Annotated in this window: 128 protein-coding genes, 1 pseudogene, 2 riboswitches and 1 other annotated feature (2 of these 132 running past the window's edge); of the genes and pseudogenes, 98 read left to right on the top strand and 31 right to left on the bottom strand. The window is 44.5% G+C overall.

Features of this window, described 5'->3' with window-relative positions:
• From QYB97_RS15845 to QYB97_RS15835, 3 genes are all read left to right on the top strand, one after another.
• A protein-coding gene (locus QYB97_RS15845) for a YsnF/AvaK domain-containing protein (RefSeq protein WP_301166977.1) crosses the window boundary here: on the top strand, positions 1-940 show its 3' portion. It extends 347 nt beyond the left edge of the window; 940 of the gene's 1,287 nt are visible here — the last part of the coding sequence; the start codon falls outside the window, past its left edge; its stop codon occupies positions 938-940.
• 140 nt (positions 941-1,080) lie between these two features.
• Positions 1,081-3,540 (top strand): AAA family ATPase, encoded by a 2,460-nt coding sequence (locus tag QYB97_RS15840; RefSeq protein WP_301166976.1) that lies wholly within the window; start codon positions 1,081-1,083, stop codon positions 3,538-3,540.
• On the top strand, positions 3,515-4,567 hold the full coding sequence (locus tag QYB97_RS15835; RefSeq protein ID WP_301166975.1) for a 5-methylcytosine restriction system specificity protein McrC: 1,053 nt from the start codon (positions 3,515-3,517) through the stop codon (positions 4,565-4,567). The genes QYB97_RS15840 and QYB97_RS15835 overlap by 26 nt, the downstream gene beginning before the upstream one ends.
• Positions 4,568-4,608: 41 nt before the next feature.
• Here QYB97_RS15835 and QYB97_RS15830 read toward each other — a convergent pair whose 3' ends face one another.
• A complete protein-coding gene (locus QYB97_RS15830; RefSeq protein WP_301166974.1) occupies positions 4,609-5,325 on the bottom strand; it encodes a Crp/Fnr family transcriptional regulator in 717 nt (238 codons plus the stop codon).
• A gap of 135 nt (positions 5,326-5,460) precedes the next feature.
• Between QYB97_RS15830 and ric the strand changes: the two genes are divergently transcribed.
• Positions 5,461-6,162 carry an iron-sulfur cluster repair di-iron protein gene (ric, locus tag QYB97_RS15825; protein WP_301166973.1) on the top strand — a complete coding sequence of 234 codons (702 nt, stop codon included), beginning with the start codon at positions 5,461-5,463 and terminating at the stop codon, positions 6,160-6,162.
• A 174-nt stretch (positions 6,163-6,336) separates the two neighbouring features.
• On the opposite strand, the gene QYB97_RS15820 is transcribed toward ric, so the two are convergent.
• Positions 6,337-6,498: a DUF4083 family protein gene (locus QYB97_RS15820; protein WP_301166972.1), complete on the bottom strand. Its 162-nt coding sequence runs from the start codon at positions 6,496-6,498 to the stop codon at positions 6,337-6,339.
• Between the two features lie 318 nt (positions 6,499-6,816).
• On the opposite strand from QYB97_RS15820, the gene QYB97_RS15815 reads away from it, so the two are divergent.
• Positions 6,817-7,692: a phosphorothioated DNA-binding restriction endonuclease gene (locus tag QYB97_RS15815; protein WP_301166971.1), complete on the top strand. Its 876-nt coding sequence runs from the start codon at positions 6,817-6,819 to the stop codon at positions 7,690-7,692.
• Positions 7,693-7,746: 54 nt separating this feature from the next.
• Positions 7,747-8,073: a nucleoside triphosphate pyrophosphohydrolase gene (locus QYB97_RS15810; protein WP_301166970.1), complete on the top strand. Its 327-nt coding sequence runs from the start codon at positions 7,747-7,749 to the stop codon at positions 8,071-8,073.
• Positions 8,074-8,187: 114 nt separating this feature from the next.
• Here QYB97_RS15810 and QYB97_RS15805 read toward each other — a convergent pair whose 3' ends face one another.
• Positions 8,188-8,826 (bottom strand): GntR family transcriptional regulator, encoded by a 639-nt coding sequence (locus QYB97_RS15805; RefSeq protein WP_301166969.1) that lies wholly within the window; start codon positions 8,824-8,826, stop codon positions 8,188-8,190.
• Positions 8,827-9,028: 202 nt separating this feature from the next.
• On the opposite strand from QYB97_RS15805, the gene madL reads away from it, so the two are divergent.
• From madL to QYB97_RS15765, 8 genes are read left to right on the top strand one after another with little or no spacing between them, the layout of a single operon-like run.
• On the top strand, positions 9,029-9,436 hold the full coding sequence (madL, locus tag QYB97_RS15800; protein WP_301167069.1) for a malonate transporter subunit MadL: 408 nt from the start codon (positions 9,029-9,031) through the stop codon (positions 9,434-9,436).
• Positions 9,433-10,197 carry a malonate transporter subunit MadM gene (gene madM / locus QYB97_RS15795; RefSeq protein WP_301166968.1) on the top strand — a complete coding sequence of 255 codons (765 nt, stop codon included), beginning with the start codon at positions 9,433-9,435 and terminating at the stop codon, positions 10,195-10,197. The genes madL and madM overlap by 4 nt, the downstream gene beginning before the upstream one ends.
• Before the next feature lie 29 nt (positions 10,198-10,226).
• Entirely contained in the window at positions 10,227-11,156 is a 930-nt protein-coding gene (gene mdcH / locus QYB97_RS15790) for a malonate decarboxylase subunit epsilon (protein ID WP_301166967.1), read from the top strand.
• A 22-nt stretch (positions 11,157-11,178) separates the two neighbouring features.
• Positions 11,179-12,831: a malonate decarboxylase subunit alpha gene (mdcA, locus tag QYB97_RS15785; RefSeq protein ID WP_301166966.1), complete on the top strand. Its 1,653-nt coding sequence runs from the start codon at positions 11,179-11,181 to the stop codon at positions 12,829-12,831.
• Positions 12,831-13,703: a triphosphoribosyl-dephospho-CoA synthase gene (locus QYB97_RS15780; protein WP_301166965.1), complete on the top strand. Its 873-nt coding sequence runs from the start codon at positions 12,831-12,833 to the stop codon at positions 13,701-13,703. The genes mdcA and QYB97_RS15780 overlap by 1 nt, the downstream gene beginning before the upstream one ends.
• On the top strand, positions 13,684-13,989 hold the full coding sequence (locus QYB97_RS15775; protein ID WP_301166964.1) for a malonate decarboxylase subunit delta: 306 nt from the start codon (positions 13,684-13,686) through the stop codon (positions 13,987-13,989). The genes QYB97_RS15780 and QYB97_RS15775 overlap by 20 nt, the downstream gene beginning before the upstream one ends.
• On the top strand, positions 13,976-15,658 hold the full coding sequence (locus QYB97_RS15770; protein ID WP_301166963.1) for a biotin-independent malonate decarboxylase subunit beta: 1,683 nt from the start codon (positions 13,976-13,978) through the stop codon (positions 15,656-15,658). The genes QYB97_RS15775 and QYB97_RS15770 overlap by 14 nt, the downstream gene beginning before the upstream one ends.
• Positions 15,649-16,275, top strand: a complete 627-nt coding sequence (locus QYB97_RS15765) for a malonate decarboxylase holo-ACP synthase (protein ID WP_301166962.1) — start codon at positions 15,649-15,651, stop codon at positions 16,273-16,275. Before QYB97_RS15770 ends, QYB97_RS15765 begins: the two co-directional genes overlap by 10 nt.
• A 36-nt stretch (positions 16,276-16,311) precedes the next feature.
• On the opposite strand, the gene QYB97_RS15760 is transcribed toward QYB97_RS15765, so the two are convergent.
• The 4 genes from QYB97_RS15760 to QYB97_RS15745 all read right to left on the bottom strand — a co-directional run bounded on the left by QYB97_RS15760 (position 16,312) and on the right by QYB97_RS15745 (position 17,999).
• Complete coding sequence (locus QYB97_RS15760) at positions 16,312-16,437, bottom strand: YfhE family protein (protein WP_301166961.1); 126 nt, start codon at positions 16,435-16,437, stop codon at positions 16,312-16,314.
• An 82-nt stretch (positions 16,438-16,519) separates the two neighbouring features.
• Positions 16,520-16,987 (bottom strand): GNAT family N-acetyltransferase, encoded by a 468-nt coding sequence (locus tag QYB97_RS15755; protein ID WP_301166960.1) that lies wholly within the window; start codon positions 16,985-16,987, stop codon positions 16,520-16,522.
• Positions 16,988-16,996: 9 nt separating this feature from the next.
• Positions 16,997-17,350: a VOC family protein gene (locus tag QYB97_RS15750; protein WP_301166959.1), complete on the bottom strand. Its 354-nt coding sequence runs from the start codon at positions 17,348-17,350 to the stop codon at positions 16,997-16,999.
• Positions 17,351-17,489: 139 nt separating this feature from the next.
• Positions 17,490-17,999, bottom strand: coding sequence for a hypothetical protein (locus QYB97_RS15745; RefSeq protein WP_301166958.1), 510 nt, complete (start codon positions 17,997-17,999; stop codon positions 17,490-17,492).
• 155 nt (positions 18,000-18,154) lie between these two features.
• Here QYB97_RS15745 and QYB97_RS15740 point away from each other — a divergent pair, with 155 nt between their 5' ends.
• Entirely contained in the window at positions 18,155-18,784 is a 630-nt protein-coding gene (locus QYB97_RS15740) for a YczE/YyaS/YitT family protein (protein ID WP_301166957.1), read from the top strand.
• 234 nt (positions 18,785-19,018) lie between these two features.
• Here QYB97_RS15740 and QYB97_RS15735 read toward each other — a convergent pair whose 3' ends face one another.
• Entirely contained in the window at positions 19,019-19,606 is a 588-nt protein-coding gene (locus QYB97_RS15735; protein ID WP_301166956.1) for a YdeI/OmpD-associated family protein, read from the bottom strand.
• Between the two features lie 406 nt (positions 19,607-20,012).
• On the opposite strand from QYB97_RS15735, the gene QYB97_RS15730 reads away from it, so the two are divergent.
• A complete protein-coding gene (locus QYB97_RS15730; protein ID WP_301166955.1) occupies positions 20,013-21,275 on the top strand; it encodes an Nramp family divalent metal transporter in 1,263 nt (420 codons plus the stop codon).
• A 65-nt stretch (positions 21,276-21,340) separates the two neighbouring features.
• Here QYB97_RS15730 and QYB97_RS15725 read toward each other — a convergent pair whose 3' ends face one another.
• Positions 21,341-22,264 (bottom strand): ArsR/SmtB family transcription factor, encoded by a 924-nt coding sequence (locus QYB97_RS15725; protein ID WP_301166954.1) that lies wholly within the window; start codon positions 22,262-22,264, stop codon positions 21,341-21,343.
• A gap of 361 nt (positions 22,265-22,625) precedes the next feature.
• On the opposite strand from QYB97_RS15725, the gene QYB97_RS15720 reads away from it, so the two are divergent.
• From QYB97_RS15720 to QYB97_RS15700, 5 genes are all read left to right on the top strand, one after another.
• Positions 22,626-23,894: an extracellular solute-binding protein gene (locus QYB97_RS15720; protein WP_301166953.1), complete on the top strand. Its 1,269-nt coding sequence runs from the start codon at positions 22,626-22,628 to the stop codon at positions 23,892-23,894.
• 164 nt (positions 23,895-24,058) lie between these two features.
• Positions 24,059-24,904 (top strand): carbohydrate ABC transporter permease, encoded by an 846-nt coding sequence (locus tag QYB97_RS15715; RefSeq protein ID WP_301167068.1) that lies wholly within the window; start codon positions 24,059-24,061, stop codon positions 24,902-24,904.
• A 13-nt stretch (positions 24,905-24,917) separates the two neighbouring features.
• Positions 24,918-25,754, top strand: a complete 837-nt coding sequence (locus QYB97_RS15710; protein ID WP_301166952.1) for a carbohydrate ABC transporter permease — start codon at positions 24,918-24,920, stop codon at positions 25,752-25,754.
• 12 nt (positions 25,755-25,766) lie between these two features.
• Positions 25,767-26,183, top strand: coding sequence for a hypothetical protein (locus tag QYB97_RS15705; RefSeq protein ID WP_301166951.1), 417 nt, complete (start codon positions 25,767-25,769; stop codon positions 26,181-26,183).
• 21 nt (positions 26,184-26,204) lie between these two features.
• Positions 26,205-27,962 carry a glycoside hydrolase family 2 protein gene (locus tag QYB97_RS15700; protein WP_301166950.1) on the top strand — a complete coding sequence of 586 codons (1,758 nt, stop codon included), beginning with the start codon at positions 26,205-26,207 and terminating at the stop codon, positions 27,960-27,962.
• Between the two features lie 38 nt (positions 27,963-28,000).
• Here the strand turns inward: QYB97_RS15700 and QYB97_RS15695 are convergent, their stop codons facing one another.
• Entirely contained in the window at positions 28,001-28,624 is a 624-nt protein-coding gene (locus QYB97_RS15695; RefSeq protein ID WP_301166949.1) for a LysE family translocator, read from the bottom strand.
• A gap of 177 nt (positions 28,625-28,801) precedes the next feature.
• Between QYB97_RS15695 and QYB97_RS15690 the strand changes: the two genes are divergently transcribed.
• The 4 genes from QYB97_RS15690 to QYB97_RS15675 all read left to right on the top strand — a co-directional run bounded on the left by QYB97_RS15690 (position 28,802) and on the right by QYB97_RS15675 (position 32,881).
• The gene (locus QYB97_RS15690; RefSeq protein WP_301166948.1) at positions 28,802-31,219 is read left to right on the top strand and encodes an SH3 domain-containing protein; all 2,418 of its coding nucleotides are present in this window, start codon (positions 28,802-28,804) and stop codon (positions 31,217-31,219) included.
• Positions 31,220-31,323: 104 nt separating this feature from the next.
• Positions 31,324-31,722 (top strand): YybH family protein, encoded by a 399-nt coding sequence (locus QYB97_RS15685; protein WP_301166947.1) that lies wholly within the window; start codon positions 31,324-31,326, stop codon positions 31,720-31,722.
• Positions 31,719-32,270: a GNAT family N-acetyltransferase gene (locus tag QYB97_RS15680; protein WP_301166946.1), complete on the top strand. Its 552-nt coding sequence runs from the start codon at positions 31,719-31,721 to the stop codon at positions 32,268-32,270. Before QYB97_RS15685 ends, QYB97_RS15680 begins: the two co-directional genes overlap by 4 nt.
• Before the next feature lie 11 nt (positions 32,271-32,281).
• The gene (locus tag QYB97_RS15675) at positions 32,282-32,881 is read left to right on the top strand and encodes a GNAT family N-acetyltransferase (RefSeq protein ID WP_301166945.1); all 600 of its coding nucleotides are present in this window, start codon (positions 32,282-32,284) and stop codon (positions 32,879-32,881) included.
• A gap of 15 nt (positions 32,882-32,896) precedes the next feature.
• Here QYB97_RS15675 and QYB97_RS15670 read toward each other — a convergent pair whose 3' ends face one another.
• Positions 32,897-33,331, bottom strand: a complete 435-nt coding sequence (locus tag QYB97_RS15670; RefSeq protein ID WP_301166944.1) for a VOC family protein — start codon at positions 33,329-33,331, stop codon at positions 32,897-32,899.
• A gap of 186 nt (positions 33,332-33,517) precedes the next feature.
• Here QYB97_RS15670 and ddlA point away from each other — a divergent pair, with 186 nt between their 5' ends.
• Positions 33,518-34,612 (top strand): D-alanine--D-alanine ligase, encoded by a 1,095-nt coding sequence (ddlA, locus tag QYB97_RS15665; protein WP_301166943.1) that lies wholly within the window; start codon positions 33,518-33,520, stop codon positions 34,610-34,612.
• A gap of 57 nt (positions 34,613-34,669) precedes the next feature.
• On the opposite strand, the gene QYB97_RS15660 is transcribed toward ddlA, so the two are convergent.
• Entirely contained in the window at positions 34,670-35,128 is a 459-nt protein-coding gene (locus QYB97_RS15660) for a GNAT family N-acetyltransferase (RefSeq protein ID WP_301166942.1), read from the bottom strand.
• A gap of 189 nt (positions 35,129-35,317) precedes the next feature.
• Here QYB97_RS15660 and QYB97_RS15655 point away from each other — a divergent pair, with 189 nt between their 5' ends.
• The 9 genes from QYB97_RS15655 (at position 35,318) to QYB97_RS15615 (ending at position 44,002) form a co-directional block, all read left to right on the top strand.
• Positions 35,318-36,304, top strand: a complete 987-nt coding sequence (locus tag QYB97_RS15655) for an acrylyl-CoA reductase family protein (protein ID WP_301166941.1) — start codon at positions 35,318-35,320, stop codon at positions 36,302-36,304.
• A gap of 239 nt (positions 36,305-36,543) precedes the next feature.
• Positions 36,544-36,939 carry a group-specific protein gene (locus QYB97_RS15650; RefSeq protein WP_301166940.1) on the top strand — a complete coding sequence of 132 codons (396 nt, stop codon included), beginning with the start codon at positions 36,544-36,546 and terminating at the stop codon, positions 36,937-36,939.
• A gap of 277 nt (positions 36,940-37,216) precedes the next feature.
• Positions 37,217-38,374 (top strand): iron-containing alcohol dehydrogenase, encoded by a 1,158-nt coding sequence (locus QYB97_RS15645; RefSeq protein ID WP_301166939.1) that lies wholly within the window; start codon positions 37,217-37,219, stop codon positions 38,372-38,374.
• A 102-nt stretch (positions 38,375-38,476) separates the two neighbouring features.
• A complete protein-coding gene (locus QYB97_RS15640; RefSeq protein WP_301166938.1) occupies positions 38,477-39,289 on the top strand; it encodes an ABC transporter ATP-binding protein in 813 nt (270 codons plus the stop codon).
• A complete protein-coding gene (locus QYB97_RS15635; protein WP_301166937.1) occupies positions 39,286-39,639 on the top strand; it encodes a VOC family protein in 354 nt (117 codons plus the stop codon). The genes QYB97_RS15640 and QYB97_RS15635 overlap by 4 nt, the downstream gene beginning before the upstream one ends.
• A gap of 368 nt (positions 39,640-40,007) precedes the next feature.
• A complete protein-coding gene (locus QYB97_RS15630) occupies positions 40,008-41,528 on the top strand; it encodes an MFS transporter (RefSeq protein ID WP_301166936.1) in 1,521 nt (506 codons plus the stop codon).
• A 20-nt stretch (positions 41,529-41,548) separates the two neighbouring features.
• Positions 41,549-42,004, top strand: coding sequence for a GNAT family N-acetyltransferase (locus QYB97_RS15625; RefSeq protein WP_301167067.1), 456 nt, complete (start codon positions 41,549-41,551; stop codon positions 42,002-42,004).
• Positions 42,005-42,216: 212 nt separating this feature from the next.
• Entirely contained in the window at positions 42,217-42,678 is a 462-nt protein-coding gene (locus QYB97_RS15620) for a hypothetical protein (protein WP_301166935.1), read from the top strand.
• 331 nt (positions 42,679-43,009) lie between these two features.
• Positions 43,010-44,002: a hypothetical protein gene (locus tag QYB97_RS15615; protein ID WP_301166934.1), complete on the top strand. Its 993-nt coding sequence runs from the start codon at positions 43,010-43,012 to the stop codon at positions 44,000-44,002.
• A gap of 60 nt (positions 44,003-44,062) precedes the next feature.
• Here the strand turns inward: QYB97_RS15615 and QYB97_RS15610 are convergent, their stop codons facing one another.
• Positions 44,063-45,427 (bottom strand): amino acid permease, encoded by a 1,365-nt coding sequence (locus QYB97_RS15610; protein ID WP_301166933.1) that lies wholly within the window; start codon positions 45,425-45,427, stop codon positions 44,063-44,065.
• A 77-nt stretch (positions 45,428-45,504) separates the two neighbouring features.
• Positions 45,505-45,737 (bottom strand) — a binding site (T-box leader).
• A 156-nt stretch (positions 45,738-45,893) separates the two neighbouring features.
• Between QYB97_RS15610 and QYB97_RS15605 the strand changes: the two genes are divergently transcribed.
• The 4 genes from QYB97_RS15605 (at position 45,894) to QYB97_RS15590 (ending at position 49,571) form a co-directional block, all read left to right on the top strand.
• On the top strand, positions 45,894-46,901 hold the full coding sequence (locus QYB97_RS15605; RefSeq protein ID WP_301166932.1) for an STAS domain-containing protein: 1,008 nt from the start codon (positions 45,894-45,896) through the stop codon (positions 46,899-46,901).
• A 39-nt stretch (positions 46,902-46,940) separates the two neighbouring features.
• Entirely contained in the window at positions 46,941-47,363 is a 423-nt protein-coding gene (locus QYB97_RS15600) for a GNAT family N-acetyltransferase (protein WP_301166931.1), read from the top strand.
• A 301-nt stretch (positions 47,364-47,664) separates the two neighbouring features.
• A riboswitch (purine riboswitch) is annotated at positions 47,665-47,768 on the top strand.
• 137 nt (positions 47,769-47,905) lie between these two features.
• Entirely contained in the window at positions 47,906-48,781 is an 876-nt protein-coding gene (locus tag QYB97_RS15595; RefSeq protein ID WP_425589812.1) for a 5'-methylthioadenosine/S-adenosylhomocysteine nucleosidase, read from the top strand.
• A 187-nt stretch (positions 48,782-48,968) separates the two neighbouring features.
• Positions 48,969-49,571, top strand: a complete 603-nt coding sequence (locus tag QYB97_RS15590; RefSeq protein WP_301166930.1) for a dihydrofolate reductase family protein — start codon at positions 48,969-48,971, stop codon at positions 49,569-49,571.
• A 77-nt stretch (positions 49,572-49,648) separates the two neighbouring features.
• Here the strand turns inward: QYB97_RS15590 and QYB97_RS15585 are convergent, their stop codons facing one another.
• Positions 49,649-49,963, bottom strand: a complete 315-nt coding sequence (locus tag QYB97_RS15585; protein WP_356948187.1) for a hypothetical protein — start codon at positions 49,961-49,963, stop codon at positions 49,649-49,651.
• 178 nt (positions 49,964-50,141) lie between these two features.
• Here QYB97_RS15585 and QYB97_RS15580 point away from each other — a divergent pair, with 178 nt between their 5' ends.
• From QYB97_RS15580 to QYB97_RS15515, 14 genes are all read left to right on the top strand, one after another.
• A complete protein-coding gene (locus QYB97_RS15580; protein ID WP_301166929.1) occupies positions 50,142-50,612 on the top strand; it encodes a DinB family protein in 471 nt (156 codons plus the stop codon).
• Between the two features lie 308 nt (positions 50,613-50,920).
• Positions 50,921-52,708: a sigma 54-interacting transcriptional regulator gene (locus QYB97_RS15575; protein ID WP_425589815.1), complete on the top strand. Its 1,788-nt coding sequence runs from the start codon at positions 50,921-50,923 to the stop codon at positions 52,706-52,708.
• 155 nt (positions 52,709-52,863) lie between these two features.
• Complete coding sequence (locus QYB97_RS15570; protein WP_301166927.1) at positions 52,864-54,066, top strand: iron-containing alcohol dehydrogenase; 1,203 nt, start codon at positions 52,864-52,866, stop codon at positions 54,064-54,066.
• A 24-nt stretch (positions 54,067-54,090) separates the two neighbouring features.
• Positions 54,091-55,551: a CoA-acylating methylmalonate-semialdehyde dehydrogenase gene (locus QYB97_RS15565; protein WP_301166926.1), complete on the top strand. Its 1,461-nt coding sequence runs from the start codon at positions 54,091-54,093 to the stop codon at positions 55,549-55,551.
• A gap of 95 nt (positions 55,552-55,646) precedes the next feature.
• Positions 55,647-57,095, top strand: a complete 1,449-nt coding sequence (locus QYB97_RS15560) for a GntP family permease (RefSeq protein WP_301166925.1) — start codon at positions 55,647-55,649, stop codon at positions 57,093-57,095.
• 118 nt (positions 57,096-57,213) lie between these two features.
• Positions 57,214-57,741 carry a DinB family protein gene (locus QYB97_RS15555; RefSeq protein ID WP_301166924.1) on the top strand — a complete coding sequence of 176 codons (528 nt, stop codon included), beginning with the start codon at positions 57,214-57,216 and terminating at the stop codon, positions 57,739-57,741.
• Positions 57,742-58,052: 311 nt separating this feature from the next.
• Positions 58,053-59,195: a hypothetical protein gene (locus QYB97_RS15550; protein ID WP_301166923.1), complete on the top strand. Its 1,143-nt coding sequence runs from the start codon at positions 58,053-58,055 to the stop codon at positions 59,193-59,195.
• Positions 59,196-59,218: 23 nt separating this feature from the next.
• Positions 59,219-60,007 (top strand): hypothetical protein, encoded by a 789-nt coding sequence (locus tag QYB97_RS15545; RefSeq protein WP_301166922.1) that lies wholly within the window; start codon positions 59,219-59,221, stop codon positions 60,005-60,007.
• Positions 60,008-60,010: 3 nt separating this feature from the next.
• Positions 60,011-60,790, top strand: a complete 780-nt coding sequence (locus QYB97_RS15540; RefSeq protein ID WP_301166921.1) for a hypothetical protein — start codon at positions 60,011-60,013, stop codon at positions 60,788-60,790.
• Between the two features lie 30 nt (positions 60,791-60,820).
• Positions 60,821-61,282, top strand: a complete 462-nt coding sequence (locus QYB97_RS15535) for a DUF5085 family protein (RefSeq protein ID WP_301166920.1) — start codon at positions 60,821-60,823, stop codon at positions 61,280-61,282.
• Positions 61,279-61,725, top strand: coding sequence for a DUF5085 family protein (locus QYB97_RS15530; RefSeq protein WP_301166919.1), 447 nt, complete (start codon positions 61,279-61,281; stop codon positions 61,723-61,725). The genes QYB97_RS15535 and QYB97_RS15530 overlap by 4 nt, the downstream gene beginning before the upstream one ends.
• A gap of 89 nt (positions 61,726-61,814) precedes the next feature.
• Positions 61,815-62,234: a VOC family protein gene (locus tag QYB97_RS15525; RefSeq protein WP_301166918.1), complete on the top strand. Its 420-nt coding sequence runs from the start codon at positions 61,815-61,817 to the stop codon at positions 62,232-62,234.
• A gap of 14 nt (positions 62,235-62,248) precedes the next feature.
• The gene (locus tag QYB97_RS15520) at positions 62,249-62,650 is read left to right on the top strand and encodes a DUF1801 domain-containing protein (protein WP_301166917.1); all 402 of its coding nucleotides are present in this window, start codon (positions 62,249-62,251) and stop codon (positions 62,648-62,650) included.
• Positions 62,651-62,778: 128 nt separating this feature from the next.
• On the top strand, positions 62,779-63,468 hold the full coding sequence (locus QYB97_RS15515; protein WP_301166916.1) for an N-acetylmuramoyl-L-alanine amidase family protein: 690 nt from the start codon (positions 62,779-62,781) through the stop codon (positions 63,466-63,468).
• Between the two features lie 45 nt (positions 63,469-63,513).
• On the opposite strand, the gene QYB97_RS15510 is transcribed toward QYB97_RS15515, so the two are convergent.
• Positions 63,514-64,716 carry an aminotransferase-like domain-containing protein gene (locus tag QYB97_RS15510; RefSeq protein ID WP_301167065.1) on the bottom strand — a complete coding sequence of 401 codons (1,203 nt, stop codon included), beginning with the start codon at positions 64,714-64,716 and terminating at the stop codon, positions 63,514-63,516.
• 199 nt (positions 64,717-64,915) lie between these two features.
• Between QYB97_RS15510 and QYB97_RS15505 the strand changes: the two genes are divergently transcribed.
• The 5 genes from QYB97_RS15505 (at position 64,916) to QYB97_RS15485 (ending at position 67,286) form a co-directional block, all read left to right on the top strand.
• Positions 64,916-65,662, top strand: coding sequence for an alpha/beta hydrolase (locus QYB97_RS15505; protein WP_301167064.1), 747 nt, complete (start codon positions 64,916-64,918; stop codon positions 65,660-65,662).
• A gap of 123 nt (positions 65,663-65,785) precedes the next feature.
• Entirely contained in the window at positions 65,786-66,532 is a 747-nt protein-coding gene (locus QYB97_RS15500) for a type II toxin-antitoxin system SpoIISA family toxin (RefSeq protein ID WP_301166915.1), read from the top strand.
• Entirely contained in the window at positions 66,529-66,720 is a 192-nt protein-coding gene (locus QYB97_RS15495) for a hypothetical protein (RefSeq protein WP_301166914.1), read from the top strand. The genes QYB97_RS15500 and QYB97_RS15495 overlap by 4 nt, the downstream gene beginning before the upstream one ends.
• Positions 66,721-66,815: 95 nt before the next feature.
• On the top strand, positions 66,816-66,962 hold the full coding sequence (locus tag QYB97_RS15490; RefSeq protein WP_301166913.1) for a hypothetical protein: 147 nt from the start codon (positions 66,816-66,818) through the stop codon (positions 66,960-66,962).
• Positions 66,963-67,076: 114 nt separating this feature from the next.
• Positions 67,077-67,286 (top strand): helix-hairpin-helix domain-containing protein, encoded by a 210-nt coding sequence (locus QYB97_RS15485; RefSeq protein WP_301166912.1) that lies wholly within the window; start codon positions 67,077-67,079, stop codon positions 67,284-67,286.
• Here the strand turns inward: QYB97_RS15485 and QYB97_RS15480 are convergent, their stop codons facing one another.
• Positions 67,287-68,468, bottom strand: a complete 1,182-nt coding sequence (locus tag QYB97_RS15480; RefSeq protein WP_301166911.1) for a chromate transporter — start codon at positions 68,466-68,468, stop codon at positions 67,287-67,289.
• 171 nt (positions 68,469-68,639) lie between these two features.
• Between QYB97_RS15480 and QYB97_RS15475 the strand changes: the two genes are divergently transcribed.
• The 9 genes from QYB97_RS15475 (at position 68,640) to QYB97_RS15435 (ending at position 74,772) form a co-directional block, all read left to right on the top strand.
• Positions 68,640-69,887, top strand: a complete 1,248-nt coding sequence (locus tag QYB97_RS15475; RefSeq protein ID WP_301166910.1) for an alkaline phosphatase — start codon at positions 68,640-68,642, stop codon at positions 69,885-69,887.
• 151 nt (positions 69,888-70,038) lie between these two features.
• A complete protein-coding gene (locus QYB97_RS15470; RefSeq protein WP_301166909.1) occupies positions 70,039-70,383 on the top strand; it encodes a DUF1801 domain-containing protein in 345 nt (114 codons plus the stop codon).
• Positions 70,384-70,616: 233 nt separating this feature from the next.
• Positions 70,617-71,174 carry a peptidoglycan-binding domain-containing protein gene (locus tag QYB97_RS15465; protein ID WP_301166908.1) on the top strand — a complete coding sequence of 186 codons (558 nt, stop codon included), beginning with the start codon at positions 70,617-70,619 and terminating at the stop codon, positions 71,172-71,174.
• A gap of 110 nt (positions 71,175-71,284) precedes the next feature.
• On the top strand, positions 71,285-71,755 hold the full coding sequence (locus QYB97_RS15460) for a DinB family protein (protein WP_301166907.1): 471 nt from the start codon (positions 71,285-71,287) through the stop codon (positions 71,753-71,755).
• 127 nt (positions 71,756-71,882) lie between these two features.
• Positions 71,883-72,308, top strand: a complete 426-nt coding sequence (locus QYB97_RS15455; protein WP_301166906.1) for a DMT family transporter — start codon at positions 71,883-71,885, stop codon at positions 72,306-72,308.
• A 27-nt stretch (positions 72,309-72,335) separates the two neighbouring features.
• The gene (locus tag QYB97_RS15450) at positions 72,336-73,034 is read left to right on the top strand and encodes a Crp/Fnr family transcriptional regulator (RefSeq protein WP_301166905.1); all 699 of its coding nucleotides are present in this window, start codon (positions 72,336-72,338) and stop codon (positions 73,032-73,034) included.
• A 20-nt stretch (positions 73,035-73,054) separates the two neighbouring features.
• Positions 73,055-73,522 carry a DMT family transporter gene (locus QYB97_RS15445; protein WP_301166904.1) on the top strand — a complete coding sequence of 156 codons (468 nt, stop codon included), beginning with the start codon at positions 73,055-73,057 and terminating at the stop codon, positions 73,520-73,522.
• Positions 73,519-74,226: a YjjG family noncanonical pyrimidine nucleotidase gene (locus QYB97_RS15440; RefSeq protein ID WP_301166903.1), complete on the top strand. Its 708-nt coding sequence runs from the start codon at positions 73,519-73,521 to the stop codon at positions 74,224-74,226. The genes QYB97_RS15445 and QYB97_RS15440 overlap by 4 nt, the downstream gene beginning before the upstream one ends.
• Before the next feature lie 102 nt (positions 74,227-74,328).
• The gene (locus QYB97_RS15435) at positions 74,329-74,772 is read left to right on the top strand and encodes a DUF6376 family protein (protein WP_301166902.1); all 444 of its coding nucleotides are present in this window, start codon (positions 74,329-74,331) and stop codon (positions 74,770-74,772) included.
• A gap of 49 nt (positions 74,773-74,821) precedes the next feature.
• Here the strand turns inward: QYB97_RS15435 and QYB97_RS15430 are convergent, their stop codons facing one another.
• Positions 74,822-75,031, bottom strand: coding sequence for a YozQ family protein (locus QYB97_RS15430; protein WP_301166901.1), 210 nt, complete (start codon positions 75,029-75,031; stop codon positions 74,822-74,824).
• Positions 75,032-75,347: 316 nt separating this feature from the next.
• On the opposite strand from QYB97_RS15430, the gene QYB97_RS15425 reads away from it, so the two are divergent.
• Positions 75,348-75,782 carry an NUDIX hydrolase gene (locus QYB97_RS15425; protein WP_301166900.1) on the top strand — a complete coding sequence of 145 codons (435 nt, stop codon included), beginning with the start codon at positions 75,348-75,350 and terminating at the stop codon, positions 75,780-75,782.
• A gap of 57 nt (positions 75,783-75,839) precedes the next feature.
• Here the strand turns inward: QYB97_RS15425 and QYB97_RS15420 are convergent, their stop codons facing one another.
• A complete protein-coding gene (locus tag QYB97_RS15420; protein ID WP_301166899.1) occupies positions 75,840-76,595 on the bottom strand; it encodes a YqjF family protein in 756 nt (251 codons plus the stop codon).
• Between the two features lie 179 nt (positions 76,596-76,774).
• Here QYB97_RS15420 and QYB97_RS15415 point away from each other — a divergent pair, with 179 nt between their 5' ends.
• Positions 76,775-78,181 carry an FAD-binding oxidoreductase gene (locus QYB97_RS15415; RefSeq protein WP_425589814.1) on the top strand — a complete coding sequence of 469 codons (1,407 nt, stop codon included), beginning with the start codon at positions 76,775-76,777 and terminating at the stop codon, positions 78,179-78,181.
• Positions 78,174-79,475: a (Fe-S)-binding protein gene (locus tag QYB97_RS15410; protein WP_301166897.1), complete on the top strand. Its 1,302-nt coding sequence runs from the start codon at positions 78,174-78,176 to the stop codon at positions 79,473-79,475. The genes QYB97_RS15415 and QYB97_RS15410 overlap by 8 nt, the downstream gene beginning before the upstream one ends.
• Before the next feature lie 34 nt (positions 79,476-79,509).
• Here the strand turns inward: QYB97_RS15410 and QYB97_RS15405 are convergent, their stop codons facing one another.
• Positions 79,510-80,343, bottom strand: a complete 834-nt coding sequence (locus QYB97_RS15405; protein ID WP_301166896.1) for a MetQ/NlpA family ABC transporter substrate-binding protein — start codon at positions 80,341-80,343, stop codon at positions 79,510-79,512.
• 118 nt (positions 80,344-80,461) lie between these two features.
• Positions 80,462-80,576, bottom strand: a riboswitch (SAM riboswitch).
• Positions 80,577-80,756: 180 nt separating this feature from the next.
• Here QYB97_RS15405 and QYB97_RS15400 point away from each other — a divergent pair.
• Positions 80,757-81,185 (top strand): DMT family transporter, encoded by a 429-nt coding sequence (locus QYB97_RS15400; protein WP_301166895.1) that lies wholly within the window; start codon positions 80,757-80,759, stop codon positions 81,183-81,185.
• 12 nt (positions 81,186-81,197) lie between these two features.
• Positions 81,198-81,650, top strand: coding sequence for a DMT family transporter (locus tag QYB97_RS15395; RefSeq protein ID WP_301166894.1), 453 nt, complete (start codon positions 81,198-81,200; stop codon positions 81,648-81,650).
• A 54-nt stretch (positions 81,651-81,704) separates the two neighbouring features.
• Here QYB97_RS15395 and QYB97_RS15390 read toward each other — a convergent pair whose 3' ends face one another.
• A complete protein-coding gene (locus QYB97_RS15390) occupies positions 81,705-82,577 on the bottom strand; it encodes a LysR family transcriptional regulator (protein WP_301166893.1) in 873 nt (290 codons plus the stop codon).
• Between the two features lie 114 nt (positions 82,578-82,691).
• On the opposite strand from QYB97_RS15390, the gene QYB97_RS15385 reads away from it, so the two are divergent.
• The 6 genes from QYB97_RS15385 to QYB97_RS15360 all read left to right on the top strand — a co-directional run bounded on the left by QYB97_RS15385 (position 82,692) and on the right by QYB97_RS15360 (position 88,860).
• Positions 82,692-83,150: a DinB family protein gene (locus QYB97_RS15385; protein ID WP_301166892.1), complete on the top strand. Its 459-nt coding sequence runs from the start codon at positions 82,692-82,694 to the stop codon at positions 83,148-83,150.
• Positions 83,151-83,416: 266 nt separating this feature from the next.
• Positions 83,417-83,599: a twin-arginine translocase TatA/TatE family subunit gene (gene tatA / locus QYB97_RS15380; protein WP_301166891.1), complete on the top strand. Its 183-nt coding sequence runs from the start codon at positions 83,417-83,419 to the stop codon at positions 83,597-83,599.
• 65 nt (positions 83,600-83,664) lie between these two features.
• Positions 83,665-84,411 carry a twin-arginine translocase subunit TatC gene (tatC, locus tag QYB97_RS15375; protein ID WP_301166890.1) on the top strand — a complete coding sequence of 249 codons (747 nt, stop codon included), beginning with the start codon at positions 83,665-83,667 and terminating at the stop codon, positions 84,409-84,411.
• 322 nt (positions 84,412-84,733) lie between these two features.
• Positions 84,734-86,482, top strand: coding sequence for an alkaline phosphatase D family protein (locus QYB97_RS15370; RefSeq protein ID WP_301166889.1), 1,749 nt, complete (start codon positions 84,734-84,736; stop codon positions 86,480-86,482).
• A 123-nt stretch (positions 86,483-86,605) separates the two neighbouring features.
• Positions 86,606-87,649, top strand: coding sequence for an ArsR/SmtB family transcription factor (locus tag QYB97_RS15365; RefSeq protein ID WP_301166888.1), 1,044 nt, complete (start codon positions 86,606-86,608; stop codon positions 87,647-87,649).
• A gap of 41 nt (positions 87,650-87,690) precedes the next feature.
• A complete protein-coding gene (locus QYB97_RS15360) occupies positions 87,691-88,860 on the top strand; it encodes an MFS transporter (RefSeq protein WP_301166887.1) in 1,170 nt (389 codons plus the stop codon).
• A gap of 23 nt (positions 88,861-88,883) precedes the next feature.
• On the opposite strand, the gene QYB97_RS15355 is transcribed toward QYB97_RS15360, so the two are convergent.
• Positions 88,884-89,750, bottom strand: coding sequence for an MBL fold metallo-hydrolase (locus QYB97_RS15355; protein ID WP_301166886.1), 867 nt, complete (start codon positions 89,748-89,750; stop codon positions 88,884-88,886).
• Between the two features lie 163 nt (positions 89,751-89,913).
• Between QYB97_RS15355 and QYB97_RS15350 the strand changes: the two genes are divergently transcribed.
• The 3 genes from QYB97_RS15350 to QYB97_RS15340 are packed head-to-tail and all read left to right on the top strand — an operon-like array spanning position 89,914 to position 92,008.
• The gene (locus tag QYB97_RS15350; RefSeq protein WP_301166885.1) at positions 89,914-90,567 is read left to right on the top strand and encodes a futalosine hydrolase; all 654 of its coding nucleotides are present in this window, start codon (positions 89,914-89,916) and stop codon (positions 90,565-90,567) included.
• A gap of 10 nt (positions 90,568-90,577) precedes the next feature.
• A complete protein-coding gene (locus tag QYB97_RS15345) occupies positions 90,578-91,426 on the top strand; it encodes a 1,4-dihydroxy-6-naphtoate synthase (protein WP_301167063.1) in 849 nt (282 codons plus the stop codon).
• Between the two features lie 21 nt (positions 91,427-91,447).
• Positions 91,448-92,008: a hydrolase gene (locus QYB97_RS15340; protein WP_301166884.1), complete on the top strand. Its 561-nt coding sequence runs from the start codon at positions 91,448-91,450 to the stop codon at positions 92,006-92,008.
• A gap of 84 nt (positions 92,009-92,092) precedes the next feature.
• Here the strand turns inward: QYB97_RS15340 and QYB97_RS15335 are convergent, their stop codons facing one another.
• Together QYB97_RS15335 and QYB97_RS15330 are read right to left on the bottom strand one after the other, a co-directional pair.
• The gene (locus QYB97_RS15335) at positions 92,093-92,653 is read right to left on the bottom strand and encodes a hypothetical protein (RefSeq protein WP_301166883.1); all 561 of its coding nucleotides are present in this window, start codon (positions 92,651-92,653) and stop codon (positions 92,093-92,095) included.
• A gap of 103 nt (positions 92,654-92,756) precedes the next feature.
• Positions 92,757-93,929, bottom strand: a complete 1,173-nt coding sequence (locus tag QYB97_RS15330; RefSeq protein WP_301166882.1) for an MFS transporter — start codon at positions 93,927-93,929, stop codon at positions 92,757-92,759.
• Positions 93,930-94,070: 141 nt separating this feature from the next.
• On the opposite strand from QYB97_RS15330, the gene QYB97_RS15325 reads away from it, so the two are divergent.
• Both QYB97_RS15325 and QYB97_RS15320 read left to right on the top strand, forming a co-directional pair.
• Positions 94,071-94,829 (top strand): TrmB family transcriptional regulator, encoded by a 759-nt coding sequence (locus tag QYB97_RS15325; protein ID WP_301166881.1) that lies wholly within the window; start codon positions 94,071-94,073, stop codon positions 94,827-94,829.
• Between the two features lie 151 nt (positions 94,830-94,980).
• Positions 94,981-95,736, top strand: a complete 756-nt coding sequence (locus tag QYB97_RS15320) for a gamma-glutamyl-gamma-aminobutyrate hydrolase family protein (protein WP_301166880.1) — start codon at positions 94,981-94,983, stop codon at positions 95,734-95,736.
• Between the two features lie 45 nt (positions 95,737-95,781).
• On the opposite strand, the gene QYB97_RS15315 is transcribed toward QYB97_RS15320, so the two are convergent.
• The 5 genes from QYB97_RS15315 to QYB97_RS15295 form a co-directional block, all read right to left on the bottom strand.
• Entirely contained in the window at positions 95,782-96,054 is a 273-nt protein-coding gene (locus tag QYB97_RS15315; protein WP_301166879.1) for a DUF2188 domain-containing protein, read from the bottom strand.
• Between the two features lie 72 nt (positions 96,055-96,126).
• A complete protein-coding gene (locus QYB97_RS15310; protein ID WP_301167062.1) occupies positions 96,127-96,375 on the bottom strand; it encodes an OsmC family protein in 249 nt (82 codons plus the stop codon).
• Between the two features lie 24 nt (positions 96,376-96,399).
• Positions 96,400-96,600, bottom strand: coding sequence for a hypothetical protein (locus QYB97_RS15305; RefSeq protein WP_301166878.1), 201 nt, complete (start codon positions 96,598-96,600; stop codon positions 96,400-96,402).
• 46 nt (positions 96,601-96,646) lie between these two features.
• Positions 96,647-97,549: a diacylglycerol/lipid kinase family protein gene (locus QYB97_RS15300; RefSeq protein ID WP_301166877.1), complete on the bottom strand. Its 903-nt coding sequence runs from the start codon at positions 97,547-97,549 to the stop codon at positions 96,647-96,649.
• A 193-nt stretch (positions 97,550-97,742) separates the two neighbouring features.
• Positions 97,743-98,000 carry a DUF5316 domain-containing protein gene (locus tag QYB97_RS15295; RefSeq protein ID WP_301167061.1) on the bottom strand — a complete coding sequence of 86 codons (258 nt, stop codon included), beginning with the start codon at positions 97,998-98,000 and terminating at the stop codon, positions 97,743-97,745.
• Between the two features lie 203 nt (positions 98,001-98,203).
• Here QYB97_RS15295 and QYB97_RS15290 point away from each other — a divergent pair, with 203 nt between their 5' ends.
• From QYB97_RS15290 to QYB97_RS15285, 3 genes and pseudogenes are all read left to right on the top strand, one after another.
• Positions 98,204-98,413 carry a hypothetical protein gene (locus QYB97_RS15290; protein WP_301166876.1) on the top strand — a complete coding sequence of 70 codons (210 nt, stop codon included), beginning with the start codon at positions 98,204-98,206 and terminating at the stop codon, positions 98,411-98,413.
• A gap of 38 nt (positions 98,414-98,451) precedes the next feature.
• Positions 98,452-98,790 (top strand): annotated as a pseudogene (locus QYB97_RS25225) (competence protein ComK); the annotation flags it as partial.
• Positions 98,791-98,947: 157 nt separating this feature from the next.
• Entirely contained in the window at positions 98,948-99,307 is a 360-nt protein-coding gene (locus QYB97_RS15285) for an SET domain-containing protein (protein ID WP_301166875.1), read from the top strand.
• A gap of 49 nt (positions 99,308-99,356) precedes the next feature.
• Here the strand turns inward: QYB97_RS15285 and QYB97_RS15280 are convergent, their stop codons facing one another.
• Positions 99,357-100,589: an MFS transporter gene (locus QYB97_RS15280; RefSeq protein ID WP_301166874.1), complete on the bottom strand. Its 1,233-nt coding sequence runs from the start codon at positions 100,587-100,589 to the stop codon at positions 99,357-99,359.
• Between the two features lie 54 nt (positions 100,590-100,643).
• Complete coding sequence (locus QYB97_RS15275; RefSeq protein WP_301166873.1) at positions 100,644-101,117, bottom strand: Lrp/AsnC family transcriptional regulator; 474 nt, start codon at positions 101,115-101,117, stop codon at positions 100,644-100,646.
• A gap of 185 nt (positions 101,118-101,302) precedes the next feature.
• Between QYB97_RS15275 and QYB97_RS15270 the strand changes: the two genes are divergently transcribed.
• The 6 genes from QYB97_RS15270 to QYB97_RS15245 all read left to right on the top strand — a co-directional run bounded on the left by QYB97_RS15270 (position 101,303) and on the right by QYB97_RS15245 (position 108,368).
• Positions 101,303-102,211: a DMT family transporter gene (locus QYB97_RS15270; protein ID WP_301166872.1), complete on the top strand. Its 909-nt coding sequence runs from the start codon at positions 101,303-101,305 to the stop codon at positions 102,209-102,211.
• 73 nt (positions 102,212-102,284) lie between these two features.
• Positions 102,285-104,042, top strand: a complete 1,758-nt coding sequence (locus tag QYB97_RS15265; RefSeq protein WP_301166871.1) for a helix-turn-helix domain-containing protein — start codon at positions 102,285-102,287, stop codon at positions 104,040-104,042.
• Between the two features lie 109 nt (positions 104,043-104,151).
• Positions 104,152-105,456: a Zn-dependent hydrolase gene (locus QYB97_RS15260; RefSeq protein ID WP_301166870.1), complete on the top strand. Its 1,305-nt coding sequence runs from the start codon at positions 104,152-104,154 to the stop codon at positions 105,454-105,456.
• A gap of 40 nt (positions 105,457-105,496) precedes the next feature.
• On the top strand, positions 105,497-106,675 hold the full coding sequence (locus QYB97_RS15255) for an amidohydrolase (protein WP_425589813.1): 1,179 nt from the start codon (positions 105,497-105,499) through the stop codon (positions 106,673-106,675).
• Positions 106,676-106,695: 20 nt separating this feature from the next.
• Entirely contained in the window at positions 106,696-106,896 is a 201-nt protein-coding gene (locus tag QYB97_RS15250) for a DUF3311 domain-containing protein (RefSeq protein WP_301166868.1), read from the top strand.
• Positions 106,893-108,368, top strand: a complete 1,476-nt coding sequence (locus QYB97_RS15245; protein WP_301166867.1) for a sodium:solute symporter family protein — start codon at positions 106,893-106,895, stop codon at positions 108,366-108,368. The genes QYB97_RS15250 and QYB97_RS15245 overlap by 4 nt, the downstream gene beginning before the upstream one ends.
• Here the strand turns inward: QYB97_RS15245 and QYB97_RS15240 are convergent.
• Complete coding sequence (locus QYB97_RS15240) at positions 108,363-108,818, bottom strand: SgcJ/EcaC family oxidoreductase (protein ID WP_301166866.1); 456 nt, start codon at positions 108,816-108,818, stop codon at positions 108,363-108,365. The two genes, QYB97_RS15245 and QYB97_RS15240, sit on opposite strands and share 6 nt — an antisense overlap.
• A 185-nt stretch (positions 108,819-109,003) precedes the next feature.
• Here QYB97_RS15240 and QYB97_RS15235 point away from each other — a divergent pair, with 185 nt between their 5' ends.
• The 6 genes from QYB97_RS15235 to QYB97_RS15205 form a co-directional block, all read left to right on the top strand.
• A complete protein-coding gene (locus QYB97_RS15235; RefSeq protein ID WP_301166865.1) occupies positions 109,004-109,135 on the top strand; it encodes a hypothetical protein in 132 nt (43 codons plus the stop codon).
• A gap of 302 nt (positions 109,136-109,437) precedes the next feature.
• Positions 109,438-109,773: a hypothetical protein gene (locus QYB97_RS15230; protein WP_301166864.1), complete on the top strand. Its 336-nt coding sequence runs from the start codon at positions 109,438-109,440 to the stop codon at positions 109,771-109,773.
• Positions 109,774-109,902: 129 nt separating this feature from the next.
• Positions 109,903-110,313, top strand: coding sequence for a hypothetical protein (locus QYB97_RS15225; protein WP_301166863.1), 411 nt, complete (start codon positions 109,903-109,905; stop codon positions 110,311-110,313).
• A gap of 351 nt (positions 110,314-110,664) precedes the next feature.
• Positions 110,665-111,207, top strand: coding sequence for a helix-turn-helix domain-containing protein (locus QYB97_RS15215; protein WP_301166862.1), 543 nt, complete (start codon positions 110,665-110,667; stop codon positions 111,205-111,207).
• A gap of 323 nt (positions 111,208-111,530) precedes the next feature.
• Positions 111,531-112,112 carry a helix-turn-helix domain-containing protein gene (locus QYB97_RS15210; protein WP_301166861.1) on the top strand — a complete coding sequence of 194 codons (582 nt, stop codon included), beginning with the start codon at positions 111,531-111,533 and terminating at the stop codon, positions 112,110-112,112.
• Positions 112,093-112,170, top strand: partial view of a MerR family transcriptional regulator gene (locus QYB97_RS15205; protein WP_301166860.1) — the beginning only. It continues 336 nt past the right edge of the window; 78 of the gene's 414 nt are visible here — the first part of the coding sequence; it begins with the start codon at positions 112,093-112,095; its stop codon lies beyond the right edge, outside the window. Before QYB97_RS15210 ends, QYB97_RS15205 begins: the two co-directional genes overlap by 20 nt.

Here is a 112,170-nt window from a genome sequence, read left to right as displayed (position 1 = left end):
TGATTCCGACAGAGACATCAATGACTTGAACAATGATGATCCGTTAAATGACGCATCAACAGGAACTACAACAGGATACGGAACATCCACTGCAACAGCAGGTGATTTCAGAGATGATCTTACTGACCGGGATGGAATCACAGACAGGCCAAATGACCTGGGACGCGACGACTACGGCAACAACCTTGATGTCGACCGCGAGCGTCCAATCGATTCCCGCGACAACGTCAACACAGACTTTAACAGTACTCGGGATGATGAGTTGTTAAGAGGAAACCGTGCTGATACCAATCTAGGAACAGATCTTGATCTCGACCGCGATAACACGCTAGGTACAGATAACGATGTGGACGAAGAGCGCCGCATGAAGCTTCGTGAAGAGCAGCTGGAAATCGACAAGCGCCGCGAACAAACTGGTGAAGTAAATGTGAATAAAAATGTAGTTGAAGAACACCAGAGTGTTGACGTTCCGGTTGAACACGAAGAAGTATACGTGGAACGCCGTCCGGTGAATGATGTGGACCGCACAGACGCAGGAACTATTGGTGATAACGATGAAATTCGTGTTCCATTGACTGAAGAGCGTCTTGAAGTCAACAAGAAACCAGTAGTGTCAGAGGAAATTGTAGTCGGCAAGAAGAAAGTAACCGAGAACCAGCACATCGATGAAACGACTCGCCGCGAGGAAGCTGACATCGACCGTGACGGAGAAATCAACTCCAGAAATGATCTTAAAGGTGGCGGACTCGCCGCTGACGATGAGCTTTCTGATAACGAGCGAAGCCTTCGCAAGGATTCCGATCTCGCTGACCTTGACCGTGATGACCTAACCAATGACCGTACGTCAAGAAGTGGTGATGGCCTCACAGACATCGACGATAAACTCAGAGACAAAACTCGCCGCACGAAGCGTGATTCAGATGATGATAAGTTGTTTTAAGAATATAAAATAGTGAGATACCTGGGATGAATGCTACTCATCCCGGGTATTTTTTGCTGTCTTAGAGTAAATGGTGAAAACTTCCTACACCAGGGAAGATAGTATATGCTTAGAAAGTGTTTATATAGGAGGAGATAAGTTTGTCATATTGGTTATTTCAAGGAAACCCTAAAGTTTATAATTTTGATAACTCTTTAAAAAATGAATCTGTAGTTAAGTGGAGCATAAGGCAAAAGCATTTTATAGAAGAAATTAAAATTGGCGATAAGGTTTTTATTTGGAGATCAGACGGTGGTAAAAAAAACTCAGGAGGGGTAGTAGCATTATGTGAAATTATTTCAGATCCACACTCAGTAGAGGAAGATATGATGGTTGATTTAAGGGTACTAGAGTTTCGATTGTCGGAAAGCGAGAATATGTTGCTCAGATATCAATTAGAAGACATTCCGGAAACTAGGGGTTTACAAATATTTAAGATGCGCCAAGGCACCAATTATCGGCTTACCGAAAAAGAATTTGAAGCTTTAAGGAGATTTTGGGAATTACCTCATTTATTAGAGGAAAGATATAACCTCCCAAAACTGGATAAATACTTAGAACTGTTTAAACAGGAGGCAAATGCTTGGTTTTCCATCCATAAAGAGAATCTAGAGGAAACTTATCATTTCTTTGAAGATTTTAAAAAACCTGATCAAATAGAAAGTATGGAGTGGGAAGATGTACAAGAATTAGGAATACATATTAATGCATTTCGCATGGCTTTAGCTAGAAAACGTGCTTTAGGAAACATGAATACCTCCATTGAGCAATATAGAAATAGTTTGAATTACCTACTCAATGGGAGTGACTCTTTAAGTAGTAGGATGGATAACTTTTTAACAAATGAAGAATTTCAACTTTTTGGATTTGGAGAAAGTGTTGTTAGTGAGCTTGTAGGAAACTTTTTTCCAGAGACTTATTGTTTTTATAACCAAAGAGATAAGGTTGCCTTGGAAAATATTTTGGAAATTAATCCTGAATATAAACGTGGAGACACGTCAGGAATAAGATTTATGAAATTCCAGGAAGCGTTAAAAGAGCATAACATTGTTGAAAGATATTTAAGTTTAGTAGGAAAACAAACAAATCTACCTATCTATTATGAGATTGATCAGTTTTTTTGTTTCATATTTCAGAATTTTGGAAAGAAAGATGTATCAGAACAAGTTGAAGAGGAAGGACCAAAGTATTGGTTGTTAGGTGCAGGGGAGTCGAGTTTTTTATGGGAAGACTTTTTACGTAATGGAGAAATTTCTATTGGTTGGAGTGAACTCGGAAGCCTTACAGAATATACTAGCAAGCGGAAAATAGCAGAAACGTTAAAGGAAATTAAACAACTGGACTATAATCCCAATAATGATGCGTTAGCTAACTACCAGTTTTGCTATGAGATGAACCCGGGGGATTACGTTTTTATAAAAAAAGGGAGAGCGAAAATTATTGGTTTTGGAAAAATTATTTCAGATTACCAATATGCCCTCAATAGAGAGAATCATCATTCATTTCGTGAGGTTGAATGGCTGACTACTGGTGATTGGGAGGTTTCAGAACCTTTAAATACAAAAACATTAACAGACCTTACTCCTTATCCCGATTTTGTAGAAAGTATACTTAACACTATAAGATATCAAACGTCAACTACTTACCAAGATCTCGATGATCATAATGATGTAATAAAAGAAGAGCCTGTCCCATTCAATGAAGAACAAATATTATCTGAATTATTTATAGATGAAAAGGAAACCCAAGATATCTTAGAAGCTTTAGATTATAAAAAAAATATTCTTTTACAAGGCCCACCAGGAGTAGGGAAAACCTTTTTGGCTAAGCGAATTGCTTATTTACATATGGGGGAAAAAGATAGCGAGAATATTGAAATGGTTCAATTTCACCAATCATATTCGTATGAAGAATTCATTAGAGGCTATAAGCCTAATAAAGAAGGGAAATTCATTTTAAAAGATGGAGTTTTTTATACATTCTGCAGAAAGGCAAGCAGAGAGCCAGAGAAAAACTTTTACATGATTATTGACGAGATTAACAGAGGGAATCTTTCCAAAATTTTTGGTGAGGTTATGATGCTTATTGAAGCTGATAAACGAGGGAAAGAGTTTTCCGTTAAGTTGGCTTACAGTGAAGAAGAAGAAACTTTTTATATACCCGAAAATCTTTACTTGATTGGAACCATGAACACTGCCGATCGTTCATTGGCAATGGTTGACTATGCCTTACGAAGGAGATTTTCATTTAAAAATATAGAACCAGGCTTTCATACAGAATCATTTAAAGAATTTCTAAAAAGTAAGGGATTAAGTCAAGGGTTCATTGAAGATTTAATCCTATCTATTAGTGAAATAAACCGTGAAATTGCGGATGATACAATCAATTTAGGAAAAGGATACGAAATTGGCCACAGTTATTTTTGTCCTACTGTGGATAAAGTAGAAGATGAACAAGAATGGTATGATCGAATTATAAGATTAGAAGTAGCTCCTTTACTGGAGGAATATTGGTTTGACCAGGAGGATAAAGTGAATGAACTCCTTACCAGACTCCAGTAAGATTCCTATAAAGAATGTTTACTATATGCTTTGCTATGCATGGGGTCACTTATCGGAAAAAGGCCTTAGAGATGTATGGAATAAAGATGACAGTGATATAAATAATTTACTAACCAGAATTTTATTAAATAAATTAAATATACTTATCAAAAAAGGTTATTACCGTGAATATCAACAGAATGAGGATGAAGCCTCTTTGCTTAGAGGGAAAATTCGTTTCAAAGAATCAATTACTTCAGGAACTATGATACGAGGAAAGATGTATTTTGAATATGAGGAACTGAGCCATGATATTCCTCATAACCAAATAATAAAAACAGTCCTTTATTCTTTAGGGAAATCAAATAAGTTAAACAAAGAACTAAAATGGAAAGTTGTTAAGATTCTCCCTTATTTTGAAGGGATAAAACAAATTAAATTAAATATTGCTGTTTTTAACAATATTAAAATACATCGGAATAATCATCACTATGGTTTTATTATTGATATTTGCCAATTTTTATTTGAATCTTTGCTTATCCATGAAAACGGTAACCGAGGTAAATTTGCTGATTTTGATCAGAATCCAAAAGCAATGGCTTACTTATTTGAAGAGTTCGTTCGAAGTTTTTACAAAAATGAGTTAGAGGGATATAAGGTTTCAAGGGAAAATATCTATTGGGATGCGTTGGGTGATAATTTAGAAATGCTTCCATTAATGCAAACAGATATATCCCTCGAAAATAAAACAGAAAAAATTATAATGGATACAAAGTATTATCAAAGTGCATTAGCCACTAATAGAGGCGGCTCAGAAAAATTAATTAGTAATAATTTATATCAGATGTATGCTTATTTAAATAATTATAAAAATGCTAAAGAGCAAAATCTAAGGGGTATTCTGGTTTATCCAAAAGTTGATCGGACATTAAATTTGTCTTATTCAATAGGAGGGTTTCGTGTCAAAATTTTTACTGTCGACCTAAACGCAGAATGGAGGAGTATTCACACTAGGTTGTTAGGTTTTATTGAAGAAACTTTACAATAATACTGAAAAAACGACTCACCGAACTTGGTGAGTCGTTTTATTTATATTCTGCACACTTGCACTGGGCAGTCCTCGCAATTACACATGTCCTTCAGATAATTCAGGTCCTTGATAATCATGCTGCCATCCTTTGCCTGGTCGAGGACTTTATCTTTCTTCAGCACACTCACCATCCGGCTGACCGTTTCTCTTGAAGTCCCCACGAGTTCAGCAAGTTCCGTATTTGTGAACTGAAGAGAAAGGATAATTCCTTCTTCGGTCATTTTCCCATACGAGTTTGCCAGACGGATGAGGGTGGAGCAGAGCGCACCGTTCTTCCCGTATAGCATAAGGTCGCGAAGCTTGGAGCGCGTAATCTGATGCATGAGACTGGTCCAACGGACAAACTCTACGGCCATCTCGCCATTATTACGCATCATCTCTTCCAGTTCAGCCTGGTGAATCACACCTACCGTACTTTTGGTTGACGCCACGGCACTGAATGAATGCTTTTCGTTTCCGAGAGCATTGAGTTCCCCGATCAAGTCCCCGTTTTGAAAGATGGAGAGCACGAGTTCCTTGCCGTCTTCGGTCATCTTCGTTCCTTTGACCATGCCTGCCTGGACAAAATACAGCTTGTCGGCCGGTTCATTGTCCATAAACAGCATGGTTCCCTTATCTATTGTACATGTCATCATGATTTCTTCGAGTTTCTTAAGCGTTGGTTCGGAGAAAAACTCTGTTTGTTGAACGGCTTCTTTCCCGCGAGTTTTCATCATGTTCCCTCCAGTATCTGCCACATCTTATCCGTAGTATATCAAATAATGCTCACCTGTTGATGTGATATCTGTCACAGAGAAATGAACTTCAGCAGAATAGAGTAAAGGTAGAAACCAGTCAAAGGAGGAGTCCTGATGAAGAGCGTATTTGATCCAACGGTAGAGACCCGTGAGGTTGTCATGAAATGCCCGAGAGCCGGAGACCTTCTGAAGAATTATCGAATCGATTATGTACGAAACGGCAGCCAGCCGATTGGAGAGGCTATCAAGGAACAAAATTTGAATTCTGGTGATGTTATGAATGAGTTGAATATATTGTACGAAAAGAACAAGGACCATCAGCGGGGCATGACAAAATGGGAAAAGCAAAAAGTGAACGCCCTCATCCAATACATTATTGACGCGCATCATTCGTACTTATATATGGTATTGCCGAAGCTCCAAGATATGATTACGAACATCTTCAACAAGTATGTCGGTACCCATCCTGAACTGTCTCATGTTCACTACTTGTTCTCCATTCTGAAAATTGAACTGGAGCAGCACATTCTGATCGAAGAAGAACTGATTTTTCCGAAGATACTTGCTTATGAAAAGAAGCCCACACTGAATGCACTAATTGACATCAAGGAATTTGTGGATGATCTGAAAAGAGAGCATGAACACATCGGCCAGTTCTTAAAAGACTTAAGGGAATTGACGAATGACTATAAAGCACCAGAAGATGCCTGTGATACGTACCGCTTGGCTTATGTAAAATTGGATGAGTTGGAGTCGGACTTGTTTCAGCATCTGCATTTGGAGAATAATGTATTGTTTCCACGGGTGATTGGCTGACTTTGTTTAAATTCGCAATGATAAAGTGTAAAAGAAATAGGAAGGTCTCCTAAACCTTCCTTTTATTTTGCGCTTATTTTTTTTCTTACCTTTTTTACAAGAAAGGATTACCAAGTCAATTAACAGGTTAATGAAACTAAAAGTTCCCTTCTGGTTCTCCTTCCAATACTTATGTTACCGTTGTGACTTCAATGTATTATCTAGTTTTTCTTCAATTCTATCTAATTGTTTATTTCTATTTTTAAAAGAACGAACAACAGTTACAATCACTATAATCATTAAGACCAGGAATACAAATGCCAACAGCTGAAAAATGATATCTCCAACATTTATCATAAAAGGTACCCCGCATTAAGAATATTTTCCATTTTTAATAATACCAGAAAAGTTCTGGTTAATAGAAATACTTTTTTATTTTAAAAAAGGATAATGTTTAAATGTATCCATATTATATCTTTAAGATTTTTTTATTGTCCTGGGGTACTCGCAACAATTGTTTGTAAAATTTATTTTATGGAGAGAGGGGTATATTAAAATATACGAATCTTAAAAATGCAAGGTCTGACGTGAGGATATTATAATAGTCACAATTCATGCAAAAAGAGCTTACTTTTATTACTAAGCTAGTCTACTAAAAACGGAGGGAATGTAGACATGAATGCCCATGAATTGAAAAATAGAGTCAAAAATTTGACGATATGGAAAAATGGGGACCAAAGAGCGCCTCACAAACCACTATTAATGTTGTATGCATTATCTCAGCTTAAGCATTCTAGAACTCGCTTCATCCCTTATGTTGAAGTTAGAGAAAAGGTGGGTCTTCTTTTAAAAGAGTTTGGACCGGCTCGAAAATCGTATCACCCAGAGCACCCCTTTGTTCGTTTAAAAAATGATGGGCTATGGGAATTGAATCATGAAATACAGAATAATCAATTTACCAATAAAATGTTGCTTGAACATAAGTTCGCGGGCGGTTTCACCAAAGATGTTTATCAGTTGTTGCGTGCGGACTATTCATTAGTGGATGAGGTGGTTCAAATGATTTTAGAAAGCCACTTCCCTGAGACCTTTCATACTGATATTTTAGACGCCTTGGATTTAGAACTATTCACTGCTACTAAGAAGAGAGTTCGTGATAAGGCATTTCGCGAAAAGGTGCTTAAAGCCTATGAGTACAGTTGTGCCGTCTGCAACTTCAATCTCCATCTATCGCATCAATTGGTGGGTGTGGAGGCTGCGCACATTAAATGGCATCATGCCGGCGGACCCGATAGGGAAGAGAATGGTATAGCTTTATGTTCCTTGCATCATAAACTATTTGATAGAGGAGTCTTTACCATCTCTGAAAAAAGGAAATTAATTGTTTCTGAGTTTGCTCATGGCAATGAAGGTTATCGACAATGGGTTTTAAAATATCACGATAAAGAAATCAGAGAACCAATCAACCCTAATTATTTTGCGAATCAGAGGTATCTTGAGTGGCATTTCAGAGAAGTGTTTAGGAGTCCAGGAAGAATCATTGCAGTTTAAATAACAAGGTACAATAATACAAACAACTAGATTTTTTGAAAAGAGGTTAGAGCAATGCCGTTCTACAATAAACTCGTCCGAGATAAAATACCAGAAGTGATTGCAAAGACAGGTAAATCTTTCAATACGACCCTTTTAGAAAAAGACGCATACATAAAAGAACTAAAGAAAAAGTGTTACGAAGAACTCGATGAATATGCTTCTGCTGAATCTGATGTACACGCGATTGAAGAACTGGCTGACCTTCTTGAATTGATGCATGCATTATCAAAAGTGCATGGAGCTGATATCTCAGAAGTGGATAGGGTTCGTCAGGAGAAAGCGGAAAAACGCGGTGGTTTTGAAAAGCGGATTTTCCTTGTGAATGTTGAAGATGAATGAAACCTATTAAACTTGTAACAGGTAAAAAGAGAAAACGTAGCTTTATTTACAATGATTAATATTTTGTAGCAATTACATTATGAAAGCAGAGCGATATTAGCTCTGCTTTTGTATTTAACCCTTAAACCCCACCACCACATCCTGATTATGCTTCTCCAACAGCTCCTGCGCCCCATCCAGCTTCTGGCTGCGGAGGAGGTGGATGAGGAGGGAGTGTTCCTCAATGGATTTTTCGATATTGCCTTCGTAGGAGAAGGAGATGCTCTGGATGGTAAGTAGCGGTGTGGTGAGGCGGTTGTACATGGTTTTGATCGTTTCGCTTTGACTCATTTCGATAATGTACTTGTGAAAGAGCTGGTTGAGCTGGGCATAGTTGTTTACGTCCCGTTCTTCCTGCATCGTGTCGAGGAGGCTGTTCATCTTTTTAATGATAGCGGGATCGACGCCATGCTCCTTGATCCGTCTCATCGCCATGGACTCCAGCATGTTCCGGATCTCCAGCAAGTCATAGATTTCATTCGGGGAGTAGTGCTTCACGACGGCACCTTTTCTCGGAATCTTCTCCACAAGTCCTTCGATCGTTAAGAGGTAGATGGCTTCGCGTATCGGCGCACGGCTGATGCCGAACTCCTCGGCATACAGGTTCTCCACGAGTTTTTCCCCTGGCTTCAGTTCTCCTGTGATGATCTGGTGTGTGATTTTTTCTGCAATGCGGTTGGAAAGGGCGTGTTTATCGAATTCGGAAGTGGCCATCCTATCTGCTCCTCACATTTTTTTCATAAAAGGGTTGTCGACCGTTGTCTCTTCCTATACAATAAGCTTAATATTCAGAAAAATCAATAGGTAGAGCATCCAGAGCACGGTCCACCATGTCCAGTCATCCAGATGAATACACAAATTGTCGACAGTATCCAAAGTTTTGTTAGCGCTTTCAAATCTATGGGAGGTGTTTCGGTTGGTGATTTATGGTGTTGCGTTGCTGGCAATCTGTACGTTGGTTGGTGCCTTTGTGGGGGACATGCTTGGAATCGTGCTCGGCGTTGAGTCGAATGTAGGCGGTGTCGGGGTCGGCATGCTACTGCTCGTTCTTATCGTGGACGCGCTGAAAAAGAAGGGGAAGCTGGAGCTGAAATCTCAGGAGGGCTTGAACTTCTGGAGTTCCATGTATATCCCGATTGTTGTGGCGATGAGTGCCCAGCAGAATGTTGTGGCGGCGGTTAAGGGAGGACCGGTTGCGATCATCGCGGGGGCCGGCTCGGTCGTCATCAGTTTTCTGCTCGTGCCGGTATTGAGTAAGATTGGCCAGAAGCAAAGAAACGCTGAAGCTATTACGCCAGAATACAGAGAGGAGCCGGTACGATGATGGATACCCTCGTTTCTGTATTCAAGGACAATGGCCTCGTTCTCTCCTTTGCATTGATCGGTGCTATCATGTACATATCGTATTTTCTTTCAGCAAAACTGACAAGAGGGCGCATCCACGGGTCGGCTATCGCCATCATCCTCGGGTTATTTGTCGCTTATCTGGGCGGACTCAACACGGGCGGTGAGAAGGGGCTCGCCGATATTGGAATCTTTACTGGCATCGGAATGATGGGCGGCGGCATGCTGAGGGATTTTGCCATCGTGTCGACCGCGTTTGGTGCGAGCTTCGACGAGATTAAAAAGGCGGGACTCGGAGGAGTGATCTCCTTATTCCTCGGTGTTATTGTATCCTTCGTGTTCGGTGTGGTTATCGCGCTTTCATTCGGTTACACGGATGCGGTGAGTCTTACCACCATCGGAGCTGGAACGGTTACGTATATCGTCGGACCGGTAACAGGCAGTGCGATTGGCGCGAGTTCTGAAGTGATGGCGTTATCCATCGCCGCTGGTCTCGTGAAGTCGGTGTTCACGATGACATTTACTCCATTTGTGGCCAAATACATCGGGCTGAATAATCCTCAATCTGCGCTTGTGTTTGGCGGGCTGCTTGGAACAACGAGCGGTGTGGCAGGCGGATTGGCCGCTACTGATCCGAAGCTCGTTCCGTACGGTGCGTTAACAGCTACCTTTTATACCGGCTTGGGGTGCCTGATCGTGCCCTCACTTTTCTTTGTCGTTATGAAAGCTTTTTTCGCTTAAAACTTTTAAAAGAAACGGAGGGGGATTCAGTGAGCATTGCGTTTCTTTTTCCCGGGCAGGGTTCTCAGGTTCCGGGAATGCTTCACGAATTGCCCGATCACCCGGTAATCCGCCAAACATTTGCGGAGGCGGGTGAAATCCTTGGCCTGGACGTTCTAACTCTCGATTCCGAGGAAAAGCTTCAATCCACGATTTCCGTCCAGCTTTGCCTGCTGGTTTCAGAAGTGGCCGCGGCAAAAGTGCTTCTCCAGGAAGGCGTAAAACCGGAGATGGCCGCGGGCCATTCTGTTGGCGCGTTTGCCGCTGCGGTTATCGCCGGTGCGATGGACTTTCCGTCGGCACTGACCACAGTCAGACGCCGCGCGGAATTAATGGAACAAGCGTATCCGGAGGGCTATGGCATGGGAGTTGTAACCGGACTGAAGCAGGATAAAGTTTTGAGACTGACAGCTAATGCCTTCAGTGAAGACCAGCCGGTTTATCCGGCGAATCTGAACGCCGAAGATCAGGTGACACTGGCAGGGGACAAGCGGGGCATTGAGTATGTCCTTGAACTGGCTAAACAGGAAGGCGCGCGGAAAGCATTTCTTTTGCCGGTCAGTGTTCCTTCACATTGTGAACTGCTTCAGGGAGTATCAGAAGAGTTGGCTGCCGAGCTGGAAAAAGTTACGTTTAAAAATCCGTCCATTCCGTGCCTCAGCAATTCAACCGCACGGGCACTCAGAAAAGGAGAGGACATCCGGAACGATTTGGCGGTGAGCATCGCCCGTCCGGTAAAGTGGCACGAAGCGACACTGCTCATGAAGGAGATGGGAGCGAACCTGTTTCTGGAGATGCCTCCGGGCAGGGTGCTCACCGATCTCGCAAGCGCGGCAGTTCCGTCGGTCCGCTCCCTGTCACTGTCAGAGAGCGGGATGAAGTCCGCCGTTTTACTGGGTAAAAGATATAGAAATGGTTGATAGCAGGAAGGGAGAGAATCATATGATAAACGAAGCAACCGAAGAACGTTCATGGACGACGAGTAGAGATAAAAAGGCGAAAAAGATTCTGCAGGTCAGCCGGCTGGCGGAAGATAAAATTCTTCCGGCGGAAAAAATGGTGGAAGCACTAGAGATGCTGATCTCTCCGGGGGACCGGGTGGTGCTGGAGGGAGACAACCAGAAGCAGGCATCCTTTTTGTCGCACGTGCTGACTCAGGTGGATCCCCAAAAGGTGAACCAGCTGCATATGATCATGTCCAGTATCTCCCGGCCGGAGCATCTGGATATTTTTGAATACGGCATCGCCGAGAAAATTGATTTTGCCTATGCCGGCCAGCAAAGCCTCCGGGTCGCCCAGATGCTTGAGGACGGCAAGCTGAAGATGGGTGAAATTCACACGTACCTCGAGCTGTTCGGCCGTTTGTTCATCGACCTCATTCCGAACGTCGCATTGATTGCGGCGGATCAGGGAGACGTGAACGGCAACCTGTACACAGGGGCCAACACGGAAGAGACGCCAACGATTGTCGAGGCCGCAGCCTTTAAGGACGGCATCGTCATCGCCCAGGTGAATGAACTGGTGGACGAGCTTCCGCGTGTTGATATCCCGGGCTCGTGGATCGATTTTGTGGTGGTGGCGGACAAGCCGTATCAGCTCGAGCCGCTGTTCACCCGTGATCCCCGGCATATTACCGATCTGCAGGTACTGATGGCGATGATGACGATCCGCGGGGTGTATGAGCGCCATCAGGTTCAGTCCTTGAACCATGGGATTGGGTACAATACGGCGGCGATTGAGCTGCTGCTGCCAACGTATGGAAAATCCCTCGGTTTAAAAGGGAAGATCTGCAGGCACTGGGCGCTTAATCCGCATCCGACGCTTATTCCGGCAATTGAGAGCGGCTGGGTGGAGAGCATTCACTGTTTCGGCGGGGAAGTCGGGATGGAGCAGTATGTCGCGGCGCGTCCAGATGTCTTTTTTACCGGAAGAGATGGCAGCCTTCGCTCCAACAGGGCGATGTCCCAGGTGGCCGGGCAGTATGCAGTAGACTTGTTCGTCGGTTCGACTCTGCAGATGGACCGGGACGGCAACTCCTCCACAGTTACCTCCGGAAGGCTCGCAGGCTTTGGCGGCGCGCCGAACATGGGCCACGACCCGCGCGGTCGCCGTCACTCCACACCAGCATGGCTTGATATGAGAACAAGCAATGACGAGCTTGCACGGGGAAGAAAGCTTGTCGTCCAGATGGTGGAAACCTTCCAGAAAGGAAACGAGCCGGTGTTCGTCGAGTCAATGGACGCGGTGAAGGTCGGACGAGAGGCGAATCTGGCGACCGCTCCAGTTATGATTTACGGTGATGACCTAACACATGTGGTAACAGAAGAAGGCATCGCTTATCTCTATAAAAGTGACAGTGTGGAAGAGCGGCGCCAGGCATTGTCTGCGGTAGCCGGCGTGACGCCGATCGGACTGCAGCATGACACGAAACAGACCACGGCATTACGGGATAAAGGACTAGTGGCGTTTCCGGAGGACCTTGGCATCAACCGGACAGAGGCCAAGCGATCCCTGCTCGCTGCAAAAAGTGTCGAAGAAATCGTCGACTGGTCCAAAGGGCTTTACAACCCGCCGGCAAGCTTCAGGAGCTGGTGATGGATCAAAAGAGAAGGATGGCAGAAACACTTGCCGAACTGGCCGTTCAGACATTAGTGGATGAAGTGAACCTCACGCCAAAGCCGGGACTTGTTGATCAGGAGAACAACGGGGCACATCATGATCTAACGATTGAACTGATGCGCCGGTCGGCAGTGAGCCTGAGACCAGTTTTTACTAAGATTGCGGAGTCTTCTTATGAGAGGGAGCCAAGCCAGTCACTGCGTGAAGACATCGCTGTCATCGGAAGAAAGGGAGAGCAGGTAATGCTTGGTGTTACCGGCGGCATTAACACCCATAAAGGTGCTATTTGGTCCCTTGGGCTGCTGGTTTCAGCGGCGGCTGGTAATGCTGAACTTTCCAATACTGAAGGGGTGGCGGAGCGGGCAGGAAGAATTGCCCGTTTTCAGGACCGCTATTGTCCTGTTGCCTCAACCAACGGTTCAAAGGTGAAAGACGTCTATCAAGTTCCCGGAGCAAGGGGCGAAGCTCAGCTCAATTTTCCGCATGTTTGTAACATCGGTCTTCCGTTTTTACAACAGGCACGAAGAAACGGGATCCCAGAAACTAATGCCAGGCTGGATGTTCTTCTGGCGATCATGAGTGAACTGGATGATACATGCATCCTGCACCGCGGCGGAATGGAGGCGCTCCAGGCGGTTAAGAACGGTGCCAATGAAGTGCTGAAAAGCGGGGGCACTTCGACAAACGCAGGGCGTCTGGCGTTAATCAGACTGGACGAAACAATGATGGAGCTATTTGTCTCCCCGGGAGGCAGTGCCGACCTGCTGGCCGCGGTGTTGTTCTTGGATGCCCTACAAAAAGAGAGAAGCTTAAAAGGAGGAGTGGCAGTTGGAAACGTTACATTTTGAATATGAAGCAATGGAAGAATGCCACAAGCGTGCGCATGTTGGTGTAGTGGCATCAGGTGACCTGGAAGTGCTGCTGGAACCGTCAACCGATCAAAAAGCGAGCGTGACCATCCGGACGGGAAGCGAAGGATTTGGAGACACCTGGGAGAAGGTGCTTCAGCGCTTTTTTGCGACCCATCCGGTAGCCGTAAACATTGAGATCAACGATTTTGGCGCCACACCGGGCGTCGTATCGATCCGTCTCGCACAGGCATTGGAGGTGAGCACTGACCATGAACCTGCTTAAACTGAGTTTGGCTGAACTGAATGCAAGGGAGCGGGTACAATCGCTGCTTGATGAAGGAACTTACCACGAACTGCTTGACCCGTTTCAGCGGGTAAAGTCGCCTCATCTTGAGCCTCAGGGAATCATCCCGCAAAACGATGACGGGGTTGTCATTGCTCAAGGGAAGATCGACGGCAAACGAACACTCGTTATCTCCATTGAAGGCGCATTCCAGGGCGGCGGCATCGGTGAGGTTTCAGGAAGCAAGATTGCCGGTGCACTGGAGCTCGCGATAAAAGATAATCGGGAAGGCCGGACAATCTATCCGGTCATCCTCTTTGATACCGGCGGCGTCCGTCTTCAGGAAGCGAATTACGGCTTGATGTCCATCGCCGAAATCGGCTCGGCCATCGTTGAACTGCGTGACTGGGTGCCCGTCATTGGTGTCATCCCTGGTAAAGTCGGCTGCTTTGGCGGCATGTCGATCATCGCTGGCCTTTGCTCGAGACTGATTATGACACGTGAAGGCCGCCTGGGTCTTAACGGTCCTGAAGTGATCGAGCAGGAAGCTGGATTGGAGGAATTCGATTCGACTGACCGGCCGCTCATCTGGGGAACGATCGGCGGTGCACAGCGTGTCGCAACCGGATTTGCCGACATCCTGGCGGACGATGATGTGGAGATCATAAAAGACGGTATCGTATCCTTCATGCAGCCGGCAGAAGATGAGCCAAGAAGCGCTCAGGTGGATCAATATTTTTCTCTCATTAAAAGCGTGGACCCGACAGCAGAATGGAGCCCGGCAAGTGCCAGGGAATTCATCAACCAGCAAGGATCACCTGAATTTGAGCCTGCACCTTTATCCTCTGAAGCAGAACCGAGCAGGGGACGGACATGGTTTCAAGCGTTAACAGGAAACCAGCCATCCTTGAGTGAGGATGTACCGTCGTTTCTATGTGCGGATGCGAAGCTCGGAGAGGAAAATGCCCGCTTCCTTTCGATCGTCCCGGATGCTCACCACCGCTTTCCACGGGTCCGTCACGGGGAAGTTGGTCTTCTTGAAGGCTGGAGTATCGCTCATTATGTCAGGGAAGCAATGGAAGCGGACGAGGGCGAAGGCGGGACTCCACGCCCGATTGTGGCCATCATTGATGTGCCGAGCCAGGCATACGGCCATAAGGAAGAGCTGTTTGGACTTCATCAGGCGTGTGCGGCTGCAGTCAATGCGTATACCACCGCAAGGCTTCATGGCCATCCGGTCATCGCCCTGATCGTCGGAAACGCAATTTCCGGGGCCTTCTTGTCCCACGGTTTCCAGGCGAACCGCATCCTCGCATTCGATGATGCGGGAGTGAATGTACATGCGATGTCCAAGCAATCGGCCGCCCGTGTCACACGCCGGACGATCGAGGAACTTGAAGAAGCGACGAAAAAGGTTCCGGCCATGGCTTATGATATCCATTCCTTTAACAGCCTTGGAGCACTCGCATCCTTGATCAGCGGTATTGATGCCGACTCACCCGCAGAAGAAGAGGTGGAAACCGTGCGTGAGAAAATCGTGGAAACGATAAAAGAAATTCGAGAAGGCGGACCAAACCTGAAAAACCGGCTGACCTCGGAAAACGCAGTAAATGGCGGAAGAAGAGCTTCAATCGACGTGAGAAAGAAGCTGGCGGAACAATGGAAATAAAAACGCATGACCTTATTCGCGTTGATGACTTGTCTAAACTGGTCTGCCTGACCGATGTGCCGCAGTGGGTCGGGGGGGAACTTGCCGCTAAACCATTTGTGGTAGTCCGCCGGGCTGCGGGATTCGAAGGCAGGATCCCGGTGGGAATCAGGGGGGAGACACGAAGCCAACGGTTTGGCTGTTTTTTACCAGTAGAAGAATGCTCCATCGTGATTTCACCAGAACAGCTGGCAGAAGAGAAGCCTTGGAAAAAGACCGACCGAAGGCTTTCGATCGTGGCGATCGAGGTGCTTGACCGGGTGGACGAGTTAATGGCCTCAGAAGAAATGGCCTGGGGACCCACGGGGAGTGTAGGATTTGAGCTTGCCTCAGGTCTCGATACGGCTCACTCTGGGAGCGATCTTGATCTCGTTATTCGCTGCGACCAGACTCTGCCAGTGGAAAAGGCAAAGAGGTTAATCCAGGAACTCAGTCAGTTTCCTGTGCATATTGATGTTCAAGTGGAAACAGGAAAGGGTTCCTGTTCGCTCGCCGAATACAGCCGCGGACAGGAATCCCTGCTGCTGAAAACGGAGAATGGCCCCATGCTCGTGAAGGATCCATGGAGCGAACATTAAAAACAGGCTGCGATCTCGTCGCAGCCTGTTTCTTTGTTACTTATTGCTTTGATCCGCCTTTGCGGCCTTTTTGAACGCTTTTTTGTAGAGAACCTCTTGCGTACTGGATAAACCATTGTTTTTGTCGGTGAAATCGCGATAAAGCTGATTTTTACCCTTCATGTTCAGTTCCCCCTACCTAATGTCTTATAGCTTTAAATTCCCGTCATCAAAAGAAGAAAACGCCACTGGCTGGGTGACACGTCTAAAAGAAATAAGAATAAGTAGGATCTCCGTAAGTAAGAATACCGTCGTCTTTAAACCCGAATTTCTTATAAAAGGATTGCGCTGACAGGTTTTCGGGATGAACCGTCAGGCGCAAGCGGCGGGTCTGGGGATGCTGCTGCTTCATCTTTTTGATCACTTCATGTAAGGCTTGAGCACCAAAGCCGCTTCGCTGGAACCTTTTATCAATAAAGAAGTGAAAGATCCAATAATCGTCCTGGCTTTCTGGCGTATAATGCAGGTTCAAAAATCCTACCAGCTCGTCGTGATGACAGATGCCATAGGGCTCAACCACCCGGTTCTCCGGACGTATGTAGGCTTTCGCCAGTGCCATGGCAACCGGCGGTGTAGCTGAGGCAACAAATCTTCCTTGATCGGGATGCACGGAAAGCTCCAGTGCTTCCCGGTAGTTTTCTGCGTTAATTTGTATAAGCTGAATCAAAGACATGCCTCCTCCTTAACATTTACAAACCATCAGGCAGTTGCCGTCCGGGTCCTGAAAATTAAAATAATGATCATGCTGGATCTCCGTCAATCCATCTACGTTCTTGTTTAACATATAAGCATAGGCGTCCTCAATGTGATGAGTATTGAAGTGGAACAACGGTGTTTTTGTGATAGCGTCCTTTGAGTAAATCTTGCTATCCAGTACGATTCCCGCACCTTTCATAGGAAGAACATAGATATGCCCAAACTGAACTTCACCATCAGCTTGTACACCTAACAGATCACAATACCAATCCCTTGCGCGTTCAATATTACTTACAGGAATAAAAACGGTTCCAATCTCGTTTAATACAGGGCTGTTCAATGTATTTTTCCCCCTTGTTGGTAGATTCCAATCTATTACATTCATTTTTAATAGACAGAACTCCTGCAAATGTGAAGGATATAATAGGAAATTTCTTGTTGAACATGAGAATTAAACTTGCTGATTAGCCGAATAACATCTATATCAAAGTACTGATGTTACAAACAGTAACTGGTGTACTTCCGCAATTTGTAATAGTAACTCCGCTCGGTGGTATTGGAGGGAATCCAAAAATTATCAAATAAGTTATGAACTGATCAGTTATAGATAGTGTAAAAGGAGTTCTTCCAGTAGCTTCTATACATAAGGTACCGGTATCTCCAGAATTTGTTGTTTTAGCTGTGAAATCTACTTCATTTATAAGTGGCAGGTTTGTTGGGATAGGGAGGGTTTGTCCAGGTTGATAGACTGCGCAGTCCGAACTTGGTGCTTGGACTACAGGTGGTTGGACCACTGTGGAAAAACCCGCAATACTAATACAATCAAACATAACGATGGAGCCATTTATATGTCCCGTTATCCGTTCTTGGTTTACACTTAAAAAAACAATCCGAATAACACCTTGTCCATTATTTGAAATTAAATCAAGGACGGTTCCCCTAGTAAACCTATTTAATAAATGACAAACACAAGTTTTCGCTTTCCTCATTATTTTCCCTCTTTACGCCATTATGTACTAGCTTATGCTTTGGTTTTGCTTTTGTGAAGAAGATGGATTTTTCCCTTTAATGAAGCAACTTATTATAATTTTGCGACTATAGAGCGTATAATTTATTCATACATATCAGAAACGGGGAAAAGGGAATGAACAAGGGTTTACGAATCGCCAGGCTTATATTCGGTCTTTTTTTGTTTGCGCTCGGGTCGGTACTCGTCATGAAAGGGAATTTGGGCTTTGGCCCGTGGGAGGTATTTCAGGCGGGACTCACAAACTGGATGCCGCTGACGATTGGGCAGGCGACAATTCTTGTGAGTGTTGTCATCGTTTTGTTGATCATGCTGCTGAAAGAAAAGATCGGTATTGGGACACTTGCAAACATGACACTGATCGGGGTTTTTATGGATTTTATCCTTTGGACGAATCTCCTGCCAAAGGCAAACGGTTTGCCGGGGAGTCTGGGATTTGTGTTGCTCGGCCTGTTCACCACTGCACTCGGCAGTTATTTTTACATAGGATCCGGGTTTGGGGCAGGGCCGCGTGATTCGCTCATGGTTTCCATTCGCAGGCGAACTGGCCTTCCCATCGGTGTATGCCGTTCATCGCTGGAATGCTCGATCGCAGTGGTTGGCTGGCTGCTCGGAGGTCCGTTGGGTCCCGGGACAGTGATTACCGCTTTTGGTCTCGGACTGTTCGTGCAGCTCGTCTTTCGGATGTTTGCCTTTGAAATCACTGCTGTCAATCATGAGAATTTGCGGGAAACGTTTAAAGTTTAATAGGAATAGTGTTAAAGCCTCTGCCCAAAAAGGGAGAGGCTTTTTCTCTTTTATACTTATTGGGCGAAACTTGATGGAATTGAGAGGGAAGTAGGAATAATTAAGCGTAATTTTAAATAATTGGGCAAAAACTGAAGAGAATTAAGCGTATTTGAATATTCAGTTTTCTTGCCGGTGCTTTTTCCAAAAAGAACAAATAACAGCAGAGAGTTTTCCTCTGCTGTTTACTCAACATCACTTATCATTTAATCCCTTACCCTCAAGGATGTGCTGTGTGTATTTCTCCACTCTCGAAAGTCGGGTTTTCGGCTGCTTCGCCTGGGAGAAATAAAGCACATATGCTCTTTGACGTCCGGGGGTCAAGTCTTGAAAAGCGGTCTTCAAGTCAGGGTTTTCATCGAATTTCAATTGAAGTTCTTCAGGGATGGTGAATTCTTTACTCTCTTTAAAGTCGACGGACAAACCGGCTTTTTCCACTTCGATCGCTTGTTGAATATACTCCTTTATGACAGACTCCAAGTCAGCAATCTCTTGCACATTGGTAAAGCGAATCTGACGTGCTGCCTGTACATTCTCGGTTTGTTGGATAAGAATTCCATGTGGATCCTGCAGCAGGGCACCTTTGTGGAACAGAAGGGCACAATATTCCTTAAACCCGTGCATTAAAACAACATTTTTTTCTTCATATGTGTAACAAGGATGCATCCACTTGAATTCTTCGGTCAGTTCTTCACAGCCAAGAACGATACTTCTCAGCTTCTCGAATTCTTCCTTCCACTTTTTGGCCCTGACAAAAAATGCTTCAACCTTTGGGTTGGTCATCAAGCAACACTCCTTTTCTATTTTTTGATTGCAGTATGCATCATTACCGTTTGGTGTCTAATTTATAATCTGACAGACATTGGTGTCCTGTCAACCTGATACTGGCTGATAAAGTATCTATTCGATTAAATATTCTAAATATTTAATCAACTTATATACATACTGAAGCTTTTCGTATATAATCAGTGGATATTACGTTTGTTAATGTAAAGTGCGTATTTATCTAACAAACGTATATGCATCTGCTTTAAACCAACCCGTTGTTACTTTTTATCTAAGAATGCTATTACATTTCATTTAGGAGGTGAAAAACAGCTAACCGGTATTTACTTGAGATTATTAACATACCTGTACCTCACACCGAGACTCCGCAGAAGCTATTCACTAGTGAAAAGGAGGAAGATCAATGAGGAATGAATTACATATGGAAATGGCTCCAGCGAAGCCGGTTTCACTTAAGAAGAAAATAAGCATGGTTGGCCCCGGGCTGATTACTGCTGCTACAGGCGTAGGAGCTGGCGATTTAGTAGCTGCCTTGGTTGCCGGCGCAGCATTTGGCATGACCTTTGTCTGGGCCATCGTTTTGGGAGCGGTTTTTAAGTATTTTATTAATGAAAGTATGGGACGTTTCCAATTGGCTACAGGCAAAACAATTTTGGAAGGATGGCACTCCTTAGGTCGCTGGATCACAGGCTATTTTGGAATATATTCTGTTATTTTTGCAGTGGTCTATGGCGCAGCAATTGCTTCTTCGTGTGCTTTAGCCATGACCGCCATGTTTCCTGTTCTTCCCTTGTGGGCATGGGCCATTATCCATTCTATTGCAGGGTATGTGCTCGTTCTGTTTGGAAGATACTCTGTTTTCGAACGGATCATGACGGTTCTGGTGGGTGTCATGTTTGTGACGGTTGTTGGAACCGCAGTAATGACAGCCCCTAATTTGCTGAATATCGCAACCGGGATCGTACCCCAAGTCCCAGAAGGGTCACTGTTTAATGTACTTGGCCTGATTGGGGGAGTGGGCGGTACGATATCTATGGTCTCCTACGGCTATTGGCTGAAGGAGAAAGGGTGGAGCGGGAAATCCTGGATTCCGGCCATGAGAATAGATTCCAAAGTGGCTTATACTGTAACGACAATATTCTCTTTATCGGTCCTCGTCATCGGGGCTCAATTTTTATATGGAACTGAGATTAAACTGAATGGAGAACAAGGACTGATTCAGCTTTCGAATTTGCTTGGTGAAGACATGGGCTCAGGTGTACGCTGGTTATTTTTAATCGGTTTCTGGTCTGCTTCCTTCACTTCATTACTGGGACCATGGAATGGATTGCCTTATCTGTTTGCTGATTTTGTACGAACGGTTAAAAAAGAGAAAAAGTCGACAGTCTCACTGGAGAAAACGAAATCCTACCAATTTTACTTGTTTCTGCTGACGTTCCCATCGATGCTTCTTCTTTTTATCGGGGAACCGGTAGCCCTTATTATTGGATACGGGGTACTGGGAGCAACGTTTATGCCATTTTTGGTTATTTCCTTGTTCGTTTTGCTCAACTCCAAGCGCGTAGAAAAAGATCATCGGAACACCTGGGTGAGCAACACGGTGTTCATATTGTGCATAGGGTTATTTTTATTCCTTGCGTTTAATCAGCTGTCTGACATGTTTTAAATGGTTAAAAACAAGCCATTCTCCCAACTCAGAGAATGGCTCTTTTTATTTTCCTGATATAACATTCAAGAATATAAAATCCTCATCAAGATATCCTGCGGGTAATCCCCCAGCATGTTACCAAACAGGTTGATTCCGCCAATGTGGGCAGCGTCCGATTTAATACCCACTCTGAAGTTCAAATACTTTTGCTTGTCCACAAGAACGTCCTTTAGCGTCACATCCGATACCCGCACTTCGTCAAGATAACTTCCTTCCCAATTGATTTTCCACGTTTTCAGGAGTCCGTACTGGGTGTGGCCGTCGGTAGGAAACCAGACCGGATTCAGCTTTCCTTTTCGTTCCCCGAAGTCCCCCGGACAGGTCCAGGTACAAATTTCCTTGTTGTTTACCCAGATGGTGATATCCGATGGCCACTCATGGTTGTATTGGGGAGCTTCCGAACAGAGTTCCATGGAAAATTGCACCGATTGAATGTTTGCTTTTGGCGGCAGTTGCAACGGAAACCGGTAGTCCACATACCCTTTTCGAAACCAGATCAACTGGGAATTCACGCGCTCGGGGTGATAAAACAGTTCCGGCTCATCAAAAGGATCAAGCACACCGTTTGTTGTAATGATGCCGCAGGTAGGCGAAATATCCGAATCGGTATAATGGCCGATTGGCATCTCCAGCTCATAGACATTTTCCTTGATCTCGTAATTGTAGTTCATCCTCAGATCCATATGAATATCATCGAATACTCGTGAGCATACCTTCATGGTTCCTCTGGTTGCCGGGAGCACTTCTGTATAAATAATTCCCGCTTTTTCCAAGACACGGACGTTTAAGGCAATAGTGGAAACTGCCAGATTCAGTTCTTCGGCAATTTCATTCACGTTCATTTTCTTTTGATTTAATAATTTTAGAATATCAATTCGCACTTTGGATGAAAGTGCATGAGCCACCTTGATCAGTGTATCGGATTCGTCAATGGTTAATTCAAGCAATGTAAAGCAACCCCTATCTGTTTGGTTATGAACACGTTCACTTATGGGTCAATCATAAAATATAAACACGATTGTACAAAGACAATTTTAGGGTTTGAACAATAAATCCCCAATTAAAAAAGATATTGACTTATCAAAAGGAAAGGTTTATCTTAACAATTAATACAGATATTATGTTTCAAACAGTATATTTGTATTAATCAAAAGCATGAAAACTAACAGGATCTGCAGCTAAGACGAGCACTATAAATTATCGGAATATTAGGAAAAAGGAGGTTCTTACAAGGAGTAATTGAGAAGCTGTTTTTTTAGTATGTCACTTATGTAAGCGCTTTAATAAAACAGATAAGGGGAGATCAATATGAATAAGAAGGTAAGAGTAATCGTCAGCGGTTTCGTTTTACTTGTTTTACTGCTTTCCTTAGGAGCGTGCAGCTCAAAGTCATCATCAGGTTCAGCCGGTGGGAAGAACGAAATTGTCTTCTGGAACCCGTTCACTGGTCCTGACGGAAAAAACATGAAGATGATGGTCGATGCCTACAATAAGACCAATCCAAAGTATAAAGTAAAAAATATTTCGCTGGCAGAAGGCGATATGTATGCCAAAATCCCCACGGTTGTTAACTCCAAGAGAAACATTCCTGATTTAAATATTGTCCATGCAGAACGGATCAAGCAATTCGTAGACAAGGACATGCTGGTTCCGATGGATGATTACCTTTCCAAGTATCCTGATATTAAAGCGGAAAATTATATTAAATCAGGCTGGGATATCGGAAGCCTGAATAATAAGCGATACAGCGTTCCGTTGGATGTACATAGCTTTGTCATGTACTACAACAAGGATTTGGTGAAAAAATACGCACCAAACGCCTTGGACGACAACATTGTAACCTACGATGAGATCAAGGCAGCAGGAGCCAAAGCGAAAAAGGATAAAATCATTGCCATGCCGGTTACCTGGATGAAGCCAACCTTCCTTTCGGTGTACAGCCAAATGGGCGGCAGCATCACAAGCGATGGCACCAAGCCGACACTGGATACGGATAAAGCAGCTGATACGCTTAAGCTGTACAATGATCTGGTCAAATCAGGCATTACCAATAAAGACGGCCAGGATGCCGGCCAAACCTTTAAGTCTGGAAAAGCCATTTTTTACGCAGAAGGCATCTGGATGCAGAATGACGTGAAATCCGCCAAGAATTTGAACTGGGGCATGACCAACTTTCCTCAGCTCAGTGATGACAAGAACAAGATGGTGAACTGGAGCTCTTCCCACCAGTTTGTACTTTTGAAAAATCCGGAACGCGACAAAAAGAAAACAGAGGGAATTATGAAGTTCATTGACTGGGTGAAGGACAATTCACTTCCATGGGCAGAAGCGGGACAAAACCCTGCTGCATTGGCAACCCTTGATAACCCTGACTATCAAAAGATGCCGCAATCATTCCTTGTGAAGGATGCGACCGAACAGAAGTCTCTGAAAATCTTCGACTACAAATACAACGGCTATGTCTCTGAACAGCTCGATAAGATTGGCAATGATACGGTCTTTGGAAAACTCGACATTCATAAAGCGTTGAAAAGTGCGCAAAAAACAGTAGAAGACAAGATTGCCCAGGACAAGTAACCGGCCGGTCTCCAGGAGGGGGCACAGGGGAGTATCTCTAGTGCCCTCTACTAAATGAGAACAGGAGAGAAAATATGGATGTAAAACTATCAGAAAACAAGAGAGTCGATGTGCTGTCACCTGTCAGTCTGAAACCGCGCCGAAAAGGATTCAATGTGATGCCGATGGTTTTCATCGGGCCGCACATGCTGCTGTTTGCCCTATTCTTTTTGATTCCGATCTTTTTTGGCGTATATATATCGTTTACGAATTGGGACCTGATCAACACGCCGGAGTTTGTTGGGCTGCAAAACTACAAAGAGATTCTTTTTAACAAGGAATCCACCTTTTACGCCCAGCTTCATACGGGGCTTGGTAATACGTTCAAGTTTGTAGTCTTTACTGTCCCGGCATGTATCATCATTCCGTTGATGCTGGCAGCGGCGCTGCATGTAAAGCCAAAAGGAAGCAAGCTGTTTCAAGCAATCTTTTATCTGCCTGTCTTGTTTTCCATTTCGGCGGTCATGATCATCTGGTCGATGATGTTTAACGTTTCGTTTGGTCCCATCAATCATTATTTTTCTTCTGCGCCAAACTGGCTGGGCACACAGCCGTATGCGTGGGTTGCGCTCGTGGTGGTAACCGTATGGTGGGGAATCGGAGGAAACATGATCATCTATCAGGCGGCATTGAACGGTGTATCAAAAGATTATTATGAAGCGGCTTCGCTCGATGGAGCAGGCAGAATCCAGAAGTTTTTTCACATCACCTTGCCAAGCATCAAGAACCAGCTTCTGTTTACTGTGGTCATCACAACGATTGCCCAATTTAACATTTACGGACAGGCGCTCATGCTGACAAAGGGGGGACCTTCGAGTTCAACAACGGTACTTCTTATGTACATCCAGCAGAATGCGTTTGGATCCGGCCAATCGATTGCCGGCATTGGCTCGGCGATGGCGGTCATTCTCGGGCTCTGCATCATGGCAGTCTCAATCATTCAATTCTTCTTGTTGAGAGAAAAGAAGTAGGAGGCGGAACAGCTTGAAAAAATTAAACATCTCCACCCTTATTTCCTTTGTATTTTTGCTGTGCATGACGTTGATTTGGATTTTTCCTCTGGCATGGGCCTTTCTTTCATCCTTTAAAGACGAGGTCGATATCCAAACGTTTGGCTTCAGCATGCTTCCCGTACATTGGGTCATTACTAACTATCAGGACCTTCTATTTGATAATTCAAGTACACCCGTCGCCAAGTGGTTCATGAATTCGATGATCATTTCCGTGACGCAGACCGTTCTCGTTCTTGTGGTCGTTTCCATGGCAGCCTACGGCTATACCCGGCTGCGGTTTAAAGGCAGGGACTGGCTGTTCTCCTTCCTGCTGGCATCCATGATGTTCCCGGCGGTTGTGAACTTGATTCCGCTTTATAAAATCATTGATACCCTTGGATGGGTTAACACCTATTGGGCGGCCATTGTGCCTGGAGCGGCAGCAGTATTTAACGTTTTTCTCGTCCGGCAGTTCATGATCGGCATCCCGTTGGAGCTCGATGAATCAGCCCGGATCGACGGCGCGAATGATTTCCAGATTTACACGAAGGTGACCCTGCCGCTCATTAAACCGGTTCTGACGGTAGTTGCGCTGTTTACTTTTACGAGTTCCTGGAACGACTTTTTGTGGCCGTCCATCGTGTTCAACGATATTGACCGGATGCCGATCACACCGGGCTTGCAGCTGCTGCAGGGAATGTATGTCACCGATATCGGGCATGCCATGTCAGCCGCTCTTATCGCCATCGTTCCGACCTTTATTTTGTATCTCTTCACACAGCGTTATTTCCTGCAGTCCATGTCACTCACATCCGGTGTAAAAGGATAGGAGGGAATCGCTATGAACCGAAAACTCGAACGGAAGCTCGTCGCTATTGGGTCCATCTGGCAGATTTTCTCGGGTCTGCTTACCATTTTTGCATATGGATCCTATATCAAATCAAAGGGCAGCAGCATCCAAGACACAAGCTTTGCGCAAATGAAAGCCATGCAGTCATTATTCGGAAGTCTATATAGCTTTACTGTCACCTTTGGCATGTTTTTCGTGATCTTGGGCATCTTCAATCTCTATCTGGTCCGGTCCCTGAAGGATGACGTAGTGGAGGTCAGACGCTCGGTCTGGTTTCTCGTGCTCGGTGTCTCTTCCTACTTTCTGATGGATTTTATCGGTGCGGTCCTTTTTCTCTCCGCTGGAATACTGGCACTTGCAAAAAACAAAACCATTTCGAGGCTGCATGTCACCTCCAAACCCTATTAATCAATCAAGGAGCTGTTATTAATGGAAGCAACGGTAAGAAAAGAATATCCTCGCCCTCAATTCCAACGAAATGACTGGCTGAATCTGAATGGAGAATGGAACTTTCAATTTGACCATCAGAATGCGGGTGAAAAAGAAGAATGGTACAAGAAAACCGATCTTAACCAGAAAATTATTGTGCCTTTTACATATGAAACGAAGGCGAGCGGCATTCATGAGGAAACGTTTTGTCCATATGTCTGGTACCAAAAGTCAGTTACCGTGCCAAGGGAATTTACAGGCCAGCGCGTCATCCTTCATTTTCAGGGTGCCGACTATGTGACAAAGGTATGGGTGAACGGTATGTTTGCCGGTGAGCATAAGGGAGGATATACAGCCTTTTCCTTCGACATCACGAACTATATTAATGATGAAGAAAGAGAAAACAATCTGGTAGTGAAAATCGAAGACAGTCTGAGTGAGCATCAGCCTCGTGGAAAGCAGCGGTGGATCGATAAAAATTTCGGCTGCTGGTATGTACAAACCACAGGAATCTGGCAAACCGTCTGGCTCGAATTCTTGCATAAAACCCATATCCGGGACGTTAAAATGACGCCGGATCTGGATGCCGACTCTGTGGAGTTCGAGTACAAGCTGGTTGATGTCGCCCGGCAGCAAAATGTTACCTTGAAAACAGCAATTACCTTTGATGGTAAGCCGGTAACGGAGTTCAGCCTGAATGCGGATCGGGAGCAGGCCAGGATGAAGGTAAATCTCGCCAGTGAAATCCATGAATGGAAAGTGATGCATTGGAGTCCGCAGCATCCGCATCTGTATGACGTGGAATTCACTCTCTATAATGGGGATGAGGAGCTTGACCGGGTGCAGTCCTATTTCGGTATGCGAAAGGTATCCATTCAAAACGGAAATGTTTTATTAAATAACGTTCCGATTTATCAAAAGCTGCTTCTGGATCAGGGATATTGGGATGAATCCCATTTAACGCCGCCGTCAGAGGAAGCCATCATTCTGGATATCGAAAAAACGCTGGAAATGGGCTTCAATGGTGTACGGAAACACATGAAGGTGGAAGACCAGCGCTTTCTTTATTGGGCCGACAAAAAGGGCTTGCTTGTTTGGTCGGAAATGGCGGCCGCTTATGCTTTCTCTGACGATGCAGTTCAGAATTTTACAGAAGAATGGCTTGAGGTGGTCCGGCAGCAGTACAATCATCCGAGCATTATTACGTGGACTCCGTTCAATGAATCATGGGGTGTAAAGAACATTCTTACCAATGAAAAGCAGCAGAAGTTTACCGAAGGCATCTATCATCTCACGAAAGCGATCGACAGCATGCGGCCGGTCATTGTGAATGATGGCTGGGAGCATACGGTGTCAGACATCATTACCCTTCATGATTATGTGGAATACGGAGACGAGTTTCTTAACCGTTATCAGGATAAGGAAAAGGTGGTGGGAAATGAGATTGCCTTTAACAAATCCAAGCATGCCATGGCCCAGGGGTATGAATATAAGGGGCAGCCAATCATTATCAGCGAGTACGGCGGGATCGCGTTTACATCCGAAGAAGGCTGGGGCTATGGTGACCAGGTGAAAAGCGAAAACGAGTTCCTTGACCGCTATGCTTCAATTACAAAGGCCATCATGAGCCTGGATTATGTATGCGGGTTCTGTTACACCCAGACCACGGATGTACAGCAGGAAGTGAACGGGCTGCTGACAGAAGACCGAAAGCCAAAAGTGGACTTAGCCAGGATTAACGAGATTAATAGACGCTGAAAAAATGCACCTCCTATATAATCAGGGGGTGCATTTTCTCATCTTTGGCTAAACGCAATTTTAAGACCAATCAGTGTAAACAAACTGCCTTGAATAAAGTTGATTTTACCGGACACTCTTGGATTCTTGCGTAAAAAGCTTCCGGCCTTTTCTGCAAAAATACTGAACAATGTAAAGAGCAGCAATGCCTGAAGCAGGAATAGAATCCCGTATGTGAGCATTTGCAGAGAGACATGTCCGCTTTTGTAATTTACAAACTGCGGCAGAAAGGCCAGAAAAAACAGGGATACCTTAGGGTTTAGCACGTTCATAATAATGCCCCGTTTATAAAGTGCAGAATAATTCAATGTATCGCCGCTGGCAAGATTAATCTGGCTGTCTTTTTCCCGGAACGACTTATAGGCCAGAAATAATAGATAGGCTGCTCCCGCATATTTGATGATCGAGAATATAATCGCAGATTGATAGATGACGGCGGATAAACCCACGGTGACTGCAGTGATATGAACGATGAGACCGGTGCAAAGGCCGAGAGATGTGCTGATGCCGGCTTTTTTGCCTTTCGCTATGCTTTGGGCCAAAACGAACAGATTATCAGGCCCGGGCATAATGGTCAGCACGATGGCCGCTGCCAGAAATGAAAGTATGGATACAGCTTCCATTGGAATTCCCCCCCAACTAAATTTTCACTAGTGTACCATAAAAATAAATAATTTCTATGGTGAATTTCACTATTATTCTTGTGTTTTTGGTTAAACCTCTGCTGAAACTTTCCGATATGAAGGAGAGAGTCGGATATTATCGTCTGATTCAAGACTACACAGGCAGAGGAGAATGAAATGAAGAAATTAGTCATCCCGGGTTTTTATTTTGCTGTGCTTTCTACCGCAGCCTTATATCAGTCAATTGGAGCGGATTCCGCATCAGCACAAGAACTTAAGAGGAAGGTGGTGAATGTGGGGTCGGGTTCAAGCCTTAACATTCGCAAAAGCGCTGACACCAATTCTCCCATCATTGGAAAGCTGGTTAAAGATGTACAGGTAACCGTTTATTCTGAATCAGAAGGTTGGTCCAAGCTTAAGGCAGGAAACAGGTACGGCTATGTCAGCTCCAAATTTCTGATTTCCCCGGCTGCTGTTGCCAGGAAAGTAACTACCACCACCAAGTACGTTTTGGTGAGTGAAGGTTCTTTGAATTTACGTCAGCGCGCATCCACAGGTGCGTCTGTCATAGCCAAATTGGCAAAAGGGACACAAGTGACGGTTTATTCCGATTCGGGTGGCTGGGCCAAGATTAAGGCAAACGGCAAGAATGGCTATGTAAGCTCAAAGTATCTATCATCATCCAAACCAACGAACATAGTTTCAAAGGGATCAACAAGCAAACCTGAAACCGTTTCTTCCACTAAAACCACAACCAAATACGTGAAAGTAAAAGGGGCATTGAATCTGCGTAAAGCCGCTACGACCAGCTCGACTGTCATTAAAACACTTAAAGACAGGGTGGAAGTGACGGTTTTTTCAGAGTCCAACGGCTGGGCGAAAGTCAAAGCTTCCGGAAGCATCGGATATGTGAGTACGAAATATCTCACTGCAGCCAAGCCTGGTCAAACAACAAAACCGGCACCGGCACCTGAACCAAAGACGACGTTGAAATATGTAAAAGTAGATGGCGCATTAAACGTAAGAAAAGCGGCCACGACTCATTCAGCAGTTATTCAGATACTGAAAAATGGTGAAGAAGTGACCGTTTATTCGGAATCCAGTGGCTGGGCCAAGGTGAAAACCGGCAGCACTACAGGTTACGTGAGCACAAAATACCTTGTTGCAGCCAAGCCTGGAAGTACTCCAAAACCGACACCAGCTACACCACCTGAAACGAAAACCATGACAAAGTATGTTGAGGTAAAGGGTGCCCTGAATTTGCGTAAAGAGGCAACAACGAAATCAGCAGTCATCAGAACATTGAGCAGCGGAACAAAAGTGACCGTTTATTCGGAGTACAACGGCTGGGCGAAGGTGAAAGCCGGAAGCAGCACAGGCTACGTGGCGATAAAATACCTCACCACCACCAAGCCGCAAAATACAACGACACCTTCTCCTGCTCCAAAGCCTTCCGAGCCTGAACCGATCGTTCGGTTTGTGGCTGTGGACGCTTCTTCAATGCTGAATGTGAGATCAGGTCCCGGAACAACATATTCAATCATTGCTAAGCTGGCAAAGAATACAGCCGTTACGATCCTTTCCCAATCAGGCACCTGGTCCAAAATCTCGGCCAACGGCAAGACAGGCTATGTCAGTACTTCCTATTTGAAGGAAAAGTCAGCTTCTCCTGAGGGTATCTTGATTTCTAAAACCAGACAGAAATATAATCTTACCCTCGATGAAATGGTGAAGCTTCAGATGAGTGCTTCACCACAAACAAACCAAAAATACAAAGGGTATATCCGTGAGGACGCTATCCGGATGACAAGCTCGATTTATGGTACGGTGCTTGGAGATTGGAACATTCGCGGAGGAGTGGGCGCAGATTATTGGAAAATCACGACGGTCAGAAGGGGAGAGCAGCTGAAAATTCTGTCGAGTGTGAAAGGTTCGGATGGCCATATCTGGTATCAGGTGGAAATCAAGGATACGTGGGTCAATGCCAGTCCTGAGGACGTGAAGTATTATCTCGATCCCAGCAACTTTAAGAACGATCCTGTGAAATCCTATCAATTTGTGAAACTATCGCAGACCGCCAACCTTAATGCGGCTGAAGTCAACGAGCGTATTCTTTCCGGCAAAGGCATTCTGGAAGGAAGAGCTTCTTCTTTTATTAAAGCAGGCAACCTATACGGAGTGAACGATATTTATTTGATTTCCCATTCTTTGCTTGAAACAGGGAATGGCACGTCACAGCTGGCCAGAGGCATCCAATATAGGGGAAGAACCGTGTATAACATTTACGGAATCGGGGCTAATGACGGCAATGCTGTTCAAAACGGGGCAGCCTACGCGTATAATGCGGGCTGGTTCACCCTGGAAGACGCGATTGTCGGCGGGGCACGCTTCATCTCTATGGGCTACATCAACAAAAAGCAGGATACCATTTATAAAATGCGATGGAATCCATTGGCTGCCGAAGCACTTGGCTACCCATCACACCAATACGCCACAGATATTGGATGGGCCTCCAAGCAGGTAAGCCAGATTCATAACCTGTACAGCTTGTTGAACAACTACAGCATTCATTTGGAGATCCCGGTTTATAAATAAAATGTGAGGCGAATCGCAAATGCGATGCCTCTTTTTTTATATAGATTTTCCTTCTGATCAAGGAATATAATGGATGTTACTATAGGAAGTCAGGAGGAAAGGATATGGAGCATGAATTAAAAGGAATCATAAGAAAGTGTGATCTTGCCATCAAACAGGAGGATTTCGATACCCTTATGAATTACTATACAGAGGATGCGGTCCTAGTGGTCAAACCGGGAATGGTGGCCAAGGGAAAAACTGAAATCAGAAAAGCCTTCATCGCCATTGCTGCTTATTTCAAAAACAGCATTGAACCCAAACAGGGTGAGATGGTGATCATGGAAGCAGGAGACACTGCGCTCGTTCTTTCCCAAACATTGCTTGCCTCGGATAAAGAAGAAACCACTTATTCCATGGAACGGAAGGCAACCTATGTATCTCGGAAAAACGCAGAAGGTGAATGGCTGTGTGCGGTTGATAATTCGTATGGAACTGAGTTGATTGGAACAGATAAGATATGAAGATTACGGCAAAGGAATTTTCGGTCCGGGGGCTGAACTTCATCATCCGGTCCGCTGAGGAATACGATGCGAAGAATTTATCTGAAGTTCGGGTGCAAATCGATGGCGAGACCGAGAACATGGACCGGGAACAAGGCGAAGGGTACATTGACGAGGCTGGTTTCCGGTCAATCATACAGGAAGATTCGAAAGCTTCCAATCACTTGTTTTTGGTGGCTGAAGTTGAAGGAAGAATCGCGGGTTTCTCCAGATGTGAAGGAAGTTCTTTACGGCGGCTTTCTCATAAAGTTGAGTTCGGTGTATGTGTGTTGAAAGCGTTCTGGGGATACGGAATCGGTAAGCGTCTCCTTCAAAAATCGATTGAATGGGCTGAATTACAGGACATCAAAAAAATATCACTTGCCGTTTTGGAGAAGAACGATAACGCCATAGCACTTTATGAGAATTTGGGGTTTGAAACAGAAGGGGTCCTGAAATACGATAGGCGCTTATCTGATGGAAACTATTACAATACGATTCTGATGGGGAAACTATTAAATCAGTTATAGGGGGGGATAGAGTGAACATTTCAATGCAAGAACTGGCAGGAGAGCATGTTCGGATTATACCCATGGACAAAAGCCATATCAAAGGCTTGTTTGAGGCAGGTAACCATAAACAAATTTGGACCCATTTATCTAAGGAGATTCAGACACTAGAGGAAATGGAAGCCTTAGTTGAAGAAGCCTTGGCAAATAAAGAACATGGAACCGAATTTCCTTTTGTTATTACACTTCGCGAAAATGATAGAATTATTGGTTCCACACGGTTTCTTGGAATTTCTCCGAGACATAAAGGGTTAGAGATTGGATCGACATGGTTAACCCCCTCGGTATGGAGAACTCCAGTTAACACAGAATGTAAATATTTATTATTAAAGTATTGCTTTGAAATACTAAACATAATACGTGTTCAATTTAAAACCGATGACCAAAATATCCGCTCGCAAAAAGCCATCGAACGAATAGGCGGGGTGAAGGAAGGGGTATTAAGGAACCATATGATACGGAAAGACGGGACATTTCGTCATTCGGTATTTTTCAGCGTAATAGAAAGTGAATGGCCATCGGTAAAAACCAGACTCGAATCATATTTACAGCGTGATACAAAAGCCACTTAATGGTAAGAGTGGCTTTTACTTGAGTCTCTCTGCCAGTTCTAAAATAATTCCTTCTGGTCCCTGTACAAAACATAACTTATAAATGTCTTTATAGTGCTGAATTTCACCAGCAGTTGCTGTGTCTTTCTTTTTCAATTTGGCAACAATACCTTCAATGTCTTCAACCACGAATGCAATATGAGTAATACCCAACGTGGTTAAAGTTGGCTGGATCCCTTTTTCGGCTGACGGGGAATGAAACTTTATCAATTCCAGCTTTGTCTCGCCGTCTGGCGTCCCGAACATAACAACGGTCTCTTTAACATCAGTAAGCCCAATGATCCGATCGACCCAGTCGCCTTCCACTTCGGACTCCCCCAGCATTTCAAGTCCTATATCGAGAAAAAACGTTTTGGCTGCTTCCAGATCACTTACGACGACACCCACATGGTCCATTCTCTGGAACTTCATATCCACCATCTCCTTTATTTTTTCGCTTTACAAGATTCTTAAAAGAGTTCTTTTCAACTTTTACTAATCCTCCTTTTTTCAGAACGCGGTTATATAAAAGAAGTGGGGAACGAATTTTTTTAACATGAATCAAATAAAATGACGATGATATATACTGAGGTAAGATTCCCGACAGGCGGTGTTTGAATGGATAAGAAAAAGGTTGGATTGATTTTTGGCGGAAAGTCGGCAGAACATGAAGTTTCCTTACAGTCGGCGAAAAATGTGCTCGAAGCGATCAATCAAGATAAATATGAAGTCACATTAATCGGTATTGATAAGGAAGGTAGATGGCATTTAAATAATGCTTCTCAATTTCTGCTTAACGCAGACGACGCAAAGTTAATTGAGCTGAATAAAACCAATGATGGAATTGCGGTTGTTCCCGGGGAAAGCGAAAATCAGTTGCTGAGTTTAAATTCAACGAAAGGTTTAAGCCAGCTTGATGTTGTTTTTCCTATCCTTCACGGAACTCTAGGTGAAGACGGAAGCATTCAGGGAATGCTCAGGATGGCGAACATTCCTTTTGTCGGCTCAAACATTCTTGGCTCTGCGGTATGTATGGATAAGGATATAGCGAAGCGGCTCCTGAAAGATGCGGGATTAAAGGTAGCCAAGTCACATACCTATACCCGCGCTACGAAAAACAAAATAAGCTTTGAAACAGTAGTTAAGGATTTAGGATTACCGCTATTTATCAAGCCCGCAAACCAAGGCTCTTCAGTGGGGGTCAGTAAAGTGCAGTCACAAGAGGAATTTACGCGGGCGGTGGAAGAGGCCTTTAACTTTGATCATAAGATATTAATTGAAGAAGGAATCAATGGTAGAGAAATCGAGTGCTCGGTACTCGGCAATGAAGATCCTATCGCCTCTGTACCTGGAGAAATTGTTTCCAACGGAGAGTTCTATTCGTATGAGGCTAAATATATCGATGAGAACGGGGCGGTATTGGAAATCCCGGCAAAGCTGAGCGAACCGTTAACAGCCAAGATCCAGGAGACAGCCATCCAAGCCTTTCAGGCATTAAACTGTGAAGGATTCGCCCGGGTGGATTTCTTCGTGAATGAGAAGGACATCATCATTAATGAAGTGAACACGATCCCCGGTTTCACGAAAATCAGCATGTATCCGAAGCTATGGGAGATAAGCGGCATTTCGTACAGTGAGCTTATCGACAAATTGATCGCCCTGGCGATTGAAAGACACGAAAGAGATATGCTGCTAAAGAATTCTGTGAACTAAGTGTTTTCATTACTTTAAAAATAGCCCCTCAAGGATGAGAAGGGCTATTTTTTATTCCTATTTTATGTCTTTTGCCATTAAAATGTCTGTTTCTATGTATCCTAATTTTTCATATAATCCTCGTGCGGGTTTGTTATGGCCAAAGACGTGAAGTCCTATATTAATTATTCCTAAGTTTTTTGCAACCTCTTCTATTTCTATCATGGCCTTTTTGCCATAACCACGGCCTTGATAGCCTTCATAGATATTTATGTCATAGATAAATCCTTTATTCGGTGATACTTTAGCAAGCCAGATCATACCCACTTCTTGTTCCTCGTCCCGGATAATGAATAGCTTCTGATTAACGGTCTTCTCTCCATCTGGTAAAAGTCCTTCGAATTCTAGAGTCGCTTTACTAATGGCTTCCCGCTCACCCCAGTTACCAGCTTTTACATGTTCATCTGCATAGTTTTTAATCGCATAACTAAGATATTTCTGAAACTCATCTGATTTCATTTCTTCTAATTTAACCATGTTTGCCCCCTAGTTAATTATAAGAATTTTGAACTAACCTGCTTTACTATCCGGATGTATATACAGTATAGCAAATGCATTTTGCAAAAAAACAAAAACAAACACATCCATGGGTTACTTACGGTCCCTATCAGGGGAATACGACAGATATGAAGGAGTTGCTCTCAACTACAGAAGGGGGACGATGAAATGGAATCTTTTCGAGCGATGGTGTTAGATAAGGTAGATAACCAAACAAAGCTGGAAGTTCAGCAATTGCATCTGGAGGACCTTCCAGAAGGTGAAGTAACCATCAGGGTGGCTTATTCAAGCGTTAACTATAAGGACGGTGCGGTTGCCCTGCAGCAGCAGTTTGTTGAATCCTACCCATTGGTTCCTGGTATCGATCTGGCCGGTACAGTGATTCATTCAAAGGATGATCGGTTTAAAGAAGGAGATGAAGTCATTGTCACCAGCTATCAGTTAGGTACTGGCCGCCATGGCGGATTTAGTGAGATCGCACGCGTGCCGTCAAAATGGGTGGTGCCTCTGCCAAAAGGATTGACGTTAAGAGAGTCCATGATCCTTGGCACCGCAGGCTTTACTGCTGCATTATCGGTTCAGCGGCTTGAGGATAATGATCTGGAGCCCCACGACGGACCTGTTTTGGTAGCAGGTGCGACAGGTGGAGTGGGAAGCATTGCAGTGAACATACTGGCAAACAGGGGATACGAAGTAACCGCAAGTACAGGAAAACGAAAAGAAGAGAAGTATCTAAAAGGGTTAGGGGCAAAACGAGTCATTAACCGTGATGACATTATCGATCATGATCCAACGCCCATTCGTGATGAAAAATGGGCGGGAGCTGTTGATCCTGTAGGAGGAAAAACCCTGCAGTATATAGTAACAACCTTGAAATACGGCGCATCAGTGGCAACTTGTGGATTAACAGGCGGGATTGAAGTGAATACAACCGTTGTCCCGTATATCTCAAGAGGAATTAACTGGCTCGGCATTGATTCTGTTGAATGCCCGATGTCCAGACGATTGAAGGTTTGGGAACGCCTCGGTGATGACTTCAAACCGACTTCACTAGACAAAGACATGGTGAATGAAATTTCATTAGAAGAACTTCCTGACGTGCTGCAGGACATCTTAGATGGTAAGGTACGTGGAAGAACGCTTGTGAAGCTCTAAGATTCTTCGGGAAATTAAATAGGGGATGTGTAATTATATAAAGTGAATCAAAATGCAGAGAGCTAAATGAGTTATAAAAAATATGATTAAAGCTATAAAGGCATTGGACTAAAATCCAATACCTTATATTTTTGTGCGGTAAAATATGTAATGTAAAGATAAAATGCAGTCACAGGACAACACTGATAATATAATTTAAGTTATTAGCTAAAGCAGAGGTTTGAGAGAGGACGAGGGAAGTGAAATTTTATATAGCTTCAAGTTTCAAAAATATAGAACAAGTCCGTCAGGTAAGTAAACAATTACAAAAGAAGGGTTATATACATACATACGATTGGACACTTCAAAAAGCTTCAACACTCGAACACCTAAAGCTGCTTGGGCAATCAGAGAAAACTGCGGTGGAAGAATCTGATTTAATCGTTATTTTATTACCCGCAGGAAAAAGCAGCCACATTGAATTAGGTATAGCTTTAGGGCTTGGTAAAAGGGTAATTCTCTATTCATCTGATAATGAAATCAATAACTTATTTACAACCAGTACATTTTATCATCTACCCATGGTTGAGCAATTTATAGGCTCATTAGAGGGATTGATTGATTTTTTGACAAAAGAAATCATATATGAAAAGTAATTCAAATGGCAATCTAATTGAAGTAGATTGTCCAAGCTGTGCCTTACGAGCGGTATAGTTGTTCCAGATGGTGGTGTAGTCCTTAACAGAGTATTTCCATGCTCATCAGTCGTTTAAATATTTACATAATTCTATAAATAATCTCTACAAGTCTTGATAGGGGTATTAGTTAAGATTATAATAAATAAAAATCTTAGTTTGTTTATTGGGTAAATTTTCTTTTGGCAAGAGGAATGAGGTTGGAGTAGTTGACCACTATACAATAAGCGAGGTTATTATGGACTTTAATTTTCAGGTACCAACAAGGGTTCGAACCGAGAGGGGATTGGCTAAAAAGATCGGTGAATTTTTTCAGTTATTGGGATATCAAAAGGTATTTCTTGTAACGGATAAGGGCGTGAGGAATGCTGGAATTCTACAAGCGATAGAAAGTTCATTACATGAATCTTCCATTTTATTTGAAGTCTATGATGAAGTTATAGCTAATCCAAGTTGCGCAAATGTTATGGTAGGTGTAAAAAAATTAAAGGATTTTGATCCGGATAGTGTATTAGCAGTGGGCGGCGGAAGCAGCATAGACGCAGCAAAAGGTATTGCTGTTATGGCAAAAAACTCAGGCGAGATTATTGATTACGAGGGTGTTGGAAAGATACCACATGAGGGACTTCCCCTTATAGCTGTGCCGACCACTTCAGGAACAGGAAGTGAAGTCACTTCCTCAACAATTGTTACTACAAATAGTCATTTTAAAGCGGCTATAATCAGTCCGTTCCTTTATCCCAAATATGCAATTCTTGATGCAGAAATTACTGTTGGTTTACCAATGGAGATAACTGCTGCAACCGGAATGGATGCATTAACGCATGCCATTGAATCATATACTTCTAAAACTTCAAATCCTGCTAGTGCAGCTTTAGCCATTTATGCCATTGGAATGATTAAAGACAATATTGAGAAGGCTTATTTTGTTGGCACGGATATTGAAAGCAGGGAAAATATGCTGGTAGCTTCAATGCTTGCAGGAGCTGCTTTTTCTCAGTCGCGCTTAGGAAATGTACATGCTATTTCACATACTTTCAGCGGTGTATTTAATGTGCCTCATGGAATCGCTAATGCTACATTATTGCCATTTGTAATGAAATTCAATTTACCGGCATGTCCTGAAAAAATGGCGGACATTGCAAAGGCGTTAGGTGAAAAGACCGATGGGATGCCTGTTAAGGAAGCAGCTGAATTAGCCATTCAGGCAATTATTAAATTAAATGATGCATTAAATATACCGTCCAATATAAAAGATCTTAACGTATCTTTAGATGAACTGCCAAAACTGGTTGAAGACTCAATGAGAAGTGGAAATGTATTAATAAATCCACGGTTAACCAGCAGCAAAGATATAGAAGAAATAATTGAAAACGCTTATAATGGAATTCTTTAATGTCTAGTTTTCAAGGCGAACCTTATCATGCAGAGGTTCGTTTTTGTATTCGTTTAGGATCAAGGAGAAGCATAGTCTAAATACATATTGAGGTGAAATGTCGTGGAGAAAGTGATTAGCTTTGAAGATGTATCATGGAGAAGAGATGGACAAAATATATTAAGTGAGATTAACTGGGAAGTAAAAGAAAATGAACATTGGGCCATTCTGGGGTTAAACGGTTCTGGAAAAACGTCCTTATTAAATATTGTTACGGGCTATCATTTTTCAACAACGGGAAAGGTTACTGTCCTGGGAAATGAATTCGGCAAGACCAACCTGCCTAACCTGCGAAAGAAAATTGGATATGTAAGCAGTTCTTTGGAAAAGTTTTCACAGTTATTAGAACAGGAAACAGTGGAAGAAGTTGTGGTGAGTGGCAAATTCGCTTCCTTTGGGATATATGAAGAAGTTACGGAAGAAGACTGGGGAAAAGCTGATTCGTTACTAACCGCCCTTCGCTTGGATTATTTAAATGGGAAGACATTCAATAAATTATCGCAAGGAGAAAAACGAAGAGTACTCATTGCCCGTGCGTTAATGTGTGATCCACAAATTCTCATCCTCGATGAACCGTGTACCGGATTAGATGTGTATTCTCGTGAAGAAGTACTGGGGTTGATGAATGACATCGTCAAAAAGAATTGCCATTTGCTTTATGTGACTCACCATATTGAAGAGATCTCAGATGTCATCACACATGTCTTATTGCTTAAAGATGGACAAATTGTTGCATCAGGACTCAAGCGGAAAGTACTAACAAGTGAATCATTATCAGAAGCGTATAAAATGCCGGTTAACGTTCATTGGGAGGAAGACCGTCCCTGGCTTACGATACATAAATCTTTAGTAGGAATAGGCAGGAACGCCAGATGAAATTAGGGAACATTATGATATTTGTTTCAGATATTACAAAAGCAAAATGGTTTTATGCAAATCTACTAAATATACCTTTAATCGTGGAGAAGGAAAATCAACTGATTTTTCAGTTAGAAGGTACACAACTCGTTGCATTTAAGTGCGAAAAGAATGGACAGGTGGGAGATTACTCCAACGAGGCTAGAACAGTCTTAGTGTTTGAAGTAGATTCTATTAAGGAAAAGTTTGATGCAATGAAGGCAAAGGGTATTCAATTTTTACACGAAAAACCTACGGAAGCTCGTTATGCAGCTTTTGTAGATCCCTTTGGGAATGTTTTTGAGATTGCCGAACCTTCAGTCATCTAAAAAAGAACTCTTAACATCACTTTAACGACTATTAATGAAACAATGAGAAAATGGCCTGAGGGAAACCCCCAGCCATTTTTTTGTGTCAAATTCTTTAATAAGTGAGGGGATGAATGACTCACTTAAGTAAGTTTTTGTTAATAGCACCGCGAGAATAGGAATGGTTGTTTATTTCTACCATCCTCCTATGTCAATCAAAGGAGGATGGTAGAAGAAAATTTAGAAAGAGTTGTCCAGTACTTTTCCTCTGTACATATACCTTACAAGGAACAAATGCAATTATGAAGAAATACATAGTAAGGACAAAGTTTTATTTGAAGTTTCAACATCGCTCCTAAATTGAATGGTATTCAGGGAGAAAAGGACTTGTGGTTATTTGGTTTTTTATTAATTTAAAGTCGGGTTTTGAGGTGATGACGATGAGGAATGAGAAAAGGGAGCTTGCTTATGTTACTAATGGGGATTCACCTGATCCTATGCGCTGGTGGGCCTTGGCGGTCGTTTGTTTAGCCACTTTTATGACGATGCTGGATTCATTCATTGTAAATGTAGCAGCACCGACTATTAGCACTGATCTTCATGCTGATCCGGCTGAAATTCAATTCATTATCGCCGGATACACAATTGCTTACGGAATTTTTTTAGTAACTGGGGGCAGGTTAGGAGACATATTTGGAGCAAAACGATTATTTATCATAGGAATGCTTGGCTTTACAATCGCCTCAGTATTATGCGGTATCTCTATAACACCTTTTATGCTGATTGGAAGCCGCATCATTCAGGGGATAACTGCATCTCTCATGGTGCCCCAAGTATTAGCGTACATCCAGAACAGTTTTCAGGAGGATGAAAGAAAAACAGCCATGTCGACTTATGGTGCGGTTATTGGAATATCAACAATCGTTGGACAAGTGGCAGGAGGACTGCTGCTAAAGCTTAATCTGTTTCAATTAGGATGGAGAATGATATTTCTGATTAACGTTCCAATCGGAGTGCTTGCTCTGATTGGAGCTGTATATCTGATTCGATCTCAGTCCTCTGCAAAGGAAAAATACCTCGATTTAGGAGGTGTAGCTCTTTTAGGAAGCGCATTGTTGTTCTTCCTTATTCCTATTATAAGTGAACATGATTTGAATTGGCCGGTAAAGAAGTATATTTATCTGGTACTATCATTTGCTCTGTTTGTTAGCTTTTTATTGTATGAAAAAAAATTAGGAAGGAAAAGCAGTGGAATGCCTTTAGTGCAGTTCAGGCTTTTTAAGAATAAAGCTTTTTCAGTGGGTCTGCTTATTGTTTTTTCATTTTTCAGCGGAAACGCAGCCACGTTTTTTATCATGGCTTTTTATCTTCAGGAGGAACTGGGGTTTACTGCATTACAGGCTGCATATTCCTACACCCCTCTTGGTATTGGCTTCCTCATAGGGTCTTTTATAGTCCCTAAGATGATTGATAAATGGAAATTACACACTCTTCGCCTTGGGGCTGGACTTATGGTTATTGGAGTAGGGATGTTAATGGCGACTTTTTATTATTTTCAAGAAAATTTGGTCTGGCAGCATCTCATCATTGCAATGGGCATTTCCGGTATCGGACAGGGGCTGGTTGCTACGCCATTGGTGAGTACAATCCTTAAGCATACTGAAGCCAAAGAAGCTGGCACCGCATCAGGGGTACTCAGTACGGTCACAGTTATTGCACAGGCGATAGGTGTCAGTATAATTGGAAGCATTTACTTTGCGCTTAAGGGTATGGGGCATTCCCTGGATCGATCAGCTCATAGCTTTCAACTCTCTTTAATTTTTATATTGGGTTTGGCTTTGGCTGTAGGCCTTTTACTATTTTTTATGCCGGAAAAAAATGATAAGAAGAAGGTAAGTGAAAAAGTTTAAAGCAAGAGGGGTGATTAATGGTGAAAATCAGGAAACTCAACAGGAATGAAAAGGTTCCAATGGCATTGTTATTATTGGCCGATCCTTCAAGAGAAATCGTGGAGGCATATGTCAATAGAGGTGAATGTTATGTTGTGGAAAGTGAGGAGCAGCTGATAGGGGTGTATGTGCTGCTTCCAACAAGGCCTGAAACGGTAGAGCTGGTAAATATGGCTGTCGCTGAAAGTCAGCAGGGGAGAGGTTTTGGGAAACAATTAGTGATCCACGCAATTAGCACGGCTAAATTAGAAGGCTATAAAACGATTGAGATTGGTACTGGAAATTCGAGTATTACGCAATTGGCGCTCTACCAGAAATGCGGCTTCAGGATGGTTGGTGTTGATCGGGACTTTTTCATCAGGCACTATACGGAAGAGATTTTTGAGAACGGAATACAATGCAGGGATATGATTCGATTAGCTCAAGATTTAAATTAAATGATTCAGAAGACAGTCAGTCATTTACTTACGTTGAGAATTACGGGTAAAGGGAAATTAAAATTACAGGAGGGTTAGGATGAATGACATCGTTAACCTGCTGTTTAATGTTGGGATTGTGATCTTTCTGCTTTTTTCATTTGTTATTTTTAATAGTTTTAAAAATAGAAAGTAATTTTTGAAACGACGAATGAATAGATGGTGATGCGGAGATGAAAAGAGGACCTAATCTATTTATAATCTGTCTAGTGGTTGTAGCTGGTATTTATGTTGGTGTGGGCCGGAATCTTTCCAACCATCCACAGGCACTGCAAAATGAGACCAGTACAACGGTTGCAACTGACAGTGAATTACCTGACATGAATAACACCAAGGCTGAAGATGCAATAAAAAAAGAATTTGATTCACATATGTTTGATGATGTTGGAAATACTTTCAAAACGGGTCCGGACAGTTATATTGCAGCAACAGGCGCTGTTGTAAATGACAGGGAAAAGCTGTTCATTATTCAGGCCGAAGCGGGCGATGAAAAAAAAGCGGCCAGTTTCTTTGATTTTGCTCTTGGTTATTTTAATAACACCAAGCTAAAGCCCAAGTATCGTGTGGACACCGTAGTCCTCGTGGATTACGATTTTAATGTAGAAAAGCAAATGGATACACGTTTTAAGCAATAGGAAACTCTTGGGTGAAACTATAATTAACTCAAAAACTGTCCTTAATTTAGGATGGTTTTTTTATGATGTGTCCGGCTTGGCCATGATGCTGCAATTTAATCATGAAAGAAATGATATAAGAATTTTTAAAAATTAAAAGGGAATCTGTGGAAACTATCTAATAATTGTTGGAAAGGAGTAAGATTACTAATCGAATAAAAATTAGTGGTTAAAGATCGGTGGGGTGATACGTATATTAACAAAGGAAACAAACAGGAGGGATTACTTTGGATAGGTCATTTTCCTGTAAAGCTCTAAATGAAAAAAAGGCATTGTTACTGGGGGCAATGACATGGTAATAAGGGGAAAGCTGACAACTTCGCGATGGTTGAAGATGCGCAGGATTTGCGGTTATGGGGCTGCACTGGCTGTGACACCGTATTTGCTGATTAAAATTGTCTGGTCTTTGGGCCTCTTGCTTCCGACAGAGCAAATGGGTGATGCCAGTTGGCGCATGATCAATGCAACTACCGCGGTTCTTGCTGCGGTTGGCATCCTGCTGGCAATGGCCTTTTGCAGACCGTGGGGTGAGAAGCTGCCAGCGTGGTTGGTGGCTCTACCCGTGTGGGCAGGCACCGGTCTTCTTATTCCCTTGCTTTTGCTGACACCGGTTCTTGGTCCTGCCGCGATTACCCGAGATAAGCAAGCGGGTGCTGCAGAATTCTGGGTCTATGAGCAGCTCTTTGTCATGATCTCTTTGGTTGGAGTCGGTATTCTCCTGCCTATTGCTCTGGCGGGGTACGTCAAAGCAAGGTGGCCCGAGGCGCTAACTGGTCCGATTGACTATGGAGAACTGCATGGAGACAACCGTCAGCTGCAAGTAAAGCTGGGTAAGCTCGTCGCTGCAGGGAGCTTTTTGCTCGGTGCTCTCAAGCTATACTGGGCAGTGGGCGGCACCATCGGAATCGATCCGGCTCTGTTGGATAACCGCGATGTGTGGTGGCACTTGTTGACGTTAAGTATGGGCGCATGGTCTTTAGCGGGTGCTTGGAGTTTGCTTATGCTGACCACTCGCCGGGGATCACTTGGGTTTCTCCTTCCCATGGCGGTAACTTGGATTTCTTCAGGAATGTTGTTTTCTTACAACACCTACGACCTGTTGACTGGGATTCATTCCAATGCACGGCCTGCTCCAGAGTACCCGCTGGCACGTGTGCTCACCATGGAGTCTGGAATCGTGTTAGGTGTGACAATGGCGATTATCATTTTGCTGGTCCTCCACGACCGCCGGAGGGCGCTGATGAATAATGGAATGGTAACGGGAGAGGCAGAGAGCTTTAAGTGATGGCGATAGTAGAAACGTTAACAGCAAAAACGTCCCCAGCCGAGGACGTTTTTTGCTGAACTAAGCCCCAATACGCTGTACGGATGTGAGGGTATCTCTTCGTATGACATAGGTCAGGGAAATCAATAGGTAAATCCCGAGTGTCACACCTGTAATAATAAGAGACGTTGTCATGATGATGCCGACCAGGATGGCCAGAAGGGCGATAATTGCCACCCATGTTGTATACGGAAACCATTTTACATAATAGCCGGAAAGCTGTTCTTTCCCACTGCGCGACTTCAGGTGGGCAAAGGCGATGATCAGCCAGATGAACAGCACTGTATAACCGAGCGACCCCATTAAATAGGTGAAGGTGCTGCTGCCGGCAAAAATGGAAAGCAATACACCAGCATACAGGGAGGCCGTGCACATCAGGATGGAATAGACAGGCACCTTTTTCGAAGATAGCTGAGCAAAAATCTTAGGCACCCGTCCGTCAACGGCCTGAGTAAAGAGAACACGGGAGGAACCATAAAGCCCTGAGTTCATCGAGGAAATGATCGCAAGCAGGATGACGGCATTCATCACATGGTCGGCTCCCGGGATTCCGATCAATTGAAACACCATAACAAACGGGCTTTCATTCACTCCGTTAACCTTATCCCATGGAATCAACCCGACAATGATAAAGAATGGAAAAATGTAAAAGGCGATAATACGCGTCAATGTGCTTCGTACCGCTTTAGGCACGACCTTTTCCGGATTTTTCGTTTCAGCCAAAGTCACACCAATGATCTCTGTTCCGCCATATGAGTAGATGACAACGAGCATAGCGGTGATCAAGCCTGTCGGTCCATTTGGAAAGAATCCGCCGTGTCCGGTTAAGTTGGAGAAGGAAGGGGCGGTGTGATGACCAAAGGATGCGAACAATAATAGAATCCCGGCAACGATAAAGATGACGATGACACTGATCTTGATCAACGCAAGCCAGTATTCAGTTTCTGCGAAGATCTTAACCGATAACAAGTTGATGACTGTAACGGCGACTGAAACCATGAGAGCGAGTACCCAGATCGGTGTTTCTGAAAACCAATATTGGAGGAAAATCGCGGCAACGACCGCTTCAGCGGCAATATTGAGCACCCACATTTTCCAATAGATCCAATCCAGAAAGTAGGCGGGAAATACGCCCAGCACCGACTGGACCAGGTCACGGAACGTACGGGCACTGCTGTTTTGAACCGCCATCTCGGCAAGTCCCTGCATAATGAATAATAGAATAATGCCTCCAATTAAATAGGCCAATACCACAGCGGGTCCAGCCGTATCAATGGCTGCACTGCTGCCCTTAAATAAACCTGCTCCAATGCTGCCGCCCAATGCCATCATCATAATGTGACGTGAGGTCATGGTGCGCCGTAAACTCTTGGTGTGTTTTTCCATCGTTCTTACCTCTCCCTCTGCAATCTGCATCCTAATCAATTAAAAAAGGCTAATCGTCTCTTTTCTCCTGTGATGAGAAAAGAGACGATTAGCCTTGGGCTGACCGCGGTACCACTCTAGTTGATTCCTGAAAAAAGGAACCCTGCTTTTAAAACCTGATAACGAAGGTTAATCGTCAAAACATAAGAAATCATTCTTTCTGTCCTGCTGCTCCCGGGCGAGTTCAAAGGATTCATAGTCTGCGTTTCACCAATCCGCAGCTCTCTGCTTCTATGTCATCACTCTTACTGCTCCCGTTCATTGCGTTTAAAAGTACGTTGTTTAGGATAATGTTAACTAGCATATACGGAACGTGAGGTACCTGTCAACCTGGTCTTTTGAAAAAAAGAAATTTCAGATAGATTGGAATTTAAAGACTATTTAAGTACAATGAAAGTATAACTTATTTCCCACAGGAGACTATTCTATGACAAAACCCGTAGTCAGTTTTCAAGTGAACGACAATATTTTTGAGTGGAATCAGGAAAATGGGCTTTTCACGTTTGATGGGGCTTCTACTTTACTGTTCTGGGATTCTGCGATTGAACTTTTTTTAAAAACGATCGAAGAGGTTTCCGGCAAGGATGTTTCACAAACTGTATATCAGGTCACAGGGTATCGCATGGGCAGTCTTGTTACGTCCTATTACAGCGGGAGAAAAGGCATTGATCATCTTTATTCCGAATACAGCAATATTTACAGAAATGCGGGATGGGGAAATTATGAAGTTATCCATCTTTCACTTGAAGATCAAACGGCAGTGGTCCGGCTGACAAACAGTTGGGAACATCGGATTTTAAAAGGGGAAAAGGGTTCATTATTACCCAGCCATTGGGCCGGCATCTTTTCCGGAATCTTTAAGCGGGATATGTGGTACAAGGTGACGAGCAGCTCGGTAACAGACGAGAAACTTATGGAAGAGATTGAAATTTTCCCAACCAGTTTTACGGTGACGGACAACATTCATGATCTGGCGAGAAGGAAAGAAAGGGAAAGCATTCAGGAACTGGAGAATTTGGTGAATAACCGTACAGAAGAATTGTCTTCCATGATTAAGGAACTTTCGACTCCTGTTATCCCCGTTTTGAATGACATCCTCGTCATCCCTTTAATTGGAAAGTTCAATGAAGAGCGGCTGGCGGATTTAATTGAAAAAGCATTGTATGAACTTATGAGGCAAAAAGCACGTTTTATGTTGATCGATATGACAGGACTAAAGAATGTGGATGACCATATCCTAGAGGGTATCATACAAGTGATACAGGCCATCAAGCTTCTTGGCGCAGATGGCTACCTGGTGGGTATTTCCCCGGATGTGACGCTCCAGATTGTCAAATCAGCGATCAATCTGGATGATACGAAATCCTTTTCGAGTCTGCAAAAAGGTGTGGAGTACGCCGTTAAACAGAATGGCTATGAGCTTGTGAAAAAGTAAATCGGTTGATGATGATAGAAAGACGGGGGTTATAAAAGGGTGAACATTACACAGCAATGGAATCAGGAAGATAGCGAATATATACGCAGTAAACTCATTGAATTCAATATGGCCAATGTACCGGACGACCTTAAACATCCGGTTAAAAACGTCAGCTTCATGGCAAGGGATGATGAAGGAAGCATTCTCGGAGGAATCACCGGAAAGATTGCCTGGCGCCAGTTGTACGTAGATTTTTTATGGCTCGATGAGTCCTTGAGAGGCAAGAAATACGGTGAAGAACTGCTGAAACGGATGGAAGACGTTGCACGCGAACATGGCTGCCGGCAAATCCAACTGAATACCTTGAGTTTTCAGGCGCCTGGTTTTTACAAGAAGTACGGGTTTGAGGTGGTTGGAGTTGTTGAGGGATACCCGGGGCCGGATCAGAAGCAGTATTATATGGTGAAAAAGCTAACATAAACGTGAAGCAAAAAAGAGATCAGTGAAATGTCAGGGGAAATAAACCCTGACATTTTATTTTTGTTATTCTCTTTCGTTCCGACCACGCAAATGGAGCTAAAAACTCCAATAATAATCTTCTCCCTCAAAATGGTTGTTTTGTTGATTATAGTAAACGGCAGAGAAACTTCCAATCTCTTTTTTAATTTAACAGTCATACCATAAATTTCAAACTTTTGAAAATACGAATGTTTTAAATGTTTATTTTAATAAAGTTCGTGTTTTTTTATTGCTTCCTTCTGAGCAGTTTGTTATAGTTACACCGTAATCAAGTGAATATTCTCGTATATGCCCGGTAATATGGTCTGGGCGTCTCTACCTGGTTCCCAAAGCAAGAACCGGACTACGAGTTAAAGTCAATGGGGATTTTCTATTTAACTAGAGATTTCCAATAGAGCTTTAACTTTGGTCTGGATGGTAGAGAGTGATCCGGGTCTTTTTTCTGTTTTCTACGGTGTATGAAGGACCATTCGCAGCAAAAGACGAACAAAGGGGAGATTTCAATGGAAAAGAAAAACAGGTTTAAATGGACGGGGGCGGGGATCCTGCTGATGGTGGCTGCCTTGCTTTTCACAGGTTGGACAACGTTTTCAACCAAGGCTCCAATCGCAGAAGCAAAACAGCGTCCGATCCTTATTCAGGGACCTATGCCTATAGAAGCTGAAAATTTCGCGAAAAAGCTGAAGCATGTAAAAGTAGAGAAATCCGGCACATTTGTGTTTTATAAAGGGAAGCTGAACAACTATCCTGTGATCGTGGCTAAGACAGGAAAAGGCATGGAAAACACGGCAGCGGCAACGGCAATTGCCATTGAAAAATACAAACCAAAAGCGATCATCAATCAGGGGACTTCAGGAGGGCATGATGCCAGGCTGAACGTGTTTGATATTGTTCTGGGAGAAAGAACCGTTAACCTTGGCTCGTTAAAAACTGGGGATAAAGCTGAGAATGAAGGCATCGATCCAACAGCATGGAAGCCGATGGATTTAATGGCCTCAGAAGGCAGTGCTGGAGAAGACCCGAATGCGGAGAAGCCTCGCTTTTATGAGGGAGACAAAAGCTTGCTTTCAGCGGCCAAAGCTGTAAAGCAAACGTACAATAAAGGGAAGATTGTTAAAGGAACAATCGGTTCAGCAGATGTGTGGAACAATGAAGTTGACCGCATCAAATGGTTCCACAAAACGTATGGAACCTCCGTTGAAGAGATGGAAGGGGCGTCTGCAGCTCAGATTGCAAAAGCTTATGATGTTCCGTTCCTTGGAATCCGTGTTCTTTCCAATAACAAGGTGAACGGCGGAAAATACAGCCCGGATACTGCGGCAGCCTGTCAGGAATATGTATTTGACGTGGTGAAGCAGTACATTAAAGTCAGCCGGTAAAACAAAATATATGAATAGAAATGACGAGTGAATTGGCATTCGTCATTTTTTTTTTTTGCCAAAATCCAATGGAGCGTCGACTGACAGAGTTCGTTTCAACAAGGAATATATCTTTGTCTGTTGAAATTGTACTACTAAATGAGTTTTTTATTATCCTAAAGTGCTATTTTGAAAGGATGAAAAGGACATGGGGAAACTGGTTGTGCATATGTTCATGACGTTGGATGGTGTTATTCAGGCTCCGGGAAGGCTCGATGAAGATCGTGAGGGCGGTTTCGGCTATGGCGGGTGGCAGGCACCGTATGCCGGTGCGGAGTCTGGACAATTGATCGCCGATGATTATTCGAAGCTTGACGCGTTGCTGCTCGGCCGCAAAACGTACGAAATCTTCGCGCCATACTGGCAGCAGGCTCCATCCGGCAATCCGTTTACGAAGCTGATGAACGAGAAACCTAAATATGTCGCCTCCCGCACATTATCGAGCGTGGATTGGAACAACTCAAAGCTGCTCGATGCAGATGTGGCTGTAAGTGTGCCATTGCTCAAGGAGAAATATTCAGAGGTGCATGTCGTTGGCAGCAGCGACCTGAACCAGTCACTGCTGCGTCACGAGCTGATTGACCGCATGAACATCTGGCAGTTTCCAGTAGTGCTCGGAAAAGGAAAACGGTTCTTCGATTCCGGAACGATACCAATGGCCCTGCAATTGCTTGAATCCAGAACGTTCCCAAGCGGATCGGTGCTATTGCGCTACGAGACTGCGGGAAAACCGGTTTTCCGCAACATGTAGCAGGGGCTGACCGCTGATGGTCATCATAAAGAAGCAAACCTCGCCTATAGCCTGTGAGGTTTGCTTACGTTCATGTGTTATTTAACGGGATTTGCCTGTTCGATCTTTTCGACAAACATGTTGTAAACGTTGCGCTTATCTTCAAGCTTTTTTAATTGAGCCTTGAGTTCATTGTATTTCTCTTCGAATGGCTCTTGATAGTTGGCTTTAATATTTTTTATCATCTCTTCGTTAATCGTGGACTGAAGAACTTGTTTGGTAATCCCGAATTTATAGGAATAGAGCTGGAGTTCCGTTTTTACTTTTTCATATTCTTCATCAAAATCTTTCTTTTGGCCCAGCAGCTCTTCTTTCCATTCCTGCAGCGCATCTTTTACATAGTCATCCATCATTGAGCCTCCTTTTGTCAGTGTGTAAACCCACCCCGTATATGTACTCTATAAATAATTGGTAATGGACCGGAAGTTTATGGGGGTGAATTTTCCAGAGAAACAGCAGGGATTCAACTGATTGATCGAGAAAGTAAGGTTTGCATAACCCCAAGGAAAGATAATCAAGGAGGAGATGGCTTTGAATCGAGTGGATTTACTATTAAATGTCTTGGATACGACGTATGACAAGGAGAGCTGGTATGCTCCGTTTAAGGACGCGATTAACGGAATAACTGCTGAACAGGCGAGTTGGAGACCGCCTGGCGAAGCAACGAAATCCATCTGGGAGAACGTCAATCATCTAATCTATTATAAAGAGAGGACGGCTGCCAGAATGGAGGGCCGTGAATGGACGAACAACCTGGATGGAGATGAAACATTTATGCTTACCGAGCCTTCCAACAATGATCAGGAATGGAAGAGCGTGGTGGAGCGCGCAGAAAATGCGCAGCTGGGATTAAGGAGGGCGCTTAGTGAAACTTCTGACGGGGATCTTAATGAGGATTCGCTAGAACCAAAACTGCTGGATATCATGCTGCACGATGCCTATCATACGGGTCAGATTCTCTTAATCAGAAAAATGCAGGGGGCTTGGCCTTCTCATCGTTAAAGGTATAAATAAAGGCAGAGCATCCATTGGATGTCTGCCTTATTTTTTAGTTCGCAGCCCGCTGGCTCGCGATGTTGGAGATAACAACCAGCTTTGCTTTTGTACGCAGATCCGTAAACAGGAAGGCAAGGGTACCGATGATCAGCAGGCGGCCCTCGGATCCTTACGGTGTTTTTGAAAATAGTTTGGTAGATATACCTGCCATGACTTTAATGCAAGCACCTCATTCACTGAATCTTGCGTCATCCCTTATAATAATAGATAGAAAGGCGGTGACCTCTTTGAATGACAGTGTAAAGACGCTGGAAATGAATTTTGGCAGTGTGAAAAATACAGAGCCTGTATATAAATGGATGACAAAGAATCCGCTCTCCTTAACAAGAACCTCCATGTTAAGAGAAGCGGTTCAAATGATGAATGAGTACAGAATTGATGGGTTGCCGGTTCTTGAACAGCAGAAGTTAATCGGACTTGTGACGAAAACGAGAATTGTTCGCTCTCTTCTTGGTGGGTATACGGGTGAAACAGCTGTGGAAGAGGTGATGAAAAGGGACGTCATCACGATCGGCCCTGAAGATACAATCTCAAAAGCCTGGCACATTAAGGCAGGGCGCCTTCCGGTTGTGGATGAAACAGGAGCACTCATTGGAATCCTGACAAAGACCGATATTCTGCATTCTTATTTCTTTCACCTAAGTCAGCTTCAGGAGACGGTCCATACGGCTGAAACGATGAGTACCATTTTGGAAACCGCTTACGAAGGAATCGCGGTGATTGATAAACACGGCATCGTCCTTGAGTTTAACGAAGCGTACTGCCGTTTTGTCGGAAAGCGTCGGGATGAAGTTCTGGGGAAGCATGTGACGGAAGTGATTGAAAATACGAGACTTCATATAGTAGCAAAGACCGGCATCGAGGAGAGAGGGTTTATCCAGCGTATCCAGGGGCAGGATATGGTCGTTCACAGGATTCCAATTGTGAAGGAAAATGAAGTAGTCGGTGCCATCGGCATGCTGATCTTTCACGGAGTGAGCGAGCTGTACAATATCCTTGGAAGAATGCAGGAGCTTTCGAGAAAAGTAACGGAAAAGACCCTTCCTGATGCAGCGATGGATGCCGATGAAACATCCTATACGGATATTATCGGGGTCAGTGAAGAAATTTCTGCGGTTAAAAGGCTGGCGAAAAAAGCCGCCCGCACGCCGTCTACGGTCCTCATTACGGGAGAAAGCGGTACGGGAAAAGAGATGTTCGCCAAAGCGATTCATCAGTCCAGCCCTTTTGCGGAAGGTCCGTTTGTCAGCGTGAACTGTGCTGCCATCCCGGAACACCTTTTGGAAGCGGAGCTCTTTGGCTATGAAGAGGGTGCGTTTACAGGAGCCAGAAAGGGAGGCAAGCCCGGAAAGTTTGAACAGGCGCATAAAGGAACTCTTTTTCTGGATGAAATTGGGGACATGCCGGCTCTCATGCAATCAAAAATTCTGCGCGCTCTTCAGGAGCGGACGGTCGAACGGGTAGGGGGTTCAACAAGCCAGCGCATTGATGTGCGGATCATTGCCGCCACCAACCGGCCGTTGGAACAGATGGTGCAGGAAGGAACCTTCCGGGAAGACCTGTATTACCGCCTGAATATTATCAGGCTCGAAATTCCTCCGCTTCGTAAAAGGAAACGAGACATTCCCGTTCTTCTCGAGCATCATCTGCAATCCTTTTGTCAGGCCTTTAAATTGGAGCCAATGGAATTCTCGGCTGAGGCGATGAATCTTCTGATCAATTATGAATGGCCGGGAAATGTGCGTGAGCTGGTTAATACCGTTGAGATGCTGGTCAGTTTGGGAGAAGAGCGCATGATAACAAAAGCGGAGATTCCCGGACGTTTTCACCAACCGCATGAACAAACGGGAGTAAAGCAGGAGCGAGCGAAAGCACCCCAACAAGGGAATCTATTGGATGAGCTGAGACAAAATGTGAAACAGCAGGAACGGGAAAGAATTCTTCAGGTATTAAAAGAGACAGCCGGAAACAAGGCGGCTGCGGCCAGGAAGCTTGGCATACAGCGCTCGACATTGTATGAAAAACTAAAAAAATTACAGTAAGAAGTAAAAGTGTCCGAATTATCATACATAATTCGGACGCTTTGTGTATGGTTAAGCATACACTTATAAATTTTTTTGGCTTAATGAAAGGGTTATCAAAGTTGGCATGGTTCTTGCAAAAATAATTAAGTGTGAAAATTGAAAGGAGGAACAGCATGAAGAAGTTTGCAGAATTTCGTATGCCCAATGCTTTGTATTATGGCCGGGATTCCCTGGGGAAGTTGGGAGAGGAAGCGGCCGGGCTGGGCACAAAGGTGTTATTGATCAGTGACCGTGTGATGGAGAAGATTGGCCATGTGAGAAAGTGTGAGAAACTGCTTGAACAGCATAACCTTCCCTTTGTTTCTTACCTGGATGTGAATACAGAACCTACCGATCAGCATGTAAAAGAAGCACTTGAAATTTGCCTTGAAGAAAAGTGTGATGTAATCGTTGCCATCGGCGGCGGCAGCTGTATGGATACCGGAAAAGCAGTCGGAGTGGTGGCGTCCAACGGAGGATATATCGGGGATTACCGGGGCGGAGCAAGAAAAATTTCACAAAAACCGCTACCGTTCATCGCGATTCCAACAACTGCTGGTACAGGTTCCGAAGTGACCGATGTTACCGTGATTACGAATACAAAAGATGATATCAAGATGATGATCAAGGATCCCAACTTCTTGCCGTGTACCGCGATTGTGGATCCGATCCTGACGCTTTCCACACCCAAGAATGTAACCGCTGCCACGGGAGTTGATGCCCTTTGCCATGCGATTGAGGCGTTCATTTCTAAAAAGAGCCAGCCGCTCACAGACGATTTTGCGCGGTCGGCTATTGCTTCAATTACAGGTAACCTTCGGACAGCCTATCATCAACCGGAGAATGTGGATGCCAAAGAAGAAATGGCACTGGCCTCCATGCAGGCGGGACTTGCGTTTTCTAACGCGTCCGTAACCCTGGTTCATGGCATGTCCCGGCCGATTGGAGCGTTGTTTCATGTTCCTCATGGCGTTTCCAATGCGATGCTCCTGCCGGCTGTTCTTGAATTCAGCAAGCGCGATGCCATAGACCAGCTTGCAGCCATTGCCCAGATTATCCAGCCGGGACTGGATAAACAGGACAAGGAGGAGCTGGCGGATTTCGCCATTGAAGAAATCAAAAAGCTGTGCGCCGATCTGGATATTCCCAATCTGAAAAGCTGGGGAGTGGATCAGGAGGCGTTTGAACAAGTGATCTCCAAAATGGCTAACGACGCCCTTGACAGCGGAAGCCCGGGGAACAACCCGAGGGTACCGGCACACGAAGAAATCATTGATTTATACAGGGTCTGTTATGACTATGATTTCAGCATCTCGTCTACGATGATTCAATCTTAAAAAACAACAAGGAGTGGAATATACATGTCTTCAATTACTAAAGTGGAAGCCTTAAAGAATTTTATCAACGGTGAATGGGTGGAGTCCCGTTCCGATCAAACTGAAACAGTGCCGAATCCGGCAACTGGAGAGGCGCTGGCTGAAGTGCCGCTTTCCAATCGTGAAGATCTTGAGCTTGCGGTTGAAGCGGCAGAACGCGCATTTGAATCATGGAGCCAGGTGGCTGTGCCAAAACGGGCACGTATCCTTTTCCGTTATCAGCAGCTCTTGGTAGATCATTGGGATGAACTTGCACGCCTGATTACGAAAGAAAACGGCAAGAGCTATGGGGAAGCATATGGAGAAGTGCAGCGCGGTATTGAATGTGTGGAGTTTGCGGCAGGTGCGCCAACTCTCATGATGGGCTCCCAGCTTCCGGACATTGCTTCAGGTATTGAATCAGGAATGTATCGGTACCCAATCGGGGTTGTTGGCGGAATTACACCGTTTAACTTTCCAATGATGGTGCCTTGCTGGATGTTCCCGCTCGCAATTGCCTGCGGAAACACCTTTATCTTAAAACCTTCCGAGCGTACACCGCTGCTTGCCAACCGTTTGGCCGAGCTGTTTAAGGAAGCGGGTCTTCCTGATGGTGTGCTGAACATCGTTCACGGTGCTCGTGATATTGTGAATGGCATTCTCGAGCATGAACGCATTCCGGCCATCTCCTTTGTCGGTTCCCAGCCGGTTGCCGAGCATGTATACAAGACAGGTGCAGGGAATGGCAAGCGTGTGCAGGCACTGGCCGGTGCCAAGAATCACAGCATTGTGCTTCCGGATGCCGATATGGACATTGCCGTAACGAACATTATCAACGCTGCGTTTGGTTCTGCAGGAGAGCGCTGCATGGCGTGCTCTGTTGTCGTGGCTGTCGGTGATATTGCGGACACCCTCGTGGAACGGCTCGTGAAGGAGGCTGAAGAACTTACCATTGGAAATGGTATGGAAGAAAATGTTTTCCTTGGACCGGTTATCCGCCAGTCCCATAAAGACAAGACCCTTCAGTACATTGATATCGGTGTAAAAGAAGGAGCGGCACTCGCTCGCGACGGACGTAATGACCAGGCTTGCGAATTACCGGGATACTTTGTTGGACCGACGATTTTTGACAATGTTAAAACCGACATGAAAATCTGGAAGGATGAAATCTTCGCGCCGGTGCTTTCAGTGGTCCGTGTCAATGACCTGACTGAAGCGATCAAGCTGACGAATCAATCTGACTTTGCCAATGGTGCCTGCCTGTTTACCGATAGTGCAAAGGCGGTCCGTCAATTCAGGGATACAATCGATGCGGGAATGCTTGGCGTGAACATGGGTGTTCCTGCACCAATGGCGTTCTTCCCGTTCTCCGGATACAAGAAATCCTTCTATGGTGATTTGCATGCGAACGGCAAAGACGGCGTGGAGTTTTACACGCGCAAAAAAATGCTGACCGCACGCTACTAAGCTACTAAGACTGCAAGAGCATGAGTGATGGATGGACATGCCTGTAGAACGGGCATGTTCATCCTTTTTTTACTACCAATAAAAGAGGTGAAGGTATGGATCTCCTTATTATCCTGTTAGCGCTTGGCTTACTGATGTTTGTTGCGTATAAAGGCTTCTCTGTTATCCTGTTTGCACCCATCTGTGCGCTGTTCGCCGTGGTGCTTACAGATCCATCACATGTTATGCCGTTCTTCTCCAACATTTTCATGGAGAAAATGGTTGGCTTTATCAAACTGTATTTCCCTGTCTTCCTGCTGGGGGCCATTTTTGGAAAGCTGGTGGAGATGTCGGGTGTGGCCGCATCGATCGCCAAAACGATTGTGCAATTTGTAGGGGCGAAAAGAGCGATTCTAGCCATCGTATTGATGTGTGCCATTCTTACATACAGTGGAATCAGCTTGTTTGTTGTTGCGTTTGCGGTATATCCTTTTGCCGTGCATCTTTTCCGTGAAGCGGATATTCCGAAGCGTCTGATCCCGGGAGCAATTGCTCTTGGTGCGTTATCTTTTACAATGGATGCGCTTCCAGGAACACCGCAGATTCAAAATGTTATTCCCACTAGCTTTTTCGGAACAACCATTTATGCTGCACCCGTACTTGGTGTGATCGGAGCGTTGTTTGTTTTCACACTGGGAATTCTTTATTTGCAGGGCAGAAGCAAAAAAGCCAGGAAACAGGGCGAAGGCTACAGCGGGCCGATCGGGGCGCAAAGTGAAATGGCAGCCGCTGCCCAGGCGGTACAGGAGGAGCCTCAATACAACAGTGATGAAATGCAGCAGCGAGTTTCGCCGCTTCGCCAGGTCTTGGCGTTTGTTCCTTTGATCCTGGTCGGTGTAATGAACAAGGTGCTCACCATTTACATTCCCAAATGGTATCCGGATGGATTTGATTTTGCTTCCATCGGATTGAAGGACTTTGGGAAGGTTGACCTTAGTCAGGTAGCAGGCATCTGGGCGGTGGAGATGGCCTTGTGTATGGGAATTCTGGCAACAATCGCCTACAATTGGAGAGGTGTGACCGCCAACTTCCAGAAGGGCATTAACGCCAGCATTGGAGGAGCTTTGCTCGCTGCGATGAATACCGGATCTGAATATGGGTTTGGAGGCGTTATTTCTTCCTTGCCTGGATTTGGTGTTGTGCGTGACAGTATTTCTCATACCTTTACCAATCCACTTGTCAACGGCGCAGTAACTACGAACGTGCTGGCCGGTATTACCGGGTCCGCGTCAGGCGGTATGGGAATCGCGCTAAGCGTTATGGGTGATCAGTATGTAAAGCTTGCCCAGCAATTTGATATTCCGATGGAGGTCATGCACCGGATCGTGGCGATGGCGTCCGGCGGCATGGATTCACTGCCGCATAATGGAGCGGTCATTACCCTCCTCGCGGTAACCGGATTGACGCATAAGCAGGCCTACCGTGACATATTCGCTGTCACAGTGATCAAAACCATCGCTGTCTTCTTTGTTATTGGAGTTTATAGTTTGACCGGTCTTGTTTAAAGGAAAGGAGCATCTGTGGATTGATCCCGGATGCTCTTTTTTATAAAAGGAATAGGGCAAGATCATCTCGAATAGGTAAAGGGTTAGGAGTGAACAAAGCACGGGGAGGTTGGATAGGATGAAGAACCATGCACGTGAAATGTATGATTATCATGCTTGGGCGAACGCCAGAATCTTTGAAAAGCTGCGGGAACTTCCAGAGGATTTATACAAAAAGGAAATGAGGCAAAGCATTTTTCCATCTCTTTCAACAGTTATGGTACATCTGTATTTAACTGACAATTTGTGGTTGAATATCATGCAGGGGGAGGATATGCAAGAGGGAATGGCCGCTTCGGACACATTGAGAAGAGAGGCTGAAGCAGAAACACTGCTCGAAATGGAGCAGCGATACAAAAAGCTGACAGAAGAGTATAAGCATTATATTGATAGCCATGACATGGAAAAAGTGTTCACTGTGGATAATCCATATGCGGGACGGCTGGATACTACACCTATGGAAACCATCTATCATATTTCCACACACGGAAACTATCACCGAGGACATGCGGCTGCGATGATCCGGCAGACCGGAAATGCCTCAGTCATGCAGGATTATGGGCTGTACCTCTATACGAAAAATGCCGACTTTGTAAGCCCGGTATAACATAAGCAATAAATCAAAAACTGTCTCTTGTGGAAAAAGGAGGCAGTTTTTACTGTGTACACCAGGTTATTACTTTTGTAAAATAGTTAGTATGTTTAATAGAAAGTTACTTTGATCAGTGGGAGAACGGTTAATTAACTCTTTTAAGATAAATTCGGGACCATTTTCACCTGAATTATCTAAAATTTGGCACAAATTGGTTTTGGTGCAAGAAAGAAGGGTAAAAAGGAAGTGGGGTTTTTAGGAGTAAAGTCCAGTATAAGAAGTCCTGGTTCTTTTTTAGAATAGAGAGTAGAAAGGCAGGAGAAGGAATGAGTCGTGTAAACGTTGTACCAGACGAACTAAAAGAACTCGCATCAGATGTGAAAAAGCTCGAAGCGAAGAGCAAAGCTATCAGATCGAATCTGCAAATGAACTATTATTCCATGCAAAGCCACGGAGACGGAATTAATCTTTCCGCCATCAGCCCCCTCTACAACAGCCTGATCCAGCAGCTCGACCATTACGGGAGCCTGTTAAACGGAGCGGAAGAAGTCGTAAAACGTACGGAAATTAACTTTCGGGAGGCGGACCAGAAGCTGTTCAATGCTGATAGTTTTACCGCTTTCTTGAGCGGTACTGCATTTGCGGGAGTAAGACAAGGGGTAACAAGCGTTAGTAAAGGGATTAAATATGGAAGAATTACTACAGCCTTGTCCATTAGCCAATATCTTAAATGGAAATATGATTTTAAAGCTATTTTTGATCCCGCTGGCCGAAAAGGCCGTGGAGCATACACGCTATCCACAAAGAACACCAAAGACATTGTAGCTATTTCTAAAATGCTAAAAATGAATAAAGATGATGATGCTTTCATTAAATACATACGAAATGGTTTCAAATTTGAGGATTTGAAGACGACTAAATCACAAATTAAGAAGGCGAAAACAGCGATTTATAAATTGCCGGATTTTGTAGCACATCAAGAATATAAAAAAGATTTGAAGAAAATTGGTTTTACAAAAGCTGTAGGAAAGCAAGCATGGACCGGGTTTAAATCCTCCTATGCCGACAGTGTGAAAACTATCAACCCAATGAAATGGAAAGACACCTTTAAAGAAGTTGGTAAAGTAGGAAAAACTGTAAAAGGGCTGGCAGTGGTAGGGTCTGCTTTATCTATTGCCAATAATGTGGTTGATGCACAAAAAGATGGCTGGCAAGCCCATGATGCAGCCGATATTGTAACGGATTCAGCTGTTGATATTGGAGGCATTGCAGCTGCGGCTGCAACAGGGGCCGCTGTTGGGTCATTGATTGCTCCTCCGGTCGGAACTGTGGTTGGAGCGGGAGTTAGTGTTATTGCCTCTTATGGTTTAAATACGAAGTTCGATGCATTAGGTGGCGAAAGTGTAGTTAGTGCCGCTAAAAAAGGTGTGAAAAGTCTTACCCATAAAATAGGCTCTATTTTCTGGTAATATTTTTTAAGGTGGAGAAGTACATGTGGGACATTAAAGAGAAGAATTTAACGGGGTTTAAAAAAACCTGTCGTACCCGTCTATCTCCCGATGGGATTTCAGGTTTCATGATTGGAGCAACCTTTTTTTGCTCAATGATGATGTTTTTTATTTTTGCGGCTTTATATCGATTTGGTTGGGAGTATTACGCTGAACCGGTAGAGAAAAATATTGTTACAGTGGAATTAATACTATACGGTTTACAACTTGTTTTTCTCGTTCTTTTTCTATCTGCAAAGGCTGCTTTTAAACTGCAGAAGTTCCAATCTCTGGTTTTACTGTTTTTTGCATTTCAAACGGCTACCATTACGTTTACCATGTTTGTACTTCCTGGAATGACCGATTATTCTACCAATCAAACAACATTAACTTATATTGGTCTTTTAATCGCAGGTGCTTTTGTGGTACATATCTTATCCACTGTGGATACCTTTAAGCAAGCGGCCCAAGGAGCTTTTAACGATGAGAATTCATCATTTTTATCTAGTAAAATGAAGGTTTGGATTATAGTAGGATCTGCCGTCTACACTTTGATAATGGCAATCATGATCATCAGCCATAATGATTATGGATTCAATATTTACTTTGGTTACGCCATAGCAACAATCGTTATGTATGCCATCGCCATTGGTGCAGGCGAATTTCAATTGTTAGCCTATTGCAAATTTAAATTTCCTTCATTTATTATTTCTTGGGAAGAATATCGGCGGCAAAGGCAGAAGTATTCAAGGAAAAATAATAATCGCAAATCTAAAAACAAGCGTTTGAGTTAGAGCATGAATATAAAAGAAGAAAATTTATCTGATTTCAAAACGACTGCCAAAAACAGGCTAAGTCCTGATAGTTGTGTGTCATTTATGTTTGGATCCATGATTTGGTGCAGTATGCCAATGTTCTTTATAGGTGTAGGGTTATTTAGGTTTGGATGGACAGTTTTTCCTAATACTTTTGAAAAAGTAGTCATCTTTTTGGAAGTTGCATTTTATTGTATACAGATTAGTTTGTTATTCATTTTTACAAAACCAAAGATGTACATTAAGTTTCAAAAAATCATCTCGGTTTTAACCTTATTTTATATTTTTCAGTTTGGTACCATTGGTTTTATGTTTGTTGTAATTAGCGGAATTTTTGATTTTCCAAACGATAGCTTGACTTTAACATATGTGGGCCTCCTGCTAACCGGGGCTGTTATAGTTCATATTCTTAGTACTATTAGTATTTTTAAACAAGCACACAATGGGGAATTTACTGGTGAAAATTCTTCTGGATTTTTCTTCGGCAGGACTATTATACTTACAGTTCTCGGTTCTATCATTTATTTGGTTGTTTTATTAATCTTAATTTTAATACACACGTCTGGTGAATATACATTCTTTTGTTTTATTCTGTCGTTGTTCATTCTTTATCCTATTGCTATTGCGGCAGCTGAATTCCAATTGCTGGCTTACTGCAAATACAAGTTTCCTTCCTTTAATATTTCCTGGCATGATTATGATCGTGAAAAGAGAAAACGCATAAAACAGTATGAAAGAAATAACAAAAAGAGGAAAAAATGAGCTAGTTAACATAGAAGAGGAGAGATAAGGTTGAAAGTACAATACAAATCCTTGTCCATGCTGAACTTGGTTAGCATTACACAAGTGGTGAAAAGAGAAGACTGGCTTCTACCTGCAACCTCTCTTAGAAGCCAGGTTGTAAATAATGGCATCTATCCAGTGGGGCCGGTTCTTTTCAAATTCAAACCGCTGGAAAATGACCCGGGTTCAGGAGAATTTACATACAGCGTCCCAGTTAATGACCGCGTTGAATTGGAAAAAGGTTCAGCATATGAATATATTGATGTTTTAGTTATCGAGGAAGCACTATGCGTCCGTTTTACGGATGAGGACGGAGGAATTGAAGAAGCCTACCAGCTCATTCAGGAAACCGCAAAGCAGAATCAAATTTCTTTGGACCCGAGCTTTTACCATGTATGTCTGGATGTTTTCGGAGAAACGTGGCTTGATGTGTATGCGCCGATTGTAGAAGTGGGTGAATCCGTCCGATGATTGCTGAAGATCAAAGCATTGCTTACACCAATGTCGTCTCGAAGGAATACTTTTTTCATTACAGTGAAATGGAACTGGTAATTGAAGACTTCATTTCTGAAATTGGAGAAGCAAATTTATCAATTAAAGGACCCATGTTCTATGCGTTGAAAAACATTCCTAAAGACGAAAACATGTACATTGAATTGTTTATGCCTGTTCATGAGGACAAGATTCCAGCCACTGAGTCTTTAATGTATAGAAGTTATTATTATGTGGATGATATGCTCATGAAACGTTTTACTGGAAACTATGAGACTTTGACTGAATTTGTTTACGCGGAGCTGCTTCAGTATATTGTTGACAACAATTTAAATCTGGCATCCCCAATCTATCATGTCTTTGGCGGTGATGAATCCATTCAATATGTGGATGTTAAGGTTTCTGTATTAAGTGAGGAATAGAAAAGCTTTAATTTTCATCAACTCTGATCTTCCATAAAAAAAGGATCAGAGTTTCTTTTATTTAACAATTTTGTAAGGAGGGATTTTTCGTGGAAGCTAGAATTACCGTTATAACGTTAGGTGTGGATGATTTGGAACGCTCCGTGAAATTCTATCGGGATGGTTTGGGCTTTCATACGAAAGGGATTATCGGCACTGAATTTGAGCATGGCGCTGTCGCTTTTTTTGATCTGCAGTCAGGCTTGAAGTTGGCGTTGTGGAACCGAAAGGATTTGGCTCACGAGGCGAAGGTTCCTGTGGCTGTTTCAAGCCCTGGCGAATTTACTCTCGGGCATAATGTCAACAGTATAGTGGAAGTGGATCAGGTGATGGAGGAAGCCAAACGGGCGGGAGCTGTCATAACTGATCCGGCACATGAGACGTTCTGGGGCGGGTATTCCGGCCATTTTCAAGACCCTGATGGCCATTTATGGGAAGTCGTTTATAATCCGGCCTGGGAGGGAGAATAAGGAGGAGAAGGACGATGGTAACCAAAAAGGAGTCTGGACAGGAAGAAGTACAGACGTTTATGGAAGTATTGGATCATCCGCTCAAACGGGAAATTCAGCGTGTGCGGGAAATCATACAGGAAACCCATCCGGAGTTAAACGAAAAAATTAAATGGAACGCACCAAGCTATTGCTATGAGGGAGAGGATTGCCTGACGTTTAATTTGCATGGAAAGGGATTCTTTCGTCTGATTTTCCATTGCGGAGCAGAAGTCAAGGAACCTAAAAGCATGAGACTCCTGGTCAGGGACAGAACAGGAATGCTGGATTGGCTCGCCGATGACCGTGCCATGGTTAAATTTTACGATATGAATGATGTGGAGGCTAAAGGAGAGAAACTGGGGGAAGTTATCCAAACCTGGCTTCAGGAATCCTGACTCGCCGTTTAAACGCCGTTTCCGTCAACTAGTAGGCATAACCACTACTAAATAACTGCATATAATGATAGGGAGAATAAGAGATTTCTCTTTTCTCAAGTTTTCTTACAACAAGGAGTGTTTGGTAGATGGTAAAAATTTTTATCGATCCGGGGCATGGGGGCAGTGATTCAGGAGCCACAGGAAACGGCTTGCTGGAGAAGAACATTACCTTGCAAATTGCCACGAGGATCAAAAATATACTGCTGACAGAGTACAATGGCGTTGAGGTCAGGATGAGCAGGACGACGGATGAGTTTCTGTCACTGAAGGACAGGACAGACGCCGCTAACCGGTGGGGAGCTGATTATTTATTATCCGTTCACATTAATGCTGGCGGCGGGACAGGCTTTGAAAGTTATATCTATCCCGGAACAGAAGCACCAACTACCACGTACCGCAACCATATTCATGATGCTGTTCTTGAATTGGCGGACTTCAGGGACCGCGGAAAGAAAACGGCTAACTTTCATATGCTGAGGGAATCAAACATGCCGGCGGTTTTAACGGAAAACGGTTTTATTGATACAGTGGATGATGCGGACAAGTTAAAATCTGCTTCCTTTATTGGCAGCATCGCTCGGGGACATGTAAATGGGCTGGTCAAAAGCTTTAACCTGAAAAGGAAGCCCACAGCCGTTTATCACACAGTAATTCCAGGAGATACGGTATATTCTCTTGGTAAAACGTACAAGTCGACGATTAACCAAATGAAGAAGTGGAACAGCCTGGATAAGGATTTCACGATCTATATTGGACAAGGCCTGCGGGTGAAATAATAAAAAAAGGAACCTCCTTTTCAAAGAGAGGTTCCTTCTTGTTGTTTATGATAATACGGCGTTTTTCTCCAGTGATTCCTTAAACAGATCGGTCATGATAGTGATTCCGCTCTCGATCTGTTCAATGGTTGGATGGCTGAAATTCAAGCGCATCGCATTGGTTTTTGGCAGGGAGGCGAAGAACGGCTCTCCCGGTACATATGCGACACCCCGTGAAACTGCTTCTGGCAAAAGTTCAGTGGTGTTAAGATGCTCATCCAGTTCCAGCCAGAAGAACATGCCGCCTTTTGGTTTGTTCAGTTTCAAACCAGAGAGATTGGCATTCTTCAAACAGTCATACATGGCATTCATCCGCTTTTCGTACTCTGCGATCAACCGGTTAATATGCCCATCCATGTCAAATCCTGTACAGAAATGGTACAGCGCCTGCTGGGACAATGAATTGGAATGAAGGTCATTCGCCTGTTTGGCCTGGGACATCATGCGGACAATCTGGAATGGGCCCGCGACCCACCCGGTGCGCAGGGCAGGAACAGCTGTCTTGGAGAACGTGCTTGTATACAGAACACAGCTTCCGTCATCAAGTGCAGCAAGAGGAGTGTATGTTTCCTCGCGGTTAAATTGGAGATCACCGTACGGATCATCTTCCAAAACGACAATGTTATTTCGGTGCGCTTCTTGAAGCAGCATCTTGCGGCGTTCCAGTGACCAAACCTTTCCGGCCGGGTTGGAGAAGGTCGGAACTACGTAAATACATTTTGGTTTATATTCCTTGATCTTAGCTTGCAGGTCTTCCGGAATCATGCCATCTTCATCGGATGCGACCCCGATGACTCGTGCTTCATAGGACTTGAATACCTGAAGCGCAGCAAGATAGGTTGGATCTTCTGTCAAAATGACGTCCCCTGCATTCAGCATCACGCGGGAAAACAGGTCAATAACCTGCTGTGAGCCGGTTGTGAGCATGATGTCTTTGGTTGTGTAGTTAGTAATGCCTTTACGCGACATTCGTTCAAGAATTACTTCGCGAAGGGGTAAGTATCCTTCCGTTTCACTATATTGTAAAGCATGCTTTCCAGAAGCGAAAACCTTGGAAAATGCTTCTTCGATGGCTTCTGCAGGAAACAGCTGATCATCAGGCAAACCGCCTGCAAACGATATGACGCCTTCCTGATTAACAACTTTTAAAATATCACGGACAGCAGAAGATTGTAATGAATAAATTCGATGGGCAAATGCGTACTTCAAAACGGACACCTCGGTTAAAGTTTTAATGAACATTTTACTCCTTCTATAGCGAATGTCAATGACAATTCTGAAAATAGTTCTAAATTTTGTGTGAATTTTCTAAAAAAATACATTTACGGGAGGTTTGTGGCCTGATTCTTTTTTCAATTTATCGTCTTGTGATAGAGTAAATAGAAAGAATAGGATCGGAGGCATCATGATGAAAATGGTTCCAGCCAAATCGTTTTTCTTTGAAGGAGGGAAACGGGCGGTCCTGCTTCTGCACGGATTTACCGGGAACACGGTAGATATCCGGGAGCTGGGGCGTTATTTAAATGATAAGAATTATACATGCCTCGGACCGTTGTATGAAGGACACGGTGATACGCCTGAACGGCTGGTGGCAACAAATGCCAGGCAGTGGTGGAGCACTGTAGAAGATGGTTTTCAATCGTTAAAAGAAAAGGGCTATGAAGAAATTGCAGTAATCGGCCTGTCTCTTGGCGGTGTATTTGCAATAAAGGCAGCTCATACTTATCCGGTAAAAGGGCTCGTGTCCATGTGCGCACCCGTCAAGCCCAAGAGTGCCGAAGATCTTGGCCGGCATGTCAGTTCATTTACCAAACGCTATAAAAAGATTTTACGTACGCCACCTGAGCAAATTGAAGAAGAATGGGAGAAGCTGAAGCCACAGTCGGATGAAGCGGTCAAGTCACTGCAAACGGTGATTGAAGAAGTGGGCGGGCATCTTAGCGAAATTTCCTGTCCCGTTCTGGTGGTGCAATCAGGAAAGGACCATTCTGCCAACAGAGAGAGCGCGCAAATTATATACGATGAGGTTTCCACACACAACAAATCCCTCATTTGGTACGAGAATTCTCCGCACCTTGTCACAAGAGGTCCTGACAAAGGGAAACTCCACGAGGATGTGCTGAAGTTTCTTGAGGGGTTGGAATGGTCGGATTAATGTAAGAGACATGTATCCTCACTCAGGAATTTACCTGGTCCAAAGGCTCATTTCTGTCTTCAAAGGCAGGAAATGGGCTTTTTCAATTGAATGGTAGACAGCAGGTGACAGGAGGGAGACGCGTTGATTTGGTTTTTTAGGGTGGTCGTTTGGATTGTATTTGTCGGAATCGGGGCATATCTCATCTTTTATTGGCGGGATGAGGACCGGGCAGAGCAGAAGCTGGATGCGATCCGCAAATTGTGGTACGTACTGTACATATTTGGCGCCCTGATCTATTGGACGGGGAATCCGCAGAGTATCTTTACCCATTGGGACCATTATCTGGTCGTTCTTATGGTGTTTATACTGATTGACGCCTTTATTTTCCTGAGTTTGTACTTAAAGAAAATCGGGAATAATGAATTAGCAAGAATCACAAAATCTGTGGAAAACAACCAGATGCTGCTCGATGATTTGCGGGCTAAAGTAAATAATGCGCTGTATATCTTGAAATCGGAAGGAATCACGGCGTATTATGGAAGTAAGGAAAATTATTTATACGGACTGAAACTCGTTCTTGAAGCGTATGTTGAAAAAGAAGGGCATAGTTTTACCATTTTGCCATTCACGACACCACAGGAAAAAAACGAAGCTCTGGTGAAGTATTCGAACGCCAGCTTGATTCAATCAACATTATCCCGGGCGGAAGCCTACTACAATAAAGAAGACAACTTTGCGTTTTATCCGTTTAATATTGAGGATGAAACCTACGTGATTCGTATTTCTTCAACAGCAAAAGTAAGCGATGTGGATTGTTCCCTGATGGGCATCCTGCTCGCCACGTATGATATCTTAGTACAAGCACTGGAAAGGAGTGAGGAGGCATGACAAGAGGAATAGATGTACTGGGAAGCCAGGCGGTTTCACTGAAAAGCGATCGTAAAGGAGTTACATTGAAACCGAGAATTGAGTTCCCGAAAGTCGGCATCAGTCATCACACCCTGCAAGTGATGGAAGAGAACGAGCGGATTATACAAAAAGGACAGCGGCGCGGCGGTACCTTTAAGCATAGATAGGCAGGGGCAGCGGAGATTTCCGCTGCTTTTTTGTATGAATCTACAGCCGGTTTGCATATACTAAAGCAAACATCCATGAAGCTGGAGGGAAGTTTGTGAAAAGCAAACGGTTTGTGTCCCGGATTCAAGGTCCCAAACCGACCTTGTCCCATTTTGAAAAAGCGTTAAAGGAAGAGAACCATTCCATTGTAACGTTTTTAAATGAACTTCGGAAAAAGCGGTGGACCTTTTTTCACCGGTAAATAATAAAGCAAAGAAGAGAGGGGGCTCCCTTTCTTTTTTTGTGTTGTGGAATCCGGCAGGGATTGAAGATGCAGCAGCGAAAAAGAGAACAGAATGCATCCATTTGAGAGAGGGTGAGAAAGCTGGCAGCAGAGGACCAATTTCCGCCGAAAATTGGTAAACCGGCACAGCGCGCTTTGGCAGGTGCCGGCATTACCAGTTATCAAGAGCTTGCGAATGAAAGCGAAAAAACAGTGTCCATGCTTCATGGGATGGGGCCGAATGCATTGGGTAAGTTAAAGGCTGCACTCCAGGAAAAAGGGCTTTCCTTCAAAAAAGAGTGATCAAAGGAAGAGTATTCCACCCACTCCGCCAATTACAACAACGATCCACGGAGACAACTTCCAATACATAAGAAGACTGAAGAGCAGGGCGGCAACAACAAAGTCCGCCGGTTTCAAGATCGAGCTTGTCCAAACGGGATCGTAAAAGGCTGAAATCAAAATTCCTACAACCGCGGCGTTCACTCCTGTGAGCGCTCCTTTAATTTTAGGATGGCGGCGAACCAAATTCCAAAAGGGCAGCGTACCAAAAACAAGCAGAAAGGCAGGGAGAAAAATGGCAAATGCCGCAAGCAATCCACCTGTCCAGCCCTTCATGACTGCTCCAAGGTAAGCCCCAAAGGTAAACAATGGTCCAGGCACGGCCTGGGTTGCACCATATCCCGCAAGAAACGTCTCTTTGCTGACCAGGCCCTCAGGAACAAACTCCTTCTCCAATAAAGGTAAAACCACATGTCCCCCGCCGAAAACGAGCGAGCCAGAACGATAAAAACTGTCAAAGATACCGAACCATGGGCTGGTAACCACGTTTTTCATGATGGGCAAAGTAATCAGGAGGATAAAAAATAAAGTGAGACAGATTGCTCCAAAACGCCTGGAAAGCGGGAACTGGAAGTCTTCTTCTTCATCGCTTACCTTCTGTTTATTATAATAGAACAAGCCGATGATAGCGGATATCAAGATGACAGCGATTTGGCTATAGGCCGTCTGCCACAAAAGGGTCACAACCAATCCGCCCAGCACGATGGCTTTCCGTTTCAGATCGGGTGCCAGCTTCCCTGCCATTCCGAAGATCGCCTGGGCGATGACGGCAACAGCCACGATTTTTAAACCATGTATCCAACCGGCATTGTTTATGTCAATATCCTTTAACATCATTGCAAAAAGAGTGAGTGCGATAACAGAAGGCAGCGTAAAGCCGATGAACGAAACAATTCCTCCGATCACTCTGGCACGCATGACACCGATGCCAATCCCTACCTGGCTGCTGGCGGGACCAGGAAGGAACTGGCACAAAGCGACCAGCTCGGCGTAGTTCTTTTCACTGATCCATTTTCTCTTTTTTACATATTCATCAAAAAAATACCCAAGATGAGCGATAGGGCCGCCAAATGAGGTTAATCCCAGTTTGGAGGAGACGAGGAAAAGTTCCCAAAGAGATCCCTTGTTTTTATTTTTTTCCATACACACACCTGCTTTATAGATTTCATTTTTAGTATAAATGATTTTCAGCATGACGGCTTCTTCTTTACAATCCCGTAATGAAACTTCACCGTTTTATTACAAACGCTTCAATGTACCTTCATATTCGTTTACTACAATGGGGGCACATCAGAGAAAGAGGGAGTGGACGTATTGAAGAAGAAAGCAATAGCTGCAGCCACACTATCATTGGCTTTGATAACATCATTTGGCGTCAATCAAATGGCAGATGCAAAAGAGGGGAAATCTGCCCATCCTGATAAAGCAAAGAATGTCATCATGTTTGTCGGTGACGGAATGGGAGCCTCACACAGGGAAGCCATTCGTTTGGCAGCTCAAGGCCTGAACGGCGAGCTTGCCATGAACAACATGCCTGTTGCCGGAAATGTTCATACCCATTCGACTTCAGTTGTAACCGATTCTGCGGCCGCTGGTACAGCCATGGCGACCGGCCACAAAACGTTTAACGGTGCTATCGGAGTGGATGAAAATAAAAAACCTGTCAAATCGATTCTTGAAATGGCGAGCGAAGCAGGGAAATCAACCGGTCTTGTGACGACAAGCCAGATCACGGATGCAACGCCCGCATCATTAGGCGCACATGTGAATGATCGTAATAAGCAAAGTGAAATCGCGAAACAATATCTTGAAAACAGCAAAGTCGATGTCCTTCTTGGCGGTGGTGAAGACTACTGGTATTCAAAAGGCGATGAAGGCAAGTTTAAGGATCACCCGGCAAAGGATAAAGAAGAGGAAAGTAAAGGAAACGAGGGGGATCTCGTAGCAAAAGCAGAAAAACTCGGTTATGACTATGTCACTAATCAAAAAGATCTTGAAGGATCCAACAGCCATCGCCTGCTCGGATTGTTCGCAAACGAGGAAATGTTTGAGCAGAACCCGGAAGGTGAAGGGGACCTTTATGATCCTGTCGTTCCGCTGCCGGATATGACCACCAAAGCGATCGACACATTGTCACAGAATAAAAAAGGATTCTTCCTCATGGTAGAAGAGGAAGGCATTGACGAAATGTCACATGAAAACAATGGAAAACTGATGATGAAAGCAGGAAAACAGCTCGATAAATCGGTACAGGTTGCGAAAGATTATGCGAAAAAGCATCCTGACACATTAGTTCTGGTAGCAGCTGACCATGAGAGCGGCGGCCTTTCCATCGAAGAAGTCACTCCTGACGATGAGAGTGGTGTTGGTGTGTCTAAAGAAGATGGCCCGTTTACACCGGCTCACTCCAAGGATGAGTTTAATCTGGATTGGTCAACCAATGAACACGGTGGACAATCGGTTCCGTTAACTGCTCAGGGACCAGGGGCAGAAAAGCTTCAGGGCACCTATGAGAACACGGAAATTTTTAAAGCGATGAAAGAAGCTATGCATCTTAAATAATTGGCAGGAAAAACGTCCAGACAGCGGTCTGGGCGTTTTGTTTTGTCATCTTTTGTAGAATGTATTGAAGCATGATCAACAATATGATATGTATAATTTGGAGAATATTCAGTCATCATCGCCTATCATGTTAAGCGGAGGGAATGATGTTATGAATTCGGAGGTAACAGTATTTATTGAAAAGTTGGACAAACCATGGAAAATTGAGATCGCAAGTCAGCTTCGCAGTATGGTTCACTCCACGATTCCTGATGTAGAGGAACGCATCCAGTATAAGAAGCCCCATTTTCTTAAAAACGGAAAATATACAGCAGTGATTACACCATCAAAAGACGCAGTCGCTTTTATGATTTTTAACACAGCTGATCTTGAATTGCCAGAGGGTAAATTCGAAGGTCCTCCAGAGAGAAAATGGATTAAATTTCGAGATGGTGACACCCCTGATTATGAAGCTCTGGCACAGCTGTTGACACAGGCTTCCGCAGCTCAGGTTTAGTTTTTTCAAAGTAATGAAGAGAGTACTGTTGAGGGAGTTCAGCAGTACTTTTTTACGTTGTGAATATGAAAATGACGTGATATGCAACTAAATCGTGTCGAACCGCAACTAACACTGGAATTAAATGGGTATTATTACCTATTTAGGGAGTGAAAGGTTGTAAGGGACAGACCATGGGGTATAGATTAATGTTGTGTGTTTTTTACTAAAACTTGTAAGGGGGCCATCGTTTTATGAGTTTGAAAAAGTCTGTGTTCTGCCTGGTCGCTGCAGGAGTTCTGGCCGCTGCACCGTTGTTTCCAACTCCATCGCATGCTGCATCACAAGTGAAATCACAACAATCGAGCACGCCTGACCCGTATCCCGGTCATGTCATTAAGTATGGGGACCGCGGATCGGATGTGAAGAAGGTCCAACAGCAGCTTACAAGAAATTTGATTCCGACCACAGCTGATGGAGTCTTTGGCAAAAAGACACTGGAAAATGTCAAGTTGTTTCAGCACTACCGGTTTCTGACTGAAGATGGAATTGTCGGGCCAACCACATGGAATACCTTGTATCAAACCAGCTTGCCGTATCCTGGCCATGTTACCAAAAAAGGTGACAAGGGAGAGAATGTGGTAAATATTCAAAAACGGTTAAAAGTCGTGGTGGGTGATATTACAGTGGACGGGGATTTTGGCCCGAAAACGGAAGCGAAAGTGAAAGAGTTTCAAAAGAAATTGCGCCTTCAGGTTGATGGCATCGTCGGCCGGGAAACGTGGGAAGTCCTTTTTAATTATCAGGAATAGCTATTTACTACAGGGAAAACAGTCTGCTGTTTCCCTGTTTTTTTATTGGTGCTTTTTAAAGAGGATATTCTGTAGTCCTGTAGAAAGAGGTTTTCAGAAAGGGTGAGTACATGAAAACTTTATTTCACTATAACTGGCAGGTCCGGGAAGATTGGTACATGTGGTGTGAAGACGTACCTCTTGAAGAACTTCTGAAAGAGCGGACAGGCGGGGTAGGCGGGATTCTTCATACTTTGTTCCATATTGCGGATGTGGAATGGAGCTGGATACGGGCAATGCAAGGGAAACCCGACTTTCAGGAAAGCTTTGAGGGCTACCGGTCCCTGGAAAAGGTCAGGAGGCTCGACGCCGGGTTTAAACCGGAAGTTCAGGCCTTTGTGAACGCATGGAACGATAGCATGGAACATCAACTCATGGAGGAAATTGGAGACGAACGTTTTACACGCGGTGAAATCATGAGACACATGATTGCCCATGAAATTCATCACATCGGTCAGTTGTCTGTTTGGGCAAGGGAGATAGGAAAAGAGCCGGTCACTGCCAATTTTATCCGCCGGGGGCTGGGAGCCATAATAGGTTAATGAAAAAAGCTGGGAAGCCAGCTTTTTTATTTTTTCTTAATTTACTATAATGAGGACATATGTCCTTTCCATAACTTGTGTCTTTCCCTGATAATGAGTAATGGAAATTGAAAAAGGGAGAGATAGGATGAAAGGGATTTTATTTGCACTGCTGGGCGGATTTTTTATTACCTTGCAGGGTGTGGCGAATTCCCGGATCAGCCAGGATATCGGTACCTGGCAGGCAACAACCCTGACACAGGGAACGGGTTTTGTGGCAGCATTTATTTTGATGATGGTGTTTCGTGATGATACATGGAAGCAGTTCCGCCGGGTAAAGCCTCTTTATCTTGCTGGGGGTTCATTTGCGGCGATCGTCATTTTCAGTAATGTGACGGCCATTCATTTGATCGGTGTGACAGTCTCGATTTCGGCGCTCCTCATTGCGCAGCTGAGCATGGCCTTCTTAACGGACAGCTTCGGTTGGTTCGGAGTGTCAAAACAACGGATGAAGCTGCCTCAGTTTATTGGCATCGGGATGATGATTGCCGGAGTACTTATTCTGAGTTTTTAGGTCAAATGATGGGTGGAAGGTGAGAATATGGAGGCTTCGAAGGATTCAGCCAGGATTACAGCCTATTTGCGCTCAAATGGAATCGAAACACTATTCAATCCCAGTCTGCAGGAACATTTAACACTCTGCACGTTTCTTCAGGGCGAAAAAATTTGTGTCCAGGGTGAACCCTTGGATTCTCTGTATGTTCTGGTTCAGGGAAAAGTGAAAGTATATACTACTTCGCCGGAAGGGAAGACGTTGATCCTTTCATTCAAAAACCCGCTGGAACTGATCGGCGATATTGAATATGTAAGAGGTACAGAGACGGTTAATACGGTAGAGGCCGTATCTGAGGTCATCATGATCGGGATTCATCACCGCTGGCTGAAAAAATACGGAAACGACGACCCGGCATTTTTAAATTTTTTACTGAAAATCATCACCAATAAATTTTATATTAAATCCAATACCTTATGGTTCAACTTGCTCTATCCGGTGGAAGTCCGGCTGGCAAGCTACCTGTTGTCTGTTTCGTTTGATGCCTCGGATGGCTTATTAACCGGAAGGCACAGCACGGCGAGTCTGAAGGATGCCGCCAACCTGATTGGAACGAGCTATCGCCATCTGAACCGGGTGATTCAGCAGCTGTGTGCAGATGGCCTGGTTGAACGGTACAATGGGGGGATCCTTGTGACGGACCGTGAAGGGCTAAAGAAACTGGCGAATGATAATATTTACGAGTAAAGAAAAGGAGTAGGTGCTTTATGCTTTTGGGAATTCTTTTGGCACTGATCGCGGGTTCGCTGGTCGGTATGCAAAATATATTTAACAGTAAAGTGAATGAGCATGCGAACTCCTGGGCGACGACCACGTTGGTGCTGTGCCTTGGGTTTCTTGCTTCCCTGACACTGGGATTTGTGTTTGAGGGCAGCCAAATCCTCGCTTTTCATCCGATGCAGACATGGTATTGGTTCAGCGGTCTGATCGGGGTCGGTGTGGTTACGTGTGTCGTCCAAAGCATGAAAAGGCTCCGGCCGACCGTCGCCATTTCCATTGTCATGGCCTCTCAGCTGGGATTTGCCCTGATTATGGACACATACGGGTTTTTAGGCTTGAAGCCCGTACCGTTTACATTCAAACAGCTGATTGGTGTGCTTATCATTATTGTGGGAATTGTTCTGTTTAAATCCAACAGCCGTGAAGAAAAACAGCAAAAGGAGATCGCCTCATGAAAACCTACAAAACGTTATTATTTGATGCGGATGATACACTTCTGGATTTTAAAGCAACGGAAAAAGCGGCATTGCGCATGCTGTTTGAGCAGGAAAAGCTGCCATTTTCGGATGAAATGGAAGCGCATTACAGAGAGCTGAACCAAAGTTTATGGAAGGCGTATGAAGGGGGAGAAATTGAGCGGTCAGAGCTGCTGAACACCCGCTTTGCGCTTTTTATGAAAGAATACGGCCATGAAGCAGACGGCATTTCCATGGAGAAAAGCTACCGTGTTTTTCTGGATGAAGGATTTCATCTTATAGACGGGGCGATTGAATTGATCACAGAGCTAAAGGATGACTACCATGTGTATATCGTAACGAACGGTGTTTCGAAAACGCAGGATAAACGTCTGCGTGGATCGGGCCTCCATGGATTGTTCAAAAGGATTTTTGTGTCGGAGGACACAGGGTACCAAAAGCCGATGAAAGAGTACTTTGAGTATGTGTTTGAACGGGTTCCGGGATTTTCACCGGAAGAAACCCTGATTATTGGAGATTCCCTGCATTCCGACATCAAAGGCGGCCAGATGGCGGGACTGGATACATGCTGGTACAATCCGGAAGGGAAACAGAATGATTCAGGAATTGGGCCTACATATGAAATTCGAAAGCTGGAAGAGCTTTATCCCATCTTGAATGGGAATCAGGAAAAGAAACTTTAAATGAAGTTTCTTTTTTTGTGGCTATTTCTCATAAAGTGAAACCTAAACCTGAGCTGTTACGTAAGGATACTATCAGGATGAAACGAGCCAAGGAGGAAAAGTATGCATATAAAAAAGATCGGCCTGATTCTAGGATTACTTGCCCTTACTGGATGTTCAGCCGTTACGGATACAGCCAATACCGTCAACTATGTAAAAGAAGCCAAAGAATTTGCAGGGGAAGTCTCCAGCTTCAGCAGTGATACCACCGGTCTTGTCCGGGATGCCGTAAATGATGAAACCAAACGAAAAGAATTGGAAACTCAGTTGAAACAGATGAAATCGGACGTCAAGGAATTTACCGGCCTGACGCCTCCAGAGAGCCTGCAGGAACTTCATGGCCAGATGGAGTCTAAAGCAAAATCGCTGGAAGGCGGGATTGATCTGTACCTGAAAAACATCAGGGAAGGGAAGCTGGATACTTCATTTATCGAAGACCATCCCCTAATGAAACAGGTGAGCGATATCAATAAAATATACGAGGATATTAAGAGTTTAGGGAATTAAAAAGGAAAAGCCTGCAGCTATTAATTGATAGCTGCAGGCTTTTTTGTTCTTATTTATTTTTGTAGATGTTATGGCCCTTTCGCTGTAGCGGGACATCTTTGCCTTCGACATTTTCGATTACACCATCAATGGTTCCTTCTGCATAATCATCACTAACCTGTTCATGGGTAATGGCAAGGCCCTGCTCGGTTTCAGACTGGCTGCTGTAATCAGACGGATCATAATTCTTCTCTGCGATTTCTTCGCTCTTTTGGTCCATATCCCTGCATCCTTCCTTTCTAAGCTACCGTTAGTGTTCATTGGATTCTTCGGAATTATTCAAAACTGACTAAAAACAGATGAATTCTCTGAAGGCCTTTGGGCAACGGGCAGTGCACCGGATGGCACAGGCGATATTAAATATTAAGAGAATCCTGCTCCTCTTGGAAATATTCCAAGACCAGAGGTTCCTGCGACACAGGTTCACCATGATCTGGATCGTGACTCTGTCAAAGTGGGTTTTTTTATTTTGAAGAAGGGCATCCTTCCGGAGTAAAGAATAGTAAATGGATTAACAATTGAGAAGGAGCTTGGCGATGAGACGAGTGGATGTCGTATATGTCCTGCTTTTTGATGAAGCTTGGGAAAAGATATTGATGGTTAAAAACTACGGCGATGAATCCTCTTATTACACACTTCCCGGAGGAGCAGTGGAGGCTGGCGAAACACTGGAGGAAGCAGCGGTACGTGAGGTGAAGGAAGAAACAGGACTGAACATTGAAGTGCAAAAAATCTTTGGAATCAGTGAGCAGTTCTTCGAGACAAGAGGGCATCATGTGGTTTTCTTTGTGTTTAACGGGAAAATAACAGGCGGTAAAATCGGAATTCAGTTTCCAGACGAGATTGAAGAAGTGGTATGGATGCCGGCAGAGATGGCTGAAACATTTATGCCAGTACCACGGGGTGTGAAAGAACGCATGAAAAAAGGGATAACCGTTACATATCTTCCACCTGAGAACCAGGTGCACTAATGATAAAAGGGCTGTTCTGAAAATCCGTTTGTACGTGATTTTCAGAACAGCCCTTTTTTAAAGATCGACCTGGCGCAACGGCCAAAACAGAACCTTTTGGGTTTTGGAATAATGAAGAACAGGCTGAAGATCAGGAAGCTCAAAGCCGGCACTCGCAGTTACAACCGAGTTAACTCGGATTTCGGCTTCTGTCTGTTGAAGGGGCCAAGGCTCGTGGTGGATATCAACATAATACAGTTTGTTTTTGTTTACGGTGTAGAAACGGTATCTTTCGGCCAGCCAATAATCAAGGGACTCTTTATTGCTGTGAAAAGGAGGGGCTGCCGGCTTGTAATGCGCAAGGAAATCAGCTTTTGTCTTTGCGATTTCCTGCCGTCTGCTCAGGTAATGAACGCGGCCGTCGGCGACTTCAATATTCATTTTGGCAAAGCGGTAAGGCAAATGGAAAAAGGAACGGGCGCCTTTTACAGCAAGGTGACTGGCGGCATCCAAACTGAAAAAGTAGATGCCGGGAATACCTTTATATTTCACGTATGTTCTCACGTTCAGCTCAGGAAACGCATGGGCAAAGGGGAAAGGCGGCAGGTATCTTGGACGGAATTCATTAAGATAAAAAGGGATCACGCCAATCCACGCCTGATTGTCATATGTATCCATCTCAAGGCAAGAGGGTATTTTTTCACGAAGGACGGAAACAGGAACTGGCCAATGAGCGTACAGCAGATGATTCCATCGCTGTGTCGCAATCCACGGTCCAGCGGGAAGCGGGAATGGCCGGTGGCCGGTTTGATTCAAGATGTGTTTGAAGTCCATGGCTCATGCCTCCAATTCAGGGGATGTAATATGGTTATTCCCGCCGGAAGTTGATACCACACGGGAAAAAATAAAAAAGACTGGAACAAGAAGGTTATTTTAATAGAATCGTGAAGATGTATAAACATAGGTCAAGTTTAAGCTTAATGGCAGAAAAGGTGAAAGATAGCATGAAAATAATGACATCGGTTCATGAAAAGGAGCTTCAGTCCATTTTTGGAGAAGAGAGAGTACTGTTGGAAGAAAGTGACCGGCTTAGTTATTCGTTTGATGCATCCTTTGGCACGTATATGCCGGATGCCGTTGTTCAGCCACGCTCAGCCGGGGAAGTGGCTCAGGTGATGAAGCTTGCCAACCGTGAAGGAATTCCTGTTTATCCCCGTGGGCAGGCGACTTCATTAAGCGGGGGACCACTTCCGGTGCATGGAGGCATTGTGCTGGATTGCTCCCAATGGAACGATACGCTTGAAATTTATCCAGATGATATGGTAGCTGTCGTGTCTCCTGGTGTATTAACGTCAAAGATTGATGAAGCTGCCGCAATGTGGGGGCTGATGTACCCGCCAGATCCAAGCAGTTCACATGTCTCTACCATTGGCGGGAATCTGGCCGAAAACTCGGGTGGGCCCAGAGGATTGAAATACGGTGTCACCAAAGATTATTGCATTGGCCTTGAGATTGTGACACCGGAAGGCCATATCATGAGAACTGGCGGACGAACGATCAAGAATGTAACCGGCTATGATCTGACGAAACTTATTGTTGGTTCCGAGGGCACGCTGTGTGTGATAACGGAAGCTACATTGAAGCTCGCTCCAAGACCCCAGGCCACTAGAACGGCCATGGTCATTTTCGATGATTTGGTGATATCGGGACAGGCCATCACCAAGGTGCTGACCTCCGGAATTCTGCCATCCAAATTGGAATTAATGGACCAGGCATGCATCATCGCTGTGGAGGAATATAAGCCTTCAGGACTCCCGGTGACGGCAGAGGCCATCGTGCTTATTGAGCTGGACGGGCATCAAAAAGCGATCGAAGAAGAAATTGAAAAGGTGGCTTCGCTTTGCAGGGAGGCAGGAGCGCGTTCAATCCACGTTGCAGGCAGCAGTGAGGAAGCCGCAAAGCTGTGGCAGGCGAGAAAGCTGGTTTCACCGGCGGTTGTGAGAAAGAAACCAACGAAAGTCTCGGAGGATGCCACCGTGCCACGAAGCAAAATTCCCGCAATGTTTCAGAGGCTAAAAGAAATCAGGGAGCGGTTTCATGTCGATCTTGTGGTTTTCGGGCATGCCGGTGACGGGAATCTTCACCCGAACATCATATGTGATAAAAGGAATCTGGAAGAAATGGAACGCGTGGAGCAGGCAGTGGAGGAGATTTTTAAAGCAGCTATCAAGCTTGGAGGCACGCTTTCCGGCGAGCATGGAATTGGAACGATGAAGTCTCCCTTTATGGAAATGGAGGTCGGTGCCATTGGTCTTGACATGATGAAGCGCATGAAGGATGCATGGGATCCCAATCAAATCATGAACCCGGGCAAGATTTTTCCTGAACCGGGACAAAAGCTGGTGCTGCGGGATGAGTGAGGCTATCGATCGGTTGAAGACGCAACTTCATTATGAAAAGACCTTTGATTGTGTTCAGTGCGGCTATTGTCTGCCGGCTTGCCCCACTTATGAGACGATGGGGAAGGAAACCCACTCACCAAGAGGCAGAATCAATTTGGTGAAAATGGCAGCTGAAGGAAAAATCGGTGTGGAAACAATGAGGGAACCAATTGAAAAATGTCTGGGCTGCCGTGCATGCCAGACCGTTTGCCCGACCAATGTCCAGTATGGCGAGATTCTTGAAGGAGCCAAATCGGTGTTGGAGGATCTTGAAGAGAAATCAAAAAAACAGCGGATGACGGAAAATTTTATATTTAACGAACTGTTCACATCAAGAAGATGGATGAATTTAATAGGAAATGCGACCTGGTTTTATCAAAAGTCCGGTTTGCAGGCAATCGCGCGCAATACGGGAATGACCTCTATTGCCCCGCTTCACCTTGACAAGTTCGAAGCGGTGCTGCCTGAGGTGGCATCTCCGTTTGAACGTAGAAATTCACCAGGCCTCGTGAAGGCGAAAGGGAGCTCTAAACTAAGAGTAGGATTCGTCCGTGGCTGTGTGATGGACAGTGTATTTCATCAGACCAATAAAAACACAATTGAACTGCTTTCAAGAGCCGGAGCAGAAGTTGTGATTCCAAAAGCGCAGACATGCTGCGGCGCACTTCATTCACATACCGGCAAGCTTGAAGAGGCACGCCAGTTGGCCAAACAAAACATAGAGGCGTTTGAGAATGAAAAGGTTGATTACATCGTAAACAATGCAGGCGGATGTGGAGCCATGCTTGTTGAGTATGATCAATTGCTGAAAGATGACCCTGATTGGGAGATGCGTGCTCAGCATTTTTCGAAAAAAACTCGCGATGTGTCTGTTGTACTAACAGAGCTTGATGGGCTGGAATTTCATCATTCAGTGAATGAGAGGGTAACCTATCAATCTTCCTGCCATATGCTGCACGTTCAAAAAGTAGCAGCGGAGCCATTGGAGCTGCTGCGGAAAGTACCGGGTATTACCTACAGGGAGATGCCTGGTTATGACCGGTGCTGCGGCTCAGCAGGTATTTATAACATTGTAAACTACGAAGATTCCATGGAGATTCTTGATCTTAAGATGGAAAAGACGGTAGAAACAAAAGCAGACACAATTGTGACGACTAATCCCGGCTGTCTTTTGCAAATGAAACTGGGTATTCAAAGAGAGGGACTTGAAAACAAAGTAAGAGCCCTTCACCTCGTGGATTTTTTAATAGAAGCAAATCCCCAGCCAAAATGAAAAGAACCCGGAGAAAATCTCCGGGTTCTTTTGGTTACTTCGACACAGGGAAAACCGCGCCTTTGTATTTTTTCTCGATAAACGATTTAATCTCTTTGGAATGAAGCACTTCAACCAGCGTTTTGATGGCTTTCTTATCCTTGTCGCCTTCACGTACGGTGATGATGTTGGCAAAAGGAGAGTTTGAACCTTCAAGTGCGATCGCATCTTTTTTCGGATTTAATCCGGCGTCGATGGCATAATTCGTGTTGATGACAACCGCGTCGCCTTCCTTGTATTTATACGCTTTTGTAAGAAGAGCCGGTTCAATATCCGCTTTAAATTTCAGGTGTTTCGGATTATCGGTAATGTCTTTCAATTGTGCGCTGTACCCAACGCCTTTCTTTAATTTAATCAATCCCTCTTTTTCAAAGATTGAAAGAATTCTTCCGTGCTCTGCGACCGAATTGCTCATGATAACCTTAGCGCCGTCCGGCAGGTCCTTCAGTGATTTGTATTTTTGTGAATAAACACCCATGGGTTCAATATGGATGGCGCCAGCATCCTCGAACTTATACTTGGAATTTTCCTTCATTTGCTGTTCAAGGTAAGGAATGTGCTGAAAATAGTTGGCATCGATTTCTTTATTGGCCAACGCTTTGTTGGGCAGCACATAATCCTGGAACTTAACAATTTTCAGGTCAATTCCTTTATCTTTAAGCAAAGGAACGGCTTCCTCCAGGATTTCGGCATGAGGCACGTTTGAAGCCCCCACGGTCAGTTTCTCCAGTTTCTTGTCCCCGCTTCCGGAGCCTGATGATCCGCATGCCGACAGCACGCCCGCCAATAAAACGCCAAGCGGCAATAATCCCCACTTTTTAATATTCATTGAATTTCCAACCCCCATTTCTTTTTTGATAACTTTACACAGTACAGGAGAGCGGCAGCATTGAAAAGCCCCCAGTCTCAGGTAAGAGCGACTGGGGGCGACGAATTCATCCGTTGACCTCTCATCTCTCAGCTCACGCCGTCAGATTTAGCACCGTTTTCATGCTGGCTGTTCAGCATGAAGGGTTGCCGGGCTTCATTGGGCTAATTCCCTCCGCCTGCTCTTAATAAGAGTGTATTCTTATCAAATTACTATGTATTATGTCAGCGATTCAGACCGCTGTCAATGACTTTTTTCTTAGCTGGTGGCTATCTATAAATTTATTTATGGGGGTTCTATTATTTTGTAATTTGTTTTCTGCACGTGATGAGCTTAGGATGGGGAGTATGTTTTAAAGGAATGAGGGGTTAATCTTGAAAATCATTTACTATGTGTTTGCCCTGGCCGGCGGTTTTGCTTTAAGTATGGAAGGAGCAATCGCCAGTGAGCTTGGGAAAACGATTGGAGAACTTGAAAGCAGCTACTTTATTTTTCTTACAGGAACGGTCCTGTTAACCTTAATCACGCTGTTCTTTGGAAAAGGGGACTTATCTTATATATTCAAGGTGCCAAGATGGAATCTTGCCGGTGGATCGCTTGGCATCATTTACTTGACCATGCTGGTCATCAGCGTTCCCTTTATCGGGGTTGGCTTGTCCATGGTGTCTGTGATCATCGGTCAAATGGTCGCAAGTATTGTAATTGAGGGTTTTGGATGGCTTGGAAGCGCAAGGAACCCTGTGGACAGGGACCGCATCTTATCCATTATCTGTATGGCAGCTGCCTTAATTTTAATATTTTAGGAGGGAAAAGAAATGGGTTTGTTTATGGTTTTATTAACGCTCGCAGGAGGCATTTCGTTGAGTGCGCAGTCTTCGATCAACGGTACCTTCGCGAGGAAGGCGGGAACATTTGAAACATCGCTCCTTACCTTTTTTACGGGCGCATTATTCATGACCGTTGTGGTCCTGTTCTTTGGGCAAGGCAATATTGTCCGAGTATTCGAGGTGCCTAAATGGCAATTGTTCTGTGCGGTTCTTGGTGTGTCCTTTATGTTTCTGACCGTATTTACCGTGCCAAAAATAGGAGTGGCCGGCGCCAACATTACAGCAGTCACCGGCCAGCTGCTGGGAAGTATGATCATTGATCAGTATGGACTGTTTGGCGGAAAACAAGTTCCCGTTGATACCGGGCGGGCTCTGGGGTTGCTGTTTATGCTGTTTGCCCTTTATTTTATTTTCCGGTCCCAGCGAAGATCTATAAAATAATTTATAAGGAGCTGTCCTGAAAGTTAAATTGACCTTCAGCCAGCTCCTTTTTTGTTATACATGATCTTTGATAAATTGAATGGTCCTTTGCAAAGCGGGATCACTTTTGTTTTTTATTTTATAGGCAACGTAAATTTCGTTGGTCACATAATGTTCGGGAAAGGGGACTTTGATTGTTCCATCGGCTAATGGACGGTCCAGCATATAGTTTGGAAGTACACTGATTCCATAATTCTGCTCTATGCTGCGCAGGATCATATGCAGATCGAGAAGAATATGGGCGGGCTGCAGCTGGGGCCGTCTTTTAAAAAGCTCCCTCCAGAACCGGCGAATGATAGGGAGATCGAGCCCATAACTGAGCCATTTTTGATGACACAGCCATTTTTCAAATTCGTCCCTGTTTTCAAAATCAGGTATTTCCAGGTTCGGATGGGTAACCACGAGAAATTTTTCCTCCAGGATTTTTACGTGCTCAATCCCTGCGGTTTCATATTTTTGGGACGTGATGACGACATCAGACTTGTCTTCTTTTAAAAATTCCAGTACAGCAGCGGCTGTTCCAAACTGAGCGATCACCTTCAGCTCCAATTCTTCCATATTGGGCAGGAAGGATCCACGGAAAATCTCGGGTGCCGTTCCAATCCGAATCACTGGCAGTGCTGGCGTGGAAGATGCCTTGAAACCAATGGTTGTTTCTTCAAGCGATTCGATGAGCGGTGCCAGTAGGGTATAAAGCTCCTTTCCTTTTTCCGTCGGTTTCATTTTTCTCGACGTACGGGTAAACAGTGATTCCCCGACCTCCGCTTCCAATGCGGCAAGGTGCTGGCTCATTGCCGGCTGGGTCATAAATCTGGATTTGGCTGCTCCAGAGACAGAGTTATGTTTGTAAATGCTGATAAAGCTGCGATACCATTCAAAATCTACCATTCAAATACCATCCTTATTCTTGTCCTCCCATTAAGTTACCCTTTTTATTAAAAAGGCAGACATCGGCATAGATCTGCTGCGTTATAATGGGTTTGAAAAGGGGGGAACACGAATATGATTGCACCTATTCTCCACCAGCTGGAGATTGCAAATCGTTCCATTATGGATCTTATGGACGCCATGGAAGAAAGTGATCTCAATCTTTCATTAGGTAAAAACAAACGAAGTGTAAGAGATTTATTGACTCATATAAGCATGATTTATAAAGCAGACATTTTGATCATGAATGAGGCGGGGCAGAAGGAGATGGAAGATTTTTATTCAGAGCATGATCCGCAATCACGGGAAGAGATCAAAGAACTGCTCACTTCACACTTTGAGTTTTTAAAGACTAGCATTTGCTCCTACCAGGAGGAAGACTGGTCAGCTGTGACAACCTCCTGGTGGGGCGTGTCTTATTCCCGTTATGAATGGATGCTTGAGATCCTCGCACATGTTTATCATCACAGGGGCCAGCTTCACACCGCTCTCAGCATGAATGGAAGGAATTTATCTGTACCGCTTTTTGAGTAACCGCTGTTAACCGGCGGTTACTTTTGTTATGTAAATCCTGTTCTTCCAGATTTTATAATTTGTTAAATTTTTCTTCATACCGCCTCAACAATCATTGTTTATGGTGAAGTAGAAACATAATTAATTGGGGGGATGAAATGAAGGATTAGCGGGGGGCATTATCACAGAGCTAAGTTGAAAACCTAAAACCATACAGTACATACCGTTCAGCTCAAGTTAAAGACTTGTTGTGGCACTACAGGATTTAAATCCAAGGAGGGCTTTCTATGTTCCAAAATATCGGTATCCCGGGATTAATTATTATTTTAGTTATTGCGTTAATCGTTTTTGGGCCTGCTAAATTGCCAGAAATCGGACGGGCATTCGGAAGCACGCTGCGAGAGTTTAAAAACTCTGCTAAAGACTTAATGAGCAGTGATGATAAGGAAGAAAAAGCAGAGCAAAAATAATAGAGAGGGGGATGGCGGAAACCAGTCATCTCCTTTCTCTTATGTGAAGAGGTGAAATTGAAAGTATGAAAAGTGCAGAAATGCTTCTTGTTGATCATTTGGGAGAATTGCGAAAACGGCTGATTATTACCCTGCTTACGTTTGCCGTATTTTTCATCGTTTCTTTTATTTATGTTCAGGACATCTATCACTGGCTGATCCGTGATCTCGACACCAAACTGGCAGTTTTAGGACCGAGTGATATCCTGTGGGTCTATTTTATGATCTCGGGGGTCATTTCCATTGCATTGACGATTCCGGTGGCTGCCCATCAGACATGGCGGTTTGTCAGCCCGGCGTTGTCCAGGAATGAATCCAAAATCGCATTCTCATACATCCCTGCCCTTTTTCTCTTATTTCTTGCCGGGCTCTCCTTCGGGTACTTTGTGGTTTACCCGATGGTGCTGGATTTTTTAATGAAGCTGTCTGACGGCCAGTTCCAGACGTTTTTCACATCGGAGAAATACTTCAAGTTCATGATCAACCTTACCTTGCCGTTTGGCTTTTTATTTGAAATACCGCTCATTGTTATGTTTCTTACATCGATCGGATTGGTGAATCCGAAGCTTTTGTCCAAGGCCAGGAAGCTCGCCTACTTTGCTCTTGTCATTGTGGCGGTTCTCATCACACCACCTGATTTCATGTCGGACTTTCTCGTCACGATCCCGCTTTTGATTCTTTATGAATTCAGCATTACGCTTTCCAAAATCGTGTACAGGAAAAAACAGAAGAAACAGAAAGATAATGTTATAGAATTAAAAAAACCTTCTTAAATGACAAATTGTGACCAGGAATCACCAGGCTGCCTAGACTGTCTGGTGATTTTTATTTTCCATTTGTTTGATTACTTTGAAGGAAATGTTAAAAAAGGTAAAGCTAAAGTCCTGCGCCTGCTGATCCTCATTCTCCTTTTTTTACGAAAATAATCCGTAAGAGAGGCGGATAGGGACTGGGAAGGAAAAAAGTCCTGATTATAAGGTCCTTTTTTGGCTTTCTGTCGTTTCATGGAGGTTTACATATCTTAACAGCACATTCACAAACAAGCTTTATACTGACTTTCGTACGCTACTTTTTCATTAAGAGAGGGGAATTGTTATGGCAGACGAAAGACACATGGAGGACTTGATCAAGAAATTGACAGAGGAACATGAAAACAAAAAATTCGATCGCCGCAGCTTTCTTAGAGGAACCGGAAAAATTGCCGGGCTGTCCCTTGGGGCAGTCCTTGCACAGTCGATCGGCGGATTTGAGGTAAATGCCGCTCCGAAATTTGAGAGCTATCCCTTTACACTCGGTGTAGCATCCGGCGATCCGCTTTCCAATGGAGTAGTGCTCTGGACACGTCTGGCGCCCGATCCATTGAATGGCGGTGGAATGAAACGCCAGGCAGTGCCGGTGCGATGGGAGATCGCAAAAGATGAGCGCTTCCGGAATATCGTACAGAAAGGAACGGAACTGGCAAGACCAGACCTGGGGCATTCCGTTCATGTGGAAGTCAGCGGACTGAAGCCGAACCAAATCTATTATTACCGGTTTAAAAGCGGATATGAGCTAAGCCCTGTGGGCCGCACCAAAACCCTTCCAGCTCCGGGAGCATCTGTCAAAGAGCTCAAGTTTGCTTTCGCTTCCTGCCAGCAATATGAGCACGGATTCTATACTGCCTATAAACATATGGCAGAAGAGGATCTTGACCTGGTATTCCATCTTGGCGACTATATTTACGAATATGGTCCAAATGAATATGTAGCAGCAACTGGAAACGTAAGAACGCACAGCAGTGCTGAAATCATGTCACTGAACGACTACCGTAACCGCCACGCCCAATATCGCTCGGATGCGAACCTGAAAGCCGCACATGCCGCATTTCCTTGGGTCGTGACATGGGATGACCACGAAGTAGAAAACAATTACGCTGATAAAATTCCGGAAAAAGGACAATCCGTCGAAGCTTTCATCATTCGCCGGGCAGCCGCTTACCAGGCGTATTACGAGCATATGCCGCTTAGAAGGTCATCATTGCCTGATGGGCCTGACATGCAGCTGTACCGCCATTTTAATTATGGAAATCTTGCTTCTTTCAATGTCCTGGATACGCGCCAGTACCGGTCGGACCAGGCAAACGGAGATGGAAACAAACCGCCTTCGCAGGAATCACTTGATCCAAGCCGGACATTGATGGGGCAAAAACAGGAGCAGTGGCTCTTTAACAATCTTAGTGCCTCCCAAGCTCACTGGAATGTCATGGCTCAGCAAATCTTCTTTGCACAGTGGAACTTTGGAACGAAAGCAGCACCCGTGTACAGCATGGATTCCTGGGATGGATATCCTGCCCAGCGCCAGCGGGTTCTCGATTTCGTGAAAGCTAAGAACCTGAACAATCTGATCGTATTGACAGGGGACGTTCATGCCAGCTGGGCAAACAACCTGTTAACCAATTTTGACGATCCAAAATCAAAGGTCTTTGGTGTTGAGTTTGTGGGAACCTCCATTACATCAGGAGGCAACGGAGCAGACAAGCGGAAGGATACCGATCAAATTTTATCGCAAAATCCGCACATTAAATTTTTCAACGATTACAGAGGATATGTCCGCTGCCGTGTCACTCCTGCAGAATGGCAGGCGGATTACCGGGTGGTTCCTTATGTAACAGAGCCTGGCGCTGCCGTTTCTACGAGAGCTTCCTTCGTTTATCAGAAAGACCAAATGGGCTTGAAAAAGGTAGCTTCCGCGATGGTTGCCCATGGTATGAAGAAGTCCGATCAGGTGGAGGAAGACCGTTTTACCGCCCATACGCATGCGCACAAAAAACAAATTCAGCAAAAAAGAGAAAAAGTCGAACAATAATCGTTCGATTGGCACAAACGCCATTCCGGTGTTTGTGCTTTTATTTCAATAATAAATTCGAAATATATTGAATTTATTATTCTGTATGTTTAGAATAATACTTAAACGAGAGGAGATGGTGAAATGAACTACTTTTTAGCTTCTCAGCCGGAAGAAACCGTGAATGTAACGGTAGAATCATCAGAGGTTTGGGAAATCCTGCTTGGCATCTCAGGATATACATACGCACAGCTCAGACATACCTTTGAACTTGATGAACAATGGAAAACGTGGAGAAACACCATGAGTCCTGAACTTCTTGAAGCATTACATGAAATACAGGAAACCAATTTGTGGTATGGTTTGCTGCTGCTGCAGAATCATTGGGGAGCAGCAACCGTTCAGGACTTTTTGAATGGATTGGATCAAGAATCTCATCAGTCTCTGTATGAAGTTTTGCTTCCTTATTATGGTCAAAAATCAGAGGCGGATCGTAAAGACACGGTGATAAACCATACTGATAAAACACGCTTTGCCCGGTATGCGGAATTCTTTAAAGGCCACGACTATCTGGAGGGCTATGTCAGGCTTTTGGGAGAGCGGGCGCTTGAAGATATTCTTTCCCTAATGAAGGCAGTGACGAAGGAGTGGCATAATTTTATACGCAGCCAGCCGGTTTGGGAAAAGTGGGTACAGGCCCTCATGTATGAAGAGAAAGAAAATCAGGGATTGAACCAGTCTCATGCGATGGAAGAAATCAAACGGATAACAGGAGGAGCAGAGTATGTGCCTGAGCCATCCGTCTGGAATGTGAAGCTGGTGCCTCATGTTTCGTACCGGCCTTGGGTTCTTTCCCTGCGCACTGTGGATACAAAGCTATTATTCTATCCAGTGAAAGAAGAATACTTAAATGAACGGGGCCAGCCTTCTTCTTCACTCATCAGGGGACATAAAGCATTGGGGGACGAGCTCCGATTACAGCTGCTGCACACCCTTGTGCAAGGCCAGTCATCTCTCCAGGAATTGAGCGGCAAGTTTCATATGTCCAAAACTACGCTCCATCATCAGCTCTCTATCCTGAAGTCGGCAGGGCTTGTTTCTGCTGATAAAGGGGTTTACCGTGCCAATACTGAAACTCTCCGCAGATTTTCTGGCAAACTGGATGAATATTTGGGCTTGAAGGGGTGAAACGGTATTCCCGCTCTTTTAACGCGCTGTGGACAGGGGAAATGATTTCTGAATTTGGAGGGGCAGCAGGCGGAATCATTAATGGTCTTCTGCTGTTCGAATTAACAGGGTCAAAAGAATGGATGGGAGTATTGTGGCTCGTGTACTTTATTCCTTCTCTTGTGTTACAGGGAATCAGTGCTCCTTTTTTGAATCAGGTCAATAAGGGAAGGGCATTGAAATACATTCAGTTGGTCCGGATGGGAGGCTATCTGCTTCCTTTGGCGGGATGGCTTTTTCACTCACATACCGGCATGATTGCCGGGCTGGTAATTCTTCAGTGCTGCCTTGGTTTACTGCAGCCGGTATATGCCAGTCTGTCGTTTTCCATTTTGCCGGAGGTGTGTAAAGGGTACGAGCTTACTGAAGCCAACGGCCTGCTGGATGGAACAATGAGGATGATGAGCTTCTTGGCGCCTGGAACTGTTTCTTTGTTATTGATGGTCTTCCCGCTTCCAGCGCTTTATGCGCTTTCCTCCGCGTTGTTTTTTCTCAGCTTTGTTGCTCTGAATATCATCCAAACACAATCTGCAGCAAGGACAGATGTCTGGACAAAGAAATTTTGGTGGTCAGAGATGAAGAGTGGTTATTATTATTTTTTCCATCAGCCCCTTTTATTGAAGCTTACCTTGCTTTCAGCATGCGTTCAATTTGCGGTGGGTGCTTCGCTTGTGCTGAGCGTGCCTTTTATCCGGGGAGAACTGAATGGAGAACGATGGGAGTATGCGGTATTTGCCGGGGCTTTCCCCATTGGCTATGCAATCGGCAGTCTTCTTCTGTCCCGTATGCATAAGAATCCGGTTGTCATGTATTCAGGACTGGCAGGGGGAGGGCTTTCGTTTTTGCTTCTGTTTTTTGTGGATCAAGTATGGCTTGCCTGGGGATGCGAACTCTTCGGTGGAATGGTTTTCCCCCTTTTTAATGCCCAGAGCTCGGCTCTGTTTCAGCAGAAGGCAAAGCGCGACCGCCTTGCCCAGCTGAGTGCCGTACGGTTGCTGATCATGCGCACAGCCATGCCGCTTGGTATTTTGTTTGCTTCATCAGCATTTTTGCATCTTTCTGTACGCCAAAGCTTTGCAGTAGCGGGAATCATTATTCTAATTCCCGGCTTCTATTGTCTCGCTTCTTCGATAATGGAAGGGAAAGAGGCGGCAAAAAGGAAAACAGGCTGAGGTGGATCAGCCTGTTTTTCTCTCTACTGCTCAAGATGGTTGTTATCCACATACTTTCCATAGTCAGGAATCGCAATCTGGTCAAATTCTCTTGCAAGTTTGGCCAGGTTTTCTTCCAGCCATTCACCGGACACCGGACGGCCATGTCCTGTAACGGCAGTACGTGGATTCAGGGACTGAAGTTTTTTTACAGACTTCCACGCTTCCGTCCAGTCCGGAGTAAAATAGCGCGGGGGCCCGCTGATTTCCAGGTGCTGGGTGATTACGCTGTAAAGATCCTCTTGCTTGACGGTAATAAAGGCATCTCCGGCAATCAATGCCCGGTCGGTTTCACGGAAAAGGGAAATATGGCCCTCCGTGTGACCCGGCGTGTGCAGCCAGCGCCACTCCGGCAGTTCGGGAATGGTCCCGTCCTCAGGCAAGGGATGAACATGTTTATCAAGGTTGATCGCTTCATTAGGAAATAAGAAAGACATTCTTGCCACCATGCCGCCTTCCACGGAGGGATCGGGTTTGGGGTAATCCTTTTTGCCAGTTACATATGGAAGCTCAAGCGAATGTACATAAACCGGCACCTTCCATTGATTTAAAAGACCGATGATTCCACCTATATGATCAAAGTGGGCATGCGTGAGGATGATCGCCTTTGGCTGCGTGCCTTTGCCGAACCGATTTTCCGCTTCTGCAATAATTTTTTCTGCGCAATCGGGCATGCCGGCATCCACCAGCACCCAGCTGTTTTTACTTTTCTGGTCTTCAACAAAACACAAATTGACGATTTGGCTGGTGTAACAATAAAGGCCGGGCGCCACTTCTTTTCCTTCACCTGATGTGACCGAACTTACAGGTATGTATTTGTTCGTCGAAGCGCTTCCTTCCACATGATCCATGACAATACCTCCGTATCCATCATTTTCTATACGTCATTATCCTCTTCTAAACGGTATAATTTATGCAGAAGGACAAGCTCCAAAAAGCATCAAAGTGGAAAGAAAACACGATTAAGTGCTACCTTTGAATGGGAAAAGCATTATAAAGACAGGAGGCGAAAACATGAATAAATTAAATGGACGTATTCTTGTGATGACTTCTGTACAACAGGAAAAAGAAGCCATAGAAAGAGGCTGTCAGGACAACAGGGTAGACGTGGTCCTGGCAGGAGTAGGACCGGTTTCAGCAGCCATCAATACCATGAAGGCATTGCACGCCAACACGTATGATTTGGTAATCAATGCGGGAATTGCGGGTGGATTTCCGGATCGCGCAGAGGTGGGTTCCCTTGTCATTGCCGAGGAAATTGTTTGTGCCGATTTAGGTGCAGAATCCCCTGAAGGTTTTCTTAGTCTGGATGAACTGGGATTTGGCTCTTCCACACGAATTCCGGCAGAGAGCAGCCTGGTGCTCGCACTTTCTTCCGCTCTTGCTGATGCCAAATTGCCTGTACATACTGGTCCCATCCTTACGCTTTCTACGGTAACGGGCACGCAAGAGACGGCTGACCGGCTGGCGGAGCTTGAACCACTTGCAGCTGCAGAAGCGATGGAAGGCTATGGTGTTGCCCTGGCAGCCAGAGAATACAATTTGCCAGTAATGGAAATCCGGGCGATCTCCAATGCTGTGGGCCCCCGTGACCGCGGGGCCTGGAAACTGAAAGAAGCCCTTGAGGCATTATCGTCTGCTAGTAAAGTTATGATGGAGGTACTTTAAATTGAGTAAAATGAATATTGCTTTTTCACCATGTCCAAATGATACATTTGTCTTTCATGCGCTGGTGCACGGCCTTGTGCCGGGAGCACCGGAGTTCGATGTAACCTACGCCGATATCGACATCACCAATGGATTGGCCGCCCGCCAGGAGGGACCGGAAATCTTAAAAATTTCCTATGCTGCCCTGCCATGGGTGCTCGATCATTATGATCTCATTCCTTGTGGAGGAGCGCTCGGCCGCGGCTGCGGACCGCTTGTTCTGGTGAAGGAAGAAGGACAGGTAAGCCCGGAGATGCTTGCGGGGAAAAAGGTAGCTGTTCCAAGTGAACGGTCCACTGCCTATTTACTGTTCCGTTTATGGGCGGCCCAAAATGTGCCTGGAGGTATTGGGGAGATCGTGGTTATGCCATTCGATCAGATCATGCCAGCTGTAAAAGCAGGTGAGATCGATGCGGGTCTTGTTATTCATGAAGCGCGTTTTACCTATCAGAATTACGGCCTTAACCTGCTGGCGGATATGGGAAACTGGTGGGAAGAAGATACAGGATTGCCAATACCGCTCGGAGCCATTATTGCAAAGAAATCAATGGACATTGAATCCATTACAAGCTGGATACGTTCATCCGTTGCCTATGCATGGGAGTTTCCCGAAGCGTCAAGAGAGTATGTGATGCAGCATGCAAGCGAGCTTTCTTTGGATGTTGCCCAGCAGCATATCAATTTATATGTTAATGAATTTACCGCTGAACTTGGACAGGCAGGCTATGAAGCTGTTGTTTCACTCCTTACCCGTGCAGCAAAAGAAGGGCTTGTACCGGACCGGGACTATGCTGATCTGATTCATGCATCCGTAAAATAAACACAACAAGGAGGAAAAACAATGAGCGCTTTACAACTTGATTTTAAAAAAACAGCGTTGGTAATCATTGATTTGCAAAAGGGCATTGTTCAGATGCCCGGAGGACAGGAGGTCGTTGAAAAAACGGTTCCTCTTGTGGAATTATTCCGGGAAAATGAAGGATTTATTTCTTTTGTCAATGTGGCGTTTCATGATGGGAAGGATGCATTGCAGCCGGTTACGGATGAACCCGCTCAATCTTCTGAACGGCCTGAGGACTGGGCGGATTTTGTGCCCGAGCTGGGTGTTCAGTCGGACGACTACACGGTAACCAAACGGCAGTGGGGCGCTTTTTTTGGCACTGATCTTGATCTACAGCTGCGCCGGCGGGGTATTGATACGATCGTGTTATGCGGCATTGCCACCAATATCGGGGTAGAGAGCACGGCAAGAGAAGCCTTTCAATTGGGCTATAACCAGGTGTTTGTCACCGATGCCATGACAACCTTCAGCCAGGAAGCACATGACGCGTCCTGCTCCTTTATTTTTCCAAGGATCGGTAAGGTACGAACATTGGAACAGTTTCTTTCTGAGGTTCAGTGAAATTAGATGAATTGAATACACTTTAAGGGAGTTTCGTTTTCGGAACTCCCTTTTTTAATTTTTTAGGATCGAGTTCGGGGATTTCTAAAGTGTAACATTCCATCGTTTCTTCAATATAAATAAAGTAAATTCAGTCCACCCATAGCTGTAAGCCAGGGAAAACAAACAGAGGCCGGGTAATAGACTGCAGTCTGTATACGGGAAGTTAGCGCCGAATAGAGGGAAGGACAATCCGTAAAGCATGATACACATGCCTGAAAAAAGAAAAATACTGCCTGAGAGGGCAATGAAAAAGCGCCGTCTTAGGTTTTTGAACCCTAAACCCAGGCCTATACCAAGCAAACCTGTAGTAAACGTGAATAGTAAAACCTCTGCAGGCTGAATCAATACGAGAAGAATAATAGCCAATATATAAGTATAGAGCCCGTATAAACGGGAGATCTGCATCATTAAAAGGATGGGCAGCGTAGAAAGAGGACTGATGAACAATCCTGCGACTGGAATGGCTCCTCCTGCCGTTTGCAAAAGGGCTGTAATGGCAGAAACGAGAGATACAAAAACCATCCAGGCTGCAGCAGGGAAATTCGTACGGATGGCAGCTGCTTTTTTCTTTAAAGATACAGCAGGTTTATTAAATAACGCCATAGCACCCTCCGATTATTTTTATCTGTGACTTATACCAATATAGTCGTAATCTTCGGGAGAATACCTAAAAAAAGACATCTCGCTATTGAGATGTCTTTTTATCCTACATGTGATGTTTAATTGGGGATAAATGCCGATTTCGTTCGCCCATGGAAATAAGAGCCGCAGCCAGGGCAATAATAATGAAACAGCCGCCGACCGTTGCATTGGATTCAACGGAGGACTGTTCGATCACAAAGCCTCCGACGGCAGATCCGAAAGCAATGCCAAAGTGCAGGGCGGTGTTGTTCAGGCTTTGCTGGATATCCGATGTTTCCGCGGCAGAGGATTCAATCAGATAGCTTTGCATAGCGGGAGTAATAGCCCAGCTCAGCATGCTCCAGATCACCATAACACTTAAAAAGAGCGGCAGTGAAAATGTTGTATAAGGAATGGCGAACATGGTCAGGCCAAAAACGACAATAAAACCAAGGATTGATTTCTTTGTGCCGATCCGGTCAGCCAGTGTTCCGCCAACACCTCCTCCAGCCACTGCTGCACAACCGAAGATGAGGTACACAATGCTGACCCAGTTCCCGTCGAGTCCCAGCGCTGTTTTTAAGAACGGGGTCAAATATCCATACAGCGTCAAATGTCCGGCCAAAAAGAGAAACGAGGTTAATTGGGCGAACAGCAGCCTGCGGTTTTTTAAAGTTCTGAGCTGTTTCATAAGGGAAACAGCAGGCTTTGAAAACATGGTTTCCATAAAGAAGTAAACACCTGCGATCGAGAGGAGGGTTAATCCTGCAATCAGAACGAAAGGAGCTCTCCATCCAAAGGCGTTTCCCAGCATCAGCCCGATCGGTACGCCGAGAACAAGGGAGGCGCTGATTCCCATGAATACGACGCCGATGGCCCTGGCCCTATATTGTTCAGTTACAATCGCTGAGGCGATGGTAATACATAAAACGACCAGAAGGGAGCCGCTAGCTGCCGAAACAATACGGGCAATCAGCAGTATACTGTAGGACGGGCTCACGATCGCAATGGCATTCCCGATGAAAAAGATCAGGAGAGAAACCAGCGTCAGTTTCTTTCGCTCAACCTTTGAAGTCACCATCAGCAGCACAGGGGATGCAACAGCAAATACAAGGGAGAAGACAGTAATCAGAAAGCCGGCTTTTCCGATGCTGACCTGCAGATCCTTTGCCACTAAGTCTAAAATTCCGCCTATGATCAATTCGACCATCCCTACAACAAAGGAAACGATGGTCAATAAGTAAACACGTTTATTCATAATACTCATCCTTTATAAAGAAGTTACCACTGTAATAGTAACATTTCTTCCGAGAAAAACAAGATAAAAATGCTGGTGTGTAGAAAATGGAAAACTCTATGGTATGATTAGCTTACGAATTTGAGGCAAGGAGTTACAAACATGCTGCAGCAATTTGGATTTACCCAATATGAAAGCCAGGTGTATCAATCCCTGATCACCTCAGAACAGCCACTTGATGCGACCGCTGTTGTGAAAGGTTCCGGTGTTCCCCGTGCAAAGGTATATGAAGTTCTTCACCGCCTGACGGAAAAGGGAATGATACTGGAGTCCACAGTAGAAAAAAAGCGGCTCTATTCCGCATTGCCGGTCGAGTCAGCGATTGAAAAGCTCAAAGCTGATTTTGAGGCAAATGTCCAGCAGTTAAGAGAGGCCAAGAGCAAACAAACCGTTACGGACGACAGGGTCTGGACGCTGAAGGATAATCAATCGATCCAATCGCTGATGAAAGGCATGCTGGAGGAAGCGGATCAGTCGGTCATTCTTTCAGGATGGGCCGACGATTTGAGTTCTTATTTGCCTCTGTTGGAGAAAAAATATAACAATGGTGTTGATATGAAGATTCATGTGATCGGCGAGCTCACCACCGTGATTCCGGACGTATCCACGTTATTGCCAGATACCGGGCATGGAACACTTGAACGAAGCCGGATACTAATTGTCGATCAGCAGGAAATCCTTTTTGCGGGGATCGAGGATACAGTTTGGCAGGCCATTCGCACGCAATCCAGGCCACTTGTTAAGTTTTTTACAGAGTTTTTCTACCATGATGTGGCGTTGACGGAAATTACGAGAAAATATAAAGATATTGTGATGGAAGATAGAGCCGTTCGGGAGGTTCTGTTGAATTTAAGGTATTAACTATAGAGATTTAAAAAAATCAGGAAGATATCCTGATTTTTATTTTTTTATATAAGGTTGAAAAAACACCACATGGATAATATTTACTGTTCACTCAGCTGGAATTTAGGGTAATGGTCTGTATGACAAATTCTGAACAGGAGTTGCTAGAATGGAAAATAAAAAGCCAGTGATTGGTATTACATGTTCCACGAAGGATATCGGAGGTCTTGAGACGGCCTACCTTCATTACAGCTATACGACATCTGTGATGAAGGCGGGGGGAGTTCCCGTAATCTTGCCTATGGCAGATAAAGAGATAGCCAGGGAATGGGCGGCACTGTGCGATGGCATTCTGCTCAGTGGGGGCGAGGATATGGATCCCCATCAGATTGGTGCTGAACCCCATCCGAATCTTGGTAAGGTGATTCCGGAAAGAGATCAGACTGAAATGGATCTGATTGAGTTTGCCCAGGAACAGAATATCCCGATTTTCGCTATTTGCCGCGGCATACAGGTACTTAATGGTGCACTTGGAGGAACCTTGTACCAGGATGTCTATGATGAAAGAGATAAAGCCATTAAGCATTTTCAGGATGCAGCAAGGGACGCTGCGACTCACTCCGTTGCGATTGAGGAAGGCTCACTGCTGGCTGAAATTATCGGAAGCAATGAAACCTCAATCAACAGCTTTCATCACGCGGCTGTCCGTGAAGTGGCACCCGGCATGAAAGTCTCTGCCAAGGCACCCGATGGGATTATTGAGGCGATTGAAAGTGAAGATGTAAACAAACATTGGATTCTTGCTGTCCAATGGCATCCAGAGGATATGACCGAGGTGAGCGATGAAATGCACCGGTTGTTTACCTATTTTATAAAAGCGGCAGAAGAAAGCGCAGGGAAGAAAGAAACGGTTTCCTCTTCATAAAAAACGATAAAAAAAGCGGCGGATTGTAAAATCCGCCGCTTTTTTCTAATTTTCATAGTTATGCTGTTCTTCAATTCGTCCGTGTTCGTTGTGGACGATGGCCATCGTGCCGGCTTCTTCTGCGAGGCGGTTTGCTTCTTTTACCGCCTCGGATTTGGAGCCGGTTGTATGCTTGGGCTCGTCTTCGCCTTCTTTCTTAACAGCCCATCCTTCTTGTTCGTGTGGAACGACATGGAAGTGAGCTTTATTGGTCCCAGCTCTGTCCTCAAAATATTGGTCGCGCTCTTCATTTCCAGAACGATTATTATTCTGTGCCATAATATTCCCTCCTGAACAATTGACTGATGTACTATACTCTACCCGCCATCCGGGGGTTTAAACACAGGTTGTTCAGCTTATTTCTTCAACGTCCCAGGTATTATCGATGGCTACCGCACCCTTTAAGGTTTGGGCAACAGGGCAGTTCCGCTCAAAAACGGTCAGGGCACGAATAGCTGCTTCTTTTTTGCCCTGTGGAACTTTCAGGTTAAAGTGGCAGGAGATTCTGGTAATCTTCAATACGCCCTCCGGTGCTTCAATTACGCCTTGGACGTTGGCTGACAATGTATCGGGTGATGCTGGTATATGACGCGCATCCAGCGCGCCTGCTAATGTGCCGATCAGTCAGCCGCCGGCAGCGGCTACAATATGGTCGAGTGTGGATGGATATTCCACTTCGGGTTCGACACCGTAAAATTGTTTAACCCCGCCATGAACGCCATAAAAAACGGGGTCTGGAAATTCTCCGATATACGCTCTGCGGACCTTGTTTTTTGTGTCTTCCTGAAAGATGGTAATGCTCGTCAATGCAATAGGATTACTCATTAATCACTGCCTCCTTTTCTTCCTTAATATCCGCGTGGGTGCTGTTTCAAACCTTTTCGTTTTCATTTGGCGGAACATAAATGGAAAGATGGCGGGAGAGGACAGATGCAGTAAACGGCAAAGGTTCTCCTTCATCTCCATCAATATTGACAACCATTTTTTCCGAAGAAGAAACAGCAAGTGATGAGGACTGTATGTATACCACATCAGAATGCTCTTGCAATTCTCCTTTGTACAGTTTTGGAAAAAGGTTAAGCGTGCCGGGTAATGAGATTTTTTTTACGAGAAATAAGTGAAGTCTGCCATCATCCACTTCAGCCTGTGGCGCAAGTTTCTCGAAGCCGCCGACAGAGTTGGTCATGGAAGCTACCATAAGGAAGGCCGTACCTTCCCAGGTTCCCTCGTCGTGGGAAATCTTTAATGAGAAAGGTGTTTTGGTAGCCAGTGCTTTCATGCCTTCCACAAAATAAGCAAGGGGTCCAAGTTTAGTTTTTTGTTCCGTGCTCACATTATAGGAAGCTTCAGCAATCGCTCCTACAGCGAGGACATTCATAAAATAATGATTGTTGATCTTGCCGATATCGGCTTTCCTGAAATTCTCAGTAGGAAGAATCTGAATCGCTTCCAGTGGATCAAGCGGAATTTGAAGAGCTCTGGCAAAGTCATTCACTGTTCCAAGGGGAATGATGCCAAAGTGGGGGCGATGTTCCTGCTCAGCAAGTCCATTTATCGCTTCATTAACCGTACCATCACCGCCCATTGATATAACAGTGTCATAATGCAGTTCGCAGGCGTTCCTGGCAAATGCTTCGGCATCTCCTTCTTTTGCTGTTTCACAGACCAGAACTTCATCATGAAATGTCTGAAGTATCCTTTCTGCTTCTGGCAGGAGATCCATGGCCTGTTCTTTTCCTGATGAAGGATTGACGATAATCATGGCTTTTCTCAATGGGTTGATACCCCCTTTTAATAATCCGTTTACTTTAAAAATACCCTTTTCAGAAGAGTTTCTAACCGTTTCGGTGTAAAACCGGTCAACATAAAAAACACACGCCATAATCCATCATCTACCCTCATTCCGGTGAACAATCGGGCCAATGCAAAAAGGAGACTCAGCATTTGAGTCTCCTTGGCGTCCCGTATCAGAAATAAGTTGAACCTGCAAAATAGATAATGGCGATTAAAAGATTCGGCAAACCAAACATCAGAAAACCCTTCGAGCTTATTAATCGTTCCTTCCGATGCTCCTTTGTTTCTGTGTTGAAATTTGCCCGCAGCTGATCTCCATTCACAAAAGCACCGGTAAATAAACCGGCTGCGAGCAATGATAGCAAGCCAATCGCACCGCACACGTTTAAAAGTAAGCTCCAGTCATTCAGTAATAGAGAGGTGATAATCACTGCCAAACCAACCAGGGTGCCTCCGAAAAAGAACTTCTTCCCATCCTTTTCCTCCTGTTCTGCAACACTTATTTTTGTTCTTTCTTTATATTACCATTCATTCCCAGGCTTTAGTGGATGATTTCTGAGGAAATGCGTATTGTAAACTTGATACAAACAACATAAAATAAGAACAAATGTTTGATTTGTTGGGAGGGAACTGCGTGAAAGAAGATTTACGGTATTTTTTTATGTACAAAGAAAGGCTGGCGGTGACCAATGAGGTGATTATTCAATTCATGGATTTTAAGGGAAAGCGCCTTGTACGTGCTACAGCGAAAGATTTGAATACAACCACCAACCAGAAGCTAAAAGAAGATGCCAGGGTTCAATGGGACCAGATCAAAAAAGCAGATACACGTGAACAAAACTAAAAGAGGGACTATAGTATTGCGACTTTTATTATGGTTCAAGCTACCGGGGCAGAAAGGAAGGCGCTACTGCCATTATGGGTTACCGGCACCGCGCACCGATCGTAATCTGTGAACATCTTGGCATATTTTTTATTCCTCTGCAATCGCCGGATAATGACTCATGCATCTGGATCGCCCAGGCTCATGTTAAGCAGGTAATATCCACCTCGCAAGACACCTCAGATATCCTTTTTTCAAACGAGACCTTCATTTCAGTCAACCAGGGGAAAAGCGCCCTTGAAACAAAAATTCATCGTGCCACACATTATCGTTTTATTTTGGAACTGCGGATCAAAGAGAAAAAAGCACCCTATTCCCGAAGTTTTATACAGCCATAACCCAATAACCGTGCAATAAGACCCTGGAGGCTGTGAGGCAGCCAGGGTTTATTTGTGTTTCCCCGAACGGAAGCCCGTTTTCTTTTTTTTCCAGTACCTGAGCATTGTTTAAGGAATACGATATAGTATCACGGGAAGGAAGAAGGGTTGTGAACCAATGATTAAAGTTGGGCGTTCAAAGTTTGGCAGAGGTGTATTTGCTACCCGTGATATTAAAAAAGGAGAGCTGATTCATGAAGCTCCCGTTATAGCGAGTCCGAAAGAAGAATGCAAATATATGCTGAAAACGGTATTGGCGGACTACGTATTCAATTGGGATGACGGATACGCTATCGCTCTGGGATATGGCTCGCTGTTTAACCATTCCTACAAACCAAACGCCAGGTATAAATTAAAAAAGAAAGATTTGGTCATTCGGTTTTATGCCTATAAAGACATTGCAGCCGGTGACGAAATCCTCGTCAACTACAATGGCGATCCAAAAGACAAACAGAGTCTATGGTTTAAACCGGAATAGAATATCTTCAAACGAAAGCCCCTTGATCAAACGATCGAAGGGGCTGTTCTTATTTCGTATGGCTTTGGGAAAACGAAGGACTGCTTGCATTCTGCTGGTTGTGAGGGGTCTTGTTCTGCCAATTGGATTTCCATGCGACAGCCATTGCAACCAGAAGGAATAATCCGGTCACAAGGAAAACGCTGTGGATGGTAAAGAGGCCGCCGATAAATCCGCCAAGCATCGGTCCAAGCATTCCCCCGATTTGATTGGCCGTCTGGTTTAATCCAAATGCTCTTCCTCTGAAATCATCAGGTGTCACTTTTACAACCAGGCCATTAATGGCAGGGAAAACTGCACAGAAGAAAATCCCGTAAATAAAACGAATGACAGAAAATCCCCAAATGTCATGGAACAGCAGCTGCGCAAGCGTTCCGATCCCGCCGCCGAACAGCCCGATGATCAATACAGTGCGAAACCCGATTTTGTCTCCCATCTTGCCCCAAAAGGCTCCGAACAAGACACTTGCGATTCCGGGCAAAGAAAAGATAACCCCAGCTAAAAAGGAGATGTTATGCTCAGCGCTGCCCAGCTTTTTGATATACAAAGGAAGGACAGGCTCGATGGTCATGAGGGAGCATACGGTGACCATTGTCAGCAGCAAAACAATCATAAACGGCCGATTGGAAGCTGCCGTTCGTATATCCTTCGTGACCGATCCTTTCACTGTACTTGGAGTAAAGTTGTCTTCGGTCACTAAAAAAATGACCAACAGGGTGGAAAGGAGCACCATGAAGCCACCGCTGGCAAAGGACCACCGGTTTCCTGCAAGCGCTGAAATACTTCCCCCAAGCAGCGGACCAACAATACCACCGGATGCGGACGCGGTAGAAATCATGGCGAGGGCGTAACCAACATGCTTCTTCGGTGTATTGGTTCCGATCAATGCAATGGAGCCAGGAATAAATCCGGTCAGTAAGCCCTGCATGATCCTGAGGGCGAGCAGTTCATACGCATTCGTGACAAAGGCGGTAAGTGTATAAATCACGAAGAGGGCTGCTCCTGCGCGGATGATCATTGGCTTTCGTCCGTACTTATCCGCAAGCAGTCCCCAATAAGGAGAAGAGATGGCCCCGGCTAAAAAAGCCGCACTGAATAACACCCCTGACCACATCTCGGTATTTTCATGCACACCGATCTGCAAAAGAAAAAGGGGCAAAAACGGAATGACCATAGAATAACTGGCAGAAGTAAAAAATACTCCGATCCACAACACCCACATATTTCGTTTCCAACGTTCCACTATCATCCACTTCTTTCGTACATAATTAACATTTAGCTATTATAGCATTAAAGTTTATGAATTAAATAGAGGCAGTGTGGTGGAATGCTTTATTTCTTTTAAAGCCAAACTGGTCTGGATTCTTGAAATCCCCAGCTTATTTAACTTTTTAATAAAAGTTTCCAGATCCTTTCGCCCTTTATTGGCAACTTTCAAAAGGTAATCATATTCTCCCGTCAGGCAATAGCATTCCAGCACTTCGGGCATGTCGTGCAATGCCGCCTCAAGAACATCCAGTTTGTCGGTTTGATGGAGATTAGTACTGATAAAAATAAAACAGAGCAGGTCAAATCCGAGTTTCTCCTGATTGAGAGTGGCGACTTGGCGGTCAAAGTAGCCTTCCCGGGTCAGTTTTTTGATTCTTGTATGAACCGCCGGCGGCGATAAATTAATCCGTTTGGCTAGATCAGCATTACTGATTCCATCCACTGTTTGCAGGATATTTAAAATTTGCAAATCCACACTGTCCAGCGCTTTGGTTTCATCCATTCTTTTCACTTCCTAATTTTATTTAACAGAACTGGCTATGATTCAAGTGATTTTTAATAAAATTTATTCTTTTATCTATATAAATAAACTTTATTTTGATTATATCATATAATTCAAAATATTATTATTTTTATCTTTGTTTCGTGTTAATATTTTAAACAAATGGTTTATAGGGGTGTTCTGTTATGCCAATTGGCTATGTATTGCTTCTTCTGTTAACGAGTTTGTTTTGGGGCGGCAACTTTGTAATCAGTAAATCATTGATCGGCCATGCTTCGCCCATGACATTGACAAGTTTACGGTGGATCATTGCTGTCATTTGTCTTTTTCCGATCGTATGGCGGAAAGAGAAGAGGCTGCTGCCTCCCAAAGCTGCGATCGTGCCGATGATCTTAATGGGATTGACGGGCGTGGTTCTTTTTAATGTGTTTCAGTTTGTGGCACTTCATGAAACAACGGCTACCAATGCTGGTCTAATCTCAACGTTAAATGCCATTTCCATTGCAGTATGTTCTTCTGTGTTCTTAAAAGAACGATTGAACAAGCTGCAGGTTCTGGCCATGCTGTTGTCCCTTACAGGCGTTCTTCTCGTTTTGACAAAAGGAGAGGTCCATTCTCTGCTGTCTCTGACATTTAACAGAGGAGATCTTTGGATGGTTGGGGCTGTTTGCATCTGGGGAATGTATTCGGTCTTTAGCAGGTGGGCGACAATGAAAGCTTCTCCACTGATCTGCACGCTGTACTCCGGCATGTTCGGTTTGTTGATGCTGCTTCCGTTTAACGCGGGGAGCTTTACGGTAACAGATTGGAGTGTTCCCTTTACTGTGTCCTTGCTGTATACAGGTATTGTCTCCACAGTGCTCTGCATGCTTTTTTGGAACATCGGTGTGCAAAAGCTCGGGGCGGGTGCATCAGGGATATTTTTAAATTTTAATCCTATTTTTACATCTGTTCTCGCCTACTTTCTATTAGGCGAGCAGCTGACATGGACGCAGGGAGCGGGAAGCTTATTGGTCATAGGAGGTTGTATACTCTTTTCCCTGTTAAAAAATGTTTCTGTAGAAAAAATAAAGCAGCAAGAGTCTTTGGCATAAGAAGGTTCCGAAAGCCGCCAAGTTTGCCTATAATAGGAACAAGCTACTACTTGAATAAAGGGGGCACCCGCTTTTGGAATCGGAAAAACAATTAATGAGTTTAATCAATGCGGCCCGTGTCCTATCGTCCACTCTGGATCTGGACAAGGTGCTGCACCAGCTGATGCAGGAAGTCGTACGGGTAATGGAAGGAGCTTATTCCGGCATTCTGTTCATTTATGATGAAAACCAGGATAAGCTGGTTGTAAAAAGCGGGATCGGCTTTGATCTGCATTATCTGCAAAAAATCGCGCTCGATGTGAATGAAGGAATGACCGGAAAAACCTTCAGCACAAAAAAGGGACAAATCTTTCGGCATATGAAGGATACAACGCGGGCGATGGAAAATATCCAAACCGAAAATCAAAGTCTGTTTAATAAAGCGGTCGGTGACCATCAATATCCGGTGAGCACGATTTGTGCACCGCTGCTGTCTAAAGAAGGCTGCATTGGTGTATTGACCATTGACAGTTTCTCGGAAGAGGTATATTTCAATTCCCGTGATCTGCTTCTTTTGGAAACCTTCGCGGCGCAGGCCACCATCGCAATTGAAAATGCCAGTTTGTTCGCCCATCAGGAACGGTCCGAACGCATTCACTCGGAAATGGCGGCAGCCTCCTTGTCCCATACAGGGATGAAAGGAATCAATGCGACACTCTCCAGGCTCGTTCAAAAAGAGACCTGTGTTTACAATGAATATTTCGAAATCGTAACAAGTTCTTCCGTGGAAGCGGAAAGCTCGGGAACCGAACTCAGAACCAACCAGGAAGATTGCCTGAAAGACGTAATGTATAACCTCCATGGTACCTCTGCGAGTCATGAATCAGACGGGACTGCTTTTTATTTGTTTCCTGTCCAAACGGATACGATCACCATCGGTATTCTTGCTGTATTTGCAAAGGACCTGGATACGCTCGATCAGCTGGCCATTGATTTGGGCTGTGGCTTATTTGCGCGTGAGATGATGGGACAGGAACGCATCCGAACCGATCTTTATAACTATGAAGGATATCTTCTTGAACAGCTGTTTGACCAAAGAATGGGCACGTTTTCCCTTCCGCAGCGCAGTCTGGTGGGCATTTCGGACAAAAGCCGTTTTTTGTGCATCAATCTGCTGATTTCCAATGATTTTCTGCCCTTCCATGAGCTCAACCAAAAGAGACAGATTTTCAACCGGCTGCTGTACAGGGAGGTTAAACATCTAAAAGATAAGGTGCTGGTCCTGGACCGTAATATGGAATATGATCTGCTCATCATTATCAATGATTCCCGGAATGAAGAAGAAATTCTTGACGAGTTTATCCATTTTTTTAATCATTTTAACAAAAAGATTCAGGAGCTCATGACGTTTGTTTTTCATGCCGGACTTGGCAGGGTATTTGAACAAATTTCAGAGATTCAAAGCTCCCATCGTGATGCCAGGCGCTGTGCCCAGTACATTCGCTCACGCAATGATAACGAGGTCATCTTTTCCTATAAAGATCTGGGAATCTACCGTCTTTTTTTAAAACATGAAAGAGATGAGCTTGAGGAGTTCGTAACCGATATGCTTGGACCGCTTCTGTCTTATGATGAAAAGCATGATTCCGAGTTGTTCAAAACCTTGAAAACCTATATTGAATGCAATCAGAATATGACGTCAACAGCAAGAGCGTCTTATGTTCACCTCAATACGATTAAATACAGGCTGCAAAATATCAGAGAACTGCTTGGGAGAGACAGTCTGGAAGGCAAACGGATTTTTGAGCTGCAGATGGCGATTTACATGAGAGAGTACCTGGCAACTTCATAGATTGTCAACATTGGACAAAAAGGGACCATCCTTTTTGTCCTTTTTCAATATATTAATAATTGACTGACTATTCTATACTTTCTAATAACCAAATCGAAGGAGTTTTCATATGGCCGTATTACAAAATAGTAAGCTCAAAGAACGACTGTTGGAAAACTACTCCAGTGAGCTTGACCATTCAGGAGTTTCAGGTGAAAGGGTGGCATGGCGCCTTTCCCGCTTGTCAGAGATCGGAGCGACAGCCGATGGTGGATCCTGCAGAATCGGATTCTCCGCAGAAGAACGGCAGGCAAAGGAGCTTGTGAAAAGCTGGATGCTGGAGGCGGGCCTGGAGGTCAGGGAGGACGCGGCAGGAAACATCATCGCTGTTTTTGCAGGCAGCCATCCAAATGAGCCGGTGGTGCTGTCCGGCTCCCATCTGGACAGTGTGCCAAACGGGGGGCATTTTGACGGGCCGCTGGGTGTCCTTTGTGCGTTGGAGGTGGCAGAGGCCTGGAAAGAAAGCGGATATCAGCCGCATCGAACCTATGAAATAATCATCTTTTCAGATGAAGAGGGAGCAAGATTTAACGGAGGCCTGACAGGCAGCCAGGCCTTTACGGGTGAGCTGGAACTGGAACAGCAGTTCAGGCTGAAAGACGGGGAAGGTAAGCCGTTTGAACAGGTAATCAGGGAGTACGGACTGGTCGCCGGCCGTTTATTAGAGGCAAAAAGAGATGTAAACGAGATTGCTGCTTTCATAGAGGTACATATTGAGCAAGGTAAGGTTCTGGAAAACAAAGATGTTCCAGTCGGCGTGGTAACAGGCATTGCGGGACCAAAGTGGTACAAGTTCTCGTTTAAGGGATCGGCGGACCATGCGGGGAATACACCAATGACTGACAGAAAGGATGCGCTTGTCGCTTCCAGCTGGTTCGTATATGAACTTTCTGGTCTTCCGAAAGAGGTCAGTCCGACAGCAGTGGCCACTGTGGGGAAAATGGAAGTGTTCCCAAATGGCATTAATGTGATTCCAGGCCAGGCGGATGTATATGTCGATATGCGTGATATCAGTGAGGCATCTGTCACGGCTCTAAGCGAAAAGATTATTCATAAAGCACAAGAGGCAGCACAATTGCATGGCGTTGCAGTAGAGTACGAGAAAACGCTGGATGTGGCTCCGGTCCCCATCCAAACCGAGATGCAGCATCTGCTTTTGCGGGCAGTGGAAAAGGTGAATCTGACACCCGTACTCCTTCCCAGTGGAGCAGGGCATGACACCATGGTACTTGCACGCTACATTCCTGCGGCCATGCTGTTTGTCAGAAGCCAGGGGGGCATCAGCCATCATCCGGATGAATGGACTACCCTGGATGATTGTATACAGGCTGTCCATGTATTGAAAAAGGCAATTGAATCGTTAGTATCCAGATAGAAACAGAAAATCAAGAGTAGATGGAGTGATCAACATGGAAGTGCAGACAAAAACAATGAATCTTTTAGTGGATGAAGTAAGAGAACAGGTAGTGAATTGGAGACGGCATTTGCACCAGCATCCCGAGCTTTCGTTTGAAGAAATCAATACGTCGAACTTCGTATACGAGGTATTGAAGTCGTTTGGCAATATTGAATTGTCGCGTCCGACAAAAACGAGCGTGGTCGGCAGAATTATCGGTGCCAGACCTGGAAAAGTGGTGGCCATCCGGGCGGACATGGACGCCCTTCCCATTCATGAAGAAGTAGAGTCAGAGTTTTCTTCCGTAAATCCGGGAGTAATGCATGCTTGCGGACATGATGGCCACACCGCCATGCTGCTTGGAGCAGCCTCGGTATTTTCCCAATTAAAGGATGAGATTCAAGGAGAAATCCGCTTTCTTTTTCAGCATGGTGAAGAATTGTTTCCTGGAGGAGCTGAGGAAATGGTTGCGGCAGGCGTGATGGAGGGTGTTGATACCGTGATCGGTGCTCATCTTTGGGCTCCGCTTGAAATCGGCAAAATCGGAATCGTATACGGAGCAATGATGGCTGCCCCGGATACCTTCACGATTACGGTCAAAGGGAAAGGCGGTCACGCGGCGCTCCCCCATCAGACGGTAGACAGCATCGCGGTTGCTTCACAAGTGGTGACAAACCTTCAGCACATTGTTTCAAGAAACACCGATCCGCTGGACCAGCTTGTGCTATCTGTTACTAAATTTATCGGTGGTACCACCCATAACGTTATCCCGGGCAGTGTCGATATTATGGGAACCGTCCGAAGTTTTGATGCTTCGCTCAGAAAATCGGTGCCAGCTGCCATGGAAAGAGTGATTAAAGGCATTACAGAAGCACATGGAGCAGATTACGAGTTTGGGTATGAATTCGGATACCGGCCGGTCATCAACGATGAGCAGGTAACAGCAGTTATGGAAGAAACCGTGCAAGAGCTTTATGGAGAGGAAGCTGTTGATCGTATGAAGCCGAATATGGGGGGAGAAGATTTCTCTGCATTCCAACAAAAAGCAGCGGGAGCCTTTGTTTATATAGGAGCAGGGAATGAGGAAAAAGAAGCGGTATATCCTCATCATCATGCGATGTTTTCCATTGACGAAGATGCATTGGAAAAAGGGGTGCGGATTTTTGCCCACGCAGCAGTTAAGCTGCTGAATTCATAAAAGGAGAAGGAGAGATTTTCATGAGCTTAATCAAATGGCTGGCGCTTATTCCGTTTATCGGGCTGCTCGGAGGCACATATTTTGCCAATAAAGTTACACCGTATCTTTTCGGAATGCCTTTTTTACTTGGTTACTGCGTGATTTGGGTAGTGATTACAACGGTGATCATGGTAGTCATCTATAAACTGGATCCAAGAAACAGGGAGGGGGACGCACAATGAATGCAGCATTGATTATCATCTTTGCCGTGATGGTCTTGTCCATCTGTCTCGGAATCATGGCAAAGAAAGGGAAGGATATGGACCTCGAGCAATGGTCTGTCGGCGGCAGGGGATTCGGAACCATCTTTGTGTTTCTTTTAATGGCGGGTGAGATTTATACGACGTTCACGTTCCTGGGCGGAAGCGGCTGGGCCTATGGGAAAGGCGGCCCTACCTATTATATTATCGGGTACGGATGCCTCGCCTATATCATGTCTTATTTTCTTCTACCTAAAATTTGGAAATATGCTAAAGAGAATCAATTATTATCGCAATCTGACTTTTTTGTGAGCAAGTACAAGAGCCCTTATTTAGGCATCCTCGTTTCACTTGTGGGTGTTGTAGCTATGATTCCTTATTTTGTTCTTCAGCTGAAAGGGCTTGGCATCATTGTTTCAGAGTCTTCCTACGGGACGATTTCTCCCACCATCGCCATCTGGATCGGACTGGCGGTAGTGACCGTGTATGTCATGGTATCCGGAATTCACGGTTCGGCCTGGACAGCCGTTGCCAAGGATATTCTCATCTTGGTGGTTGTATTATTCCTCGGGATTTATCTGCCAATCCACTATTATGGCGGCATTCAGCCGATGTTTGAGGCGGTGGAAGCAGCGAAACCCGGGTTCCTTGCTCTTCCGGACAGCGGTATGAGTCCATCCTGGTTTGTAACGACAGTCCTTTTGACCGCGCTCGGATTTTATATGTGGCCGCATACGTTTGGATCCATATATTCAGCGCAAAACGAAAAGGTATTCAGAAAAAATGCGATTTTTATGCCGATTTACCAGCTCGTTCTGTTGTTCGTCTTCTTTGTTGGGTTTGCAGCTATATTGCAGGTAAAAGGGTTAACGGGGCCGGATGCCGACCTTGCTCTTCTCAAGCTGTCCATCCAAACCTTCGATCCGTGGGTTGTTGGTGTTATCGGAGCTGCGGGAATACTGACAGCTCTTGTTCCGGGATCCATGATTCTTATGGCGGCTTCTACCATTCTGGCCAAGAATGTATATAAGGTAATAAAGCCGGACCTTTCGGATGCGCAAGTGACACGTACGGCACGCTATCTGGTTCCGGTTGTTGCCCTTATTGCTGTTTTCTTTACCTTTAAAGGCGGCAATACGCTTGTTGCCCTCTTGTTGATGGGATACAGTCTGGTTACACAGTTATTTCCGACTCTTATTTTCAGCTTGATGAAAAATAATTTCGTGACCAAAGCGGGAGCCTTTGCGGGTATTGGTTCGGGTGTAGCCACAGTGGCTTATGTCACTATAACAGGTGAAACGGTGGGTACTATTTTTCCTTTCCTGCCGCAGGCGATTCAGGACTTTAATGTAGGCATCATTGCCATGATCGTGAACCTGATTGTATTGTGTGCCGTATCAGCGTTTACAAAATCCACCGCAGTAGTGAATACAAAGGCAGAAAAAGCCTTATAGAATAGAAGGGGAATGATGTAATTCTTCGGTCATTTGTTCTACTAAATCAGGACGCCCGTGGAATTGGGCAGGTGTATTTTGAAAAAGCTGGATCTTCCAGGTGTTGTCGGTTTTTACAGCAATAAGGGTTTGATGGGCGTTGAGTGCAGGATTCAACGCCTTTTCCCCATGGGGAATCATGCCCGCTATAGCGCGTAATAGGGCACTGTTTTCGTCTAACAGTTTGATTGCCTTTACCTTGCAGGTGAAAGGAGGAGTGGGGTGGTCGTTGAATATGGGCGCCAGGTGGGAGTGAATTTCTTTCTGGCCGATGATCTGGCTGCCGTCAAATCCAATCATCTCCCCGTCCTTTAAAAATTGGGCGGCCATTTCTTTTGCATCACGATTGTTCCAGGAAATGATTAATGTGCGATAGAGCTTCATAATATCTTGCAGGTTTGAAGAATTCATAAGGATACCTCCCTTTTTTCTAGTTCTAGCTTGCCTTGCCAAAAGGATATCGTCAAGGGCTTGTTTCAAAAATTGGACAGCCCTTTTCTAGTAAAAAGGGTAGCTGTACAAGCATTACCGCTAGATTCGAATAGAATGTGGTATAGGGGTCCTCCCTTAGTATCCTTTTTTAAGGAGGTGAGGGAATGTCTATTAATCTTGTAGCCATCGTTCTTGCATTACTCCTTTTGCTTGCCTTGTTAGTGGCTGTGCTCCTTGGTACACCAGAACAGCAAGCGATTATCCGGGATGCATTAGCTGCAATTCTTGGTGCGTAAACTGCACTAAAGAATGATGGTTTTGCCCCTTATATGAATCTTCGGAGACAGGTTCTCCGAAGATTTTTTGTTTTGAAATTCCAAAGCCTCTTATTGGAATTTCAACAGATAAAAAGATAAAATGGGTTTCTACACGAAGTGATGGTTATCGTTTTGATTCCCCAAGAACTTCTTATTCTGTTACATTTTTGATCGGAAACGTTCGAAATAATACGAAAAGATTTTGGAGGAGTGAGGGGCCCTGACGTCAAAACTAACACGTGTAGTGGTCAATATAAAAATTTAGTGCAGGAGGGATCAGCATGACACGAGTTGTAACATACGAACCCAATAAGCCTGACTCAACAGATATTGCTGATATTATTAGAGATGCAGCTGAATACACGAATGAAGATTCATACAGAACGGACTTGCTTTCAGTAAACCATATTAATATTCTGCTTCATGTTATTGAATTGCTGCAGGAGGAAAAACAGGAGCAGGTTCAATGCGCAGATCAGCGTTTAAGGCAATGGAATCAACAATGGGAAAAAGGTGACCTTCGCTTTGTGCCCGAGGTGCTGGCCATGCTCAATACCATGGTGGAAAATCCCTCTCCGCTTTTGGAGCAAGTAGATGATTTTGCACCGCAAAAATAAAATTCGGAAGGCAGTATTCTCTTTTTCAGGATGCTGCCTTTTTTTATGACGTAACACCATCCCTCTGTCTTGCATAGGCTGTAGAGACAATAGCCCAATTGCTTATTGGGATCAGAGGGAGCGGATCGTATGGAAGAGGAAAAGAATCAACACATTCATCAGGAAGACGAGGTATTGCCGGAAAAGAATGAAGCGCTGGACGTGAACGGGATTATGAACCTTGCCGGGAGCATACTGAATAATAAAAAAGATGACGAGGCGCTCGATCTCGGCGGCATGATGATGATGGCGGCAAACCTTTTAAAAGATGATAATCTTCTTGGGAATCTTGGTTTTGCACAGCAGACCGACCTGATGGGTGAAAATCAGGCCGACAGCGAAATGGAATGGCTTTCCCGGCAGCTTCATGATTTAACACAGCAGAATGCGGAGTTAAAGGCAGAGCTGGTGGCCATTAAGGAGCAGATTTTTGAAACAAAAGAAGAGATATCCCGTTTGGTTGCTGCCTCGCAAAAGAAACGCTGGTGGCAATTGGGTTGACAGATAACTTCGAGAAGGAAGACCTGAACAATGGGTCTTCCTTCTCTATTGTTTTTCCATCTCCAGATAATCAAAGCCTGCATCAGCGATAAGAGCAGACCGGCCAAGCTCCAGAAATTTAACGTAATTTCCATGGTAAATGACACCCATCATATCCGTGTCGGCATAAGTCAGTTGAATTTGTGCGGTTATTATACTTCGCTGAAAGAGGGGGGAGGAAATATTTTCAGATAGTTTTTCCGGGTGGGTCTTTTGGCATAGAAAGCCCCGTATTGTGGCATTTAGCCACAGATAAACCTTGCTCCGTCAGTTATTATTAATATAACTATAAAAAAACAGACGGTGAAGTATATGCGGCATTGGTTAGGAAAACTAAGAAAAGATAAAGGATTAACACAGGCATATGTAGCCAGGGAAGCGTTTATTGACAGAAGCTACTATGCACAAATAGAGAGCGGAAAGAGAGATCCAAGCTACGAAGTATCTGCTAAAATCTCAAATGTTCTCGGGTTCCATCCAGCCGTTTTTTATTCAGACAGCATAAGCGAGCCTTTTAACAGTTCTTTAGATAATTCCCCGGTGATTGTGGCGCAGTGTGACCTGGAGTTACGGTATACCTGGCTGTTTAATTCACACAATGATTTCAGCAATGAAGATGCAATCGGCAAGCGTGATGATGAACTTGCAGACAACCAGGGAACGGCAGATTTAATGGAACTGAAGCAACAGGTCATTTCCACTAATAAATCAGCAAGGAAGATCATATCCTTTCCCTTGTCCGGCGGCGAAATAATGTACGATGTTTATTGTAAGCCATTACTCGGGGAAGATGGAAGCGTAATTGGAGCCGCCACTATTTCTACAGAAATGAGCGGCTATTATAAAGGGAAATAATACGTTGAAGAACCTGTACAGGTTCTTTTTTTAAAAACTTTTAGTAAACGTGTTGTAAAACTGTTGTTTAAGGAAAAAATACCTACTGTGGCTAAGCGCCACATAAAATGGTAAGGTTTTTTACATACTTTGAAGAACTATAAAAGTAAGAAGAATAAGCTGAAATCTTTAATATGAAACCTTTATAGAAGCAGAAAGTGATATTACATGTTATTAACTAATTTTCTAGTAAAAAATATCTAGCAGTGGCAAACAGCCACGTCAATTCTGTAGAGGTTTTGCGTAAGATGGAATTAAAACAAGATAGATTAGATGGTGAGCAAATGAGAAAATGGCTAGTGAATTTGCGTAAGGAAAAGAATATGACACAGGCACAGGTAGCGGGAGCGTCTTATATCGACAGGGGGTATTATGCTCAAATTGAAACCATGAAACGCCACCCGAGCCCAGAAGTCGCTCTTAAAATTTCCAAGGTACTGGGATTCAATCCGGCGAATTTTTATTCCGAGCATATTAGTGAGCCCTTTAATATCACATTGGAAGATTCGCCGGTAACAGTGGCGCAGTGTGATGTGGATTTACGGTACACCTGGATTTTTAATCCGCCACCAGATTTTTCGCCATTCTCCGCCATAGGAAAGCGCGATGATGAATTGGGTTACCATCCGGGGTCCATGGAAATGATGGAATTAAAGCGGCAGGTAATCCAAACAAAGGCTCCTTTGAGAAGGACCATTCATTATTCGCTTTCAGACGGGCTTCATACGTATGATGTATTCGGTAAGCCTTTATTTGATGCAAAAGGGAACATTGCGGGGGCAGCCATGATCTGCACGGATCTGACTCAGATCTTAAAAGACAATGAAAGAGGCAGGGGAGAGGCAAATGAGAAGGTTGAAAATTGATGAAGTGGCTCAGCTGACTGGTCTTACAAAACGGACCATACGCTATTACGAAGAGATT

The organism is Fictibacillus fluitans (genome assembly GCF_030418125.1).
Taxonomy (GTDB): Bacteria; Bacillota; Bacilli; order Bacillales; family Fictibacillaceae; genus Fictibacillus_C; species Fictibacillus_C fluitans.
Note: the sequence above shows the minus strand (reverse complement) of the source record. Positions and strands in the feature narration are given on the sequence as shown.

What these genes read in the sequence shown, in the direction of transcription:
- tatC (WP_301166890.1), top strand. Translation starts at nt 83,665, where the DNA reads ATGAAAAGTGCAGAAATGCTTCTTGTTGATCATTTGGGAGAATTGCGA.
- QYB97_RS15385 (WP_301166892.1), top strand. Translation starts at nt 82,692, where the DNA reads ATGATTGCACCTATTCTCCACCAGCTGGAGATTGCAAATCGTTCCATT.
- QYB97_RS15575 (WP_425589815.1), top strand. Translation starts at nt 50,921, where the DNA reads ATGAATTTTGGCAGTGTGAAAAATACAGAGCCTGTATATAAATGGATG.
- QYB97_RS15355 (WP_301166886.1), bottom strand. Translation starts at nt 89,750, where the DNA reads ATGGATCATGTGGAAGGAAGCGCTTCGACGAACAAATACATACCTGTA.
- QYB97_RS15480 (WP_301166911.1), bottom strand. Translation starts at nt 68,468, where the DNA reads ATGGAAAAAAATAAAAACAAGGGATCTCTTTGGGAACTTTTCCTCGTC.
- QYB97_RS15835 (WP_301166975.1), top strand. Translation starts at nt 3,515, where the DNA reads ATGAACTCCTTACCAGACTCCAGTAAGATTCCTATAAAGAATGTTTAC.
- QYB97_RS15340 (WP_301166884.1), top strand. Translation starts at nt 91,448, where the DNA reads ATGAGCGCTTTACAACTTGATTTTAAAAAAACAGCGTTGGTAATCATT.
- QYB97_RS15700 (WP_301166950.1), top strand. Translation starts at nt 26,205, where the DNA reads ATGGAAGCAACGGTAAGAAAAGAATATCCTCGCCCTCAATTCCAACGA.
- QYB97_RS15705 (WP_301166951.1), top strand. Translation starts at nt 25,767, where the DNA reads ATGAACCGAAAACTCGAACGGAAGCTCGTCGCTATTGGGTCCATCTGG.
- QYB97_RS15370 (WP_301166889.1), top strand. Translation starts at nt 84,734, where the DNA reads ATGGCAGACGAAAGACACATGGAGGACTTGATCAAGAAATTGACAGAG.
- QYB97_RS15350 (WP_301166885.1), top strand. Translation starts at nt 89,914, where the DNA reads ATGAATAAATTAAATGGACGTATTCTTGTGATGACTTCTGTACAACAG.
- QYB97_RS15275 (WP_301166873.1), bottom strand. Translation starts at nt 101,117, where the DNA reads ATGGATGAAACCAAAGCGCTGGACAGTGTGGATTTGCAAATTTTAAAT.
- QYB97_RS15425 (WP_301166900.1), top strand. Translation starts at nt 75,348, where the DNA reads ATGAGACGAGTGGATGTCGTATATGTCCTGCTTTTTGATGAAGCTTGG.
- QYB97_RS15245 (WP_301166867.1), top strand. Translation starts at nt 106,893, where the DNA reads ATGAATGCAGCATTGATTATCATCTTTGCCGTGATGGTCTTGTCCATC.
- QYB97_RS15655 (WP_301166941.1), top strand. Translation starts at nt 35,318, where the DNA reads ATGGAATCTTTTCGAGCGATGGTGTTAGATAAGGTAGATAACCAAACA.
- QYB97_RS15270 (WP_301166872.1), top strand. Translation starts at nt 101,303, where the DNA reads ATGCCAATTGGCTATGTATTGCTTCTTCTGTTAACGAGTTTGTTTTGG.
- QYB97_RS15810 (WP_301166970.1), top strand. Translation starts at nt 7,747, where the DNA reads ATGCCGTTCTACAATAAACTCGTCCGAGATAAAATACCAGAAGTGATT.
- QYB97_RS15330 (WP_301166882.1), bottom strand. Translation starts at nt 93,929, where the DNA reads ATGAATAAACGTGTTTACTTATTGACCATCGTTTCCTTTGTTGTAGGG.
- QYB97_RS15415 (WP_425589814.1), top strand. Translation starts at nt 76,775, where the DNA reads ATGACATCGGTTCATGAAAAGGAGCTTCAGTCCATTTTTGGAGAAGAG.
- QYB97_RS15230 (WP_301166864.1), top strand. Translation starts at nt 109,438, where the DNA reads ATGACACGAGTTGTAACATACGAACCCAATAAGCCTGACTCAACAGAT.
- QYB97_RS15560 (WP_301166925.1), top strand. Translation starts at nt 55,647, where the DNA reads ATGGATCTCCTTATTATCCTGTTAGCGCTTGGCTTACTGATGTTTGTT.
- QYB97_RS15235 (WP_301166865.1), top strand. Translation starts at nt 109,004, where the DNA reads ATGTCTATTAATCTTGTAGCCATCGTTCTTGCATTACTCCTTTTGCTT.
- QYB97_RS15745 (WP_301166958.1), bottom strand. Translation starts at nt 17,999, where the DNA reads ATGAGGAAAGCGAAAACTTGTGTTTGTCATTTATTAAATAGGTTTACT.
- QYB97_RS15715 (WP_301167068.1), top strand. Translation starts at nt 24,059, where the DNA reads ATGGTTTTCATCGGGCCGCACATGCTGCTGTTTGCCCTATTCTTTTTG.
- QYB97_RS15680 (WP_301166946.1), top strand. Translation starts at nt 31,719, where the DNA reads ATGAAGATTACGGCAAAGGAATTTTCGGTCCGGGGGCTGAACTTCATC.
- QYB97_RS15830 (WP_301166974.1), bottom strand. Translation starts at nt 5,325, where the DNA reads ATGATGAAAACTCGCGGGAAAGAAGCCGTTCAACAAACAGAGTTTTTC.
- QYB97_RS15760 (WP_301166961.1), bottom strand. Translation starts at nt 16,437, where the DNA reads ATGAAGGGTAAAAATCAGCTTTATCGCGATTTCACCGACAAAAACAAT.
- QYB97_RS15590 (WP_301166930.1), top strand. Translation starts at nt 48,969, where the DNA reads ATGGGGAAACTGGTTGTGCATATGTTCATGACGTTGGATGGTGTTATT.
- QYB97_RS15465 (WP_301166908.1), top strand. Translation starts at nt 70,617, where the DNA reads ATGAGTTTGAAAAAGTCTGTGTTCTGCCTGGTCGCTGCAGGAGTTCTG.
- ric (WP_301166973.1), top strand. Translation starts at nt 5,461, where the DNA reads ATGAAGAGCGTATTTGATCCAACGGTAGAGACCCGTGAGGTTGTCATG.
- QYB97_RS15325 (WP_301166881.1), top strand. Translation starts at nt 94,071, where the DNA reads ATGCTGCAGCAATTTGGATTTACCCAATATGAAAGCCAGGTGTATCAA.
- QYB97_RS15335 (WP_301166883.1), bottom strand. Translation starts at nt 92,653, where the DNA reads ATGGCGTTATTTAATAAACCTGCTGTATCTTTAAAGAAAAAAGCAGCT.
- QYB97_RS15740 (WP_301166957.1), top strand. Translation starts at nt 18,155, where the DNA reads ATGAACAAGGGTTTACGAATCGCCAGGCTTATATTCGGTCTTTTTTTG.
- QYB97_RS15820 (WP_301166972.1), bottom strand. Translation starts at nt 6,498, where the DNA reads ATGATAAATGTTGGAGATATCATTTTTCAGCTGTTGGCATTTGTATTC.
- QYB97_RS15685 (WP_301166947.1), top strand. Translation starts at nt 31,324, where the DNA reads ATGGAGCATGAATTAAAAGGAATCATAAGAAAGTGTGATCTTGCCATC.
- QYB97_RS15455 (WP_301166906.1), top strand. Translation starts at nt 71,883, where the DNA reads ATGAAAGGGATTTTATTTGCACTGCTGGGCGGATTTTTTATTACCTTG.
- QYB97_RS15570 (WP_301166927.1), top strand. Translation starts at nt 52,864, where the DNA reads ATGAAGAAGTTTGCAGAATTTCGTATGCCCAATGCTTTGTATTATGGC.
- QYB97_RS15555 (WP_301166924.1), top strand. Translation starts at nt 57,214, where the DNA reads ATGAAGAACCATGCACGTGAAATGTATGATTATCATGCTTGGGCGAAC.
- QYB97_RS15545 (WP_301166922.1), top strand. Translation starts at nt 59,219, where the DNA reads ATGTGGGACATTAAAGAGAAGAATTTAACGGGGTTTAAAAAAACCTGT.
- QYB97_RS15360 (WP_301166887.1), top strand. Translation starts at nt 87,691, where the DNA reads ATGATTTCTGAATTTGGAGGGGCAGCAGGCGGAATCATTAATGGTCTT.
- QYB97_RS15565 (WP_301166926.1), top strand. Translation starts at nt 54,091, where the DNA reads ATGTCTTCAATTACTAAAGTGGAAGCCTTAAAGAATTTTATCAACGGT.
- QYB97_RS15240 (WP_301166866.1), bottom strand. Translation starts at nt 108,818, where the DNA reads ATGAATTCTTCAAACCTGCAAGATATTATGAAGCTCTATCGCACATTA.
- QYB97_RS15670 (WP_301166944.1), bottom strand. Translation starts at nt 33,331, where the DNA reads ATGAAGTTCCAGAGAATGGACCATGTGGGTGTCGTCGTAAGTGATCTG.
- QYB97_RS15450 (WP_301166905.1), top strand. Translation starts at nt 72,336, where the DNA reads ATGGAGGCTTCGAAGGATTCAGCCAGGATTACAGCCTATTTGCGCTCA.
- QYB97_RS15595 (WP_425589812.1), top strand. Translation starts at nt 47,906, where the DNA reads ATGGAAAAGAAAAACAGGTTTAAATGGACGGGGGCGGGGATCCTGCTG.
- QYB97_RS15660 (WP_301166942.1), bottom strand. Translation starts at nt 35,128, where the DNA reads ATGGTTAAATTAGAAGAAATGAAATCAGATGAGTTTCAGAAATATCTT.
- QYB97_RS15395 (WP_301166894.1), top strand. Translation starts at nt 81,198, where the DNA reads ATGGGTTTGTTTATGGTTTTATTAACGCTCGCAGGAGGCATTTCGTTG.
- QYB97_RS15440 (WP_301166903.1), top strand. Translation starts at nt 73,519, where the DNA reads ATGAAAACCTACAAAACGTTATTATTTGATGCGGATGATACACTTCTG.
- QYB97_RS15495 (WP_301166914.1), top strand. Translation starts at nt 66,529, where the DNA reads ATGACAAGAGGAATAGATGTACTGGGAAGCCAGGCGGTTTCACTGAAA.
- madM (WP_301166968.1), top strand. Translation starts at nt 9,433, where the DNA reads ATGATGGATACCCTCGTTTCTGTATTCAAGGACAATGGCCTCGTTCTC.
- QYB97_RS15645 (WP_301166939.1), top strand. Translation starts at nt 37,217, where the DNA reads ATGGACTTTAATTTTCAGGTACCAACAAGGGTTCGAACCGAGAGGGGA.
- QYB97_RS15470 (WP_301166909.1), top strand. Translation starts at nt 70,039, where the DNA reads ATGAATTCGGAGGTAACAGTATTTATTGAAAAGTTGGACAAACCATGG.
- QYB97_RS15540 (WP_301166921.1), top strand. Translation starts at nt 60,011, where the DNA reads ATGAATATAAAAGAAGAAAATTTATCTGATTTCAAAACGACTGCCAAA.
- QYB97_RS15615 (WP_301166934.1), top strand. Translation starts at nt 43,010, where the DNA reads ATGGTAATAAGGGGAAAGCTGACAACTTCGCGATGGTTGAAGATGCGC.
- QYB97_RS15635 (WP_301166937.1), top strand. Translation starts at nt 39,286, where the DNA reads ATGAAATTAGGGAACATTATGATATTTGTTTCAGATATTACAAAAGCA.
- QYB97_RS15695 (WP_301166949.1), bottom strand. Translation starts at nt 28,624, where the DNA reads ATGGAAGCTGTATCCATACTTTCATTTCTGGCAGCGGCCATCGTGCTG.
- QYB97_RS15530 (WP_301166919.1), top strand. Translation starts at nt 61,279, where the DNA reads ATGATTGCTGAAGATCAAAGCATTGCTTACACCAATGTCGTCTCGAAG.
- QYB97_RS15260 (WP_301166870.1), top strand. Translation starts at nt 104,152, where the DNA reads ATGGCCGTATTACAAAATAGTAAGCTCAAAGAACGACTGTTGGAAAAC.
- QYB97_RS15320 (WP_301166880.1), top strand. Translation starts at nt 94,981, where the DNA reads ATGGAAAATAAAAAGCCAGTGATTGGTATTACATGTTCCACGAAGGAT.
- mdcA (WP_301166966.1), top strand. Translation starts at nt 11,179, where the DNA reads ATGATAAACGAAGCAACCGAAGAACGTTCATGGACGACGAGTAGAGAT.
- QYB97_RS15770 (WP_301166963.1), top strand. Translation starts at nt 13,976, where the DNA reads ATGAACCTGCTTAAACTGAGTTTGGCTGAACTGAATGCAAGGGAGCGG.
- QYB97_RS15420 (WP_301166899.1), bottom strand. Translation starts at nt 76,595, where the DNA reads ATGGACTTCAAACACATCTTGAATCAAACCGGCCACCGGCCATTCCCG.
- QYB97_RS15585 (WP_356948187.1), bottom strand. Translation starts at nt 49,963, where the DNA reads ATGATGGATGACTATGTAAAAGATGCGCTGCAGGAATGGAAAGAAGAG.
- QYB97_RS15520 (WP_301166917.1), top strand. Translation starts at nt 62,249, where the DNA reads ATGGTAACCAAAAAGGAGTCTGGACAGGAAGAAGTACAGACGTTTATG.
- QYB97_RS15815 (WP_301166971.1), top strand. Translation starts at nt 6,817, where the DNA reads ATGAATGCCCATGAATTGAAAAATAGAGTCAAAAATTTGACGATATGG.
- QYB97_RS15755 (WP_301166960.1), bottom strand. Translation starts at nt 16,987, where the DNA reads ATGTCTTTGATTCAGCTTATACAAATTAACGCAGAAAACTACCGGGAA.
- QYB97_RS15720 (WP_301166953.1), top strand. Translation starts at nt 22,626, where the DNA reads ATGAATAAGAAGGTAAGAGTAATCGTCAGCGGTTTCGTTTTACTTGTT.
- QYB97_RS15305 (WP_301166878.1), bottom strand. Translation starts at nt 96,600, where the DNA reads ATGAGTAATCCTATTGCATTGACGAGCATTACCATCTTTCAGGAAGAC.
- QYB97_RS15780 (WP_301166965.1), top strand. Translation starts at nt 12,831, where the DNA reads ATGGATCAAAAGAGAAGGATGGCAGAAACACTTGCCGAACTGGCCGTT.
- QYB97_RS15460 (WP_301166907.1), top strand. Translation starts at nt 71,285, where the DNA reads ATGAAAACTTTATTTCACTATAACTGGCAGGTCCGGGAAGATTGGTAC.
- QYB97_RS15430 (WP_301166901.1), bottom strand. Translation starts at nt 75,031, where the DNA reads ATGGACCAAAAGAGCGAAGAAATCGCAGAGAAGAATTATGATCCGTCT.
- QYB97_RS15345 (WP_301167063.1), top strand. Translation starts at nt 90,578, where the DNA reads ATGAATATTGCTTTTTCACCATGTCCAAATGATACATTTGTCTTTCAT.
- QYB97_RS15505 (WP_301167064.1), top strand. Translation starts at nt 64,916, where the DNA reads ATGAAAATGGTTCCAGCCAAATCGTTTTTCTTTGAAGGAGGGAAACGG.
- ddlA (WP_301166943.1), top strand. Translation starts at nt 33,518, where the DNA reads ATGGATAAGAAAAAGGTTGGATTGATTTTTGGCGGAAAGTCGGCAGAA.
- QYB97_RS15410 (WP_301166897.1), top strand. Translation starts at nt 78,174, where the DNA reads ATGAGTGAGGCTATCGATCGGTTGAAGACGCAACTTCATTATGAAAAG.
- QYB97_RS15315 (WP_301166879.1), bottom strand. Translation starts at nt 96,054, where the DNA reads ATGGCACAGAATAATAATCGTTCTGGAAATGAAGAGCGCGACCAATAT.
- QYB97_RS15515 (WP_301166916.1), top strand. Translation starts at nt 62,779, where the DNA reads ATGGTAAAAATTTTTATCGATCCGGGGCATGGGGGCAGTGATTCAGGA.
- tatA (WP_301166891.1), top strand. Translation starts at nt 83,417, where the DNA reads ATGTTCCAAAATATCGGTATCCCGGGATTAATTATTATTTTAGTTATT.
- QYB97_RS15730 (WP_301166955.1), top strand. Translation starts at nt 20,013, where the DNA reads ATGAGGAATGAATTACATATGGAAATGGCTCCAGCGAAGCCGGTTTCA.
- QYB97_RS15225 (WP_301166863.1), top strand. Translation starts at nt 109,903, where the DNA reads ATGGAAGAGGAAAAGAATCAACACATTCATCAGGAAGACGAGGTATTG.
- QYB97_RS15610 (WP_301166933.1), bottom strand. Translation starts at nt 45,427, where the DNA reads ATGGAAAAACACACCAAGAGTTTACGGCGCACCATGACCTCACGTCAC.
- QYB97_RS15805 (WP_301166969.1), bottom strand. Translation starts at nt 8,826, where the DNA reads ATGGCCACTTCCGAATTCGATAAACACGCCCTTTCCAACCGCATTGCA.
- QYB97_RS15365 (WP_301166888.1), top strand. Translation starts at nt 86,606, where the DNA reads ATGAACTACTTTTTAGCTTCTCAGCCGGAAGAAACCGTGAATGTAACG.
- QYB97_RS15405 (WP_301166896.1), bottom strand. Translation starts at nt 80,343, where the DNA reads ATGAATATTAAAAAGTGGGGATTATTGCCGCTTGGCGTTTTATTGGCG.
- QYB97_RS15435 (WP_301166902.1), top strand. Translation starts at nt 74,329, where the DNA reads ATGCATATAAAAAAGATCGGCCTGATTCTAGGATTACTTGCCCTTACT.
- QYB97_RS15550 (WP_301166923.1), top strand. Translation starts at nt 58,053, where the DNA reads ATGAGTCGTGTAAACGTTGTACCAGACGAACTAAAAGAACTCGCATCA.
- QYB97_RS15285 (WP_301166875.1), top strand. Translation starts at nt 98,948, where the DNA reads ATGATTAAAGTTGGGCGTTCAAAGTTTGGCAGAGGTGTATTTGCTACC.
- QYB97_RS15445 (WP_301166904.1), top strand. Translation starts at nt 73,055, where the DNA reads ATGCTTTTGGGAATTCTTTTGGCACTGATCGCGGGTTCGCTGGTCGGT.
- QYB97_RS15390 (WP_301166893.1), bottom strand. Translation starts at nt 82,577, where the DNA reads ATGGTAGATTTTGAATGGTATCGCAGCTTTATCAGCATTTACAAACAT.
- QYB97_RS15620 (WP_301166935.1), top strand. Translation starts at nt 42,217, where the DNA reads ATGAAAAGAGGACCTAATCTATTTATAATCTGTCTAGTGGTTGTAGCT.
- QYB97_RS15605 (WP_301166932.1), top strand. Translation starts at nt 45,894, where the DNA reads ATGACAAAACCCGTAGTCAGTTTTCAAGTGAACGACAATATTTTTGAG.
- QYB97_RS15690 (WP_301166948.1), top strand. Translation starts at nt 28,802, where the DNA reads ATGAAGAAATTAGTCATCCCGGGTTTTTATTTTGCTGTGCTTTCTACC.
- QYB97_RS15735 (WP_301166956.1), bottom strand. Translation starts at nt 19,606, where the DNA reads ATGACCAACCCAAAGGTTGAAGCATTTTTTGTCAGGGCCAAAAAGTGG.
- QYB97_RS15215 (WP_301166862.1), top strand. Translation starts at nt 110,665, where the DNA reads ATGCGGCATTGGTTAGGAAAACTAAGAAAAGATAAAGGATTAACACAG.
- QYB97_RS15210 (WP_301166861.1), top strand. Translation starts at nt 111,531, where the DNA reads ATGAGAAAATGGCTAGTGAATTTGCGTAAGGAAAAGAATATGACACAG.
- QYB97_RS15250 (WP_301166868.1), top strand. Translation starts at nt 106,696, where the DNA reads ATGAGCTTAATCAAATGGCTGGCGCTTATTCCGTTTATCGGGCTGCTC.
- QYB97_RS15765 (WP_301166962.1), top strand. Translation starts at nt 15,649, where the DNA reads ATGGAAATAAAAACGCATGACCTTATTCGCGTTGATGACTTGTCTAAA.